Source organism: Bacteroidota bacterium, from assembly GCA_016195025.1.
In the GTDB taxonomy this organism is placed as follows: Bacteria; Bacteroidota; Bacteroidia; order Palsa-948; family Palsa-948; genus Palsa-948.
The window spans coordinates 1-106,994 of sequence record JACQAL010000015.1; the positions used below are offsets into that span (position 1 = coordinate 1).

Consider the following 106,994-nt stretch of genomic DNA (forward strand, 5'->3'; position numbering starts at 1 on the left):
TCTTTGCATAATCTGATAATGGGAAGCAAGAACATCTCTGCCATCACGGTAGATATTTATAAAGTAGGCATCTGGAAATATTTCCATTAATGAATGGGCGACAAGAATATTTTTGGGAACTTTTTCAGATACATAATCAAATTTTTCAAACTTTTGCCTATTAAAAAATGAGTGGTAGAATTTTCTAAAGTTTTCGCTAAGTTCATCATTGGAAGAAATAAAAAACTCCGCTTCGGATTCTTTCCATCCGTTTTTCATCCGTTCATAAAGGTGAAAAATATCATGAGTAAAATTAAATTCATTGCCGCTGAACTGGTATCCTCCGCCTATCCTGGAATGAGAGGTAAGAATTCTTTGAAGTAATGTCGTACCGGACCTGCTGCTTCCTCCGACAAAAATAAAACGAGGTAATTTACTTTTTTCCACTTCTGATTTTAAAGAGAAATAGTATAATATGTTTTCACTTCCACCCTATTTGTAAAACCTTTTTTGAATTTTGAAATATTATTCTTTTTCTCATCATCAAATTTATCAACAATATCCATATTCATTTTTTTCAGACCGATTTGTTTGCCATACGATATGGAATGATAGATGGGATAATGCGCAATGGAAATATTTTCTGCCATAAGTGACCTGTCATTTACCGCAACAGAATAAAATGCTTCTTCGGTACCATGCAAAAAAAGATTTGCCGATACTAAGTTATCCGAATAAAAGGCGGTCGTTAAATATGCGCCCCCTTGTTTTATCATTTCATATTGCAATTCCCATGTAACATCGTTCCGGGTTTGTCTTCCGGAAGTATGTAGGTGAAAATTTTTAAACTCATCAAAAAGCTTTTTATCCGCATTGTCCTTATTCATAATATTTACCTTTAAATTACGTTCCCCCCAATTGATGAGTGATTTATAACTTTTCCGAATGTTGGATTTTATTATTTCCAGCGGCAACGCAAGATCGATAATTCCGTAATGCTCGTTTGAAACAGAAACAATATTATTGAAATAATTGGAAATAAGATACTCATCATAATAGCATCTAAGATTAAAAATCTTTCCCTGATTCTTCAGTGCATCTATTTTATTAAAAAAAAAATTAAAAACCTGATCGATTATTTCCGGTTTGTCTTTCAGGAAATGAACTGTAAACGGAAAATGGAAATAAGAGAGAGTGTTTGAATCAGAAAAGCAAATTGCAATTAATACCGGCTCGTGGTTATTATAAATTACAATACTGAGATTTTTATGACGATTATTATAGTATTCGTTGTAATATTTTTGAGAAAGAGGCAGCCAAAAATATTGCGATGAAATTTTTTTCCATAAACGCGATTCATAAAAAATTTTTATATCATCTTCGCTGATTTCAGAGAACATTTTCAAATACACATTGCCCATATTATTTTTTATGTTTTTGTTTGAGCAACTTTAAATAAGTGCGCATCGTCTTTTTATTATTAGTCAGATTGCCGTTATGCTTTCTATACCTGTAGAGAGGAAGAATAATATTATAGATTTTATATTTCTGAAGAAATCTTTTTCGCAAGTCCTCTTCTTCGCGCGCCCTGAAATTTTTATCATAGAGCCCTATATCAAAAAGTCGCTCCTTTCGGAACATTATCCCACAGGCAATCGGTTTTTTTTCTGCTGAAATAAGTTCCTGATGATTTTCTTTTTCATCTACAAGAAAGTAATCAACAGATACCGCATCAAGGTTATTGTTTTCTATAAGGAATAAAGATTGCATTCTGAGCAATTCATTGTGCATGTAATCATCGGCATCGAGAAAAACTACAAATTGTCCCCTCGCCTTTTTAATTCCGGTGTTACGGGCTTCTGCTAAACCAACATTTTTTTCTAAATGAATCAATCGGATTTCACTGTCATAATTTTTAAGAATCTCTTTGGTAGCGTCCGTGCTTGCATCGTTTACAATAATGATTTCAAATTTTTTTCTCTCAAGCGTTTGATTCAATACGCTACGAATAGCGCGCTCAATATATTTATCGTAATTGTACGCAGTAATAATTACAGATATCATTTTGAAAAAAATTAGTTTTTAAATATTTTCTCCCAGAAGTCATCTATTTCTTTAATAAAATTATTTGCTGTGTGCACTTCATAGCAAATTCTTACGCTTTCTTTTTGCATTCTTTCATGCAATGCGGGATGTTTAAGATAATTTATTAAGCAGTCAGCTATTCCCTTTGCGCTATCTTCTTTTGCCAGGAATCCATTACTATTTTCTTTAACATAATAGTATGTCTGTCCAACATTTCTTGCAATAATTGCATTACCGCTTGCCATGGCTTCGTTCATTGAAAGCGAAGTGAAGTTTTCATACTCCTGAGTGGAAACAAAACATTTTGATTCATTAAAGATGGCGGCCATATCGGTTACGTTGTTTCTTAATTCGGCCCAATCTGCAAGATGATAATCTTTTATTTTTTGCTTTACGATTTCCTCCTGTTCTCCCTGACCGCAAATTAACACTTTCCACCCTTCCAAAAAGGATTTATCCAATAAATTAATTGCCTCGATAAACATTAAAGGATTTTTTTGGGCGGTTAACCATGCTGCGAACACAATTATGTTTTTTTTTTCATTTGCCGGAAAAAAATTTTCTGAATTACAAAAACAATATTTAACGGGATATATAAAAGGATTCGATCGTATGATTTTATTCTTTTCGACATATTCTTTAAATAAATCATACCATGAATATATTCCATCAATTTTAATATTTTGAAACAGTGGGTCAAATTTCTGGTGAAAAATTTTAAATGCTTTACTGCCTGTATTGTTATACTCATATGGAAAAGTGCAGTGGATAAAATTAATTACAATTTTCGGACGAATGTTTTTGGGAAGTTTCTGGATAAATATCAATTTGTCATAAAAGGTCTCATGGTAATACTGGCAAATATGAATGAGGTCCAGGCGGTATACGATTATAATATATAACAGGTGAATGTTTTCAAGTATTTTTTTAAACCGGTTGTTTATGTTAAGAAGTTTTAAAATCCTTTTTCTGATTTTCTGATAATCGGATTTAAGAGTAATATCATTATAAGAGTTTTTATCAGTAAAGAAGAAAAGATTATGCTTTGGAGAGCCGTTATAATAGCGGTAGAAAAAATCAATAAAGAAACGCTGCGCTCCGCCACCTCCGGATAAGTTGGAAATGCCTATATGAAATAAAGCTATATTATACTTTTTCATCAGCAAACAATGCTCTTATTTTCTTCCACGCAAAGTTATGCCATAACGGTCAATATGCTCATGCACAATTTTTAATCCGGATGACCGAAACCAATCCCGGACTTCAGGCAAGGTATGGCGGGAACAATTCTGAGGATGATACCAATCATAATTGATAACCGCATTATCATGAAAAGAAATACCCTCATTCCAAAAACATTTCATATAAAAATGATAAAAAAAACGATGGATGTCATATTCTCCTTCTTCTATGTCCAGAATCTCCACAGCGGGAATTTTAACTTTTGTTTTTAAACCCGAAAGGGTTTTCCCCAATTGAGTGATTTGCTCGCACGCTTTCATTGCCTCCTCATAGGAAAGCCGGGAAATTTTTTGCCTTACATAATCATCGACAAATTCCCTTACGGGAGCTTTTTGCTTATAGACATAAATGGCAATTTCTCCATTGGATTCCAACAAGCAAGACAAATTCTCAAATGCTTTTTTGGGATTTTCCGTATGATGCAACACTTCCTGACAATAAATGAAATCAAATTTTCCAAGAGAGGATAAATCAGCCAGCAAATCAAAGGATTTGATCCAAATATTTTTATATCCGCTTAAGTTGCTTTGAGCGACCCCGGCAGAAACAAGGTCGATACCGCCCACTTCTGTTTCTGTCGAATGGGAATGTTCGCGGAGCAATGCTGTAACGCGCCCGTTACCGCAACCGGCATCTAAAATTCTTTTTTTATCGGAAAGAAAATCTTTTAATCCTTCCAAGGAATTCCATCCGTTTCGGTCCAAAATCCATTGTTGTATTTCAGAGCCCTTGTGAAGAGTTGGTGCAAACGCCAACTGTGTATTATTTTTCCATTTGTCATCAAAACTTTGCCTTGTATTATTATCCATCCTAGATACTAAATTAATGCTGTTATTCCTTCGCTGAAATTTACTTTAGGGACAGAAAGCAATTTACACATTTTGCCAATATCGCCAATGAGGTTTTTTGATTCAATGTTTTTTATTTCGAACAATGGCTTCTTCTGCAATTTTCCGCCAATAGTTTCTGCAATTTGTTTAATAGATAGTATTTCGGGGCCTGCAATATTGATTTTATGGCTGCCATTTAAGGCCATTGTTTTAATTACTGCTGAGGCTGCATCCTCTACATGAACCGGATTTATTTTAATACCTTCTTTGCCCTGCAAAATAATTGGTTTCTCTTGCTTAACAGAGTCAACGAGACGAGGAATCAGCATGGAACATTTTTGATTTTTTCCATACACAAAAAAGAAACGCAATGTTATTACATCAAAAAAAGAATTATAGTTTTCAGCAATTATTTCTGAGCATAATTTTGTGCTAAGATAAAATCCAATATCATTATTTGAAACTACAGGGGTATCTTCATTAAAACCGGATTCATTGTTCCCATAAATTCCTCCTGAAGAAGCATAAATAAATTTTTTTGCGTCAGAATACTTTGCATAGTTTAGCAATTTAAGAGTGCTAAGTGTGTTTACTCTGAAAATTTCTTCTGATTTCTCCGGAAACTCTCTGAAATGCTCAGATTGCGCGAGATGAATAATGGCATCTATTTTTTCAGGAAGAAAATTTACATTCCAATCTTCCGATAAATCGCAAAAAATAGTTTTCACTTTTTTTGAAAATTCATTTTGCAATTTACGGTTATGATTCAATATAAAAATTTCATTCCCTTCTGTAATTTTATTTACAAGAGAACTCCCGATTAATCCGCTTGCACCTGTAATGAGTATTTTCAATTTACTTGTTTAGATTTTGAAATAATTCAGACGGAATTTTATTTTCTACCAATGGATGTTCAACCTTGGGGCTTTGGCTATTATAAGAATTTGGATTTAGAGGATGAAACATATTCATTAAATCAATTTCCGTTTTCCCAAACCAGATTTTATCATAAATCTTTCCAAACATATACTGCGCTGTTTTTTCGGAATGATATTTCTCCACGTATTTTCTTCCTGCCATTCCCAGTTCTTTTCTGAGTTGCGGATTACGAATCAGGATTTTTAAATTCTCTTTAATGTTTTCGGGAGTTGAGGATAAAACAGGGCTTTCATTAAGATATGAAAATCTCCTGTAGACGCGTGTATAAGGCTCATATTCCAGGTTCGATATGACGGGCAGCCCCAACGCCATTCCTTCAACAGCGCTCATTGCATAACCGACCAGCAGCTGTTCTGCAAGTATGTCCGCTTCGTAGGATAAAATTCTTCTCACATCTTCATTCTGGAATTTTTCAATTAATATGAACCGGACTTTTAATCCTTCTTTCCTCAATTCTTCTACTGCATTTACAATAAATTCAGAACCTTTAATTGTTTTATGATTCGGAGAATGGACTACCACAACTTCTTCATTAACCCCATCTTTTAAATTATATTCTTTCTTGATTTCCCATTGCTGCGTATCTATGGATAAATTACAGAAAGGCAAAACATCCCACCGTGATTTTCCTTCCAGAATATTGCTGGCAATGAAAGCATCGCACTCCTTTCCCCAGTACTCTACAGATTTTGATATAAGTGCTTCATTTACTGATTGTTTAGGATAATGAGTCAGTAAGCCATGGAGATAAGAAAAATTTGAAATCATGGAATACTGCAAAAAATCACCGCCATAAGGAATAACAACTATTTTCCCTCCAAACTTCTTAATCCATCTTCCCTCATTAAACCGAAAAGGCGTTTCATTTAAGATTATTCCGTCACATGAAATGTGAAATATGTCAAAATGCTTGAGAAGAAAATCAAAAACAAAATAATGCCTGAATGTATATTTGAAAAAAGTCGGCATAACCCAGTAGTTGTCCTTAAGAATATCCTCCACATACAAATCAAAATCATTTTTTTGATTTATACTGCCATAATATTGCTTCATTACGGTTTGAGCTTTGTATCCTGCTTTTTTCAGAGCATTCGCCCAATATTTATTATTAATCAATGGCTCCATTCCAAAAAAAATTCTTGGCTCGCAGCCCTGTTTTGATTTACGATAGGAAAAAGCAATCACATTCCAATAAACCGAAAAAAAATAATAAATAATTCTGCCAAAAAAAACAGTCATACTATTGTTATTTATTTATTATACCATTTAGAATTCAACTATAAATTCAACCTTCGGTGCCATGTAATTGATTAAATCGTCAACTTCTTTTTTGTCTTTTCCCTTCACTAAAATATATCCCGGACGTTCCATATCATTTTTGAAATCCGGAGTCAGCATTTGCCCTTCCCTGACAAGTAATTCACACGCAATCACTGACGGATTTTTTTTTACATCCTCGATTCCTTTTACTTCTTTAAGAATACCCAAAGGGGAACTCCAAAAATACCATCCTAATTGATACGTTTGGGTGTGTCTTTCAAGCAGGGGAGGTTTTCCCGAAAGGATTCTTGCAAGTTCCAAAGGATAATCATATCCGGTGGAGATATAACCGATAGGGAAAAAATTCAAACCTCCGCCAGGCCTTCCTCCAACTTCCAGCAAATAAACATTGTTATCTGAAATGATAATTTCAAAATGCGCACTTCCGAAATTTAATCCCAGCACCTTACATGCCTTGTCAACTATTCTGGTAATTTCTTCTTTATGCCGATGTCCTGTCTCTCCCGGAAAGTATAATTTCTGAACTATTGTGTAACTGTTTTCATAATTTTTTTTATCAGAAATTGAAATGATGGTAGTATTTCCATCATGTATTAATACTTCAACAGTATGTTCAGTACCTTCAATATATTCTTCAAGCAAAAATTCATCTGCCAAATAGAATTTCAGGGATTCCTTCAACTTATTTCGCAGTTCTTCAAGAGAACGTATAAAATAAACTCCACGGGATGCCCCACCGGCAAAGGAAGGTTTTAATATGCAGGGGAAAAATTCCCAATCAATTTTTTTTCCGCTCATAACGTTTTTTGCATTGAAACTTTTTGAATAGGCGGTTTTTAAGCCGGCATCTATCCATAATTTTTTCATGCGCGATTTCTGCAAAACATTTTCAGCCGCTTCGGCAGAAAAACCCGGCAGTTTAAATTCTTTGCTGGCAGCAGAAGCAGAGCGCACTGCAAAATCATTCAGCGCCATAACGGCATCGAGTTTATATTTCTTCAGCGAATTAATAACCTCGGATGGATTGTACAAGTCAGCAACGATTGTTTCAGATGCGATGGCATAGGAATCAGCGCAAGGTTTTTTATCCAGAACAATGACCTTATACCCTGATTCGCGTAAATGTTTTACCGCAGGCATCGCCATTGTATTGCCACCCAACACAGCAATGAACGAACTCATAACCCGATCAATCAATGACTTTAAGTTGATTGTATAATTTCATTTCAGATTGAAACACATTTGATTTGGTATTTACCGCGTCATTTTTATATAAGTAAAGAGTAAATTCATACGGCATATAATCATGACGCAGCACAAATCTTTTTGTGAGTTCAGAAGTAATTTTCAGAATTCTATCGAACTGCGGATGAAAATTAACATCCGATTCAAAATCAACCAGCGGACTGCAAAAGTTCGCGCTAACTCCTTTCCGGCATAATGCAAACATCTTCTGAAGCATCTGCCGGATATGCTCATGGGAATCTATTTCTTCCGTTTTACTCGTAAGTGCTCCGGACGAAAAAACCCAATCGTGCACTTCGTTAAATTTTCCGGAAGTGATGTCGGTTAATCTGAAATTAATTTTTGGATAGCGCTTGTTTGCTTCATTAATTAATCCGGGAACTATATCAATGCCGGTGTATTTTCCTTTCCATCCATTCTGCTGGAGATGTCTCCACAAATCTCCGTATCCGCATCCAATATCAAGCACGCTGTCATTTTTTTCAAAGCCCGTTACTTGTTTGAGATAATGAAACCGGAACCGCTGCCTTCCCCTCAACCATCCCAAAGATTTTTGAACAGGCCCGAATTGTTTTAATCTGCTTTCGTATCGGTTAATTATTTTCTTTTTGTCCTTTTCCTTCATGAATACATTTCTGAATTTTATATTCCTTGCCGAGATAATATTCATTCACGGGTTTCCAATCGGTGTTGCACGGATAATTACAGAATTGAATACTCATACTGAAATAATCTCCGATATAAGAATTTTGTTCTAAAATATTTTTCACCTGCCAGTTGTTAAATGTAGTCAAATACCTGCTTGCCGCTTCCTCATTAACTGAAAATGGTTTCAATGCTCCCAGTAAAAAAAATTTATAGCATCTGATTTCAGGCAAAGCAAGATGGAGGGTTTTAGTTTTTACGGGATCATATTGTCCGCCAACCATCACAATTCCATCGGAAGATAAATGTGTTTTTACAATCCCGAAAAATTCTTTGGAGTTAATATTGTTGCTGTATGCCACCTGTGAACGTAGCGGGTCCAGCAAAATAATATCGAACTTTTCATTTACACTGTTAAGAAAACGCCTGCCATCCTCAATGACGGTAATAAGTTTCGGATGAAACAAAATATTTTTTATCTCCGGAATTTTTGCGAAATTATCCAACAGCGTTTTATTAATTTCAACAAGAGTTACTTTTTTTGTACTGGGGAATTTCAAAAATGCTTCAGTGATTGAGCCCGCGCCAAAACCTATTATCAAAATATTTTCTGCCTTCTTTGCATACCGGATGCTTTCCAGGCATTCATAATAATAAGTATATCCGGGGCGAAAACCATGACTGCTTCCATTAATAAAATTTCTATACACGGATGTATCATTGTAATAAGTAACGATGACGGATTGTCTTCCCTCTTCCAGCGCGGTCTTATGATTATTGCTTTTGAATTTATGCGGATAATTTGAATGAATAGAAGAATAAAAAGAATAATTATCGGGAAAAGCAAGAAAGTTGAAAATGATGAGAATTGCTGCAAGAATTATTGCAGGTATTTTATTTTGTTTTCTTCTAATTGTTCCCAGCAGGAAAAGCGTGTTCACCGAAGAAAACACCGCAAGCGTTCCCGATGTTTTTATCAGAGGCAAAAGAACAAACCCGGTAAGCATTCCGCCCATTACATTTCCGAGCACATTGAAAAAATAAATATTTCCAACAGTATTTCCTTCGGCATTTATTTTTCTCTTGGTGATTTCATTTATTAAAGGAAAACTTGCACCCATGATGATGGTGGGAATCAAAACAAATAACAAGGGATAGAAAAAGATATCATAGTTGATTACGAACTCCCGTATTCCATGAGATGAATTAAACAAAGGATGCGTGTCATTGTTAAATGACTCATCGGTAATTGCAGAAAAATAATTTGGAAAAGTATTTAATTGATAGAATAAATAAAATGAAACTATTACAAATAACCCGAGCAAAAATTGCAGCATGAAATAAAAATTCTTTTTCTTATGAAAAGAAAATTTTTTAGTTATGTTATTTACAAAATAACTTCCAATCGCAAGACCGAGCAAATAGACAAAAAGCACTGTAGAAAATGCGTAAGCAGAATCTTTTGTAAGAATACTTATGATGCGGAACCAAACAAGTTCATACCCGATTGCAGCAAAACCCGTAATGAAAACAATTAAATATGTTAAATGAATTGGAATAAAGTTTTTGCTCCCATCCGGCAGATTAGCGTTTTCCTGTTCCGAAGAAGAAAATTCGGTTTGAAATTTTTTTCCCGAAAAATATACTATCATGCCGATGAATAAATTCAGCGCTGATGCACAATAAACTGCAGTATCTAAACCAAAAAATGAAATGATAAAAAAAGTTGCGAACAGCGCACCGCTTGCAGCACCCAGCGTATTTACAAAATATAAACGGCTGACACTGCGAAAAAAATCTTTCCGAATGCGATTATATATTTTTACAAGAAGTGGCAGCGTTGCACCCATCAACAAAGTGGGAAGCGAAAGAAAAAGAAATAATAATACTGCTGTAAAAAAATAATTCACTCCGGCAGTTTTCTGTCCTATGAAATCAAGAATGTATGGGCTTGCAACTCCGAACAACCCGATTAAAATTTCTATGCCCAAATAAAGTTTTATTTTTTCTTTGACCTTCTCCGATAATTTTCCTCCCACATATCCGCCAATTCCCATCCCGAACATATAAATGCTCACAATAAGAGTGACTGAATAAAATCCCACTCCATAATACACCGTAAGCAATCGCTGCCAGGCAACCTGATAGATGAGCGCAGCAGCGCCTGAAAGAAAAAATACAAGTAAAATTATTAATAATGAAAATGCAGTTGTTTTTTTCATTCTAATCTGCACCACCATTCAAAATTTATAAACGGCAAGCGGATGTGATTTTTTTTATTGATACCCTTTAATAGTTCTTTTAAAAACCGAATGCCAAAGGTAGTTGAACTTTGAAAATACAGAACCGGTTTGCAAAAAAGTTTTTTATTACTTTACAAACGCTTGTTGCCCGACTCCGGTACACTTCCGGCTTTTATGCACGGCAGGCGACTTATCAACAGCTTATTTCATTTTTTACGTTGCGGAAATTTTTTTCTGAAGCTATTTTTCATAGGAGCAACGTGCGTGCTGAAAAAATATTTGGTGTGTTGAAAATTTATTTTTCATGAATTTCCCTGAAAAGTTTGGCAGGGCTTTTGCAAGGTATGGATAACGAACGGAAGCGACAAAACATCAAAAGAAAAAAAACATGAAGCAACACTACTCAGGGAATAAATAAAACACCGAGTTCCTTATCCTGCTGAAGCGGGATGAAACCTTAGCGGCAACACAGACCGCGAAGATGAGCATAAGCGGGGAATAATTGTAAAACCTATGAAACAATGGAAAAATCCATTTTTCAGGTTACCTTAACGGGCGGCATCATCACCTTTCCTGCTGACTTGCTCAAGCAGACCAACCTCAAAGAAGGCGATGTGCTCGATATTGAAGTGCAAAGCGGAAACCGCTTTACGCTCATACGCGAAGCAGCTCACCGCGACCTGTTCAAACCGGGCGCGCAGGTAACCAGGCAGCAGGTGGAAACGTATCTGAGCAATCACGGATTCCACCCTTCCAGTAACGACCCGGATGTGTGGGAGGCGCCCATCAAGCGCAATACTGCCGAAGCAAAGTCGCTGGGTAAGTTGTACACCGTGTCGGTGAATGTTCCCGACCTGGTGGGCGACCCGCGCAGGTTTGCCGCGTTCATACGCAGGCATCCTTAAGTGAGGTTGGATCGAACATGCCGAAGGGCAGAAGCAAAGGCGCAGCAGCGCCAATGTTTCCTGCCCTTTGGTTTTTTGTTACGGTTGCTGAAAGGAAATCTGTTCTTCCAATCTTCCAATCTTCCATCATTCCTATAACAAGAGATTCCGATAAATAAGGAGGAAGTATGGTAGAAGTAACATAGAAGTAATCTATAAGTATACCACCAGTAACATATAAGTGTATTATAAGTATATCATAAGGTTACAGAATGACACTGCCTAACTGCAAATGCTGAATAAATTTTAAACTATACGACAAAGTTGGCAGGAAAATTAGTTTAATCTCTTATTTTTTCTCCGTTCAAAAATATCCTGCACCACCATTCAAAATTCATGAACGACCATATTAACAGGCGGTGATTTATTTTTTTATTGATATGCTCGTCAACAGTCGCTTTTATAAATTTTTTGTTTATGAACTCGGAGGAAACGGTTTTTTTATTCAGCAGCAGTTCCTTTACATACTGCGCATTTTCTCCCCTGTACCACGATTCATCAGGAGCAGAAAAGCCCTGTTTCTTCCTGTTAATTATTTTTTGGGGCAAGAAATCGAGCATGGCTTTTCGCAATACATTTTTTCCATCATCAAATTCGTGGTATACTGATTTTTTCTTTTCCAGATTTTCATCTATCCGCTCAATTTCTTTTTTCAGATTTCCTAATTTATGTTTTACAGGAATTTTTTGTGCGAAGTTAACCAAATCATTATCTAAAAACGGAAACCGCTCTTCCAATCCGTTTGCCATGGAGAGTTTATCGCCCACCAAAAGAAGTCCCGGTAAAAAAGTTTTTATTTCGAAGAACAATGAATTCTGAATATGCTGCTCAGGTGAATCATATTTTAATTTTTCGTTGAAGAGAAAAACATTTTCAAAGACCTTTCTGGGTTTTGATGCGTTTGAAATTTTTACCGTGCCGGTGAACAATTCATTTTTTCTTTCATCGGGTACAAGCCGCTGCCAGAAATCATAATATAAATTAAAAAATTCTTTTTGATTTACAGAATTAAAAACGCGGTAATACCTCCATGGATAACCGCCATATAATTCATCACCGCCTGTTCCCTGTAAACAAACCTTCACAAATTTAGAAGCAAGCCGGCTGATATAATAATTCGGATACGACATGCCCACGCGCAAATCTTCGAGATGATAAACCACGCGCGGAAGCGACCAACTTAAATCTCCGGCATTGATGATTTGCTCATAATGTTCCGTCTTGAAATAATTCGCCATGAGTTCTGCCGCTTTGCGTTCATCGTAATTTGCTTCCACTCCGGTTACTTCGCTCATGTCGAATCCGCAGGTGAAAGTGGTAAGCCGTTTTACCTGCTGCGATGCAATGGCTGTAATCGAACCCGAATCCATTCCTCCTGATAAATAAGAACCAACCGGAACATCAGAAATCATTTGGCGCGCTACTGCCTGTTTGAACAACCGCTGCGTTTCATTTTTTGCATCTGCAAAACTCATTTTCTCATCCGGTTCAGAAAAATCATAATCCCACCACGAATTATGTTTTACAAAACTGCTCGTTGAATCAACTTTCACCGTGTTGGCTGGTGGAAGCATGATTACACCATCGAACAAAGTGTGATACGCAAAAAGATTCTGAAATGTGAAATATTCATTCAGCGCTTCATAATTTAATTTCATCCTGAACTCAGGATGTGCAACGATTGCTTTTATTTCGGAAGCAAATACGAGCGACTTTCCGTTAAACCAATAATACAGCGGCTTCACGCCAAACCTGTCGCGGGAAAGAATTAACTGTTTTTCTTTTTTGTTCCATGCGGCAACGGCAAACATTCCGTTGAGCCGCTCGAAAAACCCGGTTCCGTACTCGGCTAATCCTTCCACGATAACTTCTGTATCGGTGGTGGAAATAAATTCATGTCCTTTTTTCTGAAGTTCTTTTTTAAGTTCGGGAAAATTATAAATGCATCCGTTGAAAATCAAAATCCATACCCCATTTTTGGAAGACATGGGCTGCGCTCCGCGCGAAGAAATATCAAGTATGGCAAGCCGCCTGTGAGCAAGCGCAATATTGCCTTCCACAAAATGACCTTCTCCATCGGGACCGCGGTGCGCAATTTGTTCAGCCATTTTTTTAATGACTGATTCTGCAACCGGTTCCTGGTTCAAATTAAATATTCCTGCTATGCCGCACACCGTGAGTTCAACATTTAAAATTCAAGGTTTGAAGTTAGGGGAAAAAAGCAAACAGGCATTAGGCAAGATGCAAAATCATTATACTACCGTTGCATTACAATTTTCTTTGAAATAATTCCCGCTGCGGTTTTCTCTTGCAGGAAATAAATTCCTTCTTGCTGTCAATTCACCTGTATAGTATTAAGCCCTCCGGCAATAGTAGTGGTAGTTGAAGATGCGCCTCCTACAGCACCCAGTTTAAAAGTACTTGCCACAAAGCAATTGCTGTCAAGAGTAACTGTAATAGTGCCTTTAATTGTCATTTTATTCCATTTGTTCGTTGTGCCCGGATTTCCAGTCCCATCCATTTTAACTGTATCTAAATGGGTAGTTGTGCTGGCATTAATAAATAATATCACATCATTGGTAGCAGTATCAACTATTCCGGCAGTATATTTTAACGTTCCGGTATTGTAGTTAAACTGGCGATAATATTGGCTGATGCTGCTTGCATTGCCAATAATTGTAAGTGTAGCTGTTGTTGAAATATTTATTTCTAAACTGTTTTGCAAACTTCCGGTAGTAATGCCGGAAAAATCTATACTTCTGCTGTTTGACCCATTCAAAATAAATTTTGTTGTTCCATTTATGACTGTTGTTTGTGCCGATGACCATAAAATTCCTCCCCCGATATTAAAATTACCGCTATTCATTGTAAAAGTGGAGCCGGTTTGGCTTACATTCTTAAAATCACCGTTGCAGGTTAAATCGTTAAGGAGAGTAACTGTTCCTCCTGAACTTGAGAACTGAACATTATTCAAGTTAGTTCCATTCAATTTAAGATTAAACGGAGAAAGAGGATTTAACCTGAAGTCGCCCTGCCATGTAATTGTTCCGGATACATAGGTTAATGTTATACCTGAACTGCCGCTCACACCATAAGTGGCTTGGTTGGCTATAGTAACATTGCCATTCAAATCCGTATCATTGCCTATTGCATGAGCGCCTTGCCATGTTCCGCCTGTAAAAATAATTTTTACTGCCCCGTTAGTAGTATTCCCCATATTTATTCCTCCGTTTGTTCCGGTCAATGTCAGCGTTTCAGCAACACTAGGTGTAAGTGTTGTCGCTCCGCTAATGGTAAGCAAACCGGATAAGGTCAGGTTTCCGTTTAATGTTTTTGTACCGGTAAGGTTAAATTTCATCGGCATGTTCCACACAAACCCGTTTGATTTGATAGTGGAAGCGCCCGAAACAATCAGCCCTATTGTGCTGCTGCCTGTGGCAACCATGCTTGCTCCAAAAGTAACATTGCCGTTCACTGTTAAAGTTCCGGTTAATGTAATTGTGTTTGTATAATTTGTAAAGTCAATTGTTGCGCAAGTGCCATTGGCAGTGCTAACAGTGCATTGAGTAGTTGAATTCACATCAAATACTGCATTGTCAGTAGATAATGGCACTGCACCGTCACCGGTGCCGCCAGATACTGTGCTCCAGTTACCTGCGGTATTCCAGTCATGAGAGTTTGTGTTATCTGTCCAATAATAAGTTGCCATGTAAATTTAGTTTGTTGGTTAATGTTGAATGATGATTTTTGCCGTATATATTTTTTCTATTGTATTTACCTGTAAAAAATAAATTCCATTCGCTTGGTTGGAAATATCAATGGTGAGATTCCTCACTGCGTTCGGAATGACACTTCGTGTCACTTTTTCGCCCATTATATTATAGATGTTTAAACCGAAAATTGTAGACCGCAAACCAGAAACCGTAAATACTCCGTTTGTTGGATTCGGATACAGTAAAATATTTTCCTGCTCTGCAATTTCATTTACTCCCGCTGTATTCGTGCATACTCCTCCAATCACCTGCACGGGTGATGGTTTGCATCCACAGCCGGTGGTGCTAAATGTTCCGTCTCCTAAACCACCCTCTACATTATACCCCCATGCCCAAAGTGTGCTGTCTTTTTTCATGGCCAAGGAATGATATAAATCACCTGCCGCAATAGCAATAATACTGTTTAAAGAACCAGATTGAACAGGGTTCCATCTGTTCGTAGTGGTGCCATCGCCAAGCTGTCCTTCCGTATTATCTCCGCACGCCCAAACCGTGCTGTCCTTTTTTAGAAAAAGAGAATAATCATAACTACCGGCAGCAATGGCGGAAATACCAGTGTTTACCTGTATAGGAACAGAACTGTTGGTATTTGTACCATTGCCAAATGCTCCTGAAAGGTTATTCCCCCATGCCCAAACCGTGCCGTCATTTTTTAATGCAATGGAATAAACTGTACCCGCGGCAATGGCAGTAATTCCGGTGAGAGAACTTACCAGCACAGGAGTCCATTTGTCTATGGTAGTTCCATCACCTAATTGTCCATTATTATTGAGCCCCCAAGCCCAAACTGTTCCGTCATTTTTAACCGCAAGGGAATATGCGTTACCTGTCGCAATTGCAATAATGCCGGTGAGCCCTTTCACTTGCACGGGAGAAGATTTATTAATGGTTGTGCTGTCGCCTAACTGACCAAAAGTATTAAGCCCCCATGACCAAACCGTTCCGTCATTCTTCAAAGCATGAGAATGATGATTGGCAGCATCAATAGCAATAATACCCGAAAGCCCGCTTACCTGAACAACGCCTTTGCATTGGCAGGCATTGGTATTGGTTGTTCCATCACCCAACTGACCTACCTGATTTCTGCCCCACGCCCATACGGTTCCGTCATTTTTTAGTGCGAGCGAATGACACGCCCCTGCAGCCACCGAAATAATTCCTGAAAGAGAATTTATTTGCATGGGAACTGCCGTATTGGGAAGTGTGCTGTCACCTAATTGGCCATTGTAATTAGCTCCCCAAACCCTTACAATACCATCAGAACAAACAGCTAACGAATGGAGGCCTCCACCTGCTATAACTTTATTCTGCGCAAAAGAAAAAGTATGCAGTAAAAAATTTGCAAGAGCAAAAAGAAGAAGGGAGCGGAGAGAGAACATCTGGTAAAGTTATAAATATTTGTTTGCTATGTATTAAATGAACTGCCGTCAAATATTACGTCATCGGTTGATGTTGGAACGGCTCCACCGCTCCAGTTGCCAGCCGTATTCCAATCGGAACCAGGTCCAATAAAAGTTGTTGCCATGTGAATTTAGTTTAATTGGTTAATGTTGAATGATGATTTTTGCCGTATATATTTTTTCTATTGTATTTATCTGTAAAAAATAAATTCTTTGCGGCTGGTTTGATAAATTTATGGTGAGTGAAGTCGAACTGTCAATGGTTAGATGATTAGATGGTTCAATGGTTGAATACACTTTCTCTCCCAGCACATTTACAATTTCAACAGAAGAAATTTGTGCAGAAGATTTAATTGTAAAGTTTTCATTTGCCGGATTGGGATAAACAGCAATATTGTTCTCCTCTTCAATTTCATTTACTGCTGCCGTGTTCGGACAAACTCCGCCAATCACCTGCACGGGTGTTGGCATACAGCCGCATCCTGTCGGGTAAAATATTCCATTTCCTAATTGGCCATATTGGCCGTATCCCCATGCCCAAAGCGTGCTGTCGCTTTTCATGGCAAGGCAATGATAATGAGTACTTGCGGCAATGGCAATAACATTAGTAAGAGAATTCACTTTTACCGGAGTCCATCTGTCTGTTGTTGTACCGTCTCCAAGTTCGCCTTCAGTATTTTCCCCGCAGCTCCAAACCGTACTGTCTTTTTTTATGAAAAGCGAAAAAGTATTTCCGCCTGAAATAGCAAGAATCCCTGAGTTTACCTGTATAGGAACAAAACTATTGGTATTGGTGCCGTTCCCGAATTGCCCGGTAGCGTTAGCGCCCCAAACCCAAACCGTGCTGTCATTTTTCAAGGCAAGAGAATGATTTGCTCCGGCATCAATAGCCATAATACTTGTGAGAGAGTCAACTTTAACAGGAGTCCATCTGTCTATGGTAGTTCCATCACCTAATTGTCCATTATCATTTCTTCCCCAAGCCCAAACTGTTCCGTCATTTTTAAGTGCAAGGGAATGGGAAGCGCCTGCTTCAATTGCAATAATTCCGGTGAGCACTTTCACCTGCACAGGAGAAGATTTATTTACAGTGGTGCTGTCGCCCAATTCCCCGAATAAATTATATCCCCACGCCCAAACCGTTCCGTCATTTTTAAGCGCAAGAGCATGTCCTGAAGCATCAATGGCAATAACGCCCGAAAGCCCGATTACCTGTACGGGCGGCTTACACTTGCATCCAGTGGTACTGGTGGTTCCATCGCCCAATTCACCCCCATAATTTCTTCCCCAAGCCCAAACCGTACCGTCATTTTTTAATGCAAACGAAAAACTACCCCCTGCAGCCACTGAAATAATTCCTGAAAGAGAATTTATTTGCATGGGTACAGCCGTATCGGGAAGCGTGCTGTCTCCTAATTGACCGGAGAGATTCCATCCACAAATTTTTACAATACCATCTTTGCAAACCGCTAAGGAATGTCCAACGCCACCTGCAAACGTCTGCGCAAAAGAAAAAGATGGCAAGAAAAAATTTGCAAGAGCAAAAAGAAGAAGGGAGCGGAGTGGTAGTGGGTTCATTAGTAAGCTACAATAAAGGTAAATTTTTTTTCGGTTGCTCTTGCCACTACATCATCAGCGTCATAAAGTTTTGCGTATTGGGCATTCGCAATTCCGCAAAGGACAGTTAAGGTGATAAGTAATTTTATTTTCATTTAATCATAAAAGTACATAAAAATAAACTTGTTAGTTATCAGCCTTAGTTAATAGTTATTAAGTTTATGGGTTGAATTTACAAAACTCTTGCCTGTCTTTTCTTTTCAATTTTCTTTGCAATAACTTCATTTAACAAAACAGAAAATAATATTGAACTTACAATAAGTATTAATCCGTATCCTGCATCAATTTTAGGAATTTTTAATACGATTAAACAATTAAGTAAAAGTATATGACATAAATAAACAGGATACGATAGTTCTCCAATTGCTAAATCTATTTTAAAATATTTAGTGTGATAAAAAATAAATGGTATGGCAAGAAAAATCATACAGTAATAAAAAATTTCTTTTTGAGAAAAAGAAATTGAACCATAAAGTATTGTAAAACTTATTACCAATAATAAAATTAAATTCAAATATGCTTTCTTGATTTTAATCGAATTATATTTTTTATAAATACGATAGGAAATATTTCCTAATAAGAAAAAAAACAATTCTGACGGGAAAAAACGATATGACCAGGGGTCATTATCTAATCCGATTTTATTCAGATAAAAACGCAATAAAAGACTCAGCATTACTAAAATGAAAATGAAGATTAATTTTAATCTCACAAGGAACGGGGCTAATAAATAAAATAATAACTCCACCCCAATAGTCCACGCTTGCGGAACCAGTAAAAATTTATATAAATGCGGATCTGTTAAATGATAGTTAGCAGTAAAAAATAATTGTCCGCTGTTTTTATCTACTCCTAAAAACATTACCGCATCCTGAAAAAAAAGAGCAATATTTGTAAACAAAACAAAAAATATTCCGCCAAAATTCATTTTTGGAAAATCATTGATATACAAATCAGTTGTATCGTTATGAACAAGCAGAATAAATAAAAATGATAAAAGAAGAATGCACCAGTAGATTGGAAATAATCTCAGAAATCTGTTCGTGATAAACAAATAAAATGAATTGTTCTTACCTGTATATTTTTCATTTAGAATTAATGACATGTAAAAACCGGAAATGATGTAAAATGCTTTTACTGCTATTAATCCTCCCACCATTGTAATGCCAAAAATAGGATTTGAATGTGCTATTACAACAGAGATTGCTAATATTATTCGAAGTATTCCCATTGCAATATAGAAATGAAATTTAAGAGCAATTCATTTGAAAGATTTAATTGCCTTCACCACATAAATAAAATCTTCTTCTGTCATTTTATTATGCAGGGGAATTGACATAGAAAATTTATCAGCAAGGTATGCCGAAGGAAAATCTTTTTGCTTGAGGTTAAATTTCTTTGCGTAAAATTCAAGCAGGTGTACCGCGTGAGTTCCCGGGCGCGTGCTGATTCCTTTTTGCTGGAGTTCTTCCATGATTTCATTTCGCTTCATGGGAGATTTTTTTTCGTCAATAAGCAAAACATAACTCTGCCATCCATGCCTGTATCCCTTCGGCACAACAGGAGTTTTCAGCCATTTAATATTTTTCAGTTCGCTGGAATAATAATTTGCCCATTTGTTGCGCTCATCAATATAGTCATCTAATTTTTTTATCTGCACAGCGCCCACTGCTCCCTGCAAATCAGTCATGCGGTAATTGAAGCCGAGCATTTTAAATTCGGGAAGAATGTATGGCTTGCTGCCGTGATGCCGCTGTTCTTCCGAAATGGAAGCACCATGATTGCGCAGTGAATTAATTTTTTCTGCGAGCGCATCATCGTTGGTGGTGAGCATTCCACCTTCGCCCGTGGTAATTGATTTTCTCGGGTGAAAAGAAAAACATCCGAGCGTTCCCAAACTTCCGGCAGGTTTTCCTTTATATTCTGCGCCTGCAGCGCAAGCAGCGTCTTCAATTATTAAAAGATGTGGAGCAATTTTTTTTATTTCATCTATATCCGCGCACAATCCGAACAGATGAACAGGAATAATGGCTTTTGTTCTGCGGGAAATTTTCTTCTTAATTTTTTTTACATCCATGTTGAAAGTGGATAAATCAATATCACAGAAAACAGGAGTGGCATTGCAATACAAAACCGCGTTGGCAGTTGCCACCCAGGTGAACGAGGGAAGTATTACTTCATCGCCTTTTTTAATTCCGGCAGCAAGAAGCGCAAGATGCAAAGCCGTGGTGCAATTGGAAACCGCGAGCGCGTGTTTAACCTGATGCCGCCCGGCAAAAAGTTTTTCAAACTCTTTTACTTTTGGTCCCTGCGTAACCCATCCGCTGAAAACCGGTTCGCGCAGCGCATTCCATTCTTCTTCGCCAAGAGAGGGCTGAGCAATTTGGATTATTCGCTTCATAACTTAAACCGCAACCGGTTTATTCATAGTTGCATCGCGCCATTCAATCAACCGTGTTAAGCCCTGCACGAGATTATATTTATGTTTGAAGCCAAGTTCTTTTTCGGCTTTCTCCGTAGAGCCGATTCTGTTTTTCACCAGCGCGCGCGCATCGTCTGCGCTGTAAGGTTTGTAATTCACTTTCAGGTTTGATTTTCTCAGAGCAAGAATTGTATCGCATAATTTTTTTACGGTTGTTTGCACACCGGTCCCCACATTGTAATATCCAAATTTCACATCGCTCTTCAGCGCATCTACATTGCAGTGCGCCACATCTTCCACATAAATGAAATCGTATGCCTGCGAGCCATCGCCATTTATAGTTGGCGGTTCATTCGCATCAATTTTATTCAGCATGATGGGAACAACTCCGCTGTAAACTGCATGTTGGTCTTGCCCGGGGCCATATACATTCATGTAGCGCAAACCGATTACAGGCAGGCCGTACCTGTCATTAAAAGCAGTGCACATGGCCTCGCCTGCAATTTTAGTTGCTCCATAAAAATTTTTATTGTTGAACGGATGTTCTTCGGTCATGGGAACTTCCACCGCATCGCCATATACCGAAGCGGAAGAGGAATAAATTAATTTCTTCACATTATTTTTCACGCATGTTTCCAGTACATTAAAAGTTCCGCCAATATTTACATCAAATGCTGTGCGCGGATAATCTTTGCAGTGCAGAAGCCACATGGCAGCAAGATGAATTACATAATCCACTCCCTTCATGGCATCGTTCAGAATATCCGTATCACGGATGTCGCCTCCGAGCGAAAAAATTTTGCATCGTGAATCGTTCAGGGAATTTTTGATGTTCTCCATTTTTCCGCGCGCGAAGTTGTCGTAGATGATAACTTCTTTCGCGCCCTCTTTTAAAAGTTCAGCCACAATAAATCCACCTATGAAGCCCGCGCCTCCGATGACGAGAACTCTGCTGTCTTTAATGTTATTCATTGATTATACTTTTTGAATTTGCCATTCTGATAGGGGTTCAATGTAGCCATGAACAGTTGCCCAGGGATATTCGAAATCGCCCGCTTTGGTTTCTTTCAGCACTTCAAAGGGGTAAAAATACTCAATCACATCCACCGAACTTCCGGTATGAAAATAAAAAACACTGAACCTCAAGGCGTATGAATCCGGCATAAGATTCGTATTTAATAGCAATTCAATTTTATGCAGCCCCTTCTCAAATGAATTTCGTTTATACTGTTCATTATCCGAAACAGCGGATGCGATTGTCTCCCCGAACTTTGAAACCACTCCCACCAACACATTTGCGTCCTCGATTTTTTTATGCACTTCGAATTCCAAATTTATTTTCAGTTTTTCTCTGAAAAAAAATCTATTGGCAATTTCTCCGGCTTCATTGAGGATAAATGCTTTCCTGAATTTCCCGTCCCCGGAATTATGTTTGCTCAGTTTTTCGGGTATATTTTTTTCAATTCCATTCTTCTCACTATACAATTCAAAACTGGATTGCAGATATTTAGTAATGGCATCTTCGGAAGTTCCCGAAAATTCAATCGTTCCGTTCTTCAGAAAAATTCCTTTGTTGCAAAGCGCACGTAGCGAAGGCATATTGTGGCTCACAAATAAAACCGTTCTTCCCTGCAGCGAAACATCTTTCATTTTTCCCAAACATTTTTTCTGAAATTCCGCATCGCCTACAGCAAGCACTTCGTCCACAATTAAAATTTCGGGTTCAAGATGAGCGGCAACTGCAAACGCAAGCCGAACATACATGCCGGAAGAATACCGTTTCACAGGCGTGTCAATATATTTTTCCACTCCTGAAAAATCCACAATCTCGTCAAACTGTTTCCGGATTTCATTTTTTGTCATTCCTAGAATGGCTCCGTTGAGAAAAATATTTTCCCTGCCGGTAAGTTCGGGATGAAATCCGGTTCCCACTTCAAGCAAACTTGCGATTCTGCCTTTGATTTTCACTTCTCCCAATGTGGGAGAGGTTACGCGGGAAAGAATTTTCAGAATGGTGGATTTTCCCGCACCGTTTTTTCCGATGATGCCCAGCACATCTCCCTGCCTTACTTCAAAGTTCACATTGCGAAGCGCCCACACATATTCGCTGCCTCCATTGAGAGAAATTTTATTTTCAAATCCTATTTTTAAATAGGGGTCTTCTTTTCCGCGTATGCCGGCCCACCAGCGATTTAAATCGTGCGAAAGAGTTCCTGTTCCGATTTTTCCAAGCCGGTACTGCTTACTCAGGTTTTCAACTTTAATGACTGTGTCGCTCATTTTTTAAACAGTATCCATAAAACTTTTTTCAACTTTATTGAAAATAAAAATTCCAATCAGCAAAACTATCAACATAAATCCCGCGCTGTAAGAAAGATTCGCCCAATTGAATTCTCCGGTTCCAAGAAAAGCAAACTTGAAAGTTTCAATGATGGCTGTCATCGGATTTGCAAGAAAAAGTAATTTCATTTTTCCGGAAATGAAAGAAAGCGGATACACAACGGGGGTTAAATACATGAGCAGCTGGGTTCCGAAAACTACGAGTTGCTGTAAGTCACGATATTTGGTGGTAAGCGATGAAATAATAATTCCCAGCCCTAAGCCAAGCCCCGCCATTATTAAAAGTAAAAACGGAGTAAGCAGCATATAAATGTTCGGATGAATTTGCGCTCCTTTGGAAAAATAAAAAAATAAAAATCCAATGAATAATAAAAACTGCACAAGAAATTTCGCAAGATTGGAAATAATAATTGAAAGCGGCACTACTAATCTTGGAAAATAAACTTTGCCGAAAATTCCTGCATTGGCAACGAATGTGTTTGAAGTTTTTGTAAAACAATCGGCAAAATAATTCCAGCCCACAATGCCACACATGTAAAATAAAACCTGCGGCAATCCATCGGTAGGAATTTTTGCTATTCTGCCAAAAATAATTGTGAATACAATGGTGGAAATTACGGGCTGAATCAAAAACCAGAGAGGACCTAAAACTGTTTGCTTATACTGCGAAATGAAATCGCGCCACACAAACATTCCGATTAAATCGCGCGATTTCCAAAGAGAATGAAAATCCAAATCCCACCAAACCGATTTCGGTTTAAGAACCAATGACCATCTTTCAGCATTTTTCTCCATAGTAAAAACACAAAGATAATACTATGGCGAAATAAAAAGACACATTCTGAAATAAAGTTGAAAAACAACATTTGATGGTTTGCAATCAATTATTACTACCTGCCAATGTGTTTTAGCAACTTCGCAATCAACTGTGAATAGTTCCGAATCAACTGCGCAAAACTTAGAATCTATTGTTAACACTTGGGAAGCAACTGCATGAAACTTGCAATCAACTGCGTGAACCTTGCAATCAACTACGCGAACCTTGCAATCAACTACTCGAACCCTGCAATCAACTGCGCAAACCTCAAAATTTATTGCGCGAACTTCTCACAGCGTTATAGAAAGTTTTATAATGGATTCTGAAGATTAAAAGCAATTGTGCAATCTTCCGAATCAACCGTACCGGTTTTGCAAATAACCTTATCAAGTTCGAAAGCAATTATGTCAACTGCAAAATTTCCACAAAAAAATATTGGAACAGGACTTACGCAGTTCTCGCCACTAAAACACAAAAACACAAAATTTCACTAAACTTTAGTGTGTATTCTTTTGTGATTTTGTGATTTCGTGGCATTGCTTTTACTTTTGCGTAAGTCCTATGGAAAATTTGTTTATTTCTTTTGAATCATTTTTGTAACTTTTATTAATTAAATGCGTTCAGAATAGAAAATTGCTATCTTTATCATATTAAATAATCCATTCTATGAAAAGTTTTTACCTGCATTTATCTTTTCTTCTTGTATTTTGTTTGCTGTTTCTGCATTCTTTTGCAGTACTTCACACTTCAGTTGCAAATGGTGCGTGGAACACCGCAGCTATATGGAGTCCTGCCACAGTTCCAGGTTCTGCCGATGATGTTGTTATTGCTGTTGGAACTACTGTAACAAATTTATCAGGGGGAACTAATTTCTGTAATAATTTAACAAACAATGGTACTCTTAATTTGTCTGGGAGTTTACAGATATTTGGAACCACATTTACTAATAATAGTTCATTTACTTGTACTCAAACTTTAACATTAAGGACAGGTTCCACAGTTACAGTTTCCGGTTCAGGCAGTTTTACTTGCGGAACATTTCAAATAAGCGGCAATGCAAATATTAATACTCCCGTAGCAGTAACCATTAATGCAACTACTGTAAATGTTGCTTCTGCTAAAACAGCTACAAATAACGGAACCGTAAGTTGCACTAATCTTGCTATAACAGGAACATGGACCAATGCTTCAGGTTCTTCTCTTTCTGTGAAGGTAATAGGAGGCACAGGAACATTAAATGCTTCAGCAATTTCCAACACAGTTTCCATCATTAATACGAGTGCCAGTTCAGATGTTACTTCTGCAGATTTAAAAAGGCCTGCCAGTGGATATAATATTTTAGTGCTTTCAAGCGCAGGAACAAAAATCTTGCAGAGTAATTTAACTGTAACAGGAAATTTAACTGTAAGCGGCCCATTTAATGTAAATACAAAAAATATGACGCTGGGAGGGAATTGGACGCAAAATAATGCCTCTCTCTCCAACAATACAGGAACTTGTACTTTTAATGGAGGCGCTGCACAAACCATCAGCGGAACTATTGCATCCATCCCATTTACAAACCTGACGCTAAACAATGCCTCCGGTTTAACGCCATCTATTCCCATAACTATTTCAGGCAATAACACACTTACCTCAGGAACACTTACCATCAGTTCCACGCTCACTTACAATGGTGCTGCCGCTCAAACAATTTCAGGAGCAGGAAGCATTACTTGTTCTACTGCAGGAACAATTACGATTAATAATGCAGCGGGAGTTACTACAAGTTCTGCTATGACAATTGACGGAACAATTACCGTTTCTGCAGGAACTTTTAATACAGGAGCAACTACCATTACGTTGCCTTCAGATGCCGCACATACGGGCAGAATTGGAAATTCAGCCGGGACAATTGTGGGTTCTGACTGGAGGCAGCAAAGATTTATTGCTTCTGCCAGCGCCAACTGGGATGATTTTTCAACACCTATCAACGGAAATAATCTTGGCGACTGGGATAATGAATTATACCTAAGCATTGCATCAGGTTGCCCCGATGGAACGGCTGCGGGCTTTAAATCCGTATATTATTTTGATGCCGCTACTCAGGCATGGGTGGCTGTTACCACGTGTGCACCGGCATTACCGGCAACCAGAGGATATGAACTCTGGCTTGGTTCTGACATGAGTAATTATAACCCGGCAGTTCTTGGAACTGTTGACAGCAGGGGAACTCCCAACTTTGGCAACAAAGCCGCCACTCTTGCAAGCGGAGTTGGAAACTGGACGCTAATTGGAAATCCGTATGCATCGGGAATTGACTGGGCATTGGTGTTTGCAGATGCTTCAGGTCTTTCAAACTTTTTCCAGATTTATGACCAAAGTATAAACAACTATGTTACTACTCCCAACGGTGGAATAATTTGTTCCACGCAAGGGTTCTGGGTTCAGAATTCAGGCGGAGCGCCTTCGCTAACTTTTAAGGAATCACATAAAACTGCAACGAATGTTTCGTTTGTACGCCAGTCAATGTATGCTACCAATGATATGCTGAAGATGAAATTGTATACGCTTGATAAAAAAAATGCTTCCGAATTAATAGTAAAAATAAATAATGAAGGAACAGATTATTTCAATGCCGCTCAAGATGCATCTTACAGAAGAAGCAAAGACACCATTTCTCCCGGATTAACAGCCGTTACTTCCGATGGAATAAAAACCATGTATAAAACTGTTCCTAAAAAAACTTCTTTATCTGTTCCGCTTTCAGCGCAGGTATATGTTCCCGGAACTTATTACATCGACTTCAATGGAATCAATACCGTTTTCGGATATAACTGCATTTCATTGGAGGATAAAGAAACAGGAGTAATTGTAAAATTGACTTCTGACAAAACCTATTCATTCACCCAGTCCGACATCTCCAAAGAACATTTATTCGTTCTCCATTTTGAAAATGTTTGCACTGATCAAACTCCTTTTGCAAATACTGTGAGAGTATATTCTGTGGAAGATGGCGCTGCTGTAAATTTTAATTTTGATGAAGCAACAAGCGCTCAGATTTCAGTTTATAACCTACTGGGAGAAAATGTTGCGAATGAAAATGTAAAAACAGAAAAAGAAATCGTAACCATTCCTCTTGCTGCAAAAAACCAAGTTTATATTGTAAGAGTGACTACCTCAAACGGAACAACAGCTTACAAAATTTTTTACTAACTGAATTCGGTTAAGATTTTCTATTTATTAGTTTCTAAAGAATCTTTTCTTATTTCCTTTTCATTTTTCTTTCTGTGCGGTAATCCAAAATTTATTTTAAACCACACGCGTTCGTGAAAAAAATACAAAGCCATCTTTGTCAAAATTTCAAAACCTCCTATTTTAACTCCCATTAGGGGATTGCCTGTAATAAACCATCCCACCAACATAGTATCAAAAGTTCCCACAACTCTCCATGTAATTGTTTTGGCAAAATGCCTTTTAATAGAGGGATCTTTCAAAAAAAAGTTTTCTAAAAACATAATATTATTCTTTGAGTATTAACAAAGATATATTAAAAGGAATCAAAGCAATAAATTTTTTCCGTAAAATATTTTCTTCTTCTTGGTATTATTACCTTTGCCTGCAATGGAAAAAAATATTATTCCCCACCGCCACTCCATTACAAAATCTGACCGGCATCGCGCAAATAAACACCGTTCGCTTGTAATCTGGTTTACCGGTTTATCCGGCTCTGGAAAATCTACACTTGCCGGAAAAGTAGAAGCACTGCTTTTTAAAGAAGGAATAAAAACTTATATTCTTGACGGAGATAATGTGCGCACCGGACTGAATAAAAATCTCAGTTTCTCTCCTGAAGACAGAAAAGAAAACATCAGGCGAATTGGTGAAGCGGCAAAACTTTTTGTTGATGCTGGCGTAGTGGTGCTCACTGCATTTATTTCTCCCTATCGCGAAGACAGAAATTCAGTGAGAAAACTTCTCGATAAAAATGAATTCATAGAAGTGTATGTAAAATGCCCCGTTGAAATTTGCGAGCAGCGCGATGTAAAAGGGCTTTATGCAAAAGCGCGCAAAGGAGAAATAAAAGATTTCACCGGCATAAACGCTCCTTATGAAGAACCCGAAAATCCGGAAATCACTATTGAAACAAATCTTGCTTCAGAAGAAGCATGCGCATGGAAAATTTACCAGCGGGTGATTGAATTAATCAGAATTAAATCTTAACGTTTATTTTTCATGCAACTTGTTTTTGCAACTAACAACCCGTATAAACTAAATGAAGTCCGGGAATTGTTGCACAAAAAAATTTCTCTCCTCTCACTTTCAGACATTAGATGCTTTGAAGAACTTTCCGAAACAGGAAATTCGCTTGAAGAAAATGCAAAGCAAAAAGCAAAATTTGTCCATGAAAAATATAATGTGAATTGTTTTGCCGATGATACAGGACTTGAAATTGAATCTCTGAATGGAAAACCCGGAGTTCTTTCTGCACGCTATGCGGGCGAACAAAAAAGTTTTGAGGACAATATTCAAAAAGTTTTGGCTGAGATGAAAAATATTGAAAACAGAAAAGCAAAATTCCGAACCGTTATTTATTTGTTTCTGAACAATGAAGAATATTTTTTTGAAGGCAGCGTGAAAGGAATCATTCTGAAAGAAAAAAGAGGCAAAGATGGATTTGGCTACGATCCGATTTTTCAACCGGACGGATTTCAAAAATCATTCGCAGAAATGACTCTCGAAGAAAAAAATAAAATATCTCATCGCGCAGTTGGAATAAAAAAACTTGCAGCGTTTCTGAATAAAATGAAAAATTAATTTCCGGCAAGCGCTTCTTCAACAGCATTGCTGAAAAGTTCTTTCTTGGAAATGCCGGAATATTCTGCCTGCTGCGGAAGCAAACTTCTCTCCGTCATTCCGGGAATGCTGTTCACTTCGAGCAAAAATAATTTTCCTTTCTTCACAATGTAATCTATGCGAATCATTCCTTTGCATCCAAGAATGGTATAAATATATTCGCTGAGGTTTTTGCATTCGGCTTCGAGCGGAAGAAGAATCCGCGCAGGAGTAATTTCCTGGGTGGCTTTGTCTTTATACTTCGCATCAAAATCAAAAAATTCTTTTTGCGCAACAATTTCTGTAATGGCAAGTGATTTCACTTTCCCCCTGAAGCGAATAACTCCGCAGGTAATTTCTGTTCCTTCAATAAATTCTTCTATGATAACTTCATCGCCTTCTTTCAGCGCTTTTTGAACAGCTGGAATTAATTCTTCTCTGCGTTTCACTTTTGTGGTGCCAATGCTCGAACCTCCTTCGTTTGGTTTTACAAAAACGGGAAGAGAAACGTTTGCCAAAATTGTGTCGTCAGAAAATTTATTTTTTTTATTTACTACAATTGATTGTGCCGTGTTCACGCCAAACCTGCTGAGTGCTGCTACTGTAAATGCTTTATTGAATGTGAGCGCGGATTGCACAACTCCACAGGAAGTATAAGGCAAACCAATCATATCAAAATATCCCTGAAGTTTTCCATCTTCGCCCGGAGTTCCGTGAATTGCCATGAAAGCGCAGTCGAAATTTATTTTTCGTTTTAAGATAGTAGCAGAAAAATCATTTTTGTCTATGGAATATTCCTGCCCGTCATCCGAAAGAAACCATTTATTTTTTGTGATTACAATTTTATAGCAGCAATATTTATTCGAATCCAAATGTTTTATTACAACATCTGCGCTCTGAAGCGAAATAACCGATTCGCCCGAATATCCGCCAGTAACCACCGCAATATTTTTTCTCATGCCGGGAAAATATTTTTGAGTTTCATTCGTAGGGGTAAAAGTAATTTCTCATTCATCAATCTAAAATAGATAATTCATACATTTGTTAACATTTCATTGTTACTCAGCATGAGCACAAAAGAAAAAAATGAACCGGGAATTTTCAGGCGCATTTTTCTTTTTCTGAAAAGCAAACGATTCCGCATTCATTTTATTATTGCAGTGATTTTTATCTTTTTAATTTTCTGGGGTGCATTCAAGTCGCTGGCGGTTTATACTCTTCATGGAGAAACTATTTCTGTTCCTGATTTTTCAGGAATAAAAACAGATGACCTCGATAAATTTATTTCGGAGAAAAAAATAAAATATCAAATTATTGATTCGGTTTTTGATTCCAACATTTCAGGCGGAATTGTTATCAGGCAAGACCCTGAAAAAAATTCTTCTGTGAAACAAAATAGAACCATCTATTTAACCGTCAGCGCCAAAATGCCACCTCTTGTTAAGATGCCAAATCTGGTGGATGCTTCGATGCGACAAGCGCTTGCTGTTTTGGAATCATACGGATTGAAAGCCGGAAAAAGAGAATACAAACCCGATCCTTGTATTAATTGTGTGATAGCGCAAATGCTGAAAGGAAAAAAAATTAATGCAGGTGAAATGATTCCAAAAGGAAGCGTGATTGATTTGATACTTGGTCAAGGGCAAGATGGAGAAAAAATAAGCGTACCTTGTGTAATTGGTTTATCACAGAAAGAAGCCATCGAAAAACTTGCCGAGAATGGAATGAGCGAAGGAGCAATCACCTGCACCGATTGTAAAATAAGTGCCGATAAAGAAAAAGCAAAAGTGTATAAACAAAATCCGGCATGTTCTGCCGGAGTAATTAATCCGGGAAGTTCAATTGATTTGGTCATGAGCATTCATCCGCAAAAAAATAATGATGATGAATAAAAAAAGAAAACACACAAACATGTTACGATGGATTTTGCTTTTCATCTTTTATTTTTCATTTATGTTTTTACATTCTCAGGAAGTGATTACAAATTTTTCTTTCAATCCAACAGTTGCAGAAAAATACCGGCAGATTAAAAACAGCACGCAGAAAAAAATACCGGTTGCGCTCGATACACTTTCGCTTCCTTTCCTCGATGATTTTTCAAAAGATGGCATTTATCCCGATACATCGCTTTGGCTCGACAGCAATGTTTTTATTAACCGCGATTATCCGATTGCTCCGCCCACACTGGGTGTTGCAACATTTGATGGCGTGAGCAAAACCGGATTGCCTTATGACACAAATATTGTGAATGTGGGTTCCTATCCTGCAGACACGCTAACTTCAAAACCAATTAATCTTTCTCTATATCAACCTATAGATTCTGTTTTTTTCTCTTTCTTTTGGCAGGCGCAGGGAAGAGGCGACCGACCTGATATTAGTGATTCGCTTCTCCTGCAATTCAAAAATGCTTCATTGCCCGATTCTCTCGCATGGAAAACTGTTTGGTTCAGAAAAGGATTTACCGCCACTTCACCGCCCGATTCACTTTTTCATCTTGTAATGCTGAAAGTGGATACTGCCTTTCTGAAAAATGGTTTTCAATTCCGATTTACAAACTGGGCAACCATTTCAGGCAACGTTGACCACTGGCATATTGATTATGTTTTCCTTGATAAAAACAGGGGAGTGAACAATACGGTTTTTGATGACGTTGCCTTTGCTTATAATTCAAAATCGCTATTGAAAAATTATTATGCCATGCCGTGGGAGCAGTACACGCAAGCAGAAATGAAATCAAATTTTTCTTTCTGCATTCATAATCTTGACACAGCAATAAAAAATACTTCCTTTGTTGATACAATTTTTAATGAGTGCGGATATAATGGAAACTCCGATAATATTAATCCGAATATAACTACCGGCTGCGCGGGCAACCCGCAATTTGCAAATCCTCCTGCATCAAATCTTCCTTTATATTCATTTCCTAATTTAACTTGGGATACTTCTTTTCTTCTTCAAGCCACGCTCTCGACTTCTACCGATATTGACCGATGGAACGATACGCTTCGCTTCACACAAAACCTGAAAAATTATTATGCCTACGATGACGGAACGGTGGAAGGCGGCTACGGAATAAATTCTTCTCCCGCAGAAATTGCCTACAAGTTTACGCTCAACAAGCCGGATATTTTGTATGCGGTGGAAATGCTGTTCGACTGGATTCCGCCAAATGCTCATCAGCAGGAATTCAAAGTGCAGGTATGGGATGACAGCGGAGGATTTCCCGGAAATGTAATTTACCAGAGCAGCATGGAATCTCCGCACTACTACTATACCTATCACAGCGATTGGGGAAACCTCACCAATATGTTTTTCCCCTACATGCTCAAAAGCCCGTTAAGTGTGAGCGGAACTTTTTATGTGGGCTTGATTCAATATACATTTCCATCTTCCACACTGCTGAATCTTGGCATTGATAAAAACACCGACTCAAGAACAAAAATGTATTTTAATCTCGATGACGGAAACGGTTGGGCGCAATCGCAAATTATTACTCCCTGCTCGTGGATGATTCGCCCGGTTCTCGGTTCAACAAAAGGATTATCAGTGCATGAAAAAGAAAGGGAAGAAACTCCCATCCTTGTTTTTCCGAATCCATCTAACGGCAAATTTATAATCGAAAGCGAAGAAAAGCAATCACAAGTTGAAATTATAAATCTTCTCGGAGAAATAATATATAAAGCCGGAATCAATAATCAGAAATCTGAAATTGATTTATCTTCTCAGCCCGAAGGAATTTACTTTTTACGAGCAACTGACGAGAAGGGAATTGTACACGCGCAAAAAATTATCCTTTCGAAATAATTTTTCAAAAACTATTTTAGATTATTTTTGCCAACCTTACTCCTTAACGCTTGGGTGGTGGAATTGGTAGACACGCAGGACTTAAAATCCTGTGGACCTTATACGTCCGTACGGGTTCGATTCCCGTCCCGAGCACTTGTGAAATTTTCCGAATTTAATCTTGACGCAAAACTGATGGAAGGACTTTCCTCTATGGGTTTTGAAACGCCAACTCCCATCCAGGAAAAAACCATTCCTATTATTTCGGCCGGAAAAGATTTAATTGCCTGCGCGCAAACGGGAACCGGAAAAACAGCCGCGTATCTTTTGCCGCTCCTCAGCAAACTTTCTGCGCACCCTTCTGATTATGTTGACACGCTGATTATTTCTCCTACGCGCGAACTCGCTTTGCAGATTGACCGCGCGCTGGAAGGATTTGCATATTTCACTTCGGTAAGTTCCATTGCTGTGTACGGAGGAAATGATGGTGGTTCGTTCGAGCAGGAGAAAAAAGCATTAACACATGGAGCGAATATTATAATTGCTACGCCCGGAAGATTGAAATCGCATCTCAACATGGGCTATGTGAAATTTGATATGCTGAAGCATTTGATTCTGGATGAAGCCGACCGCATGCTCGACATGGGTTTTTACGAAGACATTATGGCAATTATAAAATATCTTCCCGCGAAAAGGCAAACATTACTTTTTTCCGCCACCATGCCACCGAGAATCCGCGAGATGGCAAAAAAAATTCTTCATCACCCCGAACAAATAAATATTGCCATATCAAAACCTGCCGAAGGAATTTTGCAGGCAGCGTATTTGGTTTACGATAATCAGAAAAACGATTTGATTGTACATCTTCTTAAAGGAAAGAACCTGCAAAGCGTTTTAATTTTTTCTGCAACTAAAAGTAATGTGAAAATTCTGGAGCGTGATTTATATAAACTTGGTTTATCCGTTGCCGCCATTCATTCTGACCTTGAACAAAAAGAGCGCGAAGAAGTGCTGCGTGATTTCACCGCGCGAAAAACGCAGGTGCTTGTCGCCACCGATATTCTTGCCAGAGGGATAGACATTGAAGGAATTGATTTGGTAATTAATTACGATGTGCCGCGCGATGCCGAAGATTACGTTCACCGGATTGGGCGCACCGCGCGCGCGCAAAGCACCGGAGTTGCCATCACGCTTATTAATGAAAAAGACCAGCGCAATTTTAAAAGGATAGAAGATTTCCTGGGAAAAGAAATTTTTAAACCTGCATTGCCGCTGAATATCGGCAAAGGTCCCGCTCTACGGTAGCGCACGCTGTGTAAAACTCTGTTCAAACTACATTAGTCATTTATTAATAGTCATTAGTCATTAGCTGTTACTTTGCGGTATGAGCCCTGCATTGATATTAATCTGCGTTGGAATTTACACCATCCTTTTATTTGCTGTTACCTATTTCACTGCTAAGAATGCCGACAATAAAAGTTTTTTCATAGGCAACCGCAGTTCGCGGTGGTACGTGGTGGCGTATGGAATGATTGGCGCATCGCTCAGCGGTGTAACGTTCATGAGTGTGCCGGGCGATGTTGGCAAAGGAGCTTTCTCATATTTTCAAATGGTACTCGGATATTTGCTCGGATATTTTGTCATTGCATTTGTGCTGCTTCCGCTCTATTATAAATTAAATCTCACCAGCATTTATTCCTATCTGAAAACACGGCTTGGAATTTATTCTTATAAAACAGGCGCGTTCTTTTTTATTTTGTCGAGAGTGATTGGCGCTTCGTTCCGTTTATTTATTGTGGTGAATGTGCTGCAAATTTTTGTCTTCGATGCGTGGGGAGTTCCGTTTGCAGTTACTACAAGTATTTTTATTCTTCTCATCATCGCATACACTTTTAAAGGAGGAGTGAAAACAATTGTGTGGACGGATTTATTGCAGACAACTTTCATGCTTCTTTCACTGCTGCTTTCCGTTTATCTAATCAGCAGGCAAATGAATTTTTCCATAGGAGAAATGTTCAGCACCATAAAAGATTCCGCGTACTCAAAAATTATAGTGAGTAAGTGGCACACAAAAACTTTTTTACCGAAACACTTTTTCGGGGGAATGTTCATTGCCATTGCCATGACGGGGCTTGACCAGGAGATGATGCAGAAAAATATTTCGTGCAAGAACATTGGCGATGCGCAGAAGAATGTTGTCACATTTTCTTTCACGCTCGTGCTTGTGAATTTTATTTTCCTCTGCCTTGGCGCGCTCCTATATATATATGTAAGCGCAAAGGGAATTTCCATTCCCGAGCGCACCACCGATGATTTATTCCCCGCCATTGCGCTTCAACATTTAGGAACTTTATCCGCTCTCTTTTTTATTATAGGATTGATTTCTGCTGCGTATCCTTCTGCCGATGGCGCGCTCACTGCACTCACCGCATCTTTCTGTATTGACTTTTTAAATTTTGAATCCGGAAAAAATTTATCGGAAGAAAGAAAAATTTCTGTAAGAAAAATTGTTCATGTATGCTTTGCAATAATTCTTCTTCTGGTGATTGTAGTTTTCAGAATGATAAATGACGAAGCGGTGATTCGCCAGCTTTTTAAAGTTGCAAACTATACGTATGGTCCGCTGCTCGGATTATTTTTCTTCGGGATACTTACAAAAAGAAACGTGAACGATAAATTTGTCCCGCTCATTTGCCTGCTCTCTCCTCTGCTCTGCTATTTTCTTGACACAAATTCAAAAAAACTGTTCAGCGGCTATTTATTTGGAAACGAACTGCTAATTGTGAATGGACTTATTACTTTTGGCGGATTATTTCTTCTGAATAAAAAAGCAGATGCAACTTCAGCCCGAATTAATTGATTTGCTTCAGCGCGCCTACTCGGCAGAGAAAGCAGCAGCGTTTGCTTACCAGGGACATGCCGGCTCTGTTAAAAATGCGCAAGAGAAAAAAGCAATTCATCAAATAGAAATGGATGAATGGAATCACCGCAGGGAAGTTTTACAAATAATGAATCACTATGGAATTCCCATTTCAAAATGGTATGAGTTTCGTTTTCATGTTATCGGAAAAATAATTTCTGGGAGTTGTTATGTGATTGGCTGGTTCATGCCATTTTATTTTGCAGGGCGGCTGGAGAGCGGAAACGTGTGCGAATATTTCCGCATGATGCATTTCTTTCACGCTATTGGAATTAAAGAACACGATAAAATCCTCTACGAGATGGGCATGAAAGAAAAAGAGCACGAGATTTATTTTCTTGAGCCCATCAAAAACAACAAACTGCTTCCTTTCTTTGAGAAATTATTTTCGTGGGGGAACAAAAGCAAATTCAACGATATTGACCTTGAAAAAAAGTATTCTATAGAGGAATCTGAAGTTTACTGCAAAAAATAATTTACACCAACTCTTTCTTAAACTGCAACTCAAAAAGTTTTTTGTATTGCCCGTTCTGCGCGAGAAGTTGGCGGTGAGTGCCGGTTTCAATAATTTCTCCATGAGCGAGCACAATAATTTTATCCGCCCGCTGAATGGTAGCAAGGCGGTGTGCAATTACAATAGAGGTTCGGTTCTTCATTAAAATTTCCGTTGCGCGCTGAATTAAAATTTCACTCTCGGTATCCACGCTCGAAGTGGCTTCGTCAAGGATTAAAATTTTGGGGTTATACAAATAGGCGCGAATAAAAGAAATCAACTGCCGCTGCCCTACTGAAAGAGTTGCTCCGCGTTCCATCACGTTGTAATCGTAATTTTTAGGAAGGCGCATAATAAAATCATGCGCGCCAATCATCTTTGATGCAGCAATTATTTCTTTGCGCTTAATTTCAGGATTGCTAAGGGAAATATTATTTGCAACGGTATCGGAATATAAAAACACATCCTGCAAAACAATTCCGGTATTTTTCCGAAGGGAATTTAATTCATACTCACGAATATTTTTTCCGTCAATTAAAATTTCTCCTTTGGAATATTCATAAAACCTGTTTATCAATCCTGCAATGGAAGATTTTCCCGCACCTGTTGCACCAACGAGCGCAATGGTTTCTCCCTGCATTGCACTGAAAGAAATATTTTTCAGAACATAATTCTCATCATAATAAGCAAACCACACGTTTTTAAATTCAATGGTGCCGCCTGCTGCCCTCTCCCATTTCCCTCCCCCAGCGGGGGAGGGACTAAGGGCGGGGGCTTTCGTATCCATCACCCTAAACACCCTCTCGCTCGCCACAATTCCCATCTGAAGTGTGTTGAATCTATCGGCAATCATTCTTATAGGGCGAAAAAGCATGTTGATATACATAATGAACGCCACCAATTGCCCAACCGAAAATTCATTACTGAAAACTCCGCGCCCGCCCCACCATACTATGAGCCCGATGGAAACTGAAGAAAGAATTTCTATGAACGGAAAAAAAATGGAGTAATACCAGATGGAACGGATATTTGCATCGCGGTGCGTTGCATTAATTGCCCTGAACTTTTTCATTTCTTCTTCTTCGCGGTTGAAAATCTGCACCACGCTCATGCCGGTGATGTGTTCCTGCACAAAAGCATTCAGCCGCGCAATTTGCGTTCGCACTTCGTTGAAAGTTTTATTTACACCATTCTTAAAAATGTTTGCACCAATGAGAAGCACAGGAAAAATCGTTAAGCTGATGAGCGAAAGTTTCCAGTTGGTATAAAACATTACGGAGATAATTACAATGAGTTTCAGGAAATCGCCAAGAATTACGAGAAGTCCTTCGGAAAAAATATCAGAGATGGCTTCCATATCGGAAATCACGCGCGTGATTAAAGTTCCAATCGGAGTTTTGTCGAAGTAGTGCAAATGCAAATGATTGATATGCGAAAAAAGTTTTACGCGCATGTCCTTGATAATTGTTTGCCCCAGCCAGCCGGCAAGATATTCATTGGCGAATTGAAGCAGCGTTTCAAAAAGCAAAATGCCCGTCATGATGAGCGTCATCTTCAAAAGCATTTCTTTATCCGGCTTTACGATATAATTATCGAGTGTGAATTGCGTGAGCATGGCGCGCACAGGCGAAACAAAAGCAAAAACAATAGCAAAGATTGCAGCAAGAAGAAACATTCGTTTATAGGGCTTGGCATAGGAAAGAACTCTGCGCAGTAAGGCGAAAGAAAATTTTTGCTGAATGTCGGCACTCATTTCTTAAAAATATTTTTTGGATATTCTACTTTTGTCAGATACAATCCGCAGGCGGGAACAAGAGCGCCTGCATTGCGGCAATCTTTGCTTTCAATTATTTTTTTGAAATCATCGAGCGTGATTTTATGCTTCCCTAAATCCATCATGGTGCCGGCAATCATGCGTACCATTCCGCGAAGAAAGCGGTTGGCACGAATGGTGAAAGTTAAACTATCGGATTTTTTTTCCCACTTGGCATGAAAAATTTTACACTTGTTTGTTTTCGCCTGTGTGTGCACTTTGCTGAAGGCAGAAAAATCTTCCTGCTTCTTCAAAAATTTTCCGGCTTTGTTCATTAAAGGCAAATCAAGTTCACCGTAATAGTAATAAGAATGTTTCAGCAAAAAAGGATTTCTCTTCTGATGAATAAAATATTGATAGGTTCTTGCCATGGCATCAAAGCGCGCATTGGCATCTTTCTTCACAGCATAAATTCCGTCAATCGCAATATCCTGCGGAATCATTTTGTTGAATTTATATAACCAATCTGTTGCGGAATCATTATGCAAATTATTTTTCTTCGAATCAAAATGCGCATAAAGTTCTTTTGCATGAACACCGGAATCAGTTCTGCAGCAGCCGGTGAGTTCTATTTTTTCATTCAGAAGTTGTGAAAGCCCTTCCTGAATTTTCTGCTGAACAGTTTGGGAAGAATTTTTCTGAATCTGCCAGCCGTTGTAATGCGTGCCGTCAAAAGAAAGTTTTATGAAGTAGCGGTGCACAAAACAAAAATAAGGAAAGAAGTCAAACGAAAAAAAAATTACTTGTCAAACTTGTAGAACGCTCCGAAGTTAAATCCGATATAATTCAAATTTGATTCTGTAAGCATCAGATTGAATTTCAAATTTCCATTCAGAATAAATTTATCAGACACTTCGTACGAAGCGCCAGCCATGGGAGCAATTCCGAGTTCGGTTCCATGAGAAATTCCGGAAACAGGAACAATATTGCCACCATTATTTGTCCAGTAATAATCATATTTATATCTCCAGAAATAAAGCCCTAAATCACTGCCGGCATACGGTTTCAGTTTATCATTCGAAAAATAATATTCAAACAAACCGGTGAAAGCAGTCATGCCCAGGTGGCTGTGATAGTCGCTGTAATAATAATATCCGCGGTAACTGTCTCCTCCAAAAGAATTATAATGAAGGTTTATTCCAGCAGCCATGTTATCTTTCAAAAAATATTTTCCGGTAATTCCAAATCCAACTCCAACATGAAATGCATTGGAAAAACCTCCCACGGGGATTTGCGGTCCTAAAATAATTCCCGCCTGGAACTGCGCCATGCTTCTTCCAACAAAGCAGGAAACGACTAAACAACAAAAAATTTTTTTCATCTGTATTTTTTTAGCGACTTAGTTTAGGGCTTGATGTTTTACTTAATCCAAACATATACGCTGCCGAAAGAGAAAAAACAAGATTATGATTACTGCCAGAAGTGTTACTATTTTTATTGGAGTCCGAAGCATCAGAAAATCCATACGCTGCCCTGAGCGAGCAATCAACTTCTCCTCCTATTTTTGTTCCAACGCTGATTACAGCGCCAAAGTCAATTGAATTGATTGCAGGTGTTTCACTCACCGTAGTTGTAGTGGTGGTTTGCTGCCCGTATTGATTGGGAGCGGTAACTGTATTTTCTCCGGTATGATTGGATGAAACAAGAAAAGATAACTGCGGCCCGAGCCCTACATACGAATTTCCTCCTCCTCCAAAATGCCCGTTCGCAATAAGAGGAACATCTATGTAAGAAAAATTATATTGCCCGCTGCCTTCCGAAGTTGCCGTATAAGTAAAAAAGAAAAAACTTGCAGAAGATTCAAACTTATAGTCGTATTTAAAACCTTTAGTAGAATAAAGCGCTTCTGTTTGCAGGGAAATATATTTATTCAAATGATATCTTGCCATTAACCCTCCATGATATCCCGGAATGAAATGATTAGTGGTTGAGCCGGAAGTGGTAATATTGGAAAAATTTCCGCCTGCTTTAATTCCTGCTTCCAGTTGGGCAAAAGAAACTTCAAACAAAGAGCAAAAAATAATTATCGGGAGAAATACTTTTTTCACGCTGGCAATTTTTATTTTGCGAATGTATGAAAACATTATAATCGCTTATAAATAATTCCATTTCCTCCGCCTCCGCTGTTGTTTCCAAAAACATACCCGACAAAAAACTGAAACGAAAGATTGTGCGAAGAATTTTCTCCGTCATATAATTTCGTAATGCCGTAAACAGCCCGCAGCGATACCGTTAAAGGAAACTTAAACCGGTAAGTACCTCCGGCAACGAGCGAATATTCCGTAGTGCTGAATCCATAAATATTGCTCGTGTCAACGTTTTGTATTTGTGTAGAACTGTTCGAAGAAGAAGTAATGCTTCCTCTTTCCTTCGCATTAATGATATAGCCAATCTGCGGGCCAATTTGCAAAATTCCTCTCTCGCCAATTGCGGCATTTAAAAGAAAAGGAAAGTCAAGATACGAAAATGAATGCGTGATATTGGAATCTGCCGAAACCGATGAACTGTTAGTGGAACTTTTCTGTTTGTATCCTCGTTGTGAAAAAAGCATTTCGGGTTGAAAAGAAACTACATCGCTGAATTCAAATTTCATAAATCCGCCCGCATAATAACCAAGTTTAAACTTATTATTCTGGTCATTCACGCCACCCTTCACAGTTGAAAAATTCAAACCCACCAGCGGACCAATAGAAACCTGGCTTTCCGCAGAATTAAAAAAACTAAAAATTAAAAAGAAGAGGGAAAGTTTCTTCATATTTTTTCTTCTGCACGAAGATATGCAAATCAATTTTAACACATCAAAATAATTCTGTCGGGCGCTCTTAACATTTTTTAACAAACTAAAGTCATTTACAATTTCATGGCGGTGTTACATTTGCAGTAAACAAAAGTAAAAACTATGACCGACATTAAAGAACTCAACGAACGCATTCAGCGCGAAAGCGCATTCATTGACCTCATCAATCTTGAAATGGACAAGGTGATTGTAGGACAAAAATACATGGTTGACCGCTTGCTCATCGGACTCCTTTCCAACGGGCACATTTTGCTCGAAGGTGTTCCCGGGCTGGCAAAAACACTCGCCATCAAATCTCTTGCTGCCTGCATTCACGCGGACTTCAGCCGCATTCAGTTCACGCCCGATTTGCTTCCGGCAGATTTAATCGGAACTTTAATTTACAACCAGAAGAAAGAAGAGTTCACCGTTCGCAGAGGTCCCATCTTCGCAAATTTTATTTTGGCAGATGAAATCAATCGCGCTCCGGCAAAAGTTCAGAGCGCGCTGCTTGAAGCAATGCAGGAAAGACAAGTTACCATTGGCGATTCCACCTATGAACTTCCGCAACCATTTCTTGTTCTCGCAACACAAAATCCAATCGAACAGGAAGGAACGTATCCGCTTCCCGAAGCGCAGGTTGACCGCTTCATGCTGAAAGTGGTGATTGGTTATCCGAATAAAGAGGAAGAGAAAAAAATAATTCGAATGAACATAGGGGAAAATTATCCTGCACCGGCAAGAATTTTAAAACCTGCGGATATTCTGAGTGCAAGAAAAATTGTCCGCGAAGTTTATATGGACGAGAAGATTGAAAAATATATTGTGGATATTGTTTTTGCCACGAGAAATCCTGCGGAATATAAACTCAATAAATTTTCTTCGCTCATCAGTTACGGAGCATCTCCGCGCGCGAGCATAAATCTTGCGCTTGCTTCCAAATCGTATGCGTTCATCAAACGAAGAGGTTATGTGATTCCCGAAGACGTTCGCGCAGTTTGCCACGATGTGCTTCGTCATCGCATCGGTTTAACGTATGAAGCCGAAGCGGAAAATATCACCAGCGAAAATATTGTGAGTGAAATTCTAAATGCGATTGAAGTCCCTTAATTGTGCGAATCGCGAATATGCTTCGAATCTGCGAATGAAAAATGTTGGCTGCTATTCGAAGATTCGTAAAAGATTCGTTATCCGCACCACAGAATTTTAAAATGGAAACACAGGAATTATTAAAGAAGGTTCGCAAGATTGAAATAAAGACACGCGGTCTTTCAAGCCATATTTTTTCCGGAGAATATCATAGTGCTTTCAAAGGACAAGGAATGGCTTTTAGCGAAGTGAGGGAATACCAGCCAGGTGATGACATTCGCGCGATTGACTGGAACGTAACTGCGCGCTTCAATCATCCGTTCATAAAAGTTTTTGAAGAAGAAAGAGAATTAACTGTGATGTTGTTGGTGGATGTGAGTGCTTCTGAAAATTTCGGAACACAAAAGCAAATGAAAAAAGATTTGCTCACAGAAATCTGCGCGGTGCTTGCATTTTCAGCTATACAAAACAACGACAAGACCGGAGTAATATTTTTTTCAGACAAGATTGAAAAATTTATTCCTCCGAAAAAAGGAAAGACACATATCCTGAGAATCATCCGCGAGTTGCTTGATTTCACTCCCAAATCTTCCGGAACTGATATTGATTTAGCGCTGCGCTATCTTACAAACGCAATTAAGAAAAGAGCGATTGTGTTTTTAATTTCAGATTTCATAGACGAAAAATTTTTGAGCGAACAAAAACGTGGATGCGATTCGCTAAAGATTGCAAGTAAAAAGCACGATATAGTTGCGCTTCGGATTAATGACAAACGCGAAGCAGAACTTCCCGATGTTGGCTTAATCCGAATCAAAGATGCGGAGACCGGAAAATTAAAATGGGTGGATACATCCAATCAAAAAATTCGACAGCAATATTCAAAAACTTCTTCAAAGCGTGACGCGCGATTGAAAGAAATTTTTACTCGCAGCGGAATTGATTCAACTTCTATCGGCACTTCTGAGTCGTACATAAAACCGTTGATGAATTTGTTTAAGAAAAGAGAAAGCAAGAGATGATAATTCAAAAGTCAAAAGTCAAAAGTCAAAAATTAAAAGCAATTGCAATTTTATTTTCTGCAATCTGCTGCTTGCTTATTGCCACTTTTTCTTTTTCTCAGAACATAACAGTTACTGCTTCATTAGATACAAATGCAATTCTCATAGGTAAACAAGCAAAATTAAAACTGCGGATTGATTATCAAACCGACAAAGGAGATGTGAAAATTGATTTTCCGAAAATCGGAGATACAATCATCAAGCAAATTGAAGTTGTCCGTCAATCTAAGATTGAAAAATTTATTCCGGATTCAAATGATTTGGGTCGATTCGCACAACAGCAAACTTTTATTATCTCGTCATTCGATTCCGGCTACTATGCAATTCCGCCTTTCAAATTTTTTCTCAACGGAGATTCAAGCAAACCAATCGTCACTGAAGCATTGCTTCTCACAGTAAACACCGTTCCGGTGGACACCACGAAAAACATCAAAGACATCAAGCCGCCAATCGAAGTTCCATTTTCCTGGAAAGAATATTTGCCCTACGTGTATTGGGGAATTGGCGCGCTTGCAGTTCTCGCAGGAATTATTTTACTCATAAGATATTATTTAAAGAAGCGAAAGAAAAAACCTCTTCCCGAAATTATTGTTCCGAAAATTCCTCCGCACATCACCGCGCTTGAGCGATTGGAAAAACTCCGCGAAGAAAAACTCTGGCAGCAGGGAAAACTCAAAGAATATCATTCGGAACTCTCGGATATTCTTCGCCAGTATATTGAACATCGGTTTTACATCCACGCAATGGAGCAAGTAACGGATGAAATCATGTATTCGTTCCGAACTGCTGATGTAAGTGAAGAATTAAAAATGAAACTCAGACAAATTCTTTTTCTTTCTGACCTCGTGAAGTTTGCCAAAGAACAGCCGCTTCCGAATGAGAATGAGCAAAGCATAATAAATGCTTTTGAATTTGTGAATGCAACAAAAACAGAAGTGGCAGCGGCAGTCAACAGCAGTCAACAGCCGGAAACAAATAATCAGAAACAAGAAACTACAAACGCGTGAACTTTTTTTCAAACATATCATTCGCTCAGCCATTTCTGTTGTGGTTATTGGTTTTAGTTCCGATGCTCATCTTTCTATATATATACAGGGATAATTTCGGTTCAATAAAAATTTCTTCTGCGGAAAATCTTGCCGGAGTTGGAATTTCGTACAAAGAATATCTGCGGCATGTTTTATTCGCTTTTAAAATGATTGCAATCGCTTTACTTATTATTGTTCTCGCGCGCCCGCAATCAAAAACAAGCTGGAAAAATATTACCACGGAAGGAATCGATATTGTTCTTGCAATGGATATTTCCGCGAGCATGCTCGCAAAAGATTTCAAACCGAATCGCCTCGAAGCAGCAAAATCCGTTGCCATAGATTTTATTGACGCGCGCCCGAGTGACAGAATCGGTTTAGTAATTTTCAGCGGAGAAAGTTTCACGCAATGCCCGCTCACCACCGACCACGCGATTATAAAAAATCTCATGGGCGATATTCACACCGGAATGGTTGCAGACGGAACCGCAATCGGAATGGGGCTCGCAACTTCCGTGAGCAGAATTAAAGACAGCAAAGCAAAAAGCAAAGTAATAATTCTTCTCACCGATGGCGTGAATAACATGGGCGCGGTTTCTCCGCAAACCGCTGCGGATATTGCGAAAGCATTTGGCATTCGCGTTTACACGATTGGAGTCGGAACGATTGGAAAAGCGCTCGCGCCTGTAGCCATGTATCCGAACGGGCAATATGTTTACGATTATGTTCCGGTTGATTTGGATGAAAACATGCTGAAAGGAATTTCGGAAGAAACCGGAGGAAAATATTTTCGCGCTACGAACGAAAGTAAACTTGCTTCTATCTATAAAGAAATTGACAAACTGGAAAAAACAATTGTGGAAGAAAGAAAACATACACGAAGGAAGGAAGAATTTTTTCCTTTCGCGCTCACGGCAGGAATTTTGCTTCTCGTAAATTTCATAGTGAAAAATACATTATTAAAAAGTTTGCCATAAATGTATCGCCTGGATAACATAGATTTTTTATACGGACTCGGAATAATTCCCGTTCTGATTCTTCTCTGTGTGCTGAACAGATTATGGAGAAGAAAAGCGCTGACGAAGTTAGGCGACATGGAAATTATTTCTCAACTCATGCCGATGGTTTCCGAACAAAAACCAATGCTAAGATTTATTTTATTTCTTGTCGCAGTAACATTTTTAATCTTCGGTTTAGTGAATCCGCAAATTGGTTCCAAACTCGAAGAAATAAAACGCGAAGGTTCCGATATTGTAATTTGCCTCGATGTTTCCAACAGCATGAAGGCGGAAGATTTCAAACCGAACCGTCTGGCAAAAGCAGTGCAGTCAATCGAAAAACTCATAGACAAACTGAACAATGACAGAATCGGAATAATTGTTTTCGCAGGAGAAGCATACGTGCAGCTTCCTATTACGACCGATTACGCTGCGGCAAAATTATTTTTGGATAACATCAGCACCGATTTAGTTCCGGTGCAGGGAACAGTTATCAGTTCAGCGATTGAACTCGCGGAAAAATCTTTCGGAACCGAAGAAGGAAAAAATAAAGCCATCATAATTATTTCCGATGGAGAATCGCACGATGACGATGCCATTGCAGCAGCAAAAGCGGCTTCAGAAAAAGGAACCATCGTTCACACAATCGGAATTGGTTCGCCCGAAGGAGTTCCAATTCCTATATACAGAAACGGAGTGCAGGCAGGATTTAAAAAAGATAAGGAAGGAAATACGGTGGTGACAAAATTAAATGAGCAGGCGCTGGAAGAAATTGCTTCGGCAGGAAACGGATTGTATGTGCGCGCCACACAGGGAGAAATTGGTTTGCTTGCGCTTCAGCAGCGAATAAATAAAATGGAAAAGAAAACTTTCGATGCAAAAGTTTATACCGATTACGAAGACCGCTTCCAGATTTTTATTGCCGCTACACTTTTCTTCCTTCTAATAGAATCCATTCTCACGGAAAGAAAAAGTAAATGGTGGCAAAAAATGTTTGCCCCAACCCTAAAGGGAGATAAAGAAAAATGAAAAGAAAAATGAAAATAAAATTAAATTCTTCTGCCCGATTATTCGCCATTTGGCTGTTTATCGCCTACTGCCAACTGCCTGCTGCCTACTGCTATTGCCAGGATGACGAATCAAAACTTGTGCGCGAAGGAAATAAAAAGTACAAGGAAAATAAATTCAACGATGCGGAAAAAAATTATCTGAATGCGCTCGGCAAAAAAAACAATTCCTACAGAGGCGCATTTAATTTGGGGGATTCTTATTTCAAGCAGGGAAAATATAAAGAAGCGGCTGAACAATTTGAAGGACTTACGCAAACAAAAACCAGCAACGATACGCTGGCCAAAGTTTATCACAACCTCGGCAACGCTTATCTGAAACAAAAAGAATTTGAGAAAAGCATTAATGCCTATAAAAATGCGCTGAAGAAAAATGATGCCGATGAAGACACAAGATATAATTTAGCATTCGCGCAAAAAATGTACAAACAACAACAGGAACAGGAACAAAAAGATAATCCGAAAAAAATTGAACCCTCAGCATATGCAAAGAAATTAAAAGAGCAAGCAGACAAATTGGTAGATGAAAGAAAATATAAAGAAGCGCATAATCTCATGATGGAAGGACTTAAAAAAGACCAAACGGTAAATGCCTATCAAGCATACATAAAACGAATAAAAGATGTTACAGATGTTCATTATTAATATGAAAAGATTTTTTTTATTAACAGCATTCTTCTCTTGCAAAATAATGTTTGCTCAAACTGTTGATGATTATTTTCATTCATCTGCACAATTATTTATTCATGGCAAAAAAAACGAAGCAAAACAAAGATTACAGGAAGCAATTCAAAAATATCCTTCAGATACAAAACTGAGGGGACTACTTGCGAAAATAAAAGATGACGAAAAGAAAAACAATCAAGACCAAAACCAAGATAACAGCGACAGTGACAAGAATAAAAATCAGAATAAGAATAAAGACCAGAAAAAAGATAAACAGAAAGAAAAGCAGCAGCAGGAACAGCAACAAAATATTTCAAAAGAAGATGCGCAGCGTTTGCTCGAAGCAATGAACAACGATGAAAAAAAATTGCGGGATAAAATGAATGAGAAACGAGTGAAAGTGGCAAGTTCACAAATAGAAAAAGATTGGTAAAATCTACGAAAAACGAATTTGTACGAAAAATACGAAATGAGAAAAGTTAAAAAATATTTTTTCTTTTTAATTGCGCTTCTTGCAAGTTGTATTGTGAATGCACAAAAATTTACTGCGACTGCGAGCAAAACAAAAGTGACAGTGGGAGAAACTTTCCAGGTTGATTTCACCGTGAATGCAAGCGGAAAAAATTTTGTTCCGCCTTCGTTCAATGACTTCACTGTTTATTCCGGACCGAATCAATCCACGAGCATGCAGATTATCAACGGAAGCATTTCCCAATCCATTACGCTTTCCTATTATCTCGCTGCGAAAAAAGAAGGAACATTTACAATTGGCGCGGCCTCTATTACAGCAGGCGGAAATACACTTCAGTCAAACACTCTTTCCATTGAAGCAGTGAAAGGAAGCGCGCAGCAACAAACACAAACGCAGCAGGGAGGAAATCAAAATCAAACTTCCGCGCAGGCAAGTACAGAAAATCTTTTCTCAAAAACTTTTGTGAGCAAAACAAAAGTGTATGCAGGAGAGCAAATCACCATCACGCATAAAGTTTACACACGCATGAACCTGAAAGGATTTCAGGATGTGAAGTTTCCTTCGTACAATGGTTTCTGGGCGCAGGAAGTTCCGCGCAGCGCGCAGTATGAAGTTACGCAGGAAAATGTGGACGGAGTGAATTACAGCGTGGTGGAAATTAAAAAAGCATTTCTGTTTGCACAGCGAAGCGGAAAAATTGAAATCGAGCCGATAGAAATTCAATGCGTGGTGCGTGAGAAAACCGGAAAGCGAAATGATCCGTTCGAACAATTTTTCGGACACGATCCTTTCTTCGGTGGAGGATTTGATGCCTACAAAGATGTTTTATATACTGTAAAAAGCAATGCCGTAACGATTGATGTAATGCCGCTTCCCGAAGCAAACAAGCCCGCAGATTTTCCCGGAGCGGTTGGAAATTTTTCTATGAACGCAACGCTCGATAAAGACAAAGTGAAAGCAAACGAAGGAATTAATCTGAAGATTACTATTTCAGGAAAAGGAAATCTGAAACTGATTGACGCACCTAAAATGAATTTCCCCGATGAATTTGAAACGTATGACCCGAAGACAAATGAAAATATTTCTGTTACGCAGAACGGTGTTAACGGAAACAAAACATTCGAGTATTTAATAATTCCCCGGCACGAAGGCATTTATAAAATCCAGCCGAACAGCTTTACTTACTTTGACGCAGAGAAAAAAAATTACATAGCGCTTCCTGCAAAAGAATTTACGATTACGGTTGAGAAAGGCGCAGGAGGTTCTGCGAATAACACACCAATGATTTCAAGCGTGGCGAAAGAAGATGTGAAAATGATCGGAAGCGATATTCGGTACATCAAAACAGGAAACATCAACCTGATAAAAAAAGAAGAATTTTTTTTCGGTTCACCGGGTTTCATAGCGGGATTTACTGTTCCACCCCTGCTCTTCCTTGCATTTTTATTTTTACGCAGGGAACATATTCGCAGAAACAGCGATGCGGTGCTGGTCAGAAAACGCAGAGCAAGCGGAATCGCAAAAAAACAATTGGCGCTTGCTGAAAAATCCATGAAGAACAATGACAAAGAAAATTTCTTTGTGAATGTTCTTTCCGCACTTTATAATTATGTTGGCAACAAGATGAACATTTCCACTTCCGAGCAATCAAAAGAAAAAGTTATTGAAGTATTAAAGAAAAAAAATATTTCGGAAGAAACTATTAACGAATTAGTGAAACTTATGGATGAATGCGAATTTGCGCGTTATGCTCCGGGATTGCAATCAGGAAATTTACAAGAAGTGTACAACCGCGCAGAAAATAGTATAAATAAAATTGAAGATTCCATCTCATGAAATATTTTTTAAAAATATTGTTTCTTTTTTTCTTTGCTGCTAAAATGTTTGCTTCCGAACCGAAAATTATTTTGGACAGCGCAGGCATGGCTTACTCAAAAGGAAATTTTCAGAAAGCGGCTGAGCAATACGAAAAAATAATTTCGATGGGATATGAATCTCCGGAAATATATTTCAATCTCGGCAATGCATATTATAAACTCGATAATCTCGGAAAATCAATTTTAAATTACGAGAAAGCGAAAAAACTTTCTCCGCAGGATGAAGACATTGCATTCAATTTAAAACTTGCCAACCAGCGAACGGTAGATAAAATTGAACCTGCACCAAAACTTTTTCTCGATGACTGGTGGGATTCGCTCAAAAGTTCACATTCGGAAAAATCCTGGAGTATGAGAAGCATTGGTTGTTTTGTGCTATTCCTTTTCTTTCTCGGAATATTTATTATTTCCGGAAAATCCATTAACAAGCAATTTGGTTTCTGGCTGAGCTTAACTTTTTTTGTTCTCTTTGTTTTAACTTTCACCATTGCACGCGGACGCCACCACGATATTGTTATGCATGATTCCGCTGTGATACTTTCTTCTTCCGCGGAAATTAAAAACGCTCCTGCTGAAAGCGGCACAAAACTTTTTATCCTGCATGAAGGCGCAAAAGTTTCTTTTTCCGAAACAAACGGTGATTGGATTCGCGTGGAACTTTCTTCGGATAAAGTGGGATGGGTGAAAAAATCACAATTAGAATTTATTTAATTCAGCTTGACAAGAATTCTTCTTCTTTCCGACACGCATAATTTTCTTGATGAAAAAATTTTCAAGTACGCAGAAGCGTGCGACCAAATCTGGCATGCGGGAGATATAGGAACGGTGAAAGTTACAGATGAATTAAAAAAAATAAAACCAGTGATTGCCGTTTACGGAAACATTGACGGCATGGATGTTCGAAAAGAATTTCCGCTTCACCAGCGGTTTAAGTGTGAAAGTGTGGATGTATGGATTACTCATATTGGAGGGAAGCCAAACAATTATTTTCCTGACATAAGAAATATTTTAGAAATAAATCCTCCTAAACTTTTCATCTGCGGGCACTCGCATATTTGCAAAGTGATGTTTGATAAAAAACACAACATGCTTTACATGAACCCGGGCGCGGCAGGAAATTACGGTGCGCATAAAGTGAAAACGCTTTTGCGCTTCACCATTGATAAAGCAGAAATAAAAAATTTAGAAGTGATTGAAATCGGAAAATTGTAAAATAAAAAAGCCCTCATGAAAAATCACAAGGGCTTTTACTGAGTACCTGAAAAATTATTCTTCTATCTGAATCATTTTAAACGGAACATTGATGATTGCCTGGTAATCCTCGCCTGCCTCAAGCATATCTTCATCGTCCTGCTCGTAATACCAGTTAATGACTAATTGGTTTCCGTTTTTATGAATGGATTCGAGTTTCTTAAACACATCAAGAATACATTTAGACGAACTGGTGTTGAAATATTCCAGTTGAATATTTACAGTAGTTACATTCTGCGGTTTGGAGCCGTATTTTTCGAGCGACTCGACAATGGGTTTGTAAAACTCAATGGAGTTTTCAGGAATGCTTCTTCCCTTAATTTCCAAAAAACCCTTTTCAAAATCAAAATTGATTGCCGGGGTCTTCGGGGTTGATTCAATGTTTATCTTTTCCATAGTTATATGAGAGTTATATGAGGATTTTATATTTTTATATTTAAACTGAAAAATGAATACTTCTCGTCAATGGGCATGAAGTTGTAATTGAGTTTCTGTCCGGTCTTTCGTGCAATGTCTATCATTCCTAATCCGCCTCCTCCTTTTGCTGACATTTCTCCGTTTGCCAAAACTTTTTTGTAATATTCTTTTAACTGGTCGGGGTTCAGTGCATTTATTTCCTGAAGGCGGTTATCCAGCCCGGAAACATTTTCCATGCGAATATAATTTCCTGTAATGATGGTGTATTGGTTGTCCAGTTTTCCAATCATGAATATGGCGGAACGGGTGCGGTCGGTATTTACATCTACTTCGTCCATGTGGTGATAAAGATTCTGAAGGCATTCAACCAGCACATTGTATACTTTTTTCTTCACTTTGGGTTCTTCTTGCAGGTTATCCAATTTTGATTCCATGATTTGAAGAATGGACGTAAGCAATTCAGAAGTAATGTCCCCTTTAAAGGACAGCAGAATATGGTTGCGCTCCATCTTATCGTAGAAGTCGTAAATATCAAGCATCATACTTCGAACTCGGATTTATTCATTTGGAAATTATAACCTGACAAATATATAAATTAATTATGTATACGCGCGAAACAAAAAAATAGTTGAGTAAAATTTGGAATTACTTTTTTCTTCATTGAAAAAAATTACCCGTTGGAAGTTTCCTGCGCTTCCATCTGTGCAGAAACCGACACGCCCGATTCATGCCTTGCCCCGGTCATTGCCTCCCATTTTCCCACCACCATTGCAACTGCCCTGATTATTTTAACTCCTAATTGGCTGGCTGCTTTTTTAAGATCTTCTTTGGCTGCAGCGGGACTCATGTTCTTGCTTTTTTTCCAGAGCATGGTAGAAGGAAGATTATATGTAATAATGTCGCGTCCTCTTGTCGCTCTCCAACTCGACATATATCCCTTTGAAGAAAGTTCCTTTCTCACTTCCTCCTGCTTCTCGCTTACTTCAAAACATATCATTACATTCATAATGGTTTAGTGTTGTCTTCGTAAAAGTAGTATACGAAGAAGTTAATGTTTCAAAAATTTATCTCCGGCAAAATACAGAGCCCGTAAATTTTCGGACAAAAGTACAAAATTGATTTTAACTGCAAAATGCAAAATTATATTTAATAATTATCTCTTCCCCGCTTCTTACACAAAAGACAAAGACAAAAACCTGATGGATATGCTCAAAGCAAGTTTGGAAGTGAAGCGGAGAGCGTCCTGAAAATTCTTCTACTGGACTTTAGAATCCAATTTGTTTTTCAATCCTTTCCAACTGATGATTTTTGCTTTCACGCTGCCGACAAGAATAGGCGCTTCCACATAGAGCGGAATTTTATTTTTATCATCAGTCGCCCACACGGTCATGCCTTCTCCGCCTTTGAAAATAGTTCCTTCCACCAATTTCGGGCTGAACTTTATGCAATTGAAAACGGTCTTATCATCCATTTTCAATTTATCTTTTCCCAGATAGCGCAGGTAAAGATTGTAAACCTTGTTATCGAGAAAGAGCGTGATGCCCACCGTATCGTTCACTTTGCATTTTGAAAAATCCACACTGCGCGAATAATAAATCATGGTAAGCGGGTCGAATGCGCAGGGAGAAATAGCCACCGTATCGAGGCGCGGAGATTTTTTTTTCTCTTTGGTAACGCAGTATGCTTTGAGTTTACTGAAATTGAAAAAACATTCGTTGTAAAAAAAACGCCCGCCCTCCTGCACATCGCGGATATAGCGGAAGGGCTTGAGCGAAGAAGTATCCACCCATGCTTCAAACCGGTCGTGCACGTGATAAATCCAGTCGTACGAAGGAAAAGTTCCTCCTATTCCGCTCAACTTGTAGCAGGGAATTCCGTTGCACTCCGATGGCTCCGTCTTAAAAGTAACCTCACCCGCATTGAGCCAGATGAAACCCCAGTTGTAGGATGTTTCGTACACGAGTTCTTCGCCTGAGGAAAATGCCTCGTTGGTGATAGCGCAATCAATGCCTGAAAATTTAAACGAGAAGGAAAACAGGAAAAGAAAAAATAAAATCATTCCGCTGAACAACCATTTCATGCTGCAAAGTTAGTCAGGTTTTCGAAAAGAGATAAAGTCCCAAGCATCAAGTCCCAAGTCGCAAGTCCCAAGAAACAGCCAACAGCAACGGTCCGAACAAAGTTAACTCGTCTCCGACTTGTCGGAGCGGTGCCGTATTCCATCGGACAGATTCGCAGTTGATTCGTTATCCGCACATTTCTACCATGCGAACAGCGGGTACTTCTTCATCCACTTGTTCACTTCTTTTTTCACGGAAGAGATTTTCATTTCATCCTCCGTGTTCATCAGCACCTCGTCAATCAGCGAAACAATTTTCACCATATCTTTTTCTCTGAGCCCGCGCGTGGTAACGGCAGGCGTTCCTATTCTCATGCCGGAAGTAACGAAGGGTGATTTATCATCGAAGGGAACCATGTTTTTGTTCACCGTGATGTCGGCTTTGATGAGCGCGTCTTCGGCTTTTTTTCCGGTGAGGTTTTTATTGCGAAGGTCAATCAACATACAGTGATTATCGGTTCCGCCTGAAATGATATTGTAACCTCTATCTAAAAACGCTTTTGCCATGGCGCGCGCGTTCTTCACCACTTGCGTTGTGTATTTCAGAAATGATTCTTCGAGCGCTTCTCCGAATGAAACTGCTTTTGCGGCAATCACATGTTCCAAAGGTCCACCTTGAGTTCCCGGAAAAACTGCTCCGTCCAAAACTGCCGACATCATTTTGATTTCTCCTTTGGGAGTTGTTAATCCCCAGGGGTTCTGAAAATCTTTTCCCATCATAATAATTCCACCGCGCGGACCGCGCAAAGTTTTATGAGTGGTTGAAGTTACGATGTGGCAATGCGGAAGCGGGTCGCTCAATAATCCGCGCGCAATCAATCCGGCAGGATGCGCAATGTCTGCCATGAGCAAAGCGTTTACAGAGTTGGCAATTTTCCGCAGGCGCGCATAATCCCAATCGCGCGAGTAAGCCGATGCACCGCAGATAATCAGTTTAGGTTTTTCCAGTTGCGCTTTTTTCTCCACTTCGTCATAATCCACTCTGCCGGTTTCTTTGTTCACGCTGTAGAAACACGGCACATATAATTTGCCGGAAAAGTTTACAGGCGAGCCGTGCGTGAGATGCCCTCCGTGAGAAAGATTGAAGCCGAGAATTTTATCTCCGGGCTTGAGCACACCGAGCATGACCGAGGCATTTGCCTGCGCGCCCGAGTGCGGCTGAACATTCGCCCACTGGGCATTGAACAATGTTTTTATTCTTTCAATAGCGAGGTCTTCTACTTTATCCACCACTTCGCAGCCGCCATAATATCTTTTATGCGGAAGCCCTTCGGCATATTTATTTGTGAGGACAGAGCCCATGGCACGCATGGTTTGCTCGCTCGCAAAATTTTCGGAAGCGATGAGTTCGAGCCCGCGCAGTTGGCGCGCGCGTTCTTCTTTGATGAACTGAAAAATCTGTTTGTCGGGTTTCATGGAGGTTACTAATAACGAATGATTACGAATATTACAAATTATTGTGTTCGGGTGATTCCGCTTTTTCTTTATTCAGTAATTCTATATTGAGCACTCTTTTAAATTTCACTTCGCTTCTGCCAAAAGAAACTAAGATTCCTAATTTAAAATTGGAAACAACGAGGTAGTTTTGCAATTGCTCAAAGTGTGATTTTGTAAATCTATCTGAAGTTTTAATCTCTACAACTATTTGATTGTTTATTAAGAAATCAAAATAGTTTTTTCCTACAATACTCTTCTTAAATTTTACAGGAAACAAAAGTTGCTCTTTTATCTCTAACGATGCATTCTTCAAAGAAATACCAAATGCTTTTTGAAATACTTTTTCCCTATGGCCTCCGCCAATTTCGTTAAAGGTTTCAAAAGCGCAGCCAACAATTTTATAACTTAGTTCAGGATATAACAAATCTACTTTCATCCATTATAATATTCATTGGCATTCGTTATTAATCACCAGCAAACATACGAAATCACCGAAAAGCGAAATCAGGCGGAAAGTTGGAAGGTTGGAATAATGGAAGGTTGGGAATGGTTAATGGTTAATGGTTAATGGTTAATGGTTAATGGCAGGTTGATGTTGTTAGATTATAGTTTCGGGTGAAGGGATTGGAGATTAGGAATGGTTAATGGCAGGTTGATGTTGTTAGATTATAGTTTGTGATGACGGTGTGGCAGTTTCATGTGAAGGAATTAAGGATTTAGGATTTTAGATTAAGGATTTGTCGTGTGAAATGATATTTGATAGTTGTTAGTTGATGGTTGATAGTTGAGGAAATCAGGATTTAAGATTAAGGATTAAGGATTAAGGATTTTAGATTGAGGATTTATGTTGTGGAATGATGGTTTTGCCACTGATTACGCTGATTTACACTGATTGGATGATGGTTTATAATGCTAATATACTAATTGATACTAATGAAACGAATGATACAAATAATAATACGAATACTATACATTTGGTTTATGGTTTTTCCATTTGGATATCGGCATCTGTCATGCTGCTGGTTCTGACGGAGACCTGCGTGGTGTTGGTTTTGTAACCGGCTTTTGTTATTTCGAGTTGGTAGTTGCCTTCGGGAATCCGTTTGAAGGAGTAATGACCGGAGCGATTGGTGCGTGTGGTGCGTGTATCGTCTGGCGGGGCAGTGGTGCGAGCGCGGAAGCCGCTTGCGAGGACGCCTTTGAGTGAGACGAGCGCGCCTCCGAGGGCTGCGGTGGTGAGTTTGTCGGTTACGGTGCCTTTGACGCCTGTTTTTCCTGCGGTGTCAATTATTTTGCGTGCGTTGTGGTAGGCGGTGTAGAAATCGTGGTGAGAGGTTTTGAAGGTTTCGATGTTGTTATCGAGTTTTCGTTTTAGTTGTGTGTGGAGTTGTTCGATGATGGTTTCGATGTCGGAGGTTGCGGTTTTTGTTTCGGTGCGCGCGGTGCGGGGTGCAGATATGATGGCGTTGAAATCGGAGATTGCCTGTGTGAGGGCTGCGATGGTGGCTGAAGTGATGCCGTAGTTGGCGAGGTTTGCGAGGTTGTTGTTTGCTGCATCTCTGACTATGGTTGTTTTGTCTATAAGGAGTGTGTCGCGTGCGTGGAGGAGGGCTGATTTTGTGTAGTTGACGAGTTCGTAGAGTTGGTTGTTGTTGTTATCGGCTGCATAGGATTTGATGGCGGAGATGTGCGTGATTGCTATGTCTACGAGTGTTTTGCGTTTTGTGTTTTTATCTTTTGTTGTGCCTGTTGATTTTTGTTCCTGCTGCTGGCGGGCGGTATTGAGGTTGCCGATGAGGACTCCGAAGGCGTTGAAATTATTTGTGAAGACGGTGTTTGATTGCCAGTCGGTTTGATGGTTGATGCATATTTGTTGTGTGGTGAGGCACATGGTGCGGAAGTTTTCTTGGTGGTCGTTCATGGTGAAAAGTTTTAAAGTTGGGGGTTGGGAGTTGGGAGTTTATTTTTGAAGGATTGGTTTGGGGGTTGCGATTCCGTTTTCGAGCACTTTTGGTCTTTTGTTTATTATTTTTTGGGCTTCTTCTTCACTGATGAAAAAAAAGTTTTCCAAGTTACCTCCCGCTGCGGGAATTACAGAAATAAAATTCGGGAAAAGAAGTTTGGAACGCTCATTCTTGAAATTACAGAGAGTAACTTCGGTGATGCCTGCGTCTTCAGCAATTTCTTTTTGGCTTTTAGAACTTGTACGGATTAAGTTGCGGAGTTTTTCTTCGTAATACTCTGCGCGTTCTTTTGCGGTGAGCAATTGGTGCGAATTCATCATTCGCGAATATTAAATTCTCTTTTCAATAAAGCATTAAAGGGGGCTTTAATAAATGATATACCATCGGTAGTGGGGAATCCGAAAATGGGACAAGGGACATGGGGCAAGTGGCAAGGGAAATTCACCCGTCCCCTGTCCTCTGTTCCTTATCCCTCCGTTCGCAAACCTGATTTGTTTCAGAATAAAAAGAAAAGAAGGCAGCGAGGATGCTATGCTCAACGGGGGTTTTGGCTTGCAAAAAATATCTGCGCTTTTACGAAACCTTTTTTTTCCAACTGCGTAACATTGCGCGATTGCTTTCTTCTAACTAAAAATATTCTCATGAAAAAACTTTTCCTCTCCTCCGTAATTGCAATTACCATTCTGAGCGCAGCGCAGAATATTATTGCGCAGGGCACCTGGGTTGCCAGCGGAAACAACATAGTATACACTATGAGAAATGTGGGAATCAACACCGCCTCGCCCGCAGCCCCGCTCGATGTAAACGGTTTAATAAATTCGCTGAGCATGAAAGCGCAGAATGCGAACTTTGCAACGGCAGTGGTAACAGGAAATTTTTCTGCTGGCAGTTTGAATGTGAGCGGCAATGCAGCGGTCAATGGTTCGTTGTCAGTAGCCAGCGGACAGTTTTCAGTTGGAAACATTTCGGTAAACGGCACTCCTGCAAACAGCAGCATCACTTCTTCATCTGGAATAATAAATTTTGCAAGCAATAATTTAACAACGGGCGGAACTATTTCTTCCACGAATATTTCTTCGCTGCAAAATGAAGCCGATACGAACACCTCTCACATTTCCAATCTTCAATCAGCAATCAGCAATATTCATTCTTCGCAGTGGAGCAGCAATCCCGATGGCAGCATATCATTCAACGGAAATGTGTTTGTAAAAAACTTAGGAGTTGCCAATGCCGTTTCCATAGGAAGTTTCCGCTTCTCAAACGGCAGCAACCAGATTCAACCTATTATTACCGACAGCATCCGCACGCCTTATGCCATGGCGCTTTCTTCGGGAGGGCAGAAAATTTCTCTCAATGCCGACAGTGTTTCAGTGGGAAACAGCGTGCGTGTAGATAACGGGCAACTGAATGTTGCGGGAAATATTTCCGCCAGCGGAAACATTTCTTCAGGCACTCTTACGGCAGGCAGCATTGTAACTTCGCAACTCACCATTGACACGCTTCACGCGCTCAGCCGCGTGGCAGTGAATCATTCGCTGCTGCTTACAAAAGCAACAGCAAATAATTATGCCGAAGTTTCCACTACAAGCAGCAATGTGGATTTGGTATTGCAGGGCGATTCGGCAAAGAGAGTAGGCATTGGCACTACTTCTCCCACTGAAAAACTTACGGTGCAGGGCAACGGAAAATTTTCGGGCAATGTTACCGCCAACTGCGTGAACGCAAACTGCCTTCACGTGGCAGGTCAAACGCAGTTTGACAGCGTGAAAGTGGGAAGTAAAATTCAGTTGGGAAATTCACTTAACATTTATGGCAGCGGCTCGTCTTCCGGTTTTTACAATATGCTTTTTACGGATTTAAGCCAGTTCAGCAATCCTGACCCCAATCTTTATATTCAAAGCATACCAGGCACGCCACCCATAACGAGTTTGGGACCTGCTCCCTTCAACACAATTCTTAATTTTAACAGCGTGGGAAATGTGGGAATCGGAAAGGATAATCCGCAAGAGAAATTAGATGTGACAGGCAATGGAAAATTTTCAGGAACGATTGATGCCGCAAACTATTTAAAGAACGGCCAGCCGTTTGCAGGCGAATGGATAACTGCATCAAACGGAACAGATGTTTACAATACCAATTCCGGTCATGTAGGAATCGGAACAAATAATCCGGTTCGTGAACTGCATGTTTATACCGAACATGTAATTCCCAATCCTCCACCCTGCCCGCCCAGTTGTTTTGCGGGCACGCATAACGGAATGCGGCTGGAAGATAAAACCACCATTGGAAGCGCTCCTCCGGTAATTACCGCGTATGACATTGCTCCCATTAACGGAACACTATATATAAGTAAAGCCGATTTATCTGACCCTCATAAGATAGACGAGAAACTCGTAATCCAGTCAAATGGCTTTGTGGGAATCGGGCATGGCACACCGCAGGCGGAACTGGACGTAAAAGGCAGCGGGCTTTTTTCAGGCAATGTGGGAATAGGAACTACTACACCTCTTGCGAAATTAGATGTAAGAGGCGGTAATGCTCTTTTTTCTGGTAGTGTAGGAATAGGCATTACAAACCCGCAGGGCTGCATGAATGTGGTGTGCCCCATTCCCGTGGCGCAGGATGCCAAGCACCAGATTTTTACTGCGGAGAATGCGCAGGTGGGCTCGCCTTATTTTTCAGTGCTTAATGATGGAAGCGTGGAAGCAAGCGGTACAATTAATGCCGCAAATTATTTAAAGAACGGAAAATCTTTTGCAGGCGAATGGGTGACTGCTGCGAATGGAAAAGACATTTACAATACGAATAGTGGGAATGTAGGAATTGGAACAAGCGCTCCGCAAGCCCCCTTACATATCTATGGCTCCGGTGACCAGTTTATTGATATAAGTTCAAGCAGCGGTAGTTCTTACACTAGATTATTGGCAGTAACAAGCAATAGCAAAACAGAATCCCAGTTGCAATACAAAGGCACTTTTGGTATCTATGAACTTGGAGGAACTGTAAAATTATTTATCGATGGAAGCGGCAATGTTATTTGTGACCATCTTTTTACCAAGGTGCTTGACGTTGCGCCCGATTATGTTTTTGAAAAAGAATACCCGCTCATGCCGCTCGAAGAAGTGGAAAAATATAAGGATAAGTTCAAGCACCTGCCCGATGTGCCCAGCGCAAAGGAATTTGAAAAGAATGGCATGAGTGTGGGAGATTTTTCCCTCGTGCTTTTAAAGAAAATAGAAGAACTTAGTTTATACACAATAGAATTGCAAAAGCAGAATAAAGCAATGGAAGAAAGAATTGTAAAACTGGAGAAAGGAAAATAAGTGATGAGAAGAATTTTATTTATACTTCTTTTTTTATTTACCGCAAAAACTTTTTTTGCGCAGGATAGTTTATATTATAAAAATAATATAGTATATGCTGAAGGTTTGGGAAATGCAGGTTACGGAGTATATTCTCTTAATTATGAAAGAAAAATTAAAGAAACAAATAATGGATTTATTACGCTGAGAGTTGGATTTGCCTATAATTATAATAAGAATTTATTTTTTCCTATACTCATCAACAAAGTAAATAACAAACATAAAAAGAATCATTTTGAGTTTGGCGGAGGAATAACAACTACCTTATTTAAAAGTGCTTCTCTAGATTTAGCTTATACTGGCCCAACAGCAAATCTAATGTATAGATATCAGAAACCTAATGGAAAATTTATTTTCCGAGCAGGATGGACACCGGTATTATATCTTATAGATTCAGATACGCTAATTACTATTTATTTTCTTTTATTTCCCGGAATAAGTTTCGGCTATGCATTTTAATTAAAAAGAACAACAATGAAAATAAAAAAAATAACAACAGCAATTTTTCTGAGTTGTATTTTTCTTTCAGATGTTTTTCTTTATGCGCAAGGCAATCAAATGAATCTTCAGAAATACTGGCATTACCGTTATCGCTTGAAAAATTATTTTATGGTGATGGGTGATGGTTCGGGAGAAAGTTTGCCGGCAACAATAAGAAATATTTATGGCATATCTTCTATGCAATGGTCAGAAACCCCGCGCTACATGGGCTGGTATCTGGGAGTGCTTGCCACCGAATATAAACTGCTTGCCGATAACGGGCAAACTTCTCCCTCTGATTTAACCAATGAATTGACAAAACAGGAATTATATTATGCACTCAAAGCAATAGAACGGATTGATATTCTTGCAGAGGTTGCTTATAAAAAACCCTATGACCCGGTTGCTAACCTTAATGGATTTTTAATTGAAGACGATGTAAGCCCTCTTTTTGTTCAGCAGCATATTAATGAATTGAATAAACCCATAGGCGTTAATCCCATAAGCACAACATGGCTAAACGGCAGTGGCGAGCCAGCTTATGTAGATAAAAATACTTCGCTTTCTGTTTTAGCACAAAATCCTGCGAGTCAGGATATGATAGAAGAACTATTCATTGGCTTTTCGCTTATCAGCAAATGTGTTCCAAATGTTTCCATGACTTTTCATGATAACAATGGTAATCTTATAAGCGATAATTTACATCAGAGAGCGCTTGATGAAATGGATAGAATATTAACTTATGTAGCCGCTTTTAATGATCCCCAGAAAAATACATGGACGATCTATGACCCCGATAATAATTATACTGGCAATGCTCAAGGGGGAGATTTGCGAGCATACTCACATGGTTTTGCCCATGCAGGTAATTTTATTTACTTGGGAAAAAATTATGAAGGAGGTGGGAGCGAAGGAGTGTTTGAGCCATTGTGGCAATCGGCACAAACTTTGGGTTGTACTGTACGGAACAATCAGAATGACCATATTGCGCTTGGCTTGGCGTCTATTTGCGATTGCTGGAATGATTTCAACGCAAGTACTCCAAATCAAACCAAAGCAGGTATAAAGCGACAAGGAGATTATGATGCTCATTATTTTCTTGCAGAAGGGGGAGAACCATGCGATTGGGCTTCCAATCATTACGGTTTCGATTTATTTTACGGAGCATTACACCGGTTTTTGCATAACTACGATATAAGTGAAGACCCTGCTATTTCTTTATGCGATATACAAACCATTTTAGATAATGCGCCATGGGATGGTCCGTATTCTCATTTTGAAACTGTAGAAGTGCCACCAAACTCAGGAAATTTTTTCTGCGTGCAGAGTACAAAAGATATTGCTCCTAATGGATGGGGAAGTAGTTTGCGTTTTTCAGTTGCCCCTACTCCTGGAAATGAGGCACAGATAAATGGAGATTGTGGTTTCAGGGGCAACTACAATGGTCTTGACTATATGCTATTTCATAATTTATATTATTTGCTGAATGGAATGCCCGGGCAATTGGTGCATGGAATTTATCCCCTCCCGGGAGATGATTGTGACCCGGGCTCCGGCTCGCAGCCCCTCCCCTATGTTGTAAACACAGATAAATTTGTTTTTGTTAACGGCTTGCTTGAAAAACAACTTACTGAAACTTGCAGCGGAGGTGGCTATGCAACTTATCATGGCGATGTGCGGATTTTTGGCGGGCAAAGAGGAGTCACGGTAATGAACACATATGTTGAGTATGGTTCTCATTTCCACATAAGCATTGACCCCAATAATTGCGGAGTTAATCCTGATATTTACGTTTTTGACCCATCCGCTTATCAACGCGTTAATCAAAACCAAAATAACAATAACAACAGCACGCTTCCTCCCTATACAATGTCAGAGGAATTCAAAAAAACATCAATCATTCCGGCAGTATTAATTTCACCAAATCCCAACCATGGCTTCTTTACTGTGCAATTGCTGCAAGATGCTGCGCAAGCGCAAGGCGCAAAAGATCGTTCGGCTTCACTCACTGCAAGCATTACCATTTACAATGACATGGTGCAGGAAATTTATAAATCGGCAATCAGCAGTAATCAATCATCAATTGATTTATCTTCCCAGCCCAAAGGAATTTATTTTGTGAAGGTGCAGAGCGCGAGCAAGATTTATACTGAAAAAGTGGTGATACAGTAACTCACCCTGTCCTTCTGACATCCCTCTCTTTGTAAAGAGAGGGAAAGAGGGAGAGTTTGTTTGAAGGTTTTTACGGAGAAGGTGGTAATTCAGTAACTCACCCTGTCCTTCGGACATCCCTCTCTTTTTGAAAGAGAGGGAAAGAGGGAGAGTTTGTTTGAAGGTTTTTACGGAGAAGGTGGTAATACAATAGCAAACCCGCACTCAGTAATCAGCGCCTGCTGCTTTCCCCAACTTTCTTACCTTAGCAAAAAGTTATTGCATGAAAAAATTCTTCCCGCTCTTCTTCTTCATCGCCTTCACGCAATTGTTCGCACAAAAAACAATCAGGCATGCCGATGGCTCGTACTTCAAACAATGCAGCCATTTTGAAATTACAAAACCGCTTTGGCAGTTGGCGAAAGAAAATCCGGCAGCAGAAAAAACAGGAGCGCATGGCGAAGCGGCAGACCGCAAAAGAAAATTTGCGCGCGTGTTTTCTCCGCCTTCTGTAACAACTTCCGCAGACCCGGTGGTGCAAAAAACAGAAGGCAATGTTTCCACCCATGGCGCCATTGAAAACTTTGACGGCACTTACAGCGCTGACGGATGGTATCCGCTTGACCCAACGGGAATGGCGGGACCCAATCATTTTGTGCAATGCGTGAATTCAAATTACCAGGTGTTCGGCAAAACAGGCGTGCCCGTTACCGCCATCATTGATTTAGCCACGCTCTTTCCGAATTCAACTGACGATGGCGACCCGATTGTGATGTATGATAAGTTTGCCGACCGCTGGTTTATTTCCGAGTTCCAGTCGGTGCCTCCTGTTTCCGGCAACGAAGTCCAGATGCTGATAGCAGTTTCCGCCACCAACGACCCTGCGGGAAGTTATTATCTCTACACGTTTGAACCCGATTCAGCCGATTATATTGATTACCCCAAGTTTTCCATCTGGGCGGACGGATATTACGAAACCTGCAACTGCGATTTTCAGAAAGTAACCGTGTATGACCGAACCAAAATGCTTGCGGGCGATACCACTGCCGGCTTCATCGTGATTCCTTCGGTGAATCCCAACCCGAATGGTTTTTGGTGCCCGCAAACATTATTTGCCGATGGGCAACTTCCCCCTTACGGCTCGCCCGAATATTTATTTTATTACACCGATGATAACTGGGGCGCTCCCTACCAAGACATGATTTATATTTATAAAGTAACCGCCAACTGGAGCACCAAAACCGGAACGCTCGCTGCGGATGATTCGCTCGCCACGCAGCCGTTCAATTCTTATTTCACCGGGGGAACCCTGCAGGATATTGCGCAGCCGGGCACCACTATTAAATTAGATGCGCTCGATGGATTTTTCGCGTACCGCATTCCGTACGTGCGGTGGAGCACTTACAATTCCGCAGTGATGAGTTACCCGGTGAATACGGGAAACAAAGTGGCGGGCATACGCTGGTATGAATTGCGGCAGGACAGCGCCACCAATAAATGGAGCATTGCACAGCAGAGTACCTACGCGCCTGCCGATACGGTGAGCCGCTGGAATGCGGGAATAGGAATGGACATGAACGGAAACATAGGGCTGGCGTTTAATGTTGCTTCAGCGAAATCGGTTTTTCCGGGCATCCGCTACACGGGAAGAAATGCCTGCGATAGTTTGGGCACCATGACGCTTGCCGAAAGCACGCCCGTTACCGGCTCTTCTAACTGGACGGATAACCGCTGGGGCGACTACTCGCATATTTCACTCGACCCCACCGATGGAATTACTTTCTGGCATACGAACCAATACATAGGAACAGCGCATTCGCTGAACACGCGGATTTTTTCTTTCCAGATTCCTCTTTGCAGTTCAGGAGTGCCGTCTCTTTCCTCTGCTCCTGCAGAACTGCACGCGTTTCAATCTGGAAATATGCTGTACATAAAAGCAACAGGATTAACTTCGGAAAAAAACTTTGAAGTCGGGTTGTACACGCTGGAAGGAAAACTCATCAGCCGCCAATTAGTTTCTCCCGTTGCGGGAACGCTTGAAACCGCTATGAACATTTTCGGATTCGCGCGGGGAATTTATTTAGTGAGAATCATCAGCGACAATTTTCAACGAACCGTAAAAGTGAGTGTGGAGTAGAGAAATAAGGTATAAGGTATATGGGAAATAAAGGTTTTACGTTTCACATTTTTTTTAGTTCACTTATTGCGTGTATTGCCCTTAACAGTTGCAAATGCAAAAAACAAACTCCTGCGCCTGTGGCGAGCGCACCGCAGGTTCAGCAGCAATCTCCTGTAGAAAATCCAAATTACATTCAGGCGGCAGGGAAAATTTCGCTTCAGCATAAAGCAAATTGCGGAGCAGAGATTATTGTGGTCACTAAAATGGATACGCTCACGCTCATTCCCCTGCCCGCACTCACCGGCTTTGATACGGAAGGAATGGAAGTTGCGTTCAGTTACCGGAAATTAAAAGTACATAACCCCAGGGGCTGCGCAGGAATGCCCGTGCAGATTGCGGAGATAAAGAAGAAATAATGCCAAAACACGAATGCATGCGAATGATGCAAATCAGAATATTCAGGAAGAATGGAATGGTGGAAGATTGGAAGATTGGCTTTTTCCCATCCTTCCATTATTCCAACCTTCTATATAACTTTTGGAAACCTAATTACCTTCGGTATACATTCCTAATTTAAGATTAGTTGTTTATGCAAAACAAAGCAACCAATTGGCAGAGGATACGTCATTATATTATCTTTGTCGGATTAAAAATAAAAGAGGAGATGAAAAGGAATAATAATAGTGGAATAACTCTTTTCATCATTGCCGCGCTGCTGCATTCATTTTCTCCGGAAGTTTTTTCTCAAACCGCGCTCGGCTCTTATAACTGCACGGGCGGTACGCAAACCTATACGGTTCCCGCAGGAGTTTGCCAGATACAAATAAAGGCATGGGGAGGTGGAGGCGGTGGCGGTGGCGTTGATTCCTATGTAGGCGGAACAGGTGGCGGAGGAAGTTATGCTACGGTTACCATTAACGTTGCGCCCGGAGATGTTCTTACCATCTATGCCGGCTGCCTCGGCATTGGCGGAATTGGATGCACCACCAACCCCGGAGGCGGAGGCGGCTGGGGATACGGAAACGGAGGCAATGGCGGAGCTGCAGGTCCCGTCCCCTGCTCCGGTCCCGGAGGCGGAGGTGGCGGCTCTTCAGGTGTGCGGCTCAATGGCGTTCCCGTAATTGTTGCTGCCGGTGGCGCGGGCGGTGGCGGTGGCGGATGCAACAGCGCAGGCGGAGCCGGTGGCGCGGGCGGCATTAACGGAAGTTCTACTGCCTGTGGCGCTGGTGGCGGAACTGCATCGTCAAGCGGTTCTCCGAATGGAAATACAGGCACCAGCCATACTGCCGATGGCGGTGGAGGCGGTGGCGGTGGTGGCGGATATGTAAATGGCGGCAATGGCGGAGGCGTTCCGCCCGTAGGTCCCAGTTGCGGCATTGGTGATTGCGGGGCTGCCGGTGGCGGTGGTGGCGATAGTTTCGGAACCATCACACTGGGCAGCGGAGCAACTCCCGGCAACAGCGCTGACCCCGATTTATGCGCGGGCTGTGCGCAGGGCGGAGGTTCGCAAGCCAACGGAACCAGCGGCTTCGTAAAACTTTTTTCAATTCCCGCAGTGAGCGTTACGGTTGCGGGGCAAAATATTTTATGCAACGGACAATGCACCGGAACAGCCGCTGCCACTCCTTTATGCGGAACAGTTCCTTACTCCTATTTATGGAACAACGGTCAAACAGCGCAAACTGCCACCGGGCTTTGTGCCGGAACTTATTCGGTTACTGTTACCGATGCGGTGGGCAGCACTGCCGTGAACACAGTTACCATTACACAGCCACCGCTTCTTACTGCCGCTGTTACTGCCGCTGCTGTTCTTTGCAACGGGGGAACTACTTCTGCCACTGCCGCGCCTTCAGGCGGAACGCCTCCTTATACATACGCATGGAGCAACAGCCAGTTCACTCCAACTGCCACCGGGCTTATCGCAGGAACTTATTCAGTGCTGGTTATTGATGCCAACGGATGCACATTTACAACATCGGTTACCATAACGCAGCCCTCCGCGCTTTCAATCGCTGCAAGCACCACCACTGAGTTTTGCAACCGCTCCGATGGAACTGCTTCGGTAACTGCGGCAGGTGGAACAGGCACCTACACTTACTTGTGGAATCCAACATCCCAGATTTCTTCCACGGCAACGGGGTTAGCCGCAGGAAATTATTCCATCACCGTTACCGATGCCAACGGATGCACACACGATACAAGTATTGTTGTAAACTTTACTCCGGGTCCCACTGCCGTTGCAGGGGCAGGAGGCAGTATTTGTTTTGGAAATTCCATTGCGCTGAATGCAAGCGGAGGAGGAACGTATTCATGGACTCCTGCAGCCGCTTTAAGCAATCCGCTTGTTTCAAATCCGGTGGCAAGCCCAACCGCAACCACCAATTACACGGTGATTGTTACCGATGCGAATAATTGCTCTGCCTCCGATAATCTTACTGTTACGGTGAATCCCAAACCGGTTCCTGCATTTCTTGCGCCCAATGTTTGCTTCAACAATTCCGCTTCCTTCACCGACCAGTCCTCCACTCCCAGCGGAACTATTACGGGCTGGAACTGGAGTTTCGGTGACGGAAATTTTTCCACGCTGCAAAATCCTTCGCATACCTATGCCGCTTACGGAACTTTCACGGTGCAATTAGTGGCGGTGAATTCTTTCGGATGCATAGATTCAATTTCTCATATCATTACTGTCAATCCCCTGCCGAATGCAACTTTTTCTTCCACTACCGTTTGCTTCGGAAATCAAACCTGCTTCAGCGATCTTTCCACCATTCCTTCGGGAACGGTTACGGGCTGGAGCTGGAACTTTGCCGACCTGAATTCAGGACCGAACAATATTTCTTACGCGCAGAATCCCTGCCATGTATTTACATCTGCCGGAACTTTTAACGTGCTGCTCACCGTTACTTCCGACAGCGGATGCCAGAGCAATACTTTTTTGCCCGCAGTGGTAATGGCGCTTCCGGTGGCGGGATGGTCTGCGCAGGCGGTATGTTATACTTCCCCCAGCGTATTTACAAACACTTCTTCGAGCGGCTCGCAATGGAACTGGAACTTTGGTGACGGAAATTTTTCCACGCAGCAAAGCCCCTCGCATACCTATGCCACTTACGGCACTTACACCGTTACGCAAATTGTAACTTCATCGGGAGGATGCAAGGATACCCTTGCGCAGACCATTACCGTGTACGCATTGCCGATAGTGAACTTTGCAACCGATACCGTTTGCCTGGGCGATACCACATTGTTTACCGATTTATCTTCCATTCCCTCAGGAAGCATCACTTCGTGGAACTGGAATTTTGGAGATGGAAATTCTTCTTCGCTTCAGAATCCGGTGCATGCATATTCTTCTTCGGGAACTTTCAATGCAGCGCTTACGGTTACTTCCAACAACGGCTGCGCCAATACGCTTGCGCTTGCGGTGGTGGTGCATCCGCTTCCCAAGGCAGATTTTTCGTACGCTCCTGCGAATATCACGCTGGTGGATGAAGTTGCCTTCACGGATTTGACAACGGGCGGTGCGGTGCAGTGGTTCTGGAACTTCGGTGATTCAACAACAGATACTCTTCAGTTTCCCTCGCATGTTTACAATAATGTGGGCACTTACACCGTTACGCTTATTGCCACTTCGTACTACGGCTGCAAAGACACGGTGATGCAGGAAATAGAAGTGAACCAATACGCATTTTATATTCCCAACACCTTTACTCCGAACGGAGACGGAATAAATGATTTCTTTTTCGGAGCAGGCATTGGAATAGCCGATTATGAATTTTCTATTTTCGACCGCTGGGGAAATTTAATTTTCCATTGCCACGTGAACGATTTGCCGCAAACTCCCGCCTGCCGGTGGGATGGAATTATAAGAACCGGAACTTCGGGTGAGCCCGTTCAGCAGGATGTATATGTCTGGAAAGTAAAACTCACAAGTGTTTTCAAAAGGGAATATAATTTTACAGGCACGGTTACGGTGGTGAAATAGATTTACAGTGCCCGTGCAGATTTCAGAGATAAAGAAAAAATGATTCCGGATTTTCCGGATTAATCATTCACCTTCTCAAAAACAATGCGGTAGTGTTCGAATATTTCCCTGTAGAAAACATGGAGGTTCGCCTGTATTTTAAATCTGCGCATCCATCTGCGGAAAGAAGCGCTGGTGAGATACTGCGGAGCCATGGAAGCAAAGAGCAAATATTTCTGGAAGTTGAAAGCGGTGAATGCTGCCGTCCAGCGCTTAATGGTTTCGATATAATCTAATCGCCCGCTGTCAATGGTAATCACTTTAAAATATTTTGAAGCGGGTTCCGTCAATCCTTCTTTTCCATAGGGCAGCCACGAGCCGGGAAACACTTCGCAGATAATATCCATGTACTCTTCATTGGTAAAATCTTTTTTCCATAAATCGGTTTGCCCGAATTTAATGTCTTCAAACTTCACCATGTTCGGACCAAACACCATTGCCTGGCAATAAAACCTTCCGCCTACGGGAAGTAAATCCGCCACCTGCTTAAAATAAGTATCGTAAATTTTTTTCTGCTTTCCTTCCCTGTATTCTTCCACCGAACATAAATGCTCGGGGCTTCCCATAGCGGTGATGGCTTCAAACCTTCCAAAGGTTGCGGGAGTAATTTCTTTGGAGTTCATTTCTTTTACCTTCAATCCGTTTTTTATGCACGCATCCGCCTGGCCTTTTGCGAGCACTACTCCGTATGCATCCACTCCTCTCTTTGTAAGATAATCTACAAAATGCCCCCAGCCGCAACCCATGTCGAGCATTTTGGTTCCGGACTTAATGTTGCAATGCTTCTCTATGAATTCATATTTTCTCAGTTGCGCCTGTTCAGTGGTAAGGGAAAAATCTCCGTCAAACCGCGCGCAGCTATACGCGCCTTTTTCGCCCAAACTCAGGCGGAAAATTTTATCCATGATGGTGTAGTGCGCGTCTAATTCTTTCTGGTCTGCCATGATTATTTTTTTTAATGATTAGGAAGGAAGCGAAAGTAAGGATAAGTTTTACAGAGGGGAAAATAATTTTCTTACCGTGAGTTCAGCACGATTTTTACGAGAAGAGCGACAGATAATACTTATATTTGTAAAAAGATTTTATGGATTACGTTTGGGATTATCAAATAAAAAAAAACTGGAGACCCCGCAGCGATGCCGAATGGATATGGTTTTTGGAAAGAAAAATTAATTACCACAATTGGAAGGGAATTCGCGCAGAGGACATTGCAAAATATTTTACCCGCCTCAAACTTGAGCCGGGCGTAAAACTTATGCTGCAAGCGTATTTTAAACTTTATGGCAAAAAGAAAAAGATTCGAACTGGATAAATTGCAGCAAGAAACCCTTTCGCTTTTTTCCTCCTCTCCCCTTCGCGGCTCTTTTTATTGGACAGGAGGAACCGCTCTTTCTTTTTTCCATCTCCAGCACAGGAAATCAGAAGATATAGATTTATTTTCTTCGCATCCTTTTTCTCATGAAATTATTCTTGAGTTCATTAATTCACTTCGCAAAAAAACGAATCTATCCGGAGTGGAAGAAAAAAGAATTTACAGCCGGTACGAATTTTTTCTGCATAATGATTCTACACTCCGTCTGGAATTTGTCCACTACGATTTTCCGGCACTTGGAAAAAAAAAGAAATGGAAAGGAATCTTCGTGGACTCACTTACCGATATGGCTGCCAATAAAACAATGGCAATGCTCGACAGGCATGACCCGAAGGATGCCTTTGATGTGTATTTTTTAATTCATGAAAAAAAGTTTTCTGCCGTAAAATTAGTATCGCTTGTCAAAAAGAAATTCGGCATTACTTTCCCCATTTCAGTTTTCCTGGACAGGGCGTTGCTTTCGGCTCAAGCGCTTAAAAATATTAAACCTCTTTTGCTGCAACCGGATAAAATTATTGATGCTGTAATAGAATATTTTGAAAAAGAATCTGCCAAAGAATTAAGAAAACGACTATCCGATTGAACTACGCAAATACTTTTCTTATCGCTTCATAAATTTTTTCATTAGCACTTTTTCCTTGCCGGAAAGTTTCAGCACGTATATTCCGTTATCAAGTTTGAATGTGTTGTAAATAATCTGGTTCAACCCTCTGGCGGCATTTCCGTCAAAAAGATTTTCCACCAGCCGCCCGCGCGCATCGTAAATTTCCGCTTTCACAGAAGAAGCATCGGGCGATACGAAGAGAAAATAAATTTCATCGGAAGTTGGATTGGGAAACGGGTCGAGCAATGTAAATTCATTGGTGATGGCAGCGCATTTTTTATTGTTCGAAGAAACATCATCCTGTTTCCCGTTCACATTTTTCACTTCCACGCAAACAATGCTGTGTTTCTGATTATCTCCCAATTCAAACGAAGAATTAAATTCATAGACGATGGAATTCTTCTGCTTCAACAAGCCGCTCCATGTTTCGTGAACAGGAATTCCGCCATCGAGCCAGGCAGAAATTTCAATGGTGGTGTCAAACAGCGTTCCTGCATTGAGAAGCGTTGCATAAATTTTCAGCGTGTTCGATTGATTCAATCCGCTCACAGCCGTTACCGCCACATCGAGCAAAGGCGAAACCACATAGAGCGTATCGCGCATAGAATCTTCGCAGCCAAATTGATTCGATGCGAGGAGTTGAATAATATAAGTTCCGGTGTCCTGGTAAGTATGCGCAGGATTTACAATTCCGCTCTGGTAATTATCTCCGAAATTCCATAGATAGGAATTTCCTCCTGTGGAAGTGTTCGTGAAATTCACGACAAGCGGAGGCGAACCGTACTGCGGAGAAAAAGTGAAAGCCGGCTGGGGCAGCGGATGAACCACCACCGTGTTTGCAACCGTAAGCGAACATCCCTGCGCGGAAGTAACCGTGAGCGAAACAACATTTGTTCCCGTTGCAGAATAGGTAACCACCGGATTTTGCTGTGAAGAAGAAGAAGGGTTTCCATTATTGAAAAGCCAGTTCCACGAAGCAATGGTGCTGTTTGTTACCGTGCTTGCATCAGAAAAATGCACTGGAGAATTCCGGCAAACAGAATCAAGAATGGTGAAGCCCGGAATGGGATTGTTGTAAACCATTGCAAGTCCTGTATCAGTGGTGGTGCATCCGTTTTGTCCGATAACGGTGAGCACAACACTATACGTTCCTGCAGATGCATAGGGATGTTGAATATTTTTTCCCGAACCGCTTGGCGTGGCATCTCCGAAATTCCAAACGTAAGTTGCATTCAGGTCAGAAGAACTTCCTGCAAAAGAAGTATTGCTTCCCGCACAAACCGAGGTGGAGGTGAAAGAAGCCGAAGGCGAGGATTTAACTGTTACTGTTTTCACAACAGTATCCGTGCAGCCCTTGTCGGAAGTAACAATTAATTGCACGGAATAAGTTCCGGCACTTTGGTAAATATGAGTTATGTTTTTCCCCGAACCGGTTTTAGTATCGCCAAAATTCCAATTCCACACAGTAATACTTCCGAGAGAATCTGATGACCCATCAATAAAATAGGTTGGGTTTCCGGAACAGGCAGGCGTGGTGAAATTAAAATTAGCAATTGGATTTGCATACACATGAATAGTATCCGGAAAAGTTGCAACGCAGCCCGAATCGGTGAAAACAGTAAGCGTTACAGAAAAAGTTCCCGAAGATGTATACGTATGCGGGGGATTTTGCAGAGAGGAATTATTTCCATCGCCAAAGTTCCAGTTCCATGCTGAAACGCTGTCGGGAGAAGTGGCAGCAGATAAATCCTTAAAAAAAGTTGTATCGCCCGAGCAAACATCAGGCGCGGAGAAAGCAGCAACGGGTTTCACTCCTTTTATAGTTACATTGATGGTATCTTTTGCAGTGCATCCTAAATTATTTTGCACGGTCACAGAATAGGTTCCCGAAGTTGTAACAACAATGGAAGATGAAGTTGCTCCCGTGCTCCATAAATAATTTACCGCCTGGCTTGCGCCAACTGTCAAGCCAATGCTTGCGCCTGAACAAATGGAAGTGTCTTTTCCCAGAGTTGTTGTGTAGGAGAATGAATCAACAGAAATAATTATTGGAGAAGAATAAAATGTGCAGCCATTCGTATCTGAAACCTGAACAGAATAGGTTCCCGCTTTTGTAATTGCAATGAGAGAATCAGTAGAACCGTCTTGCCAGAGAAAAGTATATCCGGTTTTATTTAATTGCGTGTTCCAATTGATAGAGGTGCCGTAGCAAATCGTTGTGTCAGGAAAAGGAGAAAAGTTACCGGGGTAAATTACTTTAATAGTATCAGAAGAAGTAAAGCCAAATATATTTGTAACACTTACAGCATAACTTCCGCTTGAATTAATCATTATTGAATCCGTTGTTTGTCCTGTATTCCATTGATAAGAAGTGAACCAATCTTTATGCGCGTTTAGTATAAAAGGGCAAAAGCCGTAAGCAATTGTAGTATCATTTCCAAGATTTACCGGAGGAGCATATTTGTTGGAGAGATATTGTTCGACTTGCTGGCGCTGGGTAGAAGTTAAAGCAGTATCATAAATTATTATTTCTGCAATATCGCCAATTAATCTGTAAGCAGGATTATTATAGTCAGTCCATTGTCCGACTGTCAAAGGCGTATTTGTAAAATTTGGATTACTTGCAGAAGAACCTACTTGCATCGGGAGTTGGATTCCATTTTTGAACATTTGATTAGTTGCATTAATGGCACCAGGAGTTTTTAAAACAGATAGGATGTTATAATTGGTATCCATTTGAGTAAATATTGCATTATTACCTCCACTGTATACAACATGATATTTTGCGGTATCGGTATTCAAATAATCCAATACACCACATGCCCCCAGTGGAACAGCACTTTGTCCCCATCCCAAAACCCCTGTATTGGTGGAAAAAATAGAATCATATTTATTAACTATGAAAACACTATAAGCAGCATCACCAGAAATGTTAATATTATTTATAGAAACGAGTTTTTTAAGATTAAATTTAAGAATACTGTCTGTATTCAAATTAGAATTATTTACTATTATTTCTGGTTGTAAAGAAGTATCGCTCTGAACAAGATTATTCATATTGCCGCTAATATCGTTCCACATTTTTACCTTTCCACTTATCAAGTCAATTACAATTCCACTATCTGCCTCAAACCAAAGACGCAATCCCGGAATAGTGTTGGGTTGTGCAAACAAATTGCAGGTAGCAGAAAAAAATACAAACAGATAAAATGTTCTCCAACGCATTGTCTTTCGATTATCTAATCAATATACAAAGATACACTATCTTTGTAAAATTAAGAATGAAAAAAACTAGCCATCTTTAATGCAATACGAAATTAAACCAGTCAGCAAAATCTCTCTCGGATTAAAAGAACTCCGGGAATTCCGCGAGTTGTTTTATTTTTTCACATGGCGCGATATTAAAGTAAAATATAAGCAAACTGTTCTCGGTGTGCTTTGGGCGATTCTCCAGCCGTTCATGCTGATGGTAGTGTTTACTTTATTTTTCAGCAAAGGACTGAATGTTCCATCCGATAATATCCCTTATCCTGTTTTTGTTTATTCGGGATTACTGCTTTGGAATATTTTTTCTTCCGGACTTTCCAGCGCATCCAACAGCATGGTGTCAAACGCAGGCATCATCAAAAAAATTTATTTTCCGAGATTAATCATTCCTATGTCTTCCATATTGGTTGCGCTGTTTGATTTTTTCATGGCGCTTGTTGTTTACATCGGCATTTTAATTTACTATCGTCATCCGGTTGATGCAACCATTGTGATTTATCTTCCGTTAAGTATTCTCATCACCATCATGTCCACCTTTGGATTGGGAACATTGCTCGCAGCATTAAATATAAAGTACCGCGATTTCCGCTACATAATTCCATTTTTCATACAGATATTATTATTTCTTACTCCTGTGATTTATCCTGTGTCCATCATAAAATATGAATGGGCGCAAAAAATTCTTTCGCTCAACCCAATGGCTGGAGCCATTGAGTTGATTCGCTCGCCTGTTACACATGCAGCGCTGAACATTCAATTAGTTATTACCAGCATATTTGTTTCTGTTCTATTATTTTTTGCGGGATTATTTTATTTCAGAAAAACGGAATATTATTTTGCTGACCTCGCGTAGTGAAACCAATACTTGAAATAAAAAACATCTCTAAAAAATTTCGTATCCGTCACGAACAGCAGCCCTATTTAAGTTTGCGCGACTCAATAACATCTTTTTTTAAAAATCCAGTATCCAATATCCAGTATCCAGCATCCGAAGAGTTTTGGGCTTTGAAAGATATTTCCTTTGATGTTGTTCCCGGAGAATCCATCGGCATCATCGGAAAAAACGGAGCAGGAAAATCCACTCTGCTGAAAATCTTATCCAAGATAACTCCCCCCACAGAAGGAAAAATAATTTCAAGAGGAAGGATTGCGAGTTTATTGGAAGTTGGCACAGGATTTCACCCGGAACTCACAGGAAGAGAAAATGTTTTTCTGAACGGCTCTATTCTCGGAATGAAACGAAAGGAAATACAAAACAAGTTTGATGAGATTGTTGATTTCAGTGGTGTAGAAAAATTTCTGGATACTCCCTTAAAACATTATTCCAGCGGAATGCAGTTGCGGCTTGCTTTTGCTGTCGCTGCGTTTCTTGAACCGGAAATATTGATGATTGATGAAGTGCTTGCTGTTGGAGATGTAGATTTTCAAAAAAAGTGCATTAAAAAAATGGATGATGTAAGTAAAAAGGATGGAAGAACTATTTTATTTGTAAGTCACGATTTGGGTTTAATATTATCCATATGCAACAATTGTATTTTGATTGATAATGGAAAAATAATAATGAACGCCAATACTCAAAGTGTAATTGAAAAATATAAGATGTCTATTATTACTCAAAGTAACAATCCTAATCTGCCAATTAAAGTTAAAGGATATTTTCAAAACGATAAATCATGGAATGATGAAAGCAATTTAATTATTGAAATCGTATGGCCAAAATATTTTTTGAAGCCGGGATGGGAATGCGATATTACATGCTACACAACTAATAGAGTTAAAATTTTTTCTATTGCAAGTCATCTGTTTGATAATTTTAAGTCAAGTAATCCGGAAATCAATACTATTCTTTTTGATATTAAGAGCTGCAATTTTGCGGAAAGAAATTATCTTATAGATGTAGGTATACGAGAAGGCAGAAATGTGCCTTATTCTTATGTTATTGAAAACAGCATAACAATTAATCCATCAAACCCTGAACTCCCAAAATATAAAAGGCAAGATGTTATTTGTGTCCCCCAAGCAAGAATTGAACTATCTACAAAATGAATCATAATTTAGCTGAGAAAACTTTCTGGGAATCTTTAAATAATAATATTGCTTTTCATAAGGTAGATTTCAATAATCCTATTAAAATATGGATTGAAAAATTTATAGAAAAAGAAAAGGGAAGTTGTATTGAAATCGGGTGCTTCCCGGGAAGGTACTTAACAATTTTCGGAGATTTGGGATATGAACTCAATGGGATTGACTTATTGCCCGGTACAGATACTGACTTGCCTCAATGGCTGGTGAAAGAAAAATACAAAGTCGGTAAATTTATTAGGGCGAATTTTTTAGAATATGATTTTACCAATCAGCAATTTGATATTGTATATTCACTTGGCTTTATTGAACATTTTACTGATTGGGAAAGTGTAGTAATAAAACATTCCACCTTAGTTAAGGAGAACGGATTTATTATTATTGAAACTCCAAACTTCAGAGGTATTATTCAAAGAATATTACATTATACATTAGATAAAATAAATTTAAAAAGACATAACATTCATTCTATGAATCCTGACAAATGGGAACAACTATTAATACAAGAAGGATTCACGATTATAGATAAGGGCTATTTTCAGGGATTTGATTTTTGGGTAGAGGAACAAAAAAGAAACCAGCTCAAAAAATTTCTGATTAAAGTAATATATAAAGTTTTGCCGCTGTTAAAAAAAATACTCATTTTTAATAGTAAACACTTTTCACCATTTTGCGGGATTGTCGCAAAAAAGAAATAGTTATCAAGTTTGTAGGTGAAATATTGAAAAGACAACTCGCAAAATAATATCAACTTCTATTTGCAAAAAATTAGATTAAATGAAGGAAGGTGGCTTTTACATAAAAGGACTTGATACCCTTAGGGCGATCGCGGCACTTGCAGTAGTCATTTACCATATTGAACTTTTTAAAAAAAAGTATAACACATCAAATTATTTTGATTATCCATTTTTCGCTAACACAGGGGGGTGCATTGCGGTTATTTTGTTTTTTGTTTTAAGCGGATATTTAATTACACTTCTTTTATTAAAAGAAAAAACAATCTATAAGAAAATAAGTTTAAAAAAATTTTACATACGAAGGATGCTTAGAATTTGGCCTTTATATTATATTATATTAATTGTGTCCATAATTTTACTTGACTATACCCCCACCACATTTGCACTGGTATTATGCTTTACAATTTTTCCTAATATATCACACGCGTTAGGTTACGGATGGGAAGCAAGCCCACAAATTTGGTCTATTGGCGTAGAAGAACAATTTTATCTTGTATGGCCGTTTATCATTAAATATCTAAAGAAAAAATACTTAATAGTATTTTTAGTAACATTTTTTATTGCATTTACAATTTTGCCGCATATCATTTTGTTTGCTTTAAACAGAGTATATCCGAATCAGCAATTAATGGATTTCACATTCAAATTCTTTTATGGGACAAAGTTTAATTGCATAGCAGTTGGTGCTTTTTTCGCTGTGATTTATCATAATAAAAGCAAGGTGCTGAATATTTTGGACAATAACTTGATTCTTATCGGTTCTTTTATGACTGCAACTACATTATGGTGCATAGGATTTCAAATAAAATATTTTACTTCAGAATTTTATGCCGTACTTTTTGGTTTATTAATATTGACTACTTCTATAAATAGCAAATTTAATTTCGAACCATCCGTGTTTAAATTTCTCGGAAAAATATCATACGGTTTATATATGTACCACTGGATAATAATCGAGTTAATTATGAGAAATTTTTCACTTTACTTTACGAAAACATCAGTCATAAGTAACATAGTGCTTTATGTAAGCATATTAACAATGACAATAATTACAGCATCATTATCCTATTTTTATATAGAAAAAAGAATATTAAAAATTAAAAACAAATTCCGTGCAATATAACTATTACAAACAGGGTATAAAAAAATAAAATGAGGGTATTAATTTCCATTACAAATCTTGAAACTGGCGGGGCGCAGATGTTTGTTTTGCATCTCGCCTCGGCATTGGCAGAAAAACATACGGTTTATTTATATGACCAACGACCGGAAGACAGAAATCACCAATTTGTAAAAAATAATGTTTCGAAAAAAGTAAATATTATTTCATACACATCTAATCGTTTACTGCTAAAAGTTATTTGGAAAATAAAAAGAACAATCGATCAAGTGGGATTTAATTTTAATCTCAGAGATTGGCTCAATGAGTTGTATTTTAAGAATGTTATTAAAAAGTATAAAATAGAGGTTGTTCATAGTCACCTTGCATTATCTGATTATATAGTTTGCAAAACGCTTAAAGCGGTAAAGATGCCTCTTGTAATTACAGTGCACGGATGTTATGATATTGATAAAACATCTGAAAATAATCCTTATAATATAACAGCAGTTAATAATATTCCGGCATTAGTCAAAAAAGTTAATGCAATAGTATATTTAACTGATAAAAATCTTTTTTCATTTAAACCATATATTCAAAATGAAAAAATATTAACAAAAAAAATTTACAATGGTTTTAATTTTATTGGTTCACCAATTCAAAAATCAGATGTAAGAAAGAAATATAAAATAGATGAAAATGATTTTATATTCGTAATGGCTGCAAGAGGATATAAAGAAAAAGGATGGAAAGAAGCAATAAAATCATTTATTAATATTCAAGGTAAATCTTTAAATACTTATTTATTTTTACTTGGAGATAGCCCATATATTCAGGAACTCAAACTAAGATATAAGCATATAAAAAATATTTTCTTTTGGGGAAATATTGCATCTCCTTTGGAAATATTATCTATTTGCAATATTGGGCTTCTTCCTTCCTATCGCGAATGTCTTCCTAATGCAATTGTAGAATATCTTTATTGCGGACTTCCAGTCATTGCAACAAAAACAGGAGAGATAGAATCTATGATTACATATAATAATAATAAAGCAGGCATTTTAATAAATCTTTTGCAAAATGGACAACCTGACATAAATGAGATAACTGAAGCAATGCTTTATTACATTAATAACCCTGAAGCAAGAAAAGAGCAAAACGAAATTGCAAAGAATGCTGCAAAAAAATTCAATATGACTAAATGCATTGAAGCATATACATCGTTATACAACGAATTACTTTCGGTAACAGCCCAATGATTACACATTCAAATCCTATTGGCATAAGTGTTCTTGTTTTTGGCTACAATAGCGCTCCTCGTTTAGAAAAAGTTCTGACTCATATTTCCAATCAAAAAATTTCCCATTCTATAAAATGGGAAGTAATATTAATGGACAATGCTTCAAAAGACAATACAACAGAAATGGGAAAAAACATATGGAATAAAATTGGAAATAATATTCCCTTCAAAACAATTATTGAACAAAAAGAAGGTCTTGTTTATTCAAGAATTACTGCAATTGAAAATTCAACTTATGAATATTTAATATTTGTGGATGATGATAATTTATTAGACAGCAATTACCTTCAATGCGCTTGTGAATTAATGTCAGCAAATATTTCTATTGGAGCATTGGGGGGAAAAATTGAACCCGTTTATGAAGTTTCACCTTCTGTTTGGCTAACACAAATTGAAAACTGTCTTGCTGTTGGCGAACAAGGAAACGGCACAGAAGATATTTCTGAAAAGAAGGGTTTTGTCTGGGGTGCTGGAATGGTTCTTAGAAAATCGGCATATCAGAAATTAATAAATGCAGGATTCAATTTTTTTATCATTAATAATAAAAAGAAATTAGTAGGATATGGCGATGATTATGAACTTTGCTTATTTCTGCGATTAGCGGGATATAAAATTTTTTACTCTGAAAAATTAATCTTACAACACATTATAGTAAAAAGCCGTTTAGAATGGAACCACATAAAAAAACTGTATAAGAAATTCGGAATATCCAGCATTCCGGTTGATAGTGTGTTTTTTTACTTAAAAAATAATCAGCAAAAAAGTTTTCCCGAATTTGTATGTTTATGGAATATGTTTTCCGCTGTTAAAAATATTTTATACAACTTCATTAAACTTTCTTATTCTGATTCCTCAAAATTAATTTTATTGGATATAAAATATTTTGAAGGGCGATTTTATTCTTTAATAAAATCTTTTTTCAGTTATAGAAAATATTATAACAATACTTTTGCTATTAAGAAAAAATTGGACGGAATTAATTTTTAATTTTTCTAATTACCTTCAGAAGTATAGGTGGTAAACAATCTCTTATGATGTCTTTTATTACACTTCCTTCCTTACCCTTTATGTATTTTTCATTTGGTCTTGCTTTGAATAATGTATCATGGTCCTCTAATCCTGTATTAATTTCTTCGGCAGGACGGCCATTTGTATAATAATATAATGCCAGTGATTTTCTTGTCATCCCTTCAGGGCACTTTAAAGGATCAGGATGTCCATGATAAGAATAATCAGAAGTGGAAAATATCACTACTCTGCCGAATATTGGAAGAATTTTTTTAACGCAAGATTTCATTTCTCTATCCCATAATTCAAAATGGCCGCCATATTCTTCCTTCCATTTTTTATTTAAATAAATAAGAAAATTAATCCTTCTGTCCAATTTGGTTTCGCGATGTTTATTAAAATCGGCATGAATCTTTAAAAACCCTCCGGTTTCAATTTGATGGTATCCACCTCCGCTAAAGTGCGGATCGGGTATTAATCCTGAAATTCCGGTTAATGCTTCTAAAAATTTAAGTATAGGTTCAGAATTTAAATACCGCATAAATTCTTTTGTCTTAACTCCAAACATTTCTTCTCCTTTCGATAGTGATTTATGTTCTTCTTTTAACTTCCATTTTAATGACCAATTACTATCAGAAGATGGAAATTCGGATAACATTAAATCTAAGTTTTCTTCTGAAAAAAAATTATCCAAAACTATATGCGGATAAGGTAACGCATTCCTATAAATTTCTTGATAACTTTGCGTTTTTTCTAAAAGATTCCCAATATACATAACATCAGCCATCGTATTTTAAATTTATTTTGCGAAGTTACTATTAAAAGCAAATAAAACATTATGGGAATGAAACTTCCACGGCATAAAAAAAGAAATTTATTATTATCAGTTATATATAGATTACATAAAATATTTTTCCTTAGCAAGAATACAAAACTTAAACTCTACCTGAATTTAGAATGGATTTTCGACAGATTGGCACACGAAATGTCTTTTAAAGTTTATGCACCAGATAAACATCCATTCAGAATCCATTCTAAAAAATTTATTCTTGAGTTTATCAATGAAAATCACAGTGTGTTGGATTTGGGCTGCCACATAGGTGATATTAGTTTCATTATCGCACAGAAAGCAAAAAAAGTCATTGGGATTGATTACAGCAAAGATGCAATTACAAAAGCAAAAATAAAATATCAAAAAGATAATTTGATTTTCCATCACTGCGAAGCATCAGAGTTTTTAAAGAATAACAAAGAGCATTTTGACATTTTAATTCTATCGCATATTCTGGAGCACTTAAATAATCCGGAGGAATTTCTTTTAAAGTATAAAAACTATTTTAATCACATCTACATTGAAGTACCTGATTTTGATAGGTATTATTTGAATCATTACAGAAAAGATTTAGGATTAAATTTGATTTATTCAGATGAAGACCATATATCAGAATTTGACAGATATGAACTAAATAAATTATTGAATCATTGCGGCTTAAAAATATTAAAAGCAGAATACATTTTCGGCATGCAAAAAATCTGGTGTGAAGTTAATAAGGACTGAAAAGTAAAATTTCTACTATGAGAAATAAAAAGCGAATTTATATTTCAGGATGCGGTGGAATGTTGGGAGAATCTTTCTATAAAGTTTTTCGCGAAGATTATATTCTTAAATGCACCGATATTGATGTGAATGAGGACTGGCTTACCTGTTGCGACATACGAAACTATAAAGAATACCTAAAAGATGTAATTGACTTTAAACCAGATTATTTATTTCACCTTGGCGCTCACACTGATTTGGAATTTTGCGAAGCAAATCAGGAAGACGCATACAAAACAAATACAACTTCTGTTGAATACGCTTGCAAAATTGCATCCGCACTAAATATTCCTTTGTTATACATCGGCACTGCCGGTATTTTTGATGGCACTAAAGAAGTGTATCATGATTGGGCTCAACCCAATCCGCTGGGTGTTTATGCCCGAACAAAATACCTTGCGGAAGTAACTGTTCAGGAGCAGATGAAGGACTATTTGATTTGTCGTGCGGGTTGGATGATGGGTGGAGGACCTAAAAAAGATAAAAAGTTTATTAATAAAATAATCCGTCAAATCAAAAATGGGGGAAAGGAAATATTTGTAGTCAATGATAAACTAGGAACTCCGACATATACATTCGACTTTGCTAATAATGTTAAACTCTTGATTGAAAAAAATGAATTTGGTTTATATAATATGGTTTGCGAAGGTCTTACCAGCCGAAAAGATGTTTTAACGGAGTTATTAAAAATTATGGGATATGAAAATAAAATCAAAGTTACTGAAGTAACATCAGATTATTTTTCCAAAGAATATTTTGCACCGCGTCCGTATTCGGAAAGGTTGATTAACTCTAAATTAAATTCAAAAGGGTTGAACATTATGCAGGATTGGAAAATTGCATTGCAGGATTATATCAAAAATTATTTTTTATAAATCACCTTCATTTTATTAAACAAAGTAGTGAAAATCTCAATTATAACTCCTTCCTTTAACCAAAGTAAATATCTTGAAGAAACAATTCTTTCTGTTCTCAACCAGAATTATCCGGAATTAGAATACATCATCATTGACGGAGGCAGCACAGATGGTTCAATTGAAATAATAAAGAAGTATGAAAATTATTTTACCTACTGGATAAGTGAAAAAGACAGGGGACAAAGCGAAGCAATAAATAAAGGTCTTGAAAAAGCAACGGGTGAAATAATAACCTGGATTAATAGCGATGACAAACTTTTTGAAGGCGCATTGTTTAAAGTTGCCGACCACTTTTTAAGTTCTCCTGATGTGGGTTTGATTTATGGCGGAGTTATTTTTGATGAAAAAAAAATCAACAATAATAATTTTGGCTATGACAATCCTTGTCTGGAAAGATACCTCGCGGGTATCGCATTCCCGCAGCCCGCTGCATTTTTCAAAAGAAGTTTGCTGGAAAAAGTTGGTTCCCTGAATGAAAAATACCATTACGGAATGGATTACGACTTGTTTTCCCGCCTTGCATTAATAACTCAGTTCAAAAAAACAAATGATATATTTTCTTATTACAGATTGCATCCTGAAAGTAAAAGTGTGAAAGATTACTTTATGATTATTGAAGATTGGATTGATATTTTCCTTGCTTTATCTGAAAACCTGCAACTAAAAAAAAGCATAAACACTTTAAAAAATCTAAAAGTGTTTGACAATTATTTAAAGAAAGTAGATTCTGGTGGCGTAGTATTTTCCGCACACCATATACAAATAGATGAAAATAAATTGCTTTTCTATTTTCTGAGTTATGTAATACGGGGATGGTATGCAGCGGGAAAATTTAAAGAATGTAAAATCGTTCTTAATTATATTCAAAAAAATTATTCCCAATCCCTAATTGCACAGGAGGAGGGTATACCCTATATTGAAAAACGATTGTATTATTTTCCGATTTCCATATTGAAATTATGGCGTAAAGTCAGCCGGGGCATTGAAAAATTCTAATTCGATAAAAAAGATGATTAAAAAAATAATTAAAAACACATACGCCTCTTTGCCTTATAAAAAACAATTTTTAAATTTTATAAAAAAAATATATACCCCGCCTGAACATATATATCGACATTTGTATTTTAAAGGAACATTCAAAGTAAATGTTGATAGTCAATATAATTTCCGGATAAATCACTACGGCTATCAAATAGAAAATGAAATTTTTTGGGGAGGATTGAAAAACGGCTGGGAAAAAGTTTCAATCAATTTATGGATAAAACTTTGCAAAAACAGTTCAATAGTAATTGATATCGGATCAAATACTGGTGTCTATGCGCTCTTAGCCAAAACAATTAATCCAAGCGCAAAGGTATATGCCTTTGAACCTGTTAATCGTGTATTTGCCAAACTCAAAGAAAATATCAATCTGAACAATTATGATATAACAGCAATAGAAAAAGCAGTATCCAATTCAGATGGTTTTGCCACAATCTACGATACAAATTCAGAACATACTAACTCCGTAACTGTCAATAAGAATTTATCTTCTTCGGATATAAAAGTGATTGAAACAAAAATTGAGACAATAACTCTCAATTCATTTATTAAGAATCATGATATTGAAAAAATTGATCTAATAAAAATTGATGTGGAGACACATGAACCGGAAGTTTTAGAAGGTTTTTCTGAATATTTGAAAATATTTAGACCCACTTTTTTAATAGAAATATTAAATGATGAGATAGGTGAAAGGGTAAATAAAATTGTAAAAGGGCTTGATTATTTATATTTTAATATTGACGACCGCAAAGGGAGTATCCGTCAAACAAACAACATTACGCATAGCGATTATTATAATTATTTATTATGCAATGTGTATACAGCAAACAAATTGGGATTAATTACCTAAACCATGAAAATCGCTTTCATAACCTCTCATATCTATAAGTCCACTCAGTGGAATTGGTTTTCGGAAGAATTACTGCAGAGAGGAATCTTTCATATTCATATTATCATCTCGGATGAGTACCCTTTAATGGCGGATGAATTAAAAAAACAAGGAGTAAAGGTTTTTGTTTTGCCGCATCATTCAAAATTATCTTTATTAACTAATCTTTTCAAAATCATAAAAATCCTTAAGCAAGAAAAAATTAATTTGGTGCATACTGAACTTCCATATGGTAATTTACTTGGGCAAACAGCCGCACTATTGTCGGGAATCAAACGAAGGATAACCACTTGTGAAAACGCTTCCTGGGCGATAGATAACAAAAACAAAAAGCAATTCCTGATTGATAAATTAACCTACCGGCTGGCAAAAAAAATTATTGTCCTGACTGATTTGTCAAAACAATATTTAATAAAAAACTATAAAGTTCCTGAACATAAACTCATCACTATCTGGCACGCTGTAAAAGCAGAAGAATATCAAGAAGTTTCTTCTCAACGTGTTGAAAAATTAAAAAATGAATTACGGGTTAAAGAAGATAAATTTATCCTTGGGATGGTAGCAAGAGGCGAGGAATGGAAAGGTCACATCTATGCCATTAAAGCCATCGCACTGCTGAAAAATAAATATCCGAACCTGCTGCTTATCATTGCAGGAATAGATGAAACAAAAAAATACGGTAAACAAATTACAGATTATCTCAACACACATCACGTTACAGATAATGTCCGTTTGATTAGATTTGTAACCGATAATGTGGCATTATATCGTTTGTTTCAAATCCATATTCATATTCCGATTGATGAGATGGCGGAAACATTTGGGATTACTTATATTGAAGGAATGATTTCAGGATGCGCACAGATATTAACTAAATCAGGCATAGCATTTACAACTGCACAGCATTTAAAAAATTGCTATGTAGTTGACTATTGTAATTCCGAAGAAATAGCAAAAGGAATTGTTTCTCTTATTGAAGATAAAAAATTAAAGTCGGAAATAAGCAGGCAAGCGAAAGAAGATGCAAGAAAGTTATTTGATTATTCCATTAAGGTGAATAAGCATTTAGAACTTTACAATTCAATTGACTAATTTTAATTAGTTTTGTTCATGCTCTTTCCAAAAATAAAAGAATACCGCCAATGCAAACGATGCGTATTAGATACTACCGACCCGAATATTGTATTTGATTAAAGTAGAAGTAAAATACGATATTATACGCTATGTAATTTAAGGTTTACCCTGTGTTTTTTCCCACACAAAGCAGCAAAGTACTAGCAAAAGAGAGCGAAGTAATAGGGAAAGACGGCTTTTTCCCCGTATAAAGCAGCAAAGTACTAGCAAAAGAGAGTAAAGTACTGGGAAAAGAGAGTGAAGTACTAGGAAAAAGCAGTTTATTCCCCACACAAGGCAGTAAAGTACTGGGATAAAGCAACTTTTTCCCCATACAAAGAGGCAAAGTACTGGGATAAAGCAGCTTTTTCTCCATATAAAATAGCAAAGTATTATTATTTCATTGGTTCTTTATGGAAAATATATTGCTTATACATCTTATTAAAAAAACAACATAAATCTTTTAAAACAAAATGCTATGAAAAAAGCAAAAATCAAATTCAGCAAACTCTCTGTTCCTAAAAAAATAGAGACCGCACGCACCATCGTAACCGACACAACGGGCAACGGAAATTTTCCCATTTGTCAGGCGCTGCTTCCTCCCATCACTAACGCGGTGAATGATTTGGAAACAAAATTTGAAGCCGCAGCCGGTGGAGACCATCAAAAGAAAGCCCTGATGCATGCCGCAGCAAAAGTGTTAGATGGATTGATTAGTTTCCTCGAAGACCAGATTAATGTGGAAGCGGGAGGCGATGAAGCAAAAATCAAAAGTACGGGATGTGATGTGAGAAAGCAAACCAAGCGGGGCAAGCGGCTGCCCGGCATCAAACAGGGAAAGCGCAGCGGAGAAATTATTCTCTTTGCGCTTACGGTAAAAGGCGCAGCATACCGCTTTCAGTTATGTTCTGACCCTCCTCCGAATGAAACAACTCCCATCAGCAGAACAGTCCAGCCGCCTGTGCCTGCTCCTGTGCCTGCTCCTCAAAATCAATGGAGCGATGCAGGAACTACTAAAGGCGCAACATTTACCGCCACTGATTTAACCAGCGGTTCAAAAATGTGGGGAAGGGTGGCAGTCATCCTCACAAAAAAGAAAGGTGGTCAGCAGGGATGGGTTCTTCTTGGCGCGGTGATTGTGCCGTAACCTGCAAAGCGATTAGCGAAAAGCCATAAGGGATATTAAAAGATAAATTTTTTTCTCTTATGGTTTATCGCCATTGTATCTCCTCCCGAACAATAGGAACAAATTGGAATTTATATATAGTGTATATCGTAAATTAAAAATTATTTCTTTTCCTCTTGTTTCATTAAAGAAAGCCCCTCTTTCAATGTAAGGAGTTTGAATCCTAATTCTTTTTCTGCCTTTGCTGTAGCATAAGAAGTATCATAAGGTCTTTTTGCTAAGGATGAAAAATAATTATCAGGAACGGGAGATATTAAACTTCGGTCTAAACCAAAAACTTCTGCTGTAGTTAACGCTAAGTTATATCTATCGCATCTGTCTTTGCCTGCCAAATGGTATATTTCCCTATCTTTTTTTAAAGCAATGGCTTGCCATATTCCATCACAGCAGGAATTAATATATAAGGGATTTATATAAGATGAATTTTCAACCATTGATAGTTTTTTGCCTTCACGCAATGATTTAATTATATATGTTACCGGATTCATTCTTGTATTATAATTCCAACCATACATAAGAATAATCCTGAATATTAAATGAGAATTTACGGTGGAGGCAATGCTTTCAGCAATATATTTATGCATGCCATATATATTTACCGGATATGGCAACGATGTTTCTCCGTATGGAGCTCCATCTCCGGAAAATATTGCATTACTGGAACAATAAACTAATTGTTTATGATTTAACTTGCACCAGTCGGCAATATTTTTAGTGCCGCCAACTGTAATATTATAACATAGAGAAGGATTTTTTTCTGATAGGTCAACATTACTAATACCGGCTGTATGTATAACAATATCCGGATTCTTTTCATCTAATTCAGCGCACACATTTTTTTTATCTGATACATCTAAAAAATTATAATGCAATAAATTTTTAGGTTTTTTCTCGCCTTGATTATAGTGACTTCCATATAAAATATATTTCCCCTTATCGTATGTTTTGGCAAGATATGTTCCCAAAAATCCATTTATCCCGGTTATGAATATTTTTCTCTTCATTTGCAATTAATTATTAATAGAATATATTTATCTCACCCAAAAATACATTGACATTTTTTTATCTTCGATAAATCTTCCTAAATTTTCTTTCATATCTTTATATCCTTTTTCAAAGATAGGATTTTGGGTTAAGTCCTATTGTTTTTATAGTTCTGTCTTTTTTTACTGCTGCGCTTACGGTAATGCTTTATGAAAAATCCATTCTTCTCCATAGTGATTCCGACCTACAACCTCGCTTCATTTTTGCCTGATACAATCAATAGCATCCTGCAACAAACTTTTTCAAACTACGAAATAATAATTATTGACGATGGCAGCACCGACAACACAAAAGAAGTGCTCAAACCGTATATTGAAAAACATTCTCACCTGAAATATTTCTGGCAGGAAAATCAGAGACAAGGCGCTGCGCGAAACAATGGCATAAGGAAAGCAGATGGAGAGTACATTGTTTTTTTTGACCATGACGATTTGATGCTGGCGGATTATCTAACTATCTTGTATCAAAAAATAAATGAATTAAACAAGCCCAATTTCATTGCTGCAAAATATGAACACCAGCGAAATAACAAACGATTTCCTTCATCATTGCAGAAGTTGAAAGAGGGATGGTATAATGTTGAACTGTTTTTACGGGGTGATCCCCTTGCTTGTCATTTTTGTATTAAAAACAAAAATACTTCCCTGAAATTATTTGAAGAGCGAAGAGAATATGCAACGATGGAAGATTGGATGTTTCTTGTTCAAAATATTAATAACAACAAAATTTATTTGATTAACAAAACAGCAGTATTGATGAATGAGCATCCGAATCAGTCAATGCATAATAACACCAAAGTCATTTCAGCGCGGATGCTTGCAATGGAATGGATTATTGAAAAAAAAATTCTGAATAATGAGCAAAAGAAAAAAATGCAGGGCTATTCTTTTTTCTTTTGCGCCATTCACAGTTATTTGGATAGCAACCGAAGAAAGGCATTCAACTATTTATTCCGTTCAATAAAATATAATATACCCACTTATAAAACTTTTCTTCTTTTTATCAAAATTATAGTTGGCAGAAAAAATATTGTTCAATTAAAATTATTTTTTAATTTGCTTTCTTCTGTTTTTTCAAAACAAGAAAAGCCGATAAAAAATATGGTTGCTAAAAAATATCAGCAATGTAAAAGATGTGTAATGGATACTACTGATGCTGAAATTGTTTTTGATGAAAGCGGTTATTGCAATCATTGTACTGATTTAATTGAAAAAATATCTAAACTTCCCTTCAATAGTAAAAACAGCGATAAGAGACTGGCTCAACTGATAAAAAAGATTAAACAATCAGGTAAAAATAAACAATACGATTGTGTATTGGGTCTCAGCGGTGGCAGCGACAGTTGCTACGCTGCCTATCTCGCCAACCAATATGGATTACGAGTTCTCGCAGTTCATATGGATAACGGCTGGAATACAGAAATATCAGTTAATAATATCAAGAATATTGTTGAGAAACTTGGCTTAAGTTATCACTGCCATATTTTGGACTGGGATGAATTTAAAGATATTCAGTTAGCATTTTTAAAAGCATCAGTTCATGAAATAGAAACTCCCACTGATATTGCCATGCAAGGGGTGTTTCATAAAATTGCCGCAAAGTATAATATAAAATACATCATAAGCGGAGGCAACTATGCCACGGAAGGAATTCTTCCTAAAAGCTGGCACTATAATGCCAAAGACCTGAAATATTTAAAATCAATTTACAACAAGTTTGGAAACAAAAAACTAAAAACTTTTCCAACATTCAACGCTTTACAGGAAATATATTATAAGTACGTAAAAGGAATTCGCATTATCTATTTGCTGAATTATTTTCCCTATAATAAAATAGATTCGATGAAAATTCTTGAAGAAAAATTAGGTTGGAAATATTATGGAAAAAAACACCATGAATCTACTTTCACCGGATTCGTGCAATCATATCTTTTACCTGAAAAATTCAAGATAGATTATCGGCTGTCAACTTCTTCCTCTAAGATATGTTCAGGATTAAAAACCCGGGAGGAATCATTGCATGAACTTGCTCAAAAACCGTATGTCTCAGAAAATATAGCCGAAGAAAAAGAATATATAAGCAAAAAATTAGGAATAAACATTGAAGAGTTTAATGCAATGATTATGTTGCCACCCAAAACATACAAGGACTATCCCAACACTCAGAAAAAACTGGAATTCATTTACAAAATTTACCGAATGCTAAATAGATAGAATTAATGAGAACCGTCAAACAACCACTATTTCATGAAAGTGGATCATAAAAATATTCTTGTATTAACTTACTGGAGCTACAATGATGCATTGGTTCAAACTTACACGCTTCCCTATGTCAGGATAATCAGAAAAACTATTTCTCCAAAAAACAAATTATACTTAGTAACTTTTGACAGCATTAATTACAGGATAGATAAAGAAGAAGAAGAAGAAATAAAGCAGAAATTATTGGACGAAAGAATCATGTGGATTCGGTTCCGGTATTTTCCATTAAGTATAAAATCAATTTTATTTTCACCTTTTCAGTTTTTAAAACTTTTGACAATATGTATTGCTCAGAAAATAAATTTCATTCATGCATGGTGCACTCCTGCAGGAGCAATCGGATATATTCTTTCAAAAATAACTGGCGCATCACTTATGATTGACAGTTACGAACCGCATGCAGAAGCAATGGTGGAAAACGGCACATGGCAGAAAAATTCTTTTGCATTCAAACTGCTTTTTTATTTTGAAAAAAAAATATCGCATCATGCTTCCATTCTGATTGCTGCCAGCAGCGGAATGGAAAAGTATGCAGAAGAAAAATATAATCTGAAAAACAAAAAAATATATGTTAAGCCCGCCTGCGTTGACTTGAATTTATTTAACCGGAAAAAAAAATCACCTGAAAATATATTGCCTGAATTGAAAAATAAAATCGTTTGCATTTATGCAGGCAAATTCGGTGGAATATACCTCGAAAAAGAAGTATTTGATTTTTTAAAAACGGCTGCGTATTACTGGAAAAATAATTTTGCCGCGCTCATTCTTACAAACACTGCGCGGGAAAAAATAAAAAAGTTATGTGAAGAAGCAGGATTAAATCCTGAATTGATTGTTAGCCGCTTTGTACCACACAACGAAATACCTGCATACATGGCAATGGCTGATTTTGCAATTAATCCGGTTAAACCGGTTCCGACAAAACGCTATTGCACCTCCATCAAAGATGGAGAATACTGGGCAACGGGATTGCCGGTGGTGATTACAAAAAACATTTCAGATGATTCGGCTCTTATCGAGCAGAATGATATTGGGTATGTATTAAAAGAATTAAGTGCACAGGAATATTTGAATGCAGTAAAAAAAATTGATTTGCTTTTTATAAATAATTCTTCTCAGGAAATTAGAAATACTGCAGAAAAATATAGAAACTTTAAGATTGCTGAAACTGTATATCAGGAGATTTATGCAAAGTAAGATACTCGCCCGCGTAATTGATAATCACTAATCCGCTCAATAAAAACGGCATCATCGGAATTCTCAGCCGCACCAATGCGCCAAAATTTGAAGTAGATATTGCAACTGAAAACGAAAAGAACACAGCAAATATTAAACAGAAAAGCACCAGCGGATTTGTAAATAAATTGGTCAGCGCTGCCACTGGTTTTCTTAACAAAACATAAAACGTAAAACCAAGTATTAGTAAATTTTCTAATCCTGACATGAGCATCACTATGTTTTTTGTTTCCCACAAAAAGGGCCTGAATAATCCCGTAACTGTCGCAATAGGAAATTTAGAAAACATTCCCGAAAGTGTAGGGTCGTAATCCCCAATGTCAAAAGAATTTCCATGGTAGTAATCCTGTTTTAAGTCCAAAGAAGATATTTGCGCCTTTTCTATCATGCTGTCCATAGTACTGTATGTTCCAAGATTGGAACTGGTGAGCATCCAGATTCCAACACCTATTGCAATTCCCACAGCAGCAATCACCGGGGCAGCAAAAACTCTGAGTGCCAGATTTTTTATTTTGCTCAAGCGGTTCCAAATCATCCATAGCATGGATCCCGGCAGCAAGCCCACAAAAATATAGGGTTTGATAGTAATCAAAATGAATATTGAAATAAGAAGCGTTATAATTGGAAAAATAATTTTGTCTCTTTTAATAAAAATCCTGTAAAAGGAATAGCAGTACCACCCGGCAGCGGCAAGAGTCCATGAGTCCTTGAGAACTCCTGAGCCCCAGAATAAAACGGAAGGAACAAACAGAACGGTAACAGCAAAGTACTTATGCAAGAATGGATAACAATCACAAAACACCTGATATAATTTCCACACTCCTGTAAAACTAACTACTGCCATAAGAACGGATGAAACAAGGTAACTGTCAAAGCATAGCAATTTAATCGGGACAAGAAGCCGGTCCACCATAAAAGCATTTGAATCGCTCCCAAAAACAAGATAGCCGGTTTCATTTGTGAAATATAAGGAGGTTTCCTTTGATAATGGCAATAACCATGCATTGAAAAAATCAGCCGGAGAATGAAACAATAATTTCAGCAGAGCGGAACTGTCAGCATGATAACTCAGCGTATCTCCCCCTGCCGTATAGTAATATACATATATCAGGCACAATCCAACAGCCCCTCCAATCTTTGCAAAAAGCCCCCACAAAAAATATTTATAAACAGGATTTTTTTTTATTTGCCTATTCTTTATGCGGATTGCAATAATGGCAATAATCAAAATATAAAACGGAGCCAGCAGCCAATCTAAATATGAAATAATTTGAGAATTCATTTAAGCAAAAGTAAAGAATATGCATTATGGCTATGCATGAATATTATTTACAAAAAACAATTACCTTCACGGCAACTAAGTTGGCGTGATTATACAATTTTTATTATACATTGATCCCGGTATCGGCAGTTTAGCCGCGCAGGTTATTCTTGCGGGTTTTGCGGCATTTATAGTATTTTTCAAAAATAGTTTCAGAAGATTTTTTTCTTTCTGGAAAAAAGACCAGAAAAAAGAAAATAAGGAAAAGATTTCTGAATAATGTTTCCTTCTAATCAAGATATATCTTCTTCTACAATTGAGCCGGGTTCGTTTCGAGACCCATCAGGTTTTATCTTCACATTTGAAGAAGAAATTTACCGGGCAATCGCTCCCTCCTATTTTGAACACTTTTCTCTCTTTACAAATTCAGGATTATATAAATCTTTGCTCGAAAAAAAATTAATCATTGAACATGTTGACAAAGAAAAATTTTTAGTGAATGGATTTCCAGAATACAAAATAATAAAAGCCAAACAAATTCCATTTGTTTCTTATCCGTATGAATGGAGTTTTTCGCAATTGAAAGATGCTGCATTGCTTACGCTTGAAATTCAGAAAGAATCTTTGAAGCATCAAATGATTCTCAAAGATGCATCGGCATACAATGTGCAGTTCAACGGCTCGCAGCCGGTTTTTATTGATACGCTGTCGTTTGAAAAATACAAGGAATGCGAACCGTGGAAAGCATACGGACAATTCTGCCGGCATTTTCTTGCACCGCTGGCGCTGATGAGTTATACCTCTGTGGAACTTTCAAAACTGCTTGCAGATTACATAGATGGAATTCCTCTTGAACTTGCTTCTTTACTTCTTCCCCGCAGGGCGAAATTTCTGAACAGCGGAATTGCCATGCACATTGCCGTTCATGCAAGAATGGAAAAAAACTATTCCTCGACTAATTCCGCCCAGCGTTCAAAAATTAATTTGCCGAAAAAAAAACTTCTTGCCCTGCTTCAGCATCTGGAAGAATGTATAAGCGGTTTACAACTTAAAAAAAGAAAAAGCAGTTGGCTTAGTTACAACAGCGATAATTCGTATTCAAAAGAAGCAGTGCAGCATAAGGAAAAAACAATTTCAAATTGGCTGAAGAAAATAAAACCGGAAATGGTTTGGGATGTAGGATGCAACACCGGAAAATTTTCTTTGCTCGCTTCCAATCATTCTGACTATGTTTTGGCAATGGATGCGGATGATTATTGCATGGAAAATTTTTACTGCGAATTAAAAAAAGCAGGCAATAAAAAAATTCTTCCGTTAAAAATAGATTTGTCAAATCCTTCTCCCTCTCTCGGCTGGGCGAACGAAGAAAGAAAAAACATTTCACAGCGCGGAAAAGCGGATGCATTGCTGGCGTTGGCTCTTTTGCATCATCTGCGGATTGGGAACAATGTTCCTTTCGCGCATATTGCAAACTATTTTTCTGTTCTCGCACAAAATTTAATTATCGAATTCATTCCGAAAGATGACGGCATGATTCATAAAATGCTCAAAACCCGGGAAGATATTTTTTCGGATTACACGGAAGAAAATTTCAGAAATGCTTTTGAAACATATTTTACCATTCACGAACGGGAAGCATTACACGATTCCGGAAGAATTCTTTATCTCATGAATAAAAAGTGAATCGTTTTTTGAAAAATATTCCCTTTCATTTTTTCCTTGTTGTTCCTGCATTTATATTTTTTTTATATGTACACAATTTTCATGTAACTACTTTCAGAAGCACGCTGAGAAGTTATGAAGTGGCGCTGATGGTTTCGGCAGGAATATTTTTGATTTCATACGCATCTCTTAAAAAAGACAAACACAAAGCCGGAGCGGTTACAATTTTCCTGATGCTGGTTTTATTTTTTTACGGATTCCTCTATGACGTGGCGGAAAAATTATTTTACAAGGGATGGTGGCCCTTTTCCGAAATTCACCGCTACCTGCTTATTGCAATTTTTAGTTGCACCGGCTTGCTCTGGTATTTTCTCTTCCGGACAAAACGAACTTTTAAATCACTCACTTTTTCACTAAATGTTTTTGTAGTAGTCCTGTTTGCAATTAATTTTTTTCGACTCACAACTTCTTTGGGTAAAGCAGAAAATAAATTTAATGTGGGTCCGGAAAAAAAGATTTTACCATTCAGGGATTCTCTCCCCGATATTTACTATATCATTCTCGATGGCTATGCGAATGATTCCATGCTTTCGGAAGTTTATCATTACCCGCATAATTCCCTTACTAACTATTTGGCTGAAAAAAAATTTCTCATCGCCTCAGGCAGCCGCACCAATTACATATCCACTTTTCCTTCGCTGGCTTCTTCGCTCAATTATTCTTACATAGACAGTTTGCTGGAGGAAATTCAGAATAAAAAAAATTTTATTTATGAAAACAGGGTTTCCGCTTACCTGAAAAACAAGGGCTATGAAATTGTGCACGTGCGCTCAGGTTTTTCGGTTACGCGCGAAAATTATTTTGCCGATACAATTATTGCTCTCAACAACCTGAGCGAATTTGAAAGAACCCTGCTGCGTTATACTGCGCTTCGCCTCGATGATTTGTTTGGCTACGCACGCTATAAAACATTGAAAGAACAATTATCGGTAATGTATGATGTCTTTAAGGTGAAAAGTCCGAAATATGTTTTTGTGCATATCGTTTCTCCGCATCCTCCGTATGTCTGCGATGAAAACGGAAAATTCAAAACCAGCAAACGAGTTGTGAATATTTGGTGGGAGCCGAAAGAAGATTATTTGCAGCAACTAAAATATATTAATAAAGAAATAATAAATTTTACTTCGGAAATTTTCAGACAGAGCAAAATAAATCCGATATTAATTATTCAATCTGACCATGGTCCTTGGATTCAGTCAAACTCTTTTCAAACTATTTATAACACAAGAAGCATGATTCTGAATGCCTATTACATTCCTTACGGATGGAAGAAAAATATTTATTCTTCCATAACACCGGTAAATTCTTTTCGGATTATCTTTAACGGATTATTCAATGATTCTCTTTCCATCCTTAAAGATGTTCCTTTGGATTCAATGTATGTAAAAAATAATATGAATTCAAACCTCGTTATCCGGGAATAAAAATAAACTATAGAAAGTCAATGTAGTTTACATTTCCTTTTTCTTTACTTTTGCACCTCTATGAATTCTTATAAAAGTTTTTTAAACCGTATTTTACTTGCTACTTTTTTTCTTTCTGCGTTTGTCATTCTGAGCGAAGTCGAAGAATCTTTTTCCCAGCCCCTTTCCAAAAGCCAGTTCAGGCAGTATTTTACACAGGGAAACCTGATGATGATGGATAATTTTCCCGATACTGCCGTGCGCACATTTCTTACGCTCTACAAAGCCGATGCCAGCAACGCCAACGTGAATTATAAAATCGGGCTTTGCTATCTCCGCATTCCTTCGCAAAAATTAAAATCAATTCCCTATCTCGAAAATGCCATCAAGCAAACCAATGGCGCTTACCGCGAAGATGACCCAAGCGAAAAAAATGCTCCCGAAGATGCGCTCTACTATTTAGGTCAGGCATATCATTACGCTTACCGCTTTGACGAAGCCATTGAAAAGTTCAAACAGTTTCGTGAAATCATCGGCAAATGGAATCTGAATCTTGTAAAAGAAGTTGACCACTGGATTGAAGTGAGCGAAAATGCAAAGCAACTCACTATGCATCCGGTAGAATGCACCATCACCAACCTTGGCGACAGCGTGAATTCTGAATTTGCCGATTACAGCCCCTGCATCACTGCCGATGAATCGGAATTGATTCTTACTTCGCGCAGAGAAGGAACCGGAGGTCCCGATAACAAAACCATTGACGATTTATTTTTCGAAGACATTTTCATTTGCAAAAATGCCGGGCTTGGAACGTGGACGAAAGCAAAAGGAATCAGCCGCACCATTAACACCGATGGAAACGAAGCATCCATCGGGCTTTCGGCAGACGGGCAGCAACTTTATGTTTACCGCGATGACAACGGTGATGGAAATATTTACATCAGCAAACTCGATGGCGATTACTGGAACGCTCCCTATAAATTAGATGCGGGCAACGTAAACACTGCTTCATGGGAGCCGAGCGCCTGCATCAGTGCCGATGGAAACACCATGTATTTTGTGAGCAACCGCTCAGGAGGTTTTGGCGGAAGAGATATTTATAAATGCCATCGCCTGCAGAACCGCGGCTGGAGCGAAGCGGAAAATCTTGGGCCCACCATCAACACTCCTTACGATGAAGATGCGCCCTTCATTCATCCTGACGGAATCACGCTTTTCTTTTCTTCCACCGGCCATAATTCCATGGGAGGATTTGATGTGTTTTATTCCACCAAAGTTTCTGATAAGGTTTGGACGAAGCCCATCAACATGGGTTATCCCATCAACACCACTGATGATGATATTTATTTTGTTTCTTCTTCGGACGGAAGGCGCGCGTATTATTCTTCGTTCCGACCCGGGGGAAAAGGCGAAAAAGATATTTACATGGTAACCATGCCGAAGCCCTTTGTGCTTTCGGTAGCAATTTTAGTCGGCTATCTGAAATATAAAAACGGAACTCCCATTCCGAAATATTCTTCCGTAACGGTGAAAAATTCCAAAGGAGAAAATTTTTCAAGCCATCCGAATGAAGCCACCGGAAAATTTCTCACTTCGTTAATTCCCAATCAGGAATATGAAATAACTGTCGAGGTGAATACTAAAAAAGTTTTCAGCGATAAATTTTTTCTTCCCGAAGACAGTTCGTACCAGAATTTGGGAAGAGGATTTTTCATGGATACCATTTACATAGGAGACACTACCCGTTTATTCTCCCGCGGAAAAGTGAAAATTGACACCACCGTTAAAATAAAAATGGTGGCGCTCGATGGAAAACTTTTGTTCGGAAAAAATCCGGAAGACATTGCCGCCAATGTTACGCTTCACCTGCTGAACTCTGCCGGAAATGAAATTGCATCGGCAGTCACCGACAGCAAAGGAAAATTTATGTTCAGCAATGTTCCCGAAGGGCAGAAATTTATTATTAAGATTGACGAGAACGACCCGGTTCTTTCTGCGCACCAGCAGTTTTACTTAGCCGCAGACAACGGGCAGGTGCTTGTTCCATCCGTGAAAGAAGAACGGTTTTTTCTCTTCAAAAATATTTCGCCCGATTACAACAAACTTTCGTCTCTTACAGCCGTTGACCACACGCCCGTTCTCGCCAGCATGAAGGGAAAAATTTCATTGAGCGATGATAGAAAAAAATCTGCCTCAAAAATAACTGTGGCATTACTCGATAAAGAAGGAAAAGTTGTGCAGTCAAAAACTACGGACAATACAGGAAAATTTTCATTCGATAATATTGACAGCGAAAAAAATTATACGCTCTCCATTAAAGATTCGTCTCACGCAATTAAAAATAATATTTACCTGCTGAATGAGAAGCAGGAAATCATCCGCACGGCAAACAAAGTGGGCGACTATTTTATTTTTGAAAACCTGCCCACCGATTTGAATAAACTCAGCGCCCTATCAATGGTTGATTCCACGAGGTTCATTGCCATGAAAGGAAAAATGCTGAAGAGCACTGAAGCCGATGACGGAATACGGAATCTCATAGTTACCCTTTCCGATTCAAAAGGAAAAATGCAACAGGTAAAAACTGACAGTACCGGAGGATTTAAGTTTGACAAACTTTCTGCCGATAAAAATTATTCTCTCAAATTAAATGAAAAAGATTCCGCGCTGAAAGGGATAAATAAAGTTTATCTCGCCAATGAAGAAGGCAAGGCGGTGAAAGTGGTGTATATCGGGAAAGGAAATTCATTCAGCAATCTTCCCGCCAACCTGATGAAGATGGAAGTGATGAAAGTAAAAGAAGTGGCTTCTGTTTCCACCGCGCCAAAAGAAAACCTGAATGTGATTAACAAGGAAGTGAAATTCCCCGGAGATGAAAAATTTGACTTCGTGATTTATTTCCCCTACAACAAAAAAGAAATTGATGTTTCCATTTCTTCTTACATTGCCATGCTCGATAAACTGAGCAAGAGCATTAATGAATACGGCAAAACCACCGTTACTATTTTTGCCAGCGCATCAAAAGTTCCCACTACAATGTTTGGCGATAACAACAAACTGGCAGGCGAGCGCTCCAAAGAAATAAAAGACCGCATTCACGCCTCCATCAGTTTCAAAAATCTCGATGAAAACAAAATTACTTTCGAGGCGGAAGAAAGAGTGCAGGGTCCCGATTACAAAAATGATGCAGTGGCAAATAAAAAAGAATATGAGAAGTGGCAGTTTGTGAAGGTGATTGTGAAGTAAAATCTTCGAAAAGCGAAACAGTACGAAAAATACGAAATTGAAAATACAGTTTTTGTATATTCCTATAAATTCCTTTTTCGTTGATTCATGAAATCGTTTAACATACCCGGCTTTTATAAAAGCAACATCATTTCAAAAGTTAAAGAGTTAAGGCGAAACACCGACCCGCGAAAAAAGGACTACTCTCCCACCCTGCTCGATTTTGGTCCGGTAAAATTTTACATTGCACGTCATTTTGGTTTTTGCTACGGAGTAGAAAACGCCATTGAAATTTCTTTCAAAGCGGTGGAAGAAAATCCTTCCAAGCGAATTTTTCTGCTGAGCCAGATGATTCACAATCCTGAAGTGAACAGCGATTTGCTCAGGCGCGGAGTAAAATTCATGATGGATACCAGCGGCAACCAGATTATTCCGTTTGAAGAATTGCGCAAAGAAGATATTGTGATTATTCCCGCCTTCGGCACCACGCTTGGCATTGAAGAACGTTTGCAAAAACTCGGCATTGAAGTTCACAAGTACGATACCACTTGCCCGTTTGTGGAACGCGTTTGGAAAAAAGCCGAGAAACTCGGAGAAGAAAATTATACCGTTATCATTCACGGAAAACACAACCACGAGGAAACACGCGCCACTTTTTCGCGCAGCGAAATTCATTCGCCCGCGATTATCATTAAAAATATGCGCGAGGCGGAGAAGTTGGGTGATTTCATTCTTGGAAAAATAGGAATGGAAGATTTTTATGTTTATTTCTCCGAGCGCATTTCGCACGGCTTTTCTCCCGAAAAAGATTTGCAGCGCGTGGGCGTAATCAATCAAACCACCATGCTGGCGAGCGAAACACAGGAGATTTCAGATTATTTCCGCAGCGTAATGGAAAAAAAATTCGGAGACGCTAATCTTAAAAGCCACTTTGCTGATACGCGCGACACGCTTTGCTACGCCACCAACGAAAACCAGGAAGCAACGTATGCGCTGCTGGAGCAAAATGCAGATTTGGCAATCGTGGTGGGCGGCTACAACAGTTCAAACACTTCGCATATTGTGGAACTTTGCGAAAAAAAATTTCCTACTTATTTCATCTCTTCCGAAACCGAAATAGTTTCAAAAGAAAAAATTAATCATTATAATTTTCACAATCAGAAACATCTTTCAACTGATAACTGGCTCTCAAAAATTCATCCTTCTAAAAATTCATCCTTCAAAATTATTTTGACCAGCGGTGCTTCCTGTCCCGATGCCGTGGTAGAACGGGTGCTTCTGAAAATTCTTTCCTTCTTCAACAAAACAAAAACCACCGATGAAGTGATGGAGGAAGTTATGGCGATGAGTTAATTCTTTCCTTTGCCAGTTTCAATGCAAATGCCAACTGCTCTTCCATTGTCATAGCAGTATTGTCAAGCACCACTGCATCATTGGCTTTGTGAAGCGGGTTGTGCTGGCGATGTGTGTCTTCGTAATCGCGGTGAGCAATATTTTTTTTCACATCCTCAAGAGTTCCGTCCATTCCTTTTTCTTGTAACTCTTTCCATCTGCGCTGGGCGCGAATGTTTTCATCGGCAGTCATAAAAATTTTCAGTTCGGCATCGGGAAAAACATTTGTTCCGATATCGCGTCCGTCCATCACAATTCCTTTTTCTTTTCCAAAAGCGCGCTGCAGCGCCACAATTTTTTCCCGCACTCCTTTAATGGCGCTGACGGGGCTCACATAATGCGAAACATTCATTCCGCGGATTTCTTTCTCTGCATTTTTTCCGTTCAGATAAATTTCAGAGACATGAGCAGTTGGATTCATCTTAAATTCAAGTTCGATTTTATTCATTGCACCGAGCACATCTTTCTCAGAAAATTTTCCATCCTTAATAATTTTCTCCTGCAAACAATATAAAGTTACTGCGCGGTACATGGCGCCCGAATCAATATAAACATAATCCAGTTTTTTTGCAAGCGCTTTGGCAACGGTGCTTTTTCCGCAGGAAGAATAGCCGTCAATGGCGATGGTGATTTTTTTATTCTTCATTTGCGTACTTGCCATTTATGCGGATTGATTCTTTTTACAAACATAGAATAATCTACAGCCATAATAGCAGAAAATTCTACCAGCACAATGAGCACATCGGTTGCATTGCGGTTATCAGAACGTGTTGGAAGAAGATTAATGGTAAGTTCGGTAAGTCCTGCAGCAAGAATAAAACTTGCCGCATATACCAGGAAATACTTGCTTCTTTTCTGCGCACTGAAAAATTTCATGCGTGTTACGGATGAAAGAGGAAGTTTCAGCGAATCGCGGTAAAGATATTTTACCACTTCGTTTTCCCGTTCTCTCTTCGTAAGCGATTTATCTTTCATTATTTTTTTCGCTTCCGCTATTTTTTCTTTTGCATTGTCTATTTTCCCCGGATTAAAAATCCGCACTACCAGAAAAGAATCTTTTATATCTGAAACATAGCCGTTTATTTTTCCATTGATAAAAATAATGTCGCAGGCAGCAGGCGTTTGAATTTCATAGGTGCGGGTGGGATTTTTTTTCTTCTCGAAAACAATTTTATTCTGAGCGAAGCATGAAAAAGAAAAAAATAAAAAGAGAAGAACAATAGTCGCTTTCATCCGGCAAAAATATAAAAGGGAAATACTCAGCACGAGAAATTATTTCCGTGAATAAAACTCCGAAAGATTTGTGCTGATGGTAAAATGATTAGGACCGCCTGCCGCATGAAATTTCGAATAGGCATAACTGAGATGAAACCTCAAAATCTTCAGCCCGAAGCCAAACGAAAATCCTGCAATGCCGGGATGAGATTCTAATTTTAATTCCTGCCTGCGCATGTAATTATAGCCCACGAGCAAATGAAAATTATGCGTGAGCAAAACCTCGGTTCCAAAAATCACATGCCGCCCGAGTTTATCTGCGAATTTGCTCGCCTTGCTTTTTTTAATCGGTGCGCCTGTAATCGGGTCGGTGGTGGGAACGGAAGGGTCAACGTAAGTCAAATCCCATTTTTCAAGATGCGCAAACGTGAAGTTCAAACGGAAAGGCGCGTGCCGCACTTTTTGCGAAAAGCCCCATTGAATTTCAAAAGGCAGCGGCTCGTGGCTGATGAAATAGGGTTTCCACTGCTTGCCGATATTTTTTATGACCAGTGCGGAACAAAACTGTTCTTTCTTTTTGAAATAGGTAACCGCAACATCCAGCGCATTTCCGTAAGAAGTATATTCCGCAAACTTCGAATAAATTGTTTTCACCGTTCCTCCTATGGAAAATACGGAATCGAGCGGGCGCGCATAAGAAAGATTCAGGGAATAATCTGCCGCTTTGAATTGCCCGTTAATTTCTCCATACTGATTTGCCGAAGTAAAAGTTCCGTAATTCAGAAACTGCATGCCCGCGCTGAAACTTCCCGCTTTTCTATAGGAGCGCGCATAAGCCGCGTAGCCGTAGCGGATGTCGGTGAAGTAATCAATATAACTCATCGAAAGTTGATTGTGCACAGTGCTGTCGAGCAGCGAAGGATTCTGGAAAGAAAGATTCAGGTCATTGTCTTTTGCAGAAATAACAGTTCCTCCCAATGCCGCCACGCGCGCAGGCACCGAAAGATTCAGGAATTCATATACCTTGCTGCCTCCGATTTGCGCGAATGTTTCGACTTCGCTCAACAGGATGAATGCGAAAAAGAAAAAAAGAAGAAAGAATATTTTTTTCATCGCGCCAAGATAATCAGATTTCACAAACGAAGCATTCACAATAATATTGCATCACCTTCTTTTAAACTCCGAACAAATAATGGCGGCAGCAACGGCTGCATTGAGCGAATCGGCCTTTCCGAAGTTAGGAATGGAAATTTTTTCGGTAACGAAAGGGAGCAGTTCTTCTGAAACTCCCTTCGATTCATTTCCAATCAGAATGATTCCGTTGGAGGAAAGTTTTTCGGTGTAAATATTTTTTCCGTTCATCACCGCTCCGTAAATTCTGAATTCAGGATTTTGTTTTGTTTCCTCAAGAAAATATTTTAATTCCGCGTAATGCACTTTCACCCTTGCCATGCTGCCCATGTTTGCCTGCACCACTTTCGGATTATACACATCCACGCAGTTTTCAGAACAAAAAATAGTTTGAATGCCAAACCAATCGGCAATGCGGATAATCGTTCCCATGTTTCCGGGGTCGCGGATGTCATCGAGCGCGAGCGCAAGTTCCGAAGCGAGTAAAGAGAGAGGGGGAAATTTTTCAGTATGCATTTCAAACACGCCCAGCACCTGGTTGGGAGAAGTAAGCAAAGAAATTTTCTCAAGTTCCTGCTGAGTAATTTCAGTTGCGCTGACAGAGGAAGGAACAGGAAATTCACAGGTGGCAAACAACTGTTTTAGTTTGAATGGTGACTGCAGCAGTTCATTCACTACTTTCGGAGTTTCGGCAATAAAGAGTTTCTGCTCATCGCGGAATTTCTTCTGCCGGAGTTGGCGCAGTTGTTTTATCTCTGCTTTTGAAATCATTGTAAATTCGCTGTGAAGACAAAAGTAATGAAGATTCATCACCTGCTTTTAAATGCCGCTGCCGCTGCAACTGCCGCTTGTATTTTTTTTTCCTGCAATCCTGCCAGCAAAGTTCCCGAAGGAGAATACCTGCTTACCAGAAACACGGTGATTGATAAATACGCGAAAGTGGATAAGAGCGAACTGGAATCGTATCTCAAGCAAAAGCCCAACCGCAAAGTTCTTCTCTGGAAAATGTATTTGCATATTTACAACGGCATTAATCAGGAAAAACTCGCGCGGCAGAAAGAACGATGTAATGTAAAAGTGGAAACCAAACTTGCAAAACGCACGGAGAAAGTAAAAAGGAAAAATGAAAAACGCCTGTCGAAAGGAAAAGAAGCGGAACAAATGCCTGACAGGAAAAATATTTTTTCCGCCTGCAAACTCCGAACCGGTTTCAAGCAATGGTGGCTGAGCATTGGAGAGCCGCCTGTGATTTATGATTCAGCGCTGGCAAAAAAAACCGCCTCGCAGATGAAACTTTTTCTGAATAACAAAGGATATTTCAACAGCACGGTGAAGGACTCGGTGGGCGTTCACCGGAAAAAAGCAACTACTTATTATACCGTATACGAAGGAACGCCCTATACCCTGCGCAACATTTCCTACCAGATTAAAGACGGGCAACTGGAATATTATGTGCTGGCAAATGCATCGGCTTCGCTTCTTTCGCGCGGAATGATTTTCGATGCCGATGTGCTGCAGCAGGAACGCGACCGCATTACCGATGTGCTTCGCAACGATGGATATTTTTATTTCGCCAGGGAATATATTTATTTTGAAGCCGACAGCACGCACGGCACGCATGAAATTGATATTACGCTCGGCATAAAAAATCCGTTTCATAAAGTGGAAGGAGAAAAATCCGCGCTTGGTGGCGATTCCATTTCGGAAGGAACGCACGAACGTTATTACATGAACAACATTTTTCTTCACACCGATTACGACCAGAAACTGAAACTTCCTCCTTCCGATTCGCTGCTGGCAGCAGGAGAATATTACCTGTTGTACAACCGCCCTTTGCGCTACAAGCCAAAGATGCTCGTCAACACCATGTTCATTTCAAAAGGAGAACTCTTTCAGCAAAAACATGCCGACCAAACCTACAGGCGGCTGAGCGAACTGAAACTTTTCCGCTCGGTGCAAATTGCTTTTCTTTCTGCCGGAGGCGATAAACTCGATTGCCATATTTACCTCACGCCCATTCCCAAGCAATCCATTGCCGCCATAGCGGAAGGAACCAACACATCGGAAACGCGCGGCATTGCCGGCAACCTTGTTTACGATGATAAAAATTCTTTCAAGGGCGGAGAAATTTTTGAAATGAAACTGAAAGGCGCCCTCGAAGTGCAGAAGAGCACCACCTCTGACCAGAATCTTATTATTGCCGGAGCGCAAAACATTCTTCCCTTCAATACGCTTGAACTGGGCAGCGAAGCCAGTTTGCGCGTGCCGCGTTTTCTTACGCCCTTTCCCAACCTTGGAACGCAGAGCAACAACGCGAAAACAAATTTCACCGGCTTGTATAATTTTCAGCAGCGCCCCAATTACGCGCGCTCGGTTTCCACTGCTGCTTTTGGCTATTCGTGGAAAGAAACTGCCGCCAAGCAGCATTTGATTAATCCCGTTGAGTTCAGTTTGGTGAATGTGTACCGCCTCTCCGATAAATTAGACAGCACGATTAAAAAAAGCAAAGACCTTTTTCTGAAAAACAGTTATTCCAACCACCTCACTTTTGCCACACGCTATGCTTTTGTATACAACAACCAGGAAATTACGAGGCGGAAAAATTATTCTTACTTCCGTTTTGGCGCAGAAGGAGCGGGCAATTTCATGCGCGGCATTTTCAAACTCATTGACAGCAGGCATCCGCTCGCTTACGACCGCGACACCATTTTTTATTCAGACGGAAGTTATTCCATTGAGCGGAGTTTCACCATTGACAAAATCCGCTTTTCGCAATACGTGCGCACCGATATTGACTACCGCCATTATAAACTCATTGATGACAAAGACAAAGTGGTGTACCGCTTTGCTTTCGGAATAGGCAAGCCGCTTTATAACCTGCGCACGCTGCCGCTGGAGAAAAGTTTTTTTGCAGGCGGTCCCAACAGCGTGCGCGCCTGGCAGGCAAGAACACTGGGTCCCGGTGCCGATACCAGCGGAAACACCATTGCCGATAAAATCGGTGATGTGAAAATGGAAGCCAACCTCGAATACCGCTTCAATGTGCTGAAGGCGCTGAATGCCGCCATGTTTGCCGATGCCGGAAACGTTTGGCTGCGCAAGCCCTACAGCAGTTACCCGGGGGGAGAAATTACGCACGAGAACGGAAAACTCATTCCGGTTGATTCGCTGCTGCAGGAAATTGCCATTGGCGCGGGGCTGGGAATCCGTTTCGATTTTAATTTCTTCATCATCCGCCTCGATGGCGCTTTCAAAATAAAAGACCCTTCGCTGCTGCGGCAGGATGAATATCCCTTCAACTCCGATTCGTGGGTGGGAAAACATTTGCTTGAACCCCGCGCTTCAAGATGGAAAAGCGAATATGCCGCAAAGTTCGGGCATCGCTATCCGTTCTTTGTGCTTAACTTCGGAATCGGATATCCGTTCTGATTGCGTACATTGTCATTCCAATCACAACCAATGGCCAAACTGCTCAAATCCGCACTTGCAAAATTCAAAGCCAAAGAGTATGAAGGCGCTCTTGATGATTTGAACAAGGCGCTTGAAGCCAATCCTTTTTCTCCCCTGTTATATAAAGAAAGAGCCATTGTGAAAGAAAAATTAAAAGACACAGAAGGCGCCCTGCAGGATTGCAACAAAGCATTGGAGTTAAGCCCCCGTTATGCAGATGCGTATGACCAGCGCGCCCGCATTAAAAATGGACTGCATGATTATGAGGGAGCCATGAACGATATAAATAAAGCCATAGTGCTGAACCCTTCCTGCCATGAACATTATCATGAACGCGGGCGCATCAAAGAAACACGTAAGGATTACCCCGGTGCCATAGAGGATTATAACCTTGCGCTCCAACTCGAACCCACCGAAGCCAATGTATATATAAGCCGCGGCATTGTAAAAGATTATTTGAAAGATTACACGGGCGCTGTTGCAGATTTTACTCAAAGCATTTTGCTTTTACCGTATAACTATAAGGCATATGCCGAGAGAGGACATTCAGCAGCAAAATTGAAAAATCACAGGCAAGCCCTTGAGGATTTAGATATTTCCATCAGCATGCAGCCCGAACATAATCATACTGCCTATCTCAACAGGGGATTTGTGAAACACCGGTTGAAGGACTATTACGGAGCCATTGAGGATTTTAATACCTCGCTCAAACAATCTCCTGAATATCCGGAGGCATATTCAAACCGCGGCAATGCAAAGATGCGGCTGCATGATTATGAAGGCGCCTTGCAGGATTACAACAAGGCAATAGCGCTTCATTCCACCTCTTCGGTGCTGTGCAGCAGAGGAACTATTCAATATTCTTTGAAAAACTGGAGCGCTGCCATGAATGATTTTAATGCTGCAATCGCTCTTAATCCAAATCTTGTCAAAGCATGGGAAAAAAGAGCCCTGGTAAAAATAAGAAGGAAGGACTTTCCTGGCGCCATAGAAGACCTTACGTGCGCCATGGCATTAAAACCCGATGATGCCGATTTGCATTTGGAAAGAGGACTGGCGCTATCCAAATTTGGTAAAAGAGACGATGCCGTTGCCGATTTTAATAAAGCCATAGAACTATCTCCCGAAAACGGAGGGATTTATTACCGCAGAGCGCATACCTATCATCTGATGGGCAATAAAAATGCCGCTCTGTTTGATTTAATAAAAGCCGCTGAACTCGGATACAAAAAGGCAAATACTCGGTTCAATGAATGGTGCTGAAGGTAAAAGCATCAGGGAAGCGGCTCATTGGGAGTAAGAAACTGGTGGTGGCGGAGTAAAAAATATTTTTCAACATTTCACTTGCTGTTCAATAATTTAATTTATGTTTGCCGTGTAAATGATTTATTCTCCTTCTCATAATTTCATTACCTTTATCGGCTCTGTTTTAATACAGCCCAACAGCCCAACAGCCCA

At 39.0% G+C, this 106,994-nt stretch carries 91 protein-coding genes and 1 tRNA gene; 49 read left to right on the forward strand and 43 right to left on the reverse strand.

Translation table 11 applies throughout. The annotated features are described in order from the left end of the window. The 10 genes from HY063_02130 to HY063_02175 all read right to left on the reverse strand — a co-directional run. Positions 1-426: sulfotransferase (locus HY063_02130; protein ID MBI3500565.1), on the reverse strand; the 426-nt coding region annotated here is incomplete at its 3' end. 8 nt (positions 427-434) lie between these two features. Further along, positions 435-1,379 carry a hypothetical protein gene (locus HY063_02135; GenBank protein ID MBI3500566.1) on the reverse strand — a complete coding sequence of 315 codons (945 nt, stop codon included), beginning with the start codon at positions 1,377-1,379 and terminating at the stop codon, positions 435-437. Positions 1,380-1,401: 22 nt separating this feature from the next. After that, a complete protein-coding gene (locus HY063_02140; GenBank protein MBI3500567.1) occupies positions 1,402-2,043 on the reverse strand; it encodes a glycosyltransferase family 2 protein in 642 nt (213 codons plus the stop codon). An 11-nt stretch (positions 2,044-2,054) separates the two neighbouring features. After that, positions 2,055-3,224, reverse strand: a complete 1,170-nt coding sequence (locus HY063_02145) for a glycosyltransferase family 4 protein (GenBank protein ID MBI3500568.1) — start codon at positions 3,222-3,224, stop codon at positions 2,055-2,057. A 15-nt stretch (positions 3,225-3,239) separates the two neighbouring features. Then, positions 3,240-3,986 carry a class I SAM-dependent methyltransferase gene (locus tag HY063_02150; protein ID MBI3500569.1) on the reverse strand — a complete coding sequence of 249 codons (747 nt, stop codon included), beginning with the start codon at positions 3,984-3,986 and terminating at the stop codon, positions 3,240-3,242. A 137-nt stretch (positions 3,987-4,123) separates the two neighbouring features. Then, entirely contained in the window at positions 4,124-4,990 is an 867-nt protein-coding gene (locus tag HY063_02155) for an NAD(P)-dependent oxidoreductase (GenBank protein ID MBI3500570.1), read from the reverse strand. Position 4,991: 1 nt separating this feature from the next. Beyond that, positions 4,992-6,314, reverse strand: a complete 1,323-nt coding sequence (locus tag HY063_02160) for a glycosyltransferase (protein MBI3500571.1) — start codon at positions 6,312-6,314, stop codon at positions 4,992-4,994. 27 nt (positions 6,315-6,341) lie between these two features. Continuing rightward, positions 6,342-7,553: an ATP-grasp domain-containing protein gene (locus HY063_02165; protein MBI3500572.1), complete on the reverse strand. Its 1,212-nt coding sequence runs from the start codon at positions 7,551-7,553 to the stop codon at positions 6,342-6,344. Then, on the reverse strand, positions 7,546-8,226 hold the full coding sequence (locus tag HY063_02170) for a class I SAM-dependent methyltransferase (GenBank protein ID MBI3500573.1): 681 nt from the start codon (positions 8,224-8,226) through the stop codon (positions 7,546-7,548). Before HY063_02170 ends, HY063_02165 begins: the two co-directional genes overlap by 8 nt. Beyond that, positions 8,195-10,468 (reverse strand): fused MFS/spermidine synthase, encoded by a 2,274-nt coding sequence (locus HY063_02175; protein MBI3500574.1) that lies wholly within the window; start codon positions 10,466-10,468, stop codon positions 8,195-8,197. The genes HY063_02170 and HY063_02175 overlap by 32 nt, the downstream gene beginning before the upstream one ends. Before the next feature lie 542 nt (positions 10,469-11,010). Between HY063_02175 and HY063_02180 the strand changes: the two genes are divergently transcribed. Beyond that, positions 11,011-11,394 carry an AbrB/MazE/SpoVT family DNA-binding domain-containing protein gene (locus HY063_02180; protein ID MBI3500575.1) on the forward strand — a complete coding sequence of 128 codons (384 nt, stop codon included), beginning with the start codon at positions 11,011-11,013 and terminating at the stop codon, positions 11,392-11,394. A gap of 320 nt (positions 11,395-11,714) precedes the next feature. Here HY063_02180 and asnB read toward each other — a convergent pair whose 3' ends face one another. The 9 genes from asnB to HY063_02225 all read right to left on the reverse strand — a co-directional run bounded on the left by asnB (position 11,715) and on the right by HY063_02225 (position 23,780). Then, a complete protein-coding gene (gene asnB, locus HY063_02185) occupies positions 11,715-13,607 on the reverse strand; it encodes an asparagine synthase (glutamine-hydrolyzing) (GenBank protein MBI3500576.1) in 1,893 nt (630 codons plus the stop codon). Between the two features lie 161 nt (positions 13,608-13,768). Further along, complete coding sequence (locus HY063_02190; protein MBI3500577.1) at positions 13,769-15,142, reverse strand: hypothetical protein; 1,374 nt, start codon at positions 15,140-15,142, stop codon at positions 13,769-13,771. Positions 15,143-15,160: 18 nt separating this feature from the next. Beyond that, on the reverse strand, positions 15,161-16,585 hold the full coding sequence (locus HY063_02195; protein MBI3500578.1) for a T9SS type A sorting domain-containing protein: 1,425 nt from the start codon (positions 16,583-16,585) through the stop codon (positions 15,161-15,163). Positions 16,586-16,750: 165 nt separating this feature from the next. After that, positions 16,751-18,130, reverse strand: coding sequence for a T9SS type A sorting domain-containing protein (locus HY063_02200; protein ID MBI3500579.1), 1,380 nt, complete (start codon positions 18,128-18,130; stop codon positions 16,751-16,753). Positions 18,131-18,395: 265 nt separating this feature from the next. Next, positions 18,396-19,454: an acyltransferase gene (locus tag HY063_02205; protein MBI3500580.1), complete on the reverse strand. Its 1,059-nt coding sequence runs from the start codon at positions 19,452-19,454 to the stop codon at positions 18,396-18,398. A 30-nt stretch (positions 19,455-19,484) separates the two neighbouring features. Then, positions 19,485-20,624: a DegT/DnrJ/EryC1/StrS family aminotransferase gene (locus HY063_02210; protein MBI3500581.1), complete on the reverse strand. Its 1,140-nt coding sequence runs from the start codon at positions 20,622-20,624 to the stop codon at positions 19,485-19,487. A 3-nt stretch (positions 20,625-20,627) separates the two neighbouring features. Next, positions 20,628-21,617 (reverse strand): SDR family NAD(P)-dependent oxidoreductase, encoded by a 990-nt coding sequence (locus tag HY063_02215; GenBank protein MBI3500582.1) that lies wholly within the window; start codon positions 21,615-21,617, stop codon positions 20,628-20,630. Between the two features lie 3 nt (positions 21,618-21,620). Continuing rightward, positions 21,621-22,925, reverse strand: a complete 1,305-nt coding sequence (locus tag HY063_02220) for an ABC transporter ATP-binding protein (GenBank protein ID MBI3500583.1) — start codon at positions 22,923-22,925, stop codon at positions 21,621-21,623. A 3-nt stretch (positions 22,926-22,928) separates the two neighbouring features. Further along, positions 22,929-23,780: an ABC transporter permease gene (locus HY063_02225; protein MBI3500584.1), complete on the reverse strand. Its 852-nt coding sequence runs from the start codon at positions 23,778-23,780 to the stop codon at positions 22,929-22,931. A gap of 688 nt (positions 23,781-24,468) precedes the next feature. On the opposite strand from HY063_02225, the gene HY063_02230 reads away from it, so the two are divergent. Beyond that, the gene (locus HY063_02230; GenBank protein MBI3500585.1) at positions 24,469-26,997 is read left to right on the forward strand and encodes a T9SS type A sorting domain-containing protein; all 2,529 of its coding nucleotides are present in this window, start codon (positions 24,469-24,471) and stop codon (positions 26,995-26,997) included. A 20-nt stretch (positions 26,998-27,017) separates the two neighbouring features. Here the strand turns inward: HY063_02230 and HY063_02235 are convergent, their stop codons facing one another. After that, positions 27,018-27,299, reverse strand: coding sequence for a DUF2061 domain-containing protein (locus HY063_02235; GenBank protein ID MBI3500586.1), 282 nt, complete (start codon positions 27,297-27,299; stop codon positions 27,018-27,020). A gap of 106 nt (positions 27,300-27,405) precedes the next feature. Between HY063_02235 and cysC the strand changes: the two genes are divergently transcribed. After that, positions 27,406-28,005, forward strand: coding sequence for an adenylyl-sulfate kinase (gene cysC, locus HY063_02240; GenBank protein ID MBI3500587.1), 600 nt, complete (start codon positions 27,406-27,408; stop codon positions 28,003-28,005). Between the two features lie 12 nt (positions 28,006-28,017). After that, positions 28,018-28,599 (forward strand): non-canonical purine NTP diphosphatase, encoded by a 582-nt coding sequence (locus HY063_02245; protein MBI3500588.1) that lies wholly within the window; start codon positions 28,018-28,020, stop codon positions 28,597-28,599. Here HY063_02245 and HY063_02250 read toward each other — a convergent pair. Further along, positions 28,596-29,576: a D-alanine--D-alanine ligase gene (locus HY063_02250; GenBank protein ID MBI3500589.1), complete on the reverse strand. Its 981-nt coding sequence runs from the start codon at positions 29,574-29,576 to the stop codon at positions 28,596-28,598. The genes HY063_02245 and HY063_02250 overlap by 4 nt on opposite strands. Positions 29,577-29,684: 108 nt before the next feature. On the opposite strand from HY063_02250, the gene HY063_02255 reads away from it, so the two are divergent. The 6 genes from HY063_02255 (at position 29,685) to HY063_02280 (ending at position 35,795) form a co-directional block, all read left to right on the forward strand. Further along, the gene (locus tag HY063_02255) at positions 29,685-30,509 is read left to right on the forward strand and encodes a PASTA domain-containing protein (protein MBI3500590.1); all 825 of its coding nucleotides are present in this window, start codon (positions 29,685-29,687) and stop codon (positions 30,507-30,509) included. A gap of 61 nt (positions 30,510-30,570) precedes the next feature. Then, entirely contained in the window at positions 30,571-32,421 is a 1,851-nt protein-coding gene (locus HY063_02260; protein MBI3500591.1) for a T9SS type A sorting domain-containing protein, read from the forward strand. A gap of 48 nt (positions 32,422-32,469) precedes the next feature. Further along, positions 32,470-32,556 (forward strand) — tRNA-Leu (locus tag HY063_02265). Positions 32,557-32,559: 3 nt separating this feature from the next. Continuing rightward, entirely contained in the window at positions 32,560-33,705 is a 1,146-nt protein-coding gene (locus tag HY063_02270) for a DEAD/DEAH box helicase (GenBank protein ID MBI3500592.1), read from the forward strand. Positions 33,706-33,784: 79 nt separating this feature from the next. Continuing rightward, entirely contained in the window at positions 33,785-35,260 is a 1,476-nt protein-coding gene (locus HY063_02275; protein MBI3500593.1) for a sodium:solute symporter, read from the forward strand. After that, positions 35,235-35,795 carry a hypothetical protein gene (locus HY063_02280; protein MBI3500594.1) on the forward strand — a complete coding sequence of 187 codons (561 nt, stop codon included), beginning with the start codon at positions 35,235-35,237 and terminating at the stop codon, positions 35,793-35,795. Before HY063_02275 ends, HY063_02280 begins: the two co-directional genes overlap by 26 nt. A gap of 1 nt (position 35,796) precedes the next feature. Here the strand turns inward: HY063_02280 and HY063_02285 are convergent, their stop codons facing one another. Genes HY063_02285 through HY063_02305 form a run of 5 tightly spaced genes read right to left on the reverse strand, consistent with a single transcriptional unit; the run spans position 35,797 to position 40,381 of the window. After that, complete coding sequence (locus HY063_02285; protein ID MBI3500595.1) at positions 35,797-37,566, reverse strand: ABC transporter ATP-binding protein; 1,770 nt, start codon at positions 37,564-37,566, stop codon at positions 35,797-35,799. After that, positions 37,563-38,327, reverse strand: coding sequence for a tRNA pseudouridine(38-40) synthase TruA (truA, locus tag HY063_02290; protein MBI3500596.1), 765 nt, complete (start codon positions 38,325-38,327; stop codon positions 37,563-37,565). The genes HY063_02285 and truA overlap by 4 nt, the downstream gene beginning before the upstream one ends. Positions 38,328-38,365: 38 nt before the next feature. Next, complete coding sequence (locus HY063_02295; GenBank protein MBI3500597.1) at positions 38,366-38,947, reverse strand: hypothetical protein; 582 nt, start codon at positions 38,945-38,947, stop codon at positions 38,366-38,368. Between the two features lie 10 nt (positions 38,948-38,957). After that, a complete protein-coding gene (locus HY063_02300) occupies positions 38,958-39,674 on the reverse strand; it encodes a PorT family protein (GenBank protein ID MBI3500598.1) in 717 nt (238 codons plus the stop codon). Between the two features lie 35 nt (positions 39,675-39,709). Continuing rightward, positions 39,710-40,381 carry a PorT family protein gene (locus HY063_02305; protein ID MBI3500599.1) on the reverse strand — a complete coding sequence of 224 codons (672 nt, stop codon included), beginning with the start codon at positions 40,379-40,381 and terminating at the stop codon, positions 39,710-39,712. Positions 40,382-40,525: 144 nt separating this feature from the next. On the opposite strand from HY063_02305, the gene HY063_02310 reads away from it, so the two are divergent. The 10 genes from HY063_02310 (at position 40,526) to HY063_02355 (ending at position 49,869) form a co-directional block, all read left to right on the forward strand. Further along, positions 40,526-41,512 (forward strand): MoxR family ATPase, encoded by a 987-nt coding sequence (locus HY063_02310; GenBank protein MBI3500600.1) that lies wholly within the window; start codon positions 40,526-40,528, stop codon positions 41,510-41,512. Between the two features lie 101 nt (positions 41,513-41,613). Beyond that, positions 41,614-42,510 carry a DUF58 domain-containing protein gene (locus HY063_02315; GenBank protein MBI3500601.1) on the forward strand — a complete coding sequence of 299 codons (897 nt, stop codon included), beginning with the start codon at positions 41,614-41,616 and terminating at the stop codon, positions 42,508-42,510. Then, positions 42,507-43,556, forward strand: coding sequence for a hypothetical protein (locus tag HY063_02320; GenBank protein MBI3500602.1), 1,050 nt, complete (start codon positions 42,507-42,509; stop codon positions 43,554-43,556). The genes HY063_02315 and HY063_02320 overlap by 4 nt, the downstream gene beginning before the upstream one ends. 14 nt (positions 43,557-43,570) lie before the next feature. Then, positions 43,571-44,554: a VWA domain-containing protein gene (locus tag HY063_02325; GenBank protein ID MBI3500603.1), complete on the forward strand. Its 984-nt coding sequence runs from the start codon at positions 43,571-43,573 to the stop codon at positions 44,552-44,554. Continuing rightward, on the forward strand, positions 44,555-45,604 hold the full coding sequence (locus tag HY063_02330) for a VWA domain-containing protein (GenBank protein ID MBI3500604.1): 1,050 nt from the start codon (positions 44,555-44,557) through the stop codon (positions 45,602-45,604). Between the two features lie 8 nt (positions 45,605-45,612). Beyond that, a complete protein-coding gene (locus HY063_02335) occupies positions 45,613-46,287 on the forward strand; it encodes a tetratricopeptide repeat protein (protein ID MBI3500605.1) in 675 nt (224 codons plus the stop codon). A 46-nt stretch (positions 46,288-46,333) separates the two neighbouring features. Then, a complete protein-coding gene (locus HY063_02340) occupies positions 46,334-46,741 on the forward strand; it encodes a hypothetical protein (GenBank protein MBI3500606.1) in 408 nt (135 codons plus the stop codon). Positions 46,742-46,777: 36 nt separating this feature from the next. Further along, on the forward strand, positions 46,778-48,616 hold the full coding sequence (locus HY063_02345) for a protein BatD (protein MBI3500607.1): 1,839 nt from the start codon (positions 46,778-46,780) through the stop codon (positions 48,614-48,616). After that, positions 48,613-49,368: a tetratricopeptide repeat protein gene (locus HY063_02350; protein ID MBI3500608.1), complete on the forward strand. Its 756-nt coding sequence runs from the start codon at positions 48,613-48,615 to the stop codon at positions 49,366-49,368. The genes HY063_02345 and HY063_02350 overlap by 4 nt, the downstream gene beginning before the upstream one ends. Positions 49,369-49,374: 6 nt before the next feature. Further along, positions 49,375-49,869 (forward strand): metallophosphoesterase family protein, encoded by a 495-nt coding sequence (locus HY063_02355; protein MBI3500609.1) that lies wholly within the window; start codon positions 49,375-49,377, stop codon positions 49,867-49,869. 54 nt (positions 49,870-49,923) lie between these two features. On the opposite strand, the gene HY063_02360 is transcribed toward HY063_02355, so the two are convergent. The 8 genes from HY063_02360 to HY063_02395 form a co-directional block, all read right to left on the reverse strand. Further along, a complete protein-coding gene (locus HY063_02360) occupies positions 49,924-50,304 on the reverse strand; it encodes a DUF1987 domain-containing protein (protein ID MBI3500610.1) in 381 nt (126 codons plus the stop codon). Between the two features lie 26 nt (positions 50,305-50,330). Beyond that, positions 50,331-50,867 (reverse strand): hypothetical protein, encoded by a 537-nt coding sequence (locus HY063_02365; GenBank protein MBI3500611.1) that lies wholly within the window; start codon positions 50,865-50,867, stop codon positions 50,331-50,333. Between the two features lie 128 nt (positions 50,868-50,995). Further along, positions 50,996-51,331 carry a hypothetical protein gene (locus HY063_02370; protein MBI3500612.1) on the reverse strand — a complete coding sequence of 112 codons (336 nt, stop codon included), beginning with the start codon at positions 51,329-51,331 and terminating at the stop codon, positions 50,996-50,998. Between the two features lie 249 nt (positions 51,332-51,580). Further along, complete coding sequence (locus HY063_02375; protein MBI3500613.1) at positions 51,581-52,405, reverse strand: DUF3108 domain-containing protein; 825 nt, start codon at positions 52,403-52,405, stop codon at positions 51,581-51,583. Between the two features lie 180 nt (positions 52,406-52,585). Continuing rightward, entirely contained in the window at positions 52,586-53,860 is a 1,275-nt protein-coding gene (locus HY063_02380; protein ID MBI3500614.1) for a serine hydroxymethyltransferase, read from the reverse strand. Between the two features lie 31 nt (positions 53,861-53,891). Further along, complete coding sequence (locus HY063_02385; GenBank protein MBI3500615.1) at positions 53,892-54,317, reverse strand: GxxExxY protein; 426 nt, start codon at positions 54,315-54,317, stop codon at positions 53,892-53,894. Between the two features lie 543 nt (positions 54,318-54,860). Further along, positions 54,861-55,802, reverse strand: a complete 942-nt coding sequence (locus tag HY063_02390) for a carboxypeptidase regulatory-like domain-containing protein (protein MBI3500616.1) — start codon at positions 55,800-55,802, stop codon at positions 54,861-54,863. Positions 55,803-55,841: 39 nt separating this feature from the next. Then, a complete protein-coding gene (locus HY063_02395; GenBank protein MBI3500617.1) occupies positions 55,842-56,165 on the reverse strand; it encodes a hypothetical protein in 324 nt (107 codons plus the stop codon). 321 nt (positions 56,166-56,486) lie between these two features. On the opposite strand from HY063_02395, the gene HY063_02400 reads away from it, so the two are divergent. From HY063_02400 to HY063_02425, 6 genes are all read left to right on the forward strand, one after another. Then, positions 56,487-59,168: a hypothetical protein gene (locus tag HY063_02400; protein ID MBI3500618.1), complete on the forward strand. Its 2,682-nt coding sequence runs from the start codon at positions 56,487-56,489 to the stop codon at positions 59,166-59,168. Between the two features lie 3 nt (positions 59,169-59,171). Next, complete coding sequence (locus HY063_02405) at positions 59,172-59,666, forward strand: hypothetical protein (protein ID MBI3500619.1); 495 nt, start codon at positions 59,172-59,174, stop codon at positions 59,664-59,666. Between the two features lie 15 nt (positions 59,667-59,681). After that, positions 59,682-61,859, forward strand: a complete 2,178-nt coding sequence (locus HY063_02410; protein MBI3500620.1) for a T9SS type A sorting domain-containing protein — start codon at positions 59,682-59,684, stop codon at positions 61,857-61,859. 262 nt (positions 61,860-62,121) lie between these two features. Next, positions 62,122-63,975 carry a T9SS type A sorting domain-containing protein gene (locus HY063_02415; protein ID MBI3500621.1) on the forward strand — a complete coding sequence of 618 codons (1,854 nt, stop codon included), beginning with the start codon at positions 62,122-62,124 and terminating at the stop codon, positions 63,973-63,975. 20 nt (positions 63,976-63,995) lie between these two features. Continuing rightward, positions 63,996-64,373, forward strand: a complete 378-nt coding sequence (locus tag HY063_02420; GenBank protein ID MBI3500622.1) for a hypothetical protein — start codon at positions 63,996-63,998, stop codon at positions 64,371-64,373. A 173-nt stretch (positions 64,374-64,546) separates the two neighbouring features. Continuing rightward, complete coding sequence (locus HY063_02425) at positions 64,547-67,942, forward strand: PKD domain-containing protein (GenBank protein MBI3500623.1); 3,396 nt, start codon at positions 64,547-64,549, stop codon at positions 67,940-67,942. A 59-nt stretch (positions 67,943-68,001) separates the two neighbouring features. On the opposite strand, the gene HY063_02430 is transcribed toward HY063_02425, so the two are convergent. Continuing rightward, positions 68,002-68,925 carry a class I SAM-dependent methyltransferase gene (locus HY063_02430; GenBank protein ID MBI3500624.1) on the reverse strand — a complete coding sequence of 308 codons (924 nt, stop codon included), beginning with the start codon at positions 68,923-68,925 and terminating at the stop codon, positions 68,002-68,004. Positions 68,926-69,065: 140 nt separating this feature from the next. On the opposite strand from HY063_02430, the gene HY063_02435 reads away from it, so the two are divergent. Continuing rightward, positions 69,066-69,293 carry a hypothetical protein gene (locus HY063_02435; protein ID MBI3500625.1) on the forward strand — a complete coding sequence of 76 codons (228 nt, stop codon included), beginning with the start codon at positions 69,066-69,068 and terminating at the stop codon, positions 69,291-69,293. Next, positions 69,262-69,936, forward strand: a complete 675-nt coding sequence (locus HY063_02440) for a nucleotidyl transferase AbiEii/AbiGii toxin family protein (protein ID MBI3500626.1) — start codon at positions 69,262-69,264, stop codon at positions 69,934-69,936. The genes HY063_02435 and HY063_02440 overlap by 32 nt, the downstream gene beginning before the upstream one ends. 18 nt (positions 69,937-69,954) lie before the next feature. On the opposite strand, the gene HY063_02445 is transcribed toward HY063_02440, so the two are convergent. Next, positions 69,955-73,182 carry a PKD domain-containing protein gene (locus HY063_02445; GenBank protein MBI3500627.1) on the reverse strand — a complete coding sequence of 1,076 codons (3,228 nt, stop codon included), beginning with the start codon at positions 73,180-73,182 and terminating at the stop codon, positions 69,955-69,957. 79 nt (positions 73,183-73,261) lie between these two features. Between HY063_02445 and HY063_02450 the strand changes: the two genes are divergently transcribed. From HY063_02450 to HY063_02475, 6 genes are all read left to right on the forward strand, one after another. Then, on the forward strand, positions 73,262-74,077 hold the full coding sequence (locus HY063_02450; GenBank protein ID MBI3500628.1) for an ABC transporter permease: 816 nt from the start codon (positions 73,262-73,264) through the stop codon (positions 74,075-74,077). Positions 74,078-74,085: 8 nt separating this feature from the next. Beyond that, positions 74,086-75,270, forward strand: coding sequence for an ABC transporter ATP-binding protein (locus HY063_02455; protein ID MBI3500629.1), 1,185 nt, complete (start codon positions 74,086-74,088; stop codon positions 75,268-75,270). Continuing rightward, entirely contained in the window at positions 75,267-76,004 is a 738-nt protein-coding gene (locus HY063_02460; protein ID MBI3500630.1) for a class I SAM-dependent methyltransferase, read from the forward strand. The genes HY063_02455 and HY063_02460 overlap by 4 nt, the downstream gene beginning before the upstream one ends. A 79-nt stretch (positions 76,005-76,083) precedes the next feature. Next, positions 76,084-77,166, forward strand: a complete 1,083-nt coding sequence (locus tag HY063_02465) for an acyltransferase (GenBank protein MBI3500631.1) — start codon at positions 76,084-76,086, stop codon at positions 77,164-77,166. 29 nt (positions 77,167-77,195) lie between these two features. After that, the gene (locus tag HY063_02470; protein MBI3500632.1) at positions 77,196-78,401 is read left to right on the forward strand and encodes a glycosyltransferase family 4 protein; all 1,206 of its coding nucleotides are present in this window, start codon (positions 77,196-77,198) and stop codon (positions 78,399-78,401) included. Then, the gene (locus tag HY063_02475; protein MBI3500633.1) at positions 78,398-79,429 is read left to right on the forward strand and encodes a glycosyltransferase; all 1,032 of its coding nucleotides are present in this window, start codon (positions 78,398-78,400) and stop codon (positions 79,427-79,429) included. The genes HY063_02470 and HY063_02475 overlap by 4 nt, the downstream gene beginning before the upstream one ends. Here the strand turns inward: HY063_02475 and HY063_02480 are convergent. Next, positions 79,419-80,237 carry a 2OG-Fe(II) oxygenase gene (locus HY063_02480; protein ID MBI3500634.1) on the reverse strand — a complete coding sequence of 273 codons (819 nt, stop codon included), beginning with the start codon at positions 80,235-80,237 and terminating at the stop codon, positions 79,419-79,421. The genes HY063_02475 and HY063_02480 overlap by 11 nt on opposite strands. 57 nt (positions 80,238-80,294) lie before the next feature. Between HY063_02480 and HY063_02485 the strand changes: the two genes are divergently transcribed. From HY063_02485 to HY063_02510, 6 genes are all read left to right on the forward strand, one after another. After that, complete coding sequence (locus tag HY063_02485; GenBank protein MBI3500635.1) at positions 80,295-81,008, forward strand: methyltransferase domain-containing protein; 714 nt, start codon at positions 80,295-80,297, stop codon at positions 81,006-81,008. A gap of 17 nt (positions 81,009-81,025) precedes the next feature. Further along, positions 81,026-81,922, forward strand: coding sequence for an NAD(P)-dependent oxidoreductase (locus HY063_02490; protein ID MBI3500636.1), 897 nt, complete (start codon positions 81,026-81,028; stop codon positions 81,920-81,922). A gap of 27 nt (positions 81,923-81,949) precedes the next feature. Beyond that, positions 81,950-82,960 carry a glycosyltransferase gene (locus HY063_02495; GenBank protein MBI3500637.1) on the forward strand — a complete coding sequence of 337 codons (1,011 nt, stop codon included), beginning with the start codon at positions 81,950-81,952 and terminating at the stop codon, positions 82,958-82,960. 13 nt (positions 82,961-82,973) lie between these two features. Further along, entirely contained in the window at positions 82,974-83,858 is an 885-nt protein-coding gene (locus tag HY063_02500) for an FkbM family methyltransferase (protein MBI3500638.1), read from the forward strand. A 3-nt stretch (positions 83,859-83,861) separates the two neighbouring features. Continuing rightward, entirely contained in the window at positions 83,862-84,989 is a 1,128-nt protein-coding gene (locus HY063_02505; GenBank protein MBI3500639.1) for a glycosyltransferase family 4 protein, read from the forward strand. A gap of 499 nt (positions 84,990-85,488) precedes the next feature. After that, a complete protein-coding gene (locus tag HY063_02510; GenBank protein MBI3500640.1) occupies positions 85,489-86,157 on the forward strand; it encodes a hypothetical protein in 669 nt (222 codons plus the stop codon). 140 nt (positions 86,158-86,297) lie between these two features. Here HY063_02510 and HY063_02515 read toward each other — a convergent pair whose 3' ends face one another. Beyond that, positions 86,298-87,200: an NAD(P)-dependent oxidoreductase gene (locus HY063_02515; protein ID MBI3500641.1), complete on the reverse strand. Its 903-nt coding sequence runs from the start codon at positions 87,198-87,200 to the stop codon at positions 86,298-86,300. A gap of 189 nt (positions 87,201-87,389) precedes the next feature. Here HY063_02515 and HY063_02520 point away from each other — a divergent pair, with 189 nt between their 5' ends. Both HY063_02520 and HY063_02525 read left to right on the forward strand, forming a co-directional pair. Continuing rightward, the gene (locus HY063_02520; GenBank protein MBI3500642.1) at positions 87,390-89,453 is read left to right on the forward strand and encodes an N-acetyl sugar amidotransferase; all 2,064 of its coding nucleotides are present in this window, start codon (positions 87,390-87,392) and stop codon (positions 89,451-89,453) included. A gap of 33 nt (positions 89,454-89,486) precedes the next feature. Then, on the forward strand, positions 89,487-90,698 hold the full coding sequence (locus HY063_02525; GenBank protein MBI3500643.1) for a glycosyltransferase: 1,212 nt from the start codon (positions 89,487-89,489) through the stop codon (positions 90,696-90,698). Here HY063_02525 and HY063_02530 read toward each other — a convergent pair. Next, a complete protein-coding gene (locus HY063_02530; protein ID MBI3500644.1) occupies positions 90,655-92,019 on the reverse strand; it encodes a hypothetical protein in 1,365 nt (454 codons plus the stop codon). The genes HY063_02525 and HY063_02530 overlap by 44 nt on opposite strands. 85 nt (positions 92,020-92,104) lie before the next feature. Here HY063_02530 and HY063_02535 point away from each other — a divergent pair, with 85 nt between their 5' ends. From HY063_02535 to HY063_02555, 5 genes are all read left to right on the forward strand, one after another. After that, entirely contained in the window at positions 92,105-92,278 is a 174-nt protein-coding gene (locus tag HY063_02535) for a hypothetical protein (protein ID MBI3500645.1), read from the forward strand. Further along, a complete protein-coding gene (locus HY063_02540) occupies positions 92,278-93,681 on the forward strand; it encodes an SAM-dependent methyltransferase (GenBank protein ID MBI3500646.1) in 1,404 nt (467 codons plus the stop codon). The genes HY063_02535 and HY063_02540 overlap by 1 nt, the downstream gene beginning before the upstream one ends. Further along, entirely contained in the window at positions 93,678-95,144 is a 1,467-nt protein-coding gene (locus HY063_02545; protein ID MBI3500647.1) for a sulfatase-like hydrolase/transferase, read from the forward strand. The genes HY063_02540 and HY063_02545 overlap by 4 nt, the downstream gene beginning before the upstream one ends. A 60-nt stretch (positions 95,145-95,204) precedes the next feature. After that, positions 95,205-98,369 carry a PD40 domain-containing protein gene (locus HY063_02550; GenBank protein ID MBI3500648.1) on the forward strand — a complete coding sequence of 1,055 codons (3,165 nt, stop codon included), beginning with the start codon at positions 95,205-95,207 and terminating at the stop codon, positions 98,367-98,369. An 87-nt stretch (positions 98,370-98,456) separates the two neighbouring features. Next, the gene (locus HY063_02555; GenBank protein MBI3500649.1) at positions 98,457-99,701 is read left to right on the forward strand and encodes a 4-hydroxy-3-methylbut-2-enyl diphosphate reductase; all 1,245 of its coding nucleotides are present in this window, start codon (positions 98,457-98,459) and stop codon (positions 99,699-99,701) included. Here HY063_02555 and HY063_02560 read toward each other — a convergent pair. Genes HY063_02560 through HY063_02575 form a run of 4 tightly spaced genes read right to left on the reverse strand, consistent with a single transcriptional unit; the run spans position 99,685 to position 102,857 of the window. Continuing rightward, on the reverse strand, positions 99,685-100,386 hold the full coding sequence (locus tag HY063_02560) for a (d)CMP kinase (protein MBI3500650.1): 702 nt from the start codon (positions 100,384-100,386) through the stop codon (positions 99,685-99,687). The genes HY063_02555 and HY063_02560 overlap by 17 nt on opposite strands. Next, on the reverse strand, positions 100,383-100,973 hold the full coding sequence (locus tag HY063_02565; protein MBI3500651.1) for a hypothetical protein: 591 nt from the start codon (positions 100,971-100,973) through the stop codon (positions 100,383-100,385). The genes HY063_02560 and HY063_02565 overlap by 4 nt, the downstream gene beginning before the upstream one ends. A gap of 39 nt (positions 100,974-101,012) precedes the next feature. After that, positions 101,013-102,068, reverse strand: a complete 1,056-nt coding sequence (gene porQ / locus HY063_02570) for a type IX secretion system protein PorQ (protein MBI3500652.1) — start codon at positions 102,066-102,068, stop codon at positions 101,013-101,015. A 51-nt stretch (positions 102,069-102,119) separates the two neighbouring features. After that, the gene (locus tag HY063_02575; GenBank protein ID MBI3500653.1) at positions 102,120-102,857 is read right to left on the reverse strand and encodes an RNA methyltransferase; all 738 of its coding nucleotides are present in this window, start codon (positions 102,855-102,857) and stop codon (positions 102,120-102,122) included. A gap of 12 nt (positions 102,858-102,869) precedes the next feature. Here HY063_02575 and HY063_02580 point away from each other — a divergent pair, with 12 nt between their 5' ends. Continuing rightward, the gene (locus HY063_02580; GenBank protein ID MBI3500654.1) at positions 102,870-105,515 is read left to right on the forward strand and encodes a BamA/TamA family outer membrane protein; all 2,646 of its coding nucleotides are present in this window, start codon (positions 102,870-102,872) and stop codon (positions 105,513-105,515) included. Between the two features lie 30 nt (positions 105,516-105,545). After that, entirely contained in the window at positions 105,546-106,799 is a 1,254-nt protein-coding gene (locus tag HY063_02585; GenBank protein MBI3500655.1) for a tetratricopeptide repeat protein, read from the forward strand. Positions 106,800-106,994 lie beyond the last annotated feature (195 nt).

What these genes read in the sequence shown, in the direction of transcription:
- HY063_02135 (MBI3500566.1), bottom strand. Translation starts at nt 1,379, where the DNA reads ATGTTCTCTGAAATCAGCGAAGATGATATAAAAATTTTTTATGAATCG.
- HY063_02140 (MBI3500567.1), bottom strand. Translation starts at nt 2,043, where the DNA reads ATGATATCTGTAATTATTACTGCGTACAATTACGATAAATATATTGAG.
- HY063_02145 (MBI3500568.1), bottom strand. Translation starts at nt 3,224, where the DNA reads ATGAAAAAGTATAATATAGCTTTATTTCATATAGGCATTTCCAACTTA.
- HY063_02160 (MBI3500571.1), bottom strand. Translation starts at nt 6,314, where the DNA reads ATGACTGTTTTTTTTGGCAGAATTATTTATTATTTTTTTTCGGTTTAT.
- HY063_02170 (MBI3500573.1), bottom strand. Translation starts at nt 8,226, where the DNA reads ATGAAGGAAAAGGACAAAAAGAAAATAATTAACCGATACGAAAGCAGA.
- HY063_02175 (MBI3500574.1), bottom strand. Translation starts at nt 10,468, where the DNA reads ATGAAAAAAACAACTGCATTTTCATTATTAATAATTTTACTTGTATTT.
- HY063_02180 (MBI3500575.1), top strand. Translation starts at nt 11,011, where the DNA reads ATGGAAAAATCCATTTTTCAGGTTACCTTAACGGGCGGCATCATCACC.
- HY063_02190 (MBI3500577.1), bottom strand. Translation starts at nt 15,142, where the DNA reads ATGGCAACTTATTATTGGACAGATAACACAAACTCTCATGACTGGAAT.
- HY063_02195 (MBI3500578.1), bottom strand. Translation starts at nt 16,585, where the DNA reads ATGTTCTCTCTCCGCTCCCTTCTTCTTTTTGCTCTTGCAAATTTTTTA.
- HY063_02205 (MBI3500580.1), bottom strand. Translation starts at nt 19,454, where the DNA reads ATGGGAATACTTCGAATAATATTAGCAATCTCTGTTGTAATAGCACAT.
- HY063_02210 (MBI3500581.1), bottom strand. Translation starts at nt 20,624, where the DNA reads ATGAAGCGAATAATCCAAATTGCTCAGCCCTCTCTTGGCGAAGAAGAA.
- HY063_02215 (MBI3500582.1), bottom strand. Translation starts at nt 21,617, where the DNA reads ATGAATAACATTAAAGACAGCAGAGTTCTCGTCATCGGAGGCGCGGGC.
- HY063_02220 (MBI3500583.1), bottom strand. Translation starts at nt 22,925, where the DNA reads ATGAGCGACACAGTCATTAAAGTTGAAAACCTGAGTAAGCAGTACCGG.
- HY063_02225 (MBI3500584.1), bottom strand. Translation starts at nt 23,780, where the DNA reads ATGGAGAAAAATGCTGAAAGATGGTCATTGGTTCTTAAACCGAAATCG.
- HY063_02230 (MBI3500585.1), top strand. Translation starts at nt 24,469, where the DNA reads ATGAAAAGTTTTTACCTGCATTTATCTTTTCTTCTTGTATTTTGTTTG.
- HY063_02235 (MBI3500586.1), bottom strand. Translation starts at nt 27,299, where the DNA reads ATGTTTTTAGAAAACTTTTTTTTGAAAGATCCCTCTATTAAAAGGCAT.
- cysC (MBI3500587.1), top strand. Translation starts at nt 27,406, where the DNA reads ATGGAAAAAAATATTATTCCCCACCGCCACTCCATTACAAAATCTGAC.
- HY063_02245 (MBI3500588.1), top strand. Translation starts at nt 28,018, where the DNA reads ATGCAACTTGTTTTTGCAACTAACAACCCGTATAAACTAAATGAAGTC.
- HY063_02250 (MBI3500589.1), bottom strand. Translation starts at nt 29,576, where the DNA reads ATGAGAAAAAATATTGCGGTGGTTACTGGCGGATATTCGGGCGAATCG.
- HY063_02255 (MBI3500590.1), top strand. Translation starts at nt 29,685, where the DNA reads ATGAGCACAAAAGAAAAAAATGAACCGGGAATTTTCAGGCGCATTTTT.
- HY063_02260 (MBI3500591.1), top strand. Translation starts at nt 30,571, where the DNA reads ATGTTTTTACATTCTCAGGAAGTGATTACAAATTTTTCTTTCAATCCA.
- HY063_02275 (MBI3500593.1), top strand. Translation starts at nt 33,785, where the DNA reads ATGAGCCCTGCATTGATATTAATCTGCGTTGGAATTTACACCATCCTT.
- HY063_02280 (MBI3500594.1), top strand. Translation starts at nt 35,235, where the DNA reads ATGCAACTTCAGCCCGAATTAATTGATTTGCTTCAGCGCGCCTACTCG.
- HY063_02285 (MBI3500595.1), bottom strand. Translation starts at nt 37,566, where the DNA reads ATGAGTGCCGACATTCAGCAAAAATTTTCTTTCGCCTTACTGCGCAGA.
- HY063_02295 (MBI3500597.1), bottom strand. Translation starts at nt 38,947, where the DNA reads ATGAAAAAAATTTTTTGTTGTTTAGTCGTTTCCTGCTTTGTTGGAAGA.
- HY063_02305 (MBI3500599.1), bottom strand. Translation starts at nt 40,381, where the DNA reads ATGAAGAAACTTTCCCTCTTCTTTTTAATTTTTAGTTTTTTTAATTCT.
- HY063_02310 (MBI3500600.1), top strand. Translation starts at nt 40,526, where the DNA reads ATGACCGACATTAAAGAACTCAACGAACGCATTCAGCGCGAAAGCGCA.
- HY063_02315 (MBI3500601.1), top strand. Translation starts at nt 41,614, where the DNA reads ATGGAAACACAGGAATTATTAAAGAAGGTTCGCAAGATTGAAATAAAG.
- HY063_02320 (MBI3500602.1), top strand. Translation starts at nt 42,507, where the DNA reads ATGATAATTCAAAAGTCAAAAGTCAAAAGTCAAAAATTAAAAGCAATT.
- HY063_02330 (MBI3500604.1), top strand. Translation starts at nt 44,555, where the DNA reads ATGTATCGCCTGGATAACATAGATTTTTTATACGGACTCGGAATAATT.
- HY063_02335 (MBI3500605.1), top strand. Translation starts at nt 45,613, where the DNA reads ATGAAAATAAAATTAAATTCTTCTGCCCGATTATTCGCCATTTGGCTG.
- HY063_02340 (MBI3500606.1), top strand. Translation starts at nt 46,334, where the DNA reads ATGTTTGCTCAAACTGTTGATGATTATTTTCATTCATCTGCACAATTA.
- HY063_02345 (MBI3500607.1), top strand. Translation starts at nt 46,778, where the DNA reads ATGAGAAAAGTTAAAAAATATTTTTTCTTTTTAATTGCGCTTCTTGCA.
- HY063_02350 (MBI3500608.1), top strand. Translation starts at nt 48,613, where the DNA reads ATGAAATATTTTTTAAAAATATTGTTTCTTTTTTTCTTTGCTGCTAAA.
- HY063_02360 (MBI3500610.1), bottom strand. Translation starts at nt 50,304, where the DNA reads ATGGAAAAGATAAACATTGAATCAACCCCGAAGACCCCGGCAATCAAT.
- HY063_02365 (MBI3500611.1), bottom strand. Translation starts at nt 50,867, where the DNA reads ATGATGCTTGATATTTACGACTTCTACGATAAGATGGAGCGCAACCAT.
- HY063_02370 (MBI3500612.1), bottom strand. Translation starts at nt 51,331, where the DNA reads ATGAATGTAATGATATGTTTTGAAGTAAGCGAGAAGCAGGAGGAAGTG.
- HY063_02375 (MBI3500613.1), bottom strand. Translation starts at nt 52,405, where the DNA reads ATGAAATGGTTGTTCAGCGGAATGATTTTATTTTTTCTTTTCCTGTTT.
- HY063_02380 (MBI3500614.1), bottom strand. Translation starts at nt 53,860, where the DNA reads ATGAAACCCGACAAACAGATTTTTCAGTTCATCAAAGAAGAACGCGCG.
- HY063_02385 (MBI3500615.1), bottom strand. Translation starts at nt 54,317, where the DNA reads ATGAAAGTAGATTTGTTATATCCTGAACTAAGTTATAAAATTGTTGGC.
- HY063_02390 (MBI3500616.1), bottom strand. Translation starts at nt 55,802, where the DNA reads ATGAACGACCACCAAGAAAACTTCCGCACCATGTGCCTCACCACACAA.
- HY063_02395 (MBI3500617.1), bottom strand. Translation starts at nt 56,165, where the DNA reads ATGATGAATTCGCACCAATTGCTCACCGCAAAAGAACGCGCAGAGTAT.
- HY063_02400 (MBI3500618.1), top strand. Translation starts at nt 56,487, where the DNA reads ATGAAAAAACTTTTCCTCTCCTCCGTAATTGCAATTACCATTCTGAGC.
- HY063_02405 (MBI3500619.1), top strand. Translation starts at nt 59,172, where the DNA reads ATGAGAAGAATTTTATTTATACTTCTTTTTTTATTTACCGCAAAAACT.
- HY063_02410 (MBI3500620.1), top strand. Translation starts at nt 59,682, where the DNA reads ATGAAAATAAAAAAAATAACAACAGCAATTTTTCTGAGTTGTATTTTT.
- HY063_02415 (MBI3500621.1), top strand. Translation starts at nt 62,122, where the DNA reads ATGAAAAAATTCTTCCCGCTCTTCTTCTTCATCGCCTTCACGCAATTG.
- HY063_02420 (MBI3500622.1), top strand. Translation starts at nt 63,996, where the DNA reads ATGGGAAATAAAGGTTTTACGTTTCACATTTTTTTTAGTTCACTTATT.
- HY063_02425 (MBI3500623.1), top strand. Translation starts at nt 64,547, where the DNA reads ATGCAAAACAAAGCAACCAATTGGCAGAGGATACGTCATTATATTATC.
- HY063_02430 (MBI3500624.1), bottom strand. Translation starts at nt 68,925, where the DNA reads ATGGCAGACCAGAAAGAATTAGACGCGCACTACACCATCATGGATAAA.
- HY063_02435 (MBI3500625.1), top strand. Translation starts at nt 69,066, where the DNA reads ATGGATTACGTTTGGGATTATCAAATAAAAAAAAACTGGAGACCCCGC.
- HY063_02440 (MBI3500626.1), top strand. Translation starts at nt 69,262, where the DNA reads ATGGCAAAAAGAAAAAGATTCGAACTGGATAAATTGCAGCAAGAAACC.
- HY063_02445 (MBI3500627.1), bottom strand. Translation starts at nt 73,182, where the DNA reads ATGCGTTGGAGAACATTTTATCTGTTTGTATTTTTTTCTGCTACCTGC.
- HY063_02450 (MBI3500628.1), top strand. Translation starts at nt 73,262, where the DNA reads ATGCAATACGAAATTAAACCAGTCAGCAAAATCTCTCTCGGATTAAAA.
- HY063_02460 (MBI3500630.1), top strand. Translation starts at nt 75,267, where the DNA reads ATGAATCATAATTTAGCTGAGAAAACTTTCTGGGAATCTTTAAATAAT.
- HY063_02465 (MBI3500631.1), top strand. Translation starts at nt 76,084, where the DNA reads ATGAAGGAAGGTGGCTTTTACATAAAAGGACTTGATACCCTTAGGGCG.
- HY063_02470 (MBI3500632.1), top strand. Translation starts at nt 77,196, where the DNA reads ATGAGGGTATTAATTTCCATTACAAATCTTGAAACTGGCGGGGCGCAG.
- HY063_02475 (MBI3500633.1), top strand. Translation starts at nt 78,398, where the DNA reads ATGATTACACATTCAAATCCTATTGGCATAAGTGTTCTTGTTTTTGGC.
- HY063_02480 (MBI3500634.1), bottom strand. Translation starts at nt 80,237, where the DNA reads ATGGCTGATGTTATGTATATTGGGAATCTTTTAGAAAAAACGCAAAGT.
- HY063_02485 (MBI3500635.1), top strand. Translation starts at nt 80,295, where the DNA reads ATGAAACTTCCACGGCATAAAAAAAGAAATTTATTATTATCAGTTATA.
- HY063_02490 (MBI3500636.1), top strand. Translation starts at nt 81,026, where the DNA reads ATGAGAAATAAAAAGCGAATTTATATTTCAGGATGCGGTGGAATGTTG.
- HY063_02500 (MBI3500638.1), top strand. Translation starts at nt 82,974, where the DNA reads ATGATTAAAAAAATAATTAAAAACACATACGCCTCTTTGCCTTATAAA.
- HY063_02505 (MBI3500639.1), top strand. Translation starts at nt 83,862, where the DNA reads ATGAAAATCGCTTTCATAACCTCTCATATCTATAAGTCCACTCAGTGG.
- HY063_02510 (MBI3500640.1), top strand. Translation starts at nt 85,489, where the DNA reads ATGAAAAAAGCAAAAATCAAATTCAGCAAACTCTCTGTTCCTAAAAAA.
- HY063_02515 (MBI3500641.1), bottom strand. Translation starts at nt 87,200, where the DNA reads ATGAAGAGAAAAATATTCATAACCGGGATAAATGGATTTTTGGGAACA.
- HY063_02520 (MBI3500642.1), top strand. Translation starts at nt 87,390, where the DNA reads ATGAAAAATCCATTCTTCTCCATAGTGATTCCGACCTACAACCTCGCT.
- HY063_02525 (MBI3500643.1), top strand. Translation starts at nt 89,487, where the DNA reads ATGAAAGTGGATCATAAAAATATTCTTGTATTAACTTACTGGAGCTAC.
- HY063_02530 (MBI3500644.1), bottom strand. Translation starts at nt 92,019, where the DNA reads ATGAATTCTCAAATTATTTCATATTTAGATTGGCTGCTGGCTCCGTTT.
- HY063_02540 (MBI3500646.1), top strand. Translation starts at nt 92,278, where the DNA reads ATGTTTCCTTCTAATCAAGATATATCTTCTTCTACAATTGAGCCGGGT.
- HY063_02550 (MBI3500648.1), top strand. Translation starts at nt 95,205, where the DNA reads ATGAATTCTTATAAAAGTTTTTTAAACCGTATTTTACTTGCTACTTTT.
- HY063_02555 (MBI3500649.1), top strand. Translation starts at nt 98,457, where the DNA reads ATGAAATCGTTTAACATACCCGGCTTTTATAAAAGCAACATCATTTCA.
- HY063_02560 (MBI3500650.1), bottom strand. Translation starts at nt 100,386, where the DNA reads ATGAAGAATAAAAAAATCACCATCGCCATTGACGGCTATTCTTCCTGC.
- HY063_02565 (MBI3500651.1), bottom strand. Translation starts at nt 100,973, where the DNA reads ATGAAAGCGACTATTGTTCTTCTCTTTTTATTTTTTTCTTTTTCATGC.
- porQ (MBI3500652.1), bottom strand. Translation starts at nt 102,068, where the DNA reads ATGAAAAAAATATTCTTTCTTCTTTTTTTCTTTTTCGCATTCATCCTG.
- HY063_02575 (MBI3500653.1), bottom strand. Translation starts at nt 102,857, where the DNA reads ATGATTTCAAAAGCAGAGATAAAACAACTGCGCCAACTCCGGCAGAAG.
- HY063_02585 (MBI3500655.1), top strand. Translation starts at nt 105,546, where the DNA reads ATGGCCAAACTGCTCAAATCCGCACTTGCAAAATTCAAAGCCAAAGAG.